This is a genomic window from Lentzea sp. NPDC037011 (assembly GCF_055607425.1).
This window is the reverse complement of record NZ_JBVJRT010000003.1, coordinates 453,973-569,315: the sequence shown is the minus strand read 5'-3', so window position 1 is coordinate 569,315 and position 115,343 is coordinate 453,973. Positions and strand designations below refer to the sequence as shown.

Genomic DNA, 115,343 nt, shown 5'->3' with positions numbered 1-115,343 from the left:
CGACGGGTACTGCCGGCACATGGGCGGTGACCTCACCCGGGGCACGGTGAAGGGCAGCACCATCGCGTGCCCGTTCCACGACTGGCGCTGGGCGGGCAACGGCCGGTGCGTCGAGATCCCCTACGCCAAGCGGGTTCCGCTGCGGGCCCGCACCCGGTCGTGGACCACGCTGGAGGAGAACAGGCAGCTGTTCGTGTGGAACGACCCGCAGGGCAACCCGCCGCCCGAGCACGTGACGATCCCGCGGATCGAGCAGGCGTTCAGCGGTGAGTGGAGCAACTGGACGTGGGACTCGGTCGTGATCGAGAACGCGAACTGCCGCGAGATCATCGACAACGTCGTCGACATGGCCCACTTCTTCTACATCCACTTCGCGTTCCCCACGTACTTCAAGAACGTGATGGAGGGCCACATCGCCTCGCAGTACCTGACCACGCGCGGGCGGCCGGACGTGGCGATGGCGTCGAACTACACCGGTGACGTCGAGGTGCGCTCGGAGGCGTCGTACTACGGGCCGTCGTACATGATCGACTACCTGTGGAACGACTACAAGGGCATCGAGATCGAGACGGTGCTGATCAACTGCCACTACCCCATCACGCCGAACTCGTTCCGGCTGCAGTGGGGCGCGATCGTGAAGAAGCTGCCGGGTGTGTCGGACGAGCACGCGGACAAGATCGCCCGCAAGTTCGCGCGCGGCATCGGCGCGGGGTTCCTGCAGGACGTGGAGATCTGGCAGAACAAGACGCGGATCGACAACCCGCTGCTGTGCGAGGAGGACGGCCCGGTCTACCAGCTGCGGCGCTGGTACGAGCAGTTCTACGTGGACGTCGAGGACGTCACCGACGACATGGTGCGGCGGTTCGAGTTCGAGGTCGACACGAGCAGGGCGGTCGAGGTGTGGGAGAGGGAGGTCGCCGAGAACCTCGCCCGCCGGCAGCCGACGAGCTCATGAGCGAGCGCGACGAGTTCCTGTCCGGCGGCATGGCACCGGTGACGTGCGACTGCGGGAACCGGGTGCTGGTGAAGAAGAACAGCCCCCGGCACACCAGCGTGCAGTGGCTCGCCGACACCAGCGCGTGCCCGGAGCTGGGGCCGCGGGCGCCGTTGGTGCGCACGTGCCTGCGGTTGCGCGACGGCATCGAGAAGGCCGTGCGCGACGGGACGGTGGAGGTCGCCGATGGCTGAGGTGCACCGGTTGCGCGTCGAGTCGGTCATCGAGGAGACGCACGACGCGCGGTCGTTCGTGCTGTCGGGGGCGTCTTTCGAGCCCAGGCCGGGGCAGTTCCTGACCGTGCGGGCGGGTGAGGTGGCGCGGTGCTACTCGCTGTCGAGCGCACCCGGTGAACCGTTGAAGATCACGGTCAAGCGCACGCCGGACGGGTGCGGGTCGGTGTGGATGTGCTCCGAGCTGCGCACCGGGATGGAGCTGGACGTGCTGGCGCCGGCCGGGGTGTTCACGCCGCGGTCGCTGGACTCCTCGGTGCTGGCGTTCGCGGCGGGCAGCGGGATCACGCCGGTGATGTCGATCATCCGGGCGGTGCTGTCCGGCGGGACCGGGTCGGTGTTCCTGTTCTACGCCAACCGGGACGCGGAGTCGGTGATCTTCGCCCGCGAGCTCGACCGGTTGTCGCGGGAGTTCCCGGAGCGGTTGACGGCGGTGCACTGGCTGGAGTCGGTGCAGGGGCTGCCGCACGGGCTGCGGGCCTTTGTGCGTCCGTGCGACGAGGCGTTCGTGTGCGGGCCGGCACCGTTCATGGAGGCGGCCCGCACGGCGTTGCACGACGTTCCGGTGGTGCACGTCGAGAAGTTCGTGTCGTTGTCGGGTGATCCGTTCGCCGAGGCCGTGCCGGTGGTGGACGACCGGCCGGACGCGCAGGTCGAGGTGTCGCTGGACGGGGAGACCCACCGCTTCGCCTGGCCGGCCCGGATGAAGCTGCTGGACCTGTTGCTGGAGAAGGGGTTGGACGCGCCGTTCTCGTGCCGGGAGGGTGCGTGCGGCGCGTGCGCGTGCCGGTTGGTCTCCGGTGAGGTCAAGATGCTCGGCAACGACGTGCTCGACTCCGGCGACATCGCCGACGGGATCGTCCTGGCGTGCCAGTCGGTTCCGGTCACCGACGCGGTGACGATCACCTACGAGTGAAGGGCGTGCGATGCCGATCGATCCGGCCGTTGCGGTGGGGGCGGAACTGCCCGAGCTGAAGTTCTCCTGGACGTCGTCGGACGTGCTGCTCTACCACCTGGCGCTGGGTGCGACCGAGCTGCGGTACGTCTACGAGGAGGGGCTGGCGGTCCTGCCGACGTTCGGGGTGGTGGCGCCGCGGTTCCACGAGACCGCGCCGCCGGTCGTGTCGTTCCCCGGCGTTAACGTCGACCTGGCGCGCGTCTTGCACGGCACGCAGGAGATCACCGCGCACGGGCCGATCCCCGCCGAGGGCCAGGCGGTGCTGCGGACGCGGATCACCGACGTGTGGGACAAGGGCACGGCGGCGGTGATCGTGCAGGAGTCGACCGCCGTGGCACCGGACGGAACGGCGCTCTACACGACCCGGTCGAGCATCTTCGCCCGCGGCGAGGGCGGTTTCGGTGGTGAGCGCGGGCCGTCGAACCGGGTCGAGCTGCCCGGCCGCGAACCCGACGCGGTGATCGAGACGCCGACGTTGCCGCAGCAGGCCCACCTGTACCGGTTGTGCGGGGACCGCAACCCGTTGCACGCCGATCCCGGGTTCGCCCGCGCGGCCGGGTTCGACCGGCCGATCCTGCACGGCCTGTGCACCTACGGCGTGGTGTGCAAGGCGGTGGTCGACGCGTTCTTGGACGGGCCGGAGCAGGTGGTGTCGTTCGGGGCGAGGTTCGCGGGCGTGGTGTTCCCCGGTGAGACGCTGCGGACGTCGGTGTGGCGGGACGGCTCCCGCCTGGTGCTGACCACCTCTTCCGCGGACCGTCCCGTGCTCGCCGACGCGGTGCTGCTGAGCCGTTGACCCCCGGCATCTGCAAGGGGGGTCAGGGGCCCAGGAGCAGGCCGCTGGTGGGAACGCCGGTGCCGGCGGTGACCAGGACGTGGGCCGCTCTCGCGACCTGGTTCACGGCGGTGCCGCGGACCTGCCGGACGGCCTCGGCGATGCCGTTCATGCCGTGCAGGTAGGCCTCGCCGAGCTGGCCGCCGTGCGGGTTGAGCGGTAGCGAGCCGTCGAGCTCCAACGCGCCGGAGGCCACGAGGTCCTTCGCCTCGCCCTTGCCGCAGAACCCGAGCTCCTCCAGCTGCACGAGGACGAACGGGGTGAAGTGGTCGTAGAGCACGGCCACGTCCACATCGGACGGCCCGATGCCCGACCGCTGCCACAGCTGCCGCGCCACCACGCCCATCTCCGGCAGGCCGGTCAGGTCGTCGCGGTAGTAGCTGGTCATCGTGAACTGGTCGGTGCCGCTGCCCTGGGCGGCGGCCTTGACCAGCACGGGCGTGTTCCTCAAGTCGCGAGCGCGCGCGGCGGAGGTGACGACGAGCGCCACTCCCCCGTCGCTTTCCTGGCAGCAGTCGAGCAGCCGCAGCGGTTCGGCGATCCAGCGCGAGGACTGGTGGTCGTCGAGGGTGATCGGGCGGTTGTGGAACCACGCGTGGGGGTTGGTGGCGGCGTGTTTGCGGTCCACGACGGCGACCCGGCCGAAGTCCTCGCTCGTGGCACCGTAGGAGTGCATGTACCGGCGGGCGAACATGGCGACCATCGCGGCCGGGGTCCCCAGGCCCATCGGGTAGGACCAGCTGTTGTCGACGTTCGCCGCCGCCGCGGTCTGGACCTGGCCGAACCGGTGGCCGGAACGCTCGTTGAACGCCCGGTAGCACACGACGACCTGCGCCATCCCGGTCTCGACCGCCATGGCGGCCTGCTGGACGGTCGCGCAGGCCGCGCCGCCGCCGTAGTGGACGCGGCTGAAGAACGTCAGCTCCGGGATGCCGAGCTCGCGGGCGACGGCGATCTCGGCGTTGGTGTCCATGGTGAAGCTGACCAGGCCGTCCACATCGGACGGTTCGAGTCCGGCGTCGGCGAGTGCGGCCCTGGTGGCCTCGGCGGCGAGCTGCAGTTCGGTGCGGCCGGAGTCCTTGGAGAACTCGGTCGCGCCGATGCCGGCGATCGCGGCGTTCACGCGGGCACCTCGATCCTGACCGTGCCGGTGACGTGGTCGCCGTGGCCGGTGCGGCCGACGACCTCGACCACCACGTCGTTGTCGTGGCGTTCGACCACCTGGCCGAAGAACTTGAGCGTGTCGTAGGCGTAGCAGGGTGCGCCGAGCCGGATGTCGATCTGCCGGACCAGCGCCCCGGTGCCCGCCCAGTCGGTGACGTAGCGCTGGACCAGTCCGGTGGTGGTGAGGATGTTGATGAAGATGTCCTTCGAGCCGCGCCGGACGGCGAGGTCGCGGTCGTGGTGCACGTCCTGGAAGTCGCGGGTCGCGAGCGCGGTGCTGATCACGAACGTGGGCGTGGCCTCGACGTGCCACTCGGGCAGGGGGTCACCGGTCCGCACGAGGCCTCCAGCCGAACATCGTCAGGTCGTCGTCGACCTCGGTGAACACGACTTCGACGGGCAGCCCGACGCGCGGCTCGCCGTCGAGCTCGCCCAGCATCCGCACGCCCTCGTCCAGCTCGACCAGCGCGATCACGAACGGCGTCCGCTTGCCGGGCACCTGCGGGTGGTGGTGCACGACGTAGCTGTAGACCACGCCGCGGCCGTCCGAGACCAGGTACTTCGGTGTGGTGGCACCGCATTCCGGGCACATCGGGCCGGGTGGGTGCCGCAGCAGCCCGCAGCCGCCGCAGCGCTGGATGCGCAGCTCGCCCTGTTTGGTGCCGTTCCAGAAGTACTCGGTGTCGCGGTTGACCGAGGGCCGGATCGCCTGCGCCTTCTGCGTCTGCGCCGGGGCAGCGGGTTTCTCGGCTGGGCGGAACTTCAGGACGCGGAACCGCATCTCGGCGACCGGCTCGTCACCGACGTACCAGGTGCTGCGGGTGGTGACGAACCAGCCCTCGCCGAGTGCGGTCCTCTTCGGGCCGGTCACGTCCTCCAGCAGGGTGGTGACCGCGAGCTGTTCGCCGACCCTGAGGTAGCGGTGGTAGGTCTGGTCGCTGTCGGTGGCGACGACCGAGGTGAACCCGGCCTCGTCGAGGACCCGCATCATCGCGCCGAGCGGGTCGTCCAGCGCGCGTTGGCCGTGCAGCCCGGCCATCGTCCACACCTGCACCATCGCCGGTGGCGCGACCTCGGTGTAGCCGGGGTGGGTGTCGCCGATGGCCTCCAGCCAGGTGCGGATCATCGGCAGGTTCACCGGGTCGCGGGCCAGGCGCGGTGCGGACTCGCCCCGGCCGGCGATCTCGGCCGCTGCCTTCTCCACGTCGGTCATCGCACCACCCTCGGCAGTCCGAGCCCGAGGGACGCGATCAGCTCTTTCTGCACCTCGTTGACGCCACCGCCGAAGGTGAGCACGAGGTTGCGCCGGGCCTGGACGTCCAGCCAGCGCACGAGCTGCGCGGTGCCCGGTTCGGTGGGATCGCCGTGGCGGCTCACGACCTCCTCCAGCAGGCGGCCGACGCGCTGGGTGCGGTCGGCGGCGAAGACCTTGGTGGCGGAGGCGTCGGAGACCTCCACCTCCCGGGCGGCGACCTGCCAGTTGAGCAGTTCGTTGACCCGGTGCACGGCCTTGACCTCGGCCAGCGCCCTGCGCACGTCCGGCAGGCCGAGCAGGTCGTGCTCGCGCGCCCACTCGTGCACGCGGTCGAACTGGGCGCCGATGCGGCCGGACGGGCCGAGCATGACGCGTTCGTGGTTGAGCTGGGTGGTGATCAGCCGCCAGCCCTTGTTCTCCTCGCCCACGCGCAGGCCGACGGGCACCGTGACGTCGCTGTAGTAGGTGGCGTTGACGTGGTGCGCGCCGTCGCAGGTGATGATCGGAGTCCACGAGTAGCCGGGATCGGTCGTGTCGGCGATCAGGATGGTGATGCCCCGGTGGCGGTCCTCGGGTGCTCCGGTGCGGACCGCGAGCCACACGTGGTCGGCGTCGTGGCCGCCGGTGGTGAAGACCTTCTGGCCGTTGACGACGTAGTGGTCGCCCTGCCGGACGGCCCTGGTCGTGAGCGCCGCGAGGTCCGTGCCAGCCTCGGGTTCGGTGTAGCCGATGGCGAAGTGCAGCTCGCCCTTGAGGATGCGCGGGAGGAAGAGGTCCTTCTGCTCCTGGGTTCCGTAGCGCTGCAGGGTCGGGCCGACGGTCTGCAGCGTCACGTAGGGCAGCGGCACGTCGGCGCGTGCGGCCTCGTTGACGAAGATCTGCTGCTCGACCTGGCCGAAGCCGCGGCCGCCGTACTCGGTGGGCCAGCCGACGCCGAGCCACCCGTCGGCGCCGAGGCGGCGCACCAGGTCGCGGTAGGCGGTGCCGTGCCGTTCGGTGAGCACGGCTTCGCGTTGCTGCTCGGTCATGACGCCGGAGAAGTACTCGCGCAGCTCGTCGCGCAGCCTGCGCTGGTCGCTCGTGAGGTCAATGAACATCGATCTGCCCCAACCGGTGCTCCGCTCCGCCGACGAACCTCGTCAGCTCCTTGGCCAGGCCGTAGTACCTGTGCATCGGGTAGGTGATGTCGAGTCCCAGGCCGCCGTGCAGGTGGTGGCACGTGTGCACGGCCGGGAGCGCTTCCGCGGCGAGCCAGTGGGCGGCGATGGCGAGGTCGGCGTCGTCGAGGCTCCAGCAGGCGGCGAGGGTGGCGAGGTGCAGGGTGCGGGCGGCGATGTGGACGTCGGCGACCTGGCCCGCGACGGCCTGGAAGGTCGACAGCGGTGCGCCGAACTGGTGGCGGGTGCCGACGTGCGTGACGGTGAGGTCGAGGGCTCCGGCCAGCACACCGTCGCCGACCGCGCAGGCGCCGGCCAGCGCGTACTTCGTGAGGTCACCGTCGAGCGGGTCACCGTGGGCGTTGTCGAACCGGACGGTGCTGTCCGTTGTGGACACCCCGGGTTGGGCGGGGTCGACGACCAGGGTGCCCGGCCGGTCGCCCAGCAGGGCGCTGACGAGGATTCTGCCGGCCTCGGCGGCGCGCGGGACGTGGACCTTGAGGCCGGTCAGTCCGGTGCCGTCGGGGTTGGCCCTGGTGGACGGCGTGGCCGGCAGCGGGGTGGAGGGTTCGCTGAGTGCGGCGGTGAAGACGGCGTGCTGTTCGGTGACCAGGGGGAGCAGTTCGTCCTGCTGGTGCGGGGTGCCGTGCCGGGCGATCGGCAGGACGCCCAGGGCGAGGGTGGCGAACGCCGGCACGTCCGCGGCGCTGCGGCCGACCTCGGTGAGCAGCAGTGCCGTCTCCAGCACGCCGAGGCCGTGGCCACCGAGCCGTTGCGGAACGGCGAGGGCCAGCAACCCGGCCTCCCCCAGGGCTTTCCAGGGCGTCGTGCTCTCCCGGCCCAGCACGTCGGCGGCGAGGCGCACGATCTCCTGCTGGGTGTCGTCGAGGGTGAAGTCCATCAACTCTCCCTGGGTAGGCCGAGGATCCGTTCGCCCGCGAGGTTCATCAGGACCTGGGTGGTGCCGCCCGCGATGCTCAGGCAGCGGGTCAGCAGGAACTCGTGGACGGCGTCGCCGTGCACCAGCCCGCCGTCCAGCTCCACGGCGAACTCGGCGACGTCCTGCCGGTGCCGCACGCCGACGAGCTTGCGCACGCTGGACTCCGCGCCCGGTTCCTGTCCGTCAAGGCGGCGCAGTCCGGCGCGCAGGTCGAGCAGCGACACGGCGAGCCCCCGGGCGACCAGTTCGCCGAGCCGTTCCGACGGTGCGGGGCCGGTGGCCAGAACCTGTTCCAGTGCCTCGCCGAGCGACGAGCCGCGGCCCAGGGCGACGCGTTCGTCGGCCAGGGTGGTGCGGGCCAGGCGCCAGCCGTCGTTCACCGCGCCGACCACGCAGTCGTCGGGCACGAGGACGTCGTCGAGGAAGACCTCGTTGAACCGGGCCTCGCCGGTGATCTCCCGCAGTGGCCGCACGTCGATGCCCGCGGACCGCATGTCGACGAGGAAGTAGGTGATGCCCTTGTGCTTGGGGACGTCGCTGTCGGTGCGGGCCAGGCAGATCGCCCAGTCGGCCTGGTGGGCGAGCGACGTCCAGACCTTCTGGCCGGTCAGCCGCCACCCGCCCTCGACCCTGCGCGCCCTGGTGCGCAACGACGCCAGGTCCGAACCGGCCTCGGGTTCGCTGAACAGCTGGCACCAGGTCAGCTCGCCGCGCAGGGTCGGCCACACGAACCGCTCCTGCTGCTGGGCGGTGCCGTGGCGCAGGATCGCCGGCGCGGCCCAGGCCCCGATGACCAGGTCCGGTCTGCGCACCCCGGCCGCAGCGAGCGCGTCGTCGATCACGAGCTGCCGCGCGGGGCCGGCGTCCTGGCCGTAGGGCCGGGGCCAGTGCGGGACGAGGTATCCGCTGTCCGCCAGCCGTGCCCGCTGCTCGTCCGGTTCGAGGGCGGCGACCTCCGCGGCGAACCGGCGCACCTCCGGGTCGCCCTCGACCTCGACGGTGTGGTGCCGCCGCGCACCGCGCAGCGCGAGCTCGGCCGTCGTCCTGCGCCACCGCTCCCGGCCGCCCGCGAGCTGTTGCAGCGCCAGGGCACGCCGCAGGTAGCGGTGGGCGTCGTGCTCCCAGGTGAACCCGATGCCGCCGAGCACCTGGATGCAGTCCTTGGCGTTGCGCACCGCCGCGTCGAACGCCACGGCCGCCGCGACCGCCGCCGCGAACGGGTGTTCGTCGTGGCCGGCCGCCCGTGCCGCGTCCCACGCGACGCTCGCGGCCTGTTCCGCCCGGCACAGCATCTCCACGCACAGGTGCTTCACGGCCTGGAAGGACCCGATGGCCCGGCCGAACTGCTCGCGGCGGCGCGCGTGCTCGACCGCGGTCCGCAGGCACCACTGGGCGATGCCGCTCGCTTCGGCGGCCATGAGCGTGACGGCGAGGTCCGTCGGGTCGGCGATCGTCTCGCCCGGTGTGTGGACGGTGACCGCCCCGAGCGACCGGGTCAGGTCGACGGCGTCCAGCGCGGTGACGGTCGTGTGCCCGGCGGGGACGAACATCCAGTCCTGGTCCTTGACGAGCAGGTGGGTGGCCTCGGTGGCGCCCAGGACGTGCCCGGTGCCGAACCCGAACCCGGCGATCCCGTCGAAGTCCGGGACGAGGGCGCAGGCCAGTGCCGTGGGCAGCAGCGGGCCCGGTACGAGGTGCTCGGCGGCCTGCTCGAGCATCACCGCGAGGTCGAGGGTCGTGCCGCCGTCGCGCAGCACGTCGAAGAACCCGACGCGGACCAGGTCCTCCCACGTCCCGCGGGCCGCGCTGACGCTGTTCCTGAGTGCCCGGTGCTCGTCGGTCGTGGCGATCGGCATGCGGCCTCCTCCAATACATGAGGAACTTTATAGAACGTGTTCTAATTCCGGCAAGAGATCATGGCCGGGAAACCCACTCCGGTACGATGTGGAGGCTGCTGCAACACGTTCCAGGAGGACCATCTCCGTGTCACCTTCGAAGTCGCGCGCGGACGCCCTGATGGCGGGCGAGGAGCTGAGCTCGGCCGCCCAGCGCGAGCGGCGCAAGAGGATCGTCGACGCGACCATCGCGCTGGCGTCCAAGGGCGGGTTCGACGCCGTCCAGATGCGGGCGGTGGCCGACCGGGCGGACGTCGCACTCGGCACCCTCTACCGCTACTTCCCCTCGAAGATCCACCTCCTCGTCTCCAGCCTCGCCGTCGAGCTCGAACGCGCGCAGGAGAAGATGGACCGCGCCGCCGTCCCCGGCGACACCGCCTACGACCGCGTGCTGTTCGTGCTCGGCCGCATCACCCGCGGCCTGCAGCGCAACCCGCACCTGACCGAGGCCATGACCCGCGCCTTCACCTTCGCCGACGCCTCGGCCGGTGCCGAGATCGACCGCGTCGCGCTGCTGATGGAGACGATGTTCACGCGCGCGATGACCGACGAGGAACCGACGGAGGAGCAGAAGGCCATCGCGCGGGTGATCAGCGACGTGTGGCTGTCGAACCTCGTCGCGTGGGTGACCCGGCGGGCCACGGCCACCGACGTGGCGAACCGGCTGGAGCTGACCGTGCGGCTGCTGCTGGCCTGACCCGTGCGGCCGGCCAAGACCCCGCAACCCCGCACAGGGGCGGGATGCGCACCTAAGATCAGCCGGTGACCACGAACCCCGCCGAAGTCGTCCTCACCAGCCGCGGTTCGGCCACCGCCCAGCGCGTGATCGCCGGCGCCTCGCTCGTCGGCATCGCGGCGATCGGCGTCGTGGTCGCCCTGTCCGACCTGCCGTGGTGGGGCATCGCGCTGACCGAGCTGGGCGTGGTGCTCATCGCCCTGATCATGATGGCGATCTGGTCGTCGGCGGCGGAGGACGCCAAGCAGACCACGGCGTTGCGCGCCACGGGCACGACGGTGCTCGCCGACGTCCTGGGCAGCGAGGCGCACGACGACGGGGAGAGCACCTCACACCTGCTGACGCTGTGGGTCCCGGTGCCCGGCGGCGGGTTCGAGGTCGGCCACTGGTGCCACCGCTACGACGGCGAGCAGCAGCTGCCAGTGCTCGTCGACCCGGTCACGCGCGTGTGGGGCGTCATGCACTAGCGGTCGACCCGCGCACCACCAACGAGGTCGCGAGCTCGATGTGCAACGCCTCGGGCCGGTGACCGTCGAGCATCCGCATGAGCTGCGTGACGGCGATGCTGCCCATCTCCTGCAACGGCTGCCGCACGGTCGTCAGCGGCGGATCGGTCGCCTCGCTCAGGTCGATGTCGTCGAAGCCCGCCACCGACAGGTCCTCAGGCACCCGCAGCCCGAGTGACCGCGCGGCCTGCATCGTGCCGACCGCGACCTTGTCGTTGAAGCACACGACGGCACTCGGCCGCGGGTCCGCCGCCAGCAGGTCCAGCGCCGCACGACGGCCCTCGGCGATCGTGGGTTCGATGCACCGCACCCGGTCCGCGCTCAGCAGCACCCCCGCCTGGGCCAGCGCGGAGCGGTGCCCGGCCAGCCGCGCGTCACCGGCCAGCCACTCCGACGGGCCCGCGATCACCGCGATGTCGCGGTGCCCCAGCGCGATCAGGTGGTCCGCGACCGCGCGGGCACCGGCGGAGTGCGCGGCCGACACCGAGGCGATGTCCGGCGGCGGTGGCGTGCGCGGGTCGACGACGACGAACGGGAAACCGGCCTGCGCCAACGCCACCAGCTCGTCACCCTCCTCCGGCGGCAGGATGAGGATCGCGCCGTTGACGTCCTGCTGACCGGGCAGGCCGCGCACCGCCTCGCTGTGCTGCGCCGACTCCCCCGCGTCGAGCAGCAGGCGCACACCGTGCAGCTTCAGCGTCTCCGCGACCGACGAGACGATCAGGCCGAAGTAGTCCGTGAGGATGTACGGGCACCGCACGTACACCGTCCGCTGCCCCGGCGGCTGGTCGCGCCGTTCAAGGGCCTGCAACACCAGGTCACGGGTGCGCGGGGCGACGTTGACGTGGTCGTTGAGCACCCGCGAGACGGTCGCGACCGAGACACCGGTCTCGGCGGCGATGGCCCGGAGACTGGCCCGTTGTTTCATCGAACCGGAAGCACGTTCCACCTGGTCACTGTACCGGAACTGGGGCAGGCCATTGACCGTCACCACGCCGAGGTGTTTCATCCTGGAAAGACTTTGTTTCACAGTGATGAACCTCTGTTACAAGGACGGCGATGAGAACTACCGCGATCGTGGCCCTGGTCCTCGGCCTCACCGCCGCACCTGCGGCGGAAGCCTCCGGCACGCCGGAAGCACGCGTCTGGGTCACCACCCCGGACCGCGCCGAACTCCTGCACGAACGCCCCCGCGTCGCATTCGGCACCACGCCGTCGGACCACCCGACGATCGTGGTCGACCCCGGCCGCGACCACCAGGCGGTCGACGGCTTCGGCGCGTCCATCACCGACTCCAGCGCCGAAGTCCTCCATGGCCTCACCCCCGCCCTGCGCGCGGACACCATGCGCAAGCTCTTCGACCCCCACACCGGCATCGGCATCAGCTTCCTGCGCCAGCCCATCGGCTCCTCCGACTTCACCGCCGCCCCCGAGCACCACACCTACGACGACATACCGGCCGGACAGACCGACTTCCCCCTCCGGCACTTCACCATCAGCCACGACGAAGCGAAGATCCTCCCCCTGCTGCGCGAGGCGAAACGCCTCAACCCACAGCTCAAGGTCATGGCCACGCCCTGGAGCCCGCCCGCGTGGATGAAGACCGGCGACTCGCTCATCGGCGGCCGCCTCAAGGACGACCCGCGCATCCACGACGCCTACGCCCGCTACCTGGTCAAGTTCGTCCAGGCCTACACCCGCGCCGGCGTGCCGATCGACTTCCTCTCCGTGCAGAACGAACCGCAGAACCGCACACCGGACGCCTACCCCGGCACCGACATGCCCGTCGCCGACCAGCTCAAGGTCATCGAAGCCCTCGGACCACAACTGCGGGCCGCCAGCCCCCGCACGAAGATCCTCGCCTTCGACCACAACTGGGCCACCCACCCCAACGACGGCACCGCCGAAGCCGACTACCCCCACCAGGTCCTGCGCGCCAAAGCCGCCAGGTGGGTCGCCGGCACCGCCTACCACTGCTACTACGGCGACCCCAGCGCCCAGACCGCACTGCACAACGCCTTCCCGCACAAGGGCATCTGGTTCACCGAGTGCTCCGGCTCCAAGAACGCCACCGACCCACCCGCCAAGGTCTTCAGCGACACGCTGCGCTGGCACGCCCGCAACGTCGTCCTCGGCACCACCCGCAACTGGGCCCGCAGCGCCGTCACCTGGAACATCGCCCTCGACAGCACCGGCGGCCCCCACAACGGCGGCTGCACCACCTGCACCGCCCTGGTCACCGCACACCCCGACGGCACCGTGACCACCGACGCCGAGTACTACACGATCGGCCACCTCGCGAAGTTCGTCCGCCCCGGCGCCCGCCGCATCGCCAGCACCTCCTTCGGCACCACCGGCTGGAACGGCCAGATCATGGACACCGCCTTCCGCAACCCCGACGGCTCCACCGCACTGGTCGTGCACAACCAGAACGACGACCCCCGCACCTTCGCCGTCAACACCGGCGACCGCACCTTCGAGTACACCCTGCCCGGCGGCGCACTGGCCACGTTCACCTGGCCCGCACACCACCGACTCCGCGGCAACCACGACCCCGTCCCGCTCACCGGCGCCACCGCCACCTCCTCCACCGGCGAGAACGCCGCACTCGCCGTCGACGACGACGCCTCCACCCGCTGGACCACCGAAACCACCCAGACACCAGGCCAGTACCTGCAGATCGACCTCGGCCGCAACCGCGACTTCTGCCGCGTCGCCGTCGACAGCGGCGCCAACCTCGGCGACCACGTCCGCACCTGGCAACTGGACGTGAGCCGCGACGGCACCACCTGGCACACCGTCGCAAAAGGACAGAGCACCGGCCAGCTGACGAACATCGACGTCCGCGGGAGCGCCCGATTCCTGCGGATCACCTCCACCGGCACCGCGAACAACTGGTGGAGCATCGCCGACATCCGGCTCTACCGATAACACCCACCAGCGCCCGAACCCCTGCAAGGAGCGCTCATGTCCCGAGGACAACACCGCTGGCACAGCGCCGCACTGATCTCCGCCGTCCTGGCCGTCACGGCAGGCACCCACCTCGCCACCCCGGCAACAGCAGCGACCACCGCCAACGTCTGGCTGACCACCGCCGACCGCTCCAACCTCCTGCGCCAGCAAGCAGGAGTCGCATTCGGCAACGGCGGCAGCGGACCGGTCATCACCGTCAACCCCAACTCCACCCACCAGTCCATGATCGGGTTCGGAGCCTCCTTCACCGACTCGGCCGCGTGGAACATCTGGAACTCACCACGCCGCGACGAGATCATGACCAACCTGTTCCACCCGAACACCGGCATCAGCCTGAGCTTCCTGCGCCAGCCGATCGGCGCCTCCGACTTCTCCCGCAGCTTCTACACCTACGACGACGGCGCACCCGACCCGACGCTGTCCCGGTTCTCCACCGCACGCGACAACGCCTACGTCCTCCCGCTCCTGCGCCAGGCCAAAGCACTCAACCCGCAGATCAGCACCATGGCCACACCGTGGAGCGCCCCCGCGTGGATGAAGAACAACAACAGCCTCATCCAGGGCTCCCTCAACGACAGCCAGATCAGCACCTACGCCGACTACCTCGTCAAGTTCACCCAGGCCTACCGGGCAGCAGGCGTACCGATCGACTACCTCAGCGTCCAGAACGAACCCAACTTCGAACCCCCCGGCTACCCCGGCATGCGCATGTCCGCCCAGCAACAGGTCACCGTCATCAACACCCTCGCCCCCAAACTGCGCGCAGCCGGCCAACAGACCCGCCTGCTCGGCTACGACCACAACTGGGACGACACCACCTACCCTCAAACCGTCAACAACGGCGCCGGCACCAACGTCATCGGCTCCGCCTGGCACTGCTACGGCGGCAACCCCGGCGGCCAGTCCGTCGTCAAGAACAACCAACCCGGCAAGGACATCTTCTTCACCGAGTGCTCCGGCACCCGCTCCGCCACCGACGCCGCCACCTTCCGCGACACCCTGCGCTGGCAGGGCACCAACCTCGCCATCGGCGCCACCCGCAACCACGCCCGCACCGTCGCCCTCTGGAACATGGCACTCGACCAGAACAACGGCCCCGTCATCGGCAGCTGCACCAACTGCACCGGCGTCGTGACCACCAACGGCTCCACCGCCACCTACAACGCCGAGTACTACGTCCTCGGCCACCTCGCCAAGTTCGTCAAACCCGGCGCCGTCCGCATCGACTCCACCGGCTACGGCGACGGCGGCATCCAGAACGTCGCCTTCCGCAACCCCGACGGCTCCATCGCCCTGGTCGCCCTCAACACCGGCGCCGACCAGAACTTCCAGGTCTCCTACGGCGGCCAGACCTTCGGCTACCGCCTCCCCGCCGGCGCCATGGCCACCTTCACCTGGCCCGGCACCCTCGACCCCGGCCAACCCGGCACCCGCACCGGCCCCATCACCGGCCTGGGCGGCAAGTGCCTCGACGTCACCGACGGCTCCACCGCCAACGGCAACCAGCCCCAGCTGTGGACCTGCTCCCCCGGCCCCAACCAGACCTGGACCCTCGCCACCGACGGCACCGTCCGCGGCCTCGGCAAGTGCCTCGACGTCACCGGCAACTCCACCGCCGACGGCGCCCCCGTCCAGCTGTGGGACTGCTTCGGCGGACCCAACCAGCGGTGGACCGCCTCCGGCGGCACCCTCGTGAACGCCGGCAGCAACAAGTGCCTCGACGTCACCGGCAACAACACGGCCAACGGCGCGAAGCTGCAGATCTGGACCTGCACGGGAGGGGCCAACCAGCGCTGGACCGTCCCGGCCTAGGACGCTCCGACGGCCGTCATCCCCCGCCTGACACCGCGGGATGACGGCCGTTCAGCCCACCGAACGATGCCGCCGAACGCCGCACCCCATACCGTGGGAAGCCGTGAAGACGCTCGCAGTGGTCGCGGCCCTCGTCCTCGTCGGCGCGGGGTTCGTGGTCGCGATCCGCTACTTCGGCTGGTCGGAGATCACCGGCAAGGCCTGGTCCGTCACCTACGAGGTGACCGGGCCGGGGTCCGCGCCCGTCGCCCTCCGCTACACCGAGAACCCCGACACCCGCAAACGGGACGCACCGCGGACCGTCGACGCCACCGGGGTGGTTCCGTGGACGACGGACGTTGTGGTCAACTCGGGGCAGAAGGCGGAGGTGACCGCCACGCCGTCCGGGAACGAGGCGTTGACGTGCCGCATCCTGCTCGACGGCGAACGGGTGTGGGCGAGCGCCACTGCTGCTCCCGGACAGGCGGTGACCTGCACGAAGGTGACCGACAGATGAGGCATTGGTTTTGGTCAACACTGAAGTAATAGAGCAGATCACACAAACCACCGTCCACCGCGTCGAGGCGCTCGGCGGCGGCACCTACAACCGGGTCTTCCTCGTCACGGCGGCCGAGGGCGAGCTCGTGGTCAAGATCAGTCCGGGTGAGCAGCCGGGGTTGACCTACGAGCGGGACCTGGTGCGCACCGAGGCGCTGTTCTGCGCGCTCGGGGCGCGGGTCGCGCCGGTGCCGCAGGTCGTGCGCACCGACTTCTCGCGCTCCCACGTCGACGGCGACGTGCTGGTGACGACGAAGCTCGAAGGGACTCCCCTGTTCGGACGGTCCGGTGTGGACCGCGATGCCGTTCAGGAACAGCTCGGTGCGGCCGCGCGGGCGTTGCACACGATCGAGGGACCGGGGTTCGGCTACCCGCAGCTCGGGCTGCACGAGACGTGGTCGCAGGCGTTCACCGCCATGGTCGAGGCCGTGCAGGCCGACGCGGAGCGCTACGGCGTCGCGTTGCCCCGCATCCCGGTCGACCGGCGGCTGTTCGACGAGGTGCGGACACCGGTGCTGGTGCACTTCGACCTCTGGGACGGCAACGTGCTCGTCGACCGCGGGCTGACCGGGATCGTGGACGGCGAACGCGCGTTCTGGGGTGACCCGGTGGCCGACCTCGTGTCGCCGGCGCTGTTCGGGACCGTCGGCGAGAGCTTCCTGAAGGGGTACGGGCGGGCGCTGACCGACAGCGAGCACGTGCGCCTCGCGGCCTACCGGGCGTACCTCTACGCGATCATGCTCACCGAACGGGTCCCGCGCGGCAGCACCGACGACGGGTTCGAGCGCGTGATCGCCGAAGCGCTCGACGCGGCCGTCCGCGAGCTCGGGTAGCACCGGCAAGATCGGCCCGCCCCGGCGCGCGGAGCGGATCTGGGAAGCTTGACGTGTGCGCGTGGCGTTGCTGGGACCGCTCAGGGTCGAGGAGGACGACGGCACACCGGTCGACATCGGTGGTGCCAGGGTCAGGATGCTCCTCGCCCGGCTGGCGCTCGACCCCGGCCGGCCGGTCTCGCCGGCCACGCTCATCGACGACCTGTGGGGTGAGCAGCCGCCCGCGGACGCCACGAACGCGCTGCAGTCGCTGGTCTCGCGGCTGCGGAAGGTCTGCCCGGACGTGGCGCTGGAGCCCGGTGGGTACCGGCTCGCGGTCGCGGCGGAGGACGTGGACGTCGTCCGGTTCGAACGGCTGCGCGCGGCCGGGCGGCTCGACGAGGCGCTCGGGCTGTGGCGGGGCGAGGCGCTGGCGGACGTGCGGGAGGCGCCGTTCGCGCGGATCGCGGCGGCCGAGCTGGACGAGGCGCGGTTGAGCGCGGAGGAGGACCGGTTCGACCGCGGTGAGCTGGACGTCGCGAAGCTCGCCGCGCTGCACGAGCGGTACCCGTTGCGCGAGCGGCTCGCCGGGCTGCTGATCAGGGCGCTGTGCGCCGACCAGCGGCAGTCCGAGGCGTTGCAGGTCTACGAGGACGTGCGCCGCACGCTCGCCGACGAGCTCGGTGTCGACCCGTCGCGGGAGCTGCGGGACGTGCACCTCGCCGCGTTGCGGGGCGAGCTCGCGCCCAAGCCGGTCGCCGACCGGTTGCCGGTGCGGCTCACCAGCTTCGTGGGACGGGACGAGGAGCTGCGCCGCGTCGGCGACCAGCTCGACCGGGCGCGGCTCGTCACGCTGGTCGGGCCCGGCGGTGCGGGCAAGACGCGGCTCGCGACCGAGGCGGCGGTGCGGCACCGGCTGCACGCCAGGGGCCGGGTCTGGTTCCTGCCGCTGGCCGGCGTGCGGGCGGCCGACGACCTGGTCGGCGCGGTGCTCAGCGCGTTCGACCCGAACTTCACCACCGGCGACCCGTTGCGCAGGGGCAGCGACGGCATGGACCGCATCGCCGAGGCGCTCGCGGCGGGTGAGTCGCTGCTGGTGCTCGACAACTGCGAGCACCTGGTCGAGGCGGCCGCCGAGTTCACCGGCCGGCTGCTGCGGCTCGTGCCGTCCGTGCGGGTGCTCGCCACCAGCCGCGAACCGCTGGCCATCGAGGGCGAGTCGCTGTGCCCGGTGGGACCGCTCGCCGTGCCGGACGGCCGCGCCGACCTCTCCGGGTACGGCTCGGTGCGGCTCTTCCTGGACCGGGCGACCGCGGTGAAGCCGGGCTTCCGGCTCGACGAGTCCACCGCGGACGCCGTCGCGCAGATCTGCCGCCGCCTCGACGGCATGCCGCTCGCGCTGGAGCTGGCCGCCGCACGGCTGCGGTCGATGACCGTGCACCAGATCACCCAGCGGCTCGACGACCGGTTCCGGCTGCTCACCTCCGGCAGCCGCACCGCGCTCCCCCGCCAGCGGACGCTGCGCGCGGTCGTCGAGTGGAGCTGGGACCTGCTGACCGAGCAGGAACGGGAGCTGGCGCGGCGGCTGTCGGTGTTCCCCGCAGGCGCCGACCTCGCCGCGATCGAGCAGATCTGCCGGCACGACCTGTACGTGCTCACGTCGCTGGTCGAGAAGTCCATCGTGGACGTGCTCGACCACGACGAGCCGCGCTACCGGATGCTGGAGACGATCCGGGTGTACGCGGCCGAGCAGCTCGCCGCGTCCGGCGAGACCGCCGAGGTGGTCGCCCGGTTCCGCGACCACTACCGGAGGCTGACCGAGGACTGGGAGCCGCTCACCCGCACCGCCCGGCAGCTGGAGGTCATCGCCGGCTACGAGGCCGAGCACGACAACATCGTGGCCGCGTTGCGCGGGGCGGTCGAGGACCAGGACGCCGACGCGGCCGCGGGCCTGCTCACCGCGGTCTTCTGGTACTGGATGGTGAAGGGCGACAGCAAGCGGGCGGACACGGCGGTGGACGACGTGCTCGCGTTCGGCGACCGGCTGCCCGCCGACGTCCGGGCGGCGCTGACCGCGATGCGGCTGATGATGCAGGTGATGCCGGGGGTGCCGGACGCGGCGGAGACGGCGGCGGTCATCGAGGACTGCGTGCGCGCCGAGTCCATCGAGAGGTTCCCCGCGCTGGCGATCGCCCTGCCGATGCTCGCGTTCGTCAGCAAGAACAAGGACCTCGCGCACCGGGAGGTCCAGCGGGCGGCGGGCAGCTCCGACCCGTGGGCACGGGCGGGCGCGGAGTGGGCGCGCAGCTTCCTGCTGGTCGACGACGGCGACCTGCACGGCGCGGCGGCCGCCCGCGAGCGGGCCTACGAGCTGTTCAGCGCCACCGGCGACCGGTGGGGCACGGCGATGTCGCTCGGGATGAAGGCCGCGTTCGTCTCCCAGACCGGCGACAACCTCGGCGCGATCGCGTTGTACGAACGGGGGCTGGCACTGGCGCAGGAGCTGCGGTCCACGGAGGACGCCGTGCAGCAGCACTGGCGGCTCGCCGTCGAGTACGCGCGCCTGGGCGACCTCGGCGCGGCCCAGCGGCAGCTCGCCGAGGCCGAGCGGTTCGTGCAGGAGACGGGCAACGAGCAGATGTCCGCGATGATCCTCTACGCCAAGGCGGAGATCCGGTTGCGGTGCGGTGCCGTCACCGAGGCCCGCGAGCTGGCCGAGAGCTTCCGCGTGCGCGGCACCGCGGCGGCGCTCGGCGCGTTCGGCGAGGAGTGGTCGGCGATGCTGGAGGCCCGCATCGCGCTGGCCGAGCACCGCTTCGCCGACGCCGAGCAGGGCGTCGCGGTGGCGGTGGAGACGACGTCGGCGCGCAGCGACATGCCCGACCTCGCCGCGGTCACCGAGATCCTCGCCCAGGTGCGGCACGGCCAGGGCGCAGGCGACGTGGCGCTGCGGCTGCTCGCGCTCGTGAAGCTCCTCCGCGGCGGCCTCGACCTCGGCGACCCCGGCGTGCGGGGCCTGATCGCCGAGCTCGGGGAACCGGACGCGGCGCGGGTGCCGAAGGACGACGCGCTGCGGGAGATCCGCAAGGAGGCGGGCCTGCCCGGCTGAGCGGCCCGCCCCTCCTCCGCTCAGACCCGCCTGCGGTAGGCCCACATCGCCGCGGGGAAGAACACCGCCACCACGCCGACCATCCAGATCAGCGACCCGGTCAGCGGCCCCGCGATCGGCCCGCCGTTGAGCAGCCCGCGCAGCGCGTCGGCCATCAGCGTCACCGGGCTGATGTCGGCCCACGCCTTGAGCCAGCCCGGCATCGTGGCGGTGCCGACGAACACGTTGCTGCCGAACGTCAACGGCATGATCAGCACGAACATCATGCCCTGCACGGCCTGCGGCGTCTTGAGCAGCATGCCGACGAACACCGACGCCCAGCAGAAGCACAGGGCGAACAGGATGCCCAGCGCCACCGCGACCAGCAGCTCCACCGGGCCGGTCTGCACCCGGTAGCCCATGATCGTGGCGACCACCAGCAGCACCACGACGCACACGACGTACCGCACGACGTCAGCCAGCACCGCGCCGATCAGCGGCGCGGACCGCGCGATCGGCATGGCGCGGAACCGGTCGAACACGCCCTTGGACGCGTCGGTGTTGAGCTGCACGCCCGCGGTCATGCTGCCCTGCAACAGGTTCATCACCATGATGCCCGGCACGAGCACCTGCAGGTACGCGTCGGTGCTGCCGGCCAGCGCCCCGCCGAACAGGTAGGTGAACATCAGCAGGAAGATGATGGGCGCGAGCGTCACGTCCATCAGCTGCTCCGGGTTCTTGCGGATCTTGAGAATCCCCCGCCACGCCAGGGAGAACCCGTGGCGCACGCCCTTGTCGAACGCGATCGTGCTCACACCAGGCTCCCTTCCGGCGCGGCGGTGCCGGCGGCGTCGGTCTTCTTGCCGGTCAGCGCCAGGAACACCTCGTCGAGCGACGGCAGCCGCAGCGCCAGCTCGTCCGCGGTGATGCCGGCCTCGTCGAGCTTGCGGACCAGCGTCGACAGCAGCACCGGGTCGTCGACCGGCGCGGTGAGCAGCCCGGTGTCGTCGTCGCGCGACGGCCGCGTGCCGGTCAGGTCGCCGAGGATTCGCTGCACCACGTCGAGGTCGTGCACCGACGTCGGCCGCACCTGCAGCGTCTGGCTGCCGACGCGGCGCTTCAGCTCGTCCGGACGTCCCTCCGCGACCACCCGGCCGTGGTCGAACACCGTGATCGTGTCCGCCAGCTGGTCGGCCTCCTCCAGGTACTGCGTCGTCAGCAGCACCGTCGTGCCGTTCGCGACGAGCCGCCGCACGACCGCCCACACCTCGTTGCGCGCGTGCGGGTCCAGGCCGGTGGTCGGCTCGTCGAGGTACAGCACCGCCGGGTCGCCGACCAGGCTCGCCGCCAGGTCGAGCCGCCGGCGCATGCCACCTGAGTACGTCTTGGCGGCCCGTCCCGCCGCGCCGGTGAGCTCGAACTGCTCCAGCAGCTCGGCCGCCCGCGCCCGTGCCCCCGCTCGGGAGTAGTCCATCAGCCTCGCCAGCAGGACCAGGTTCTCCGTGCCGGAGAGGTCCTCGTCCACCGACGCGTACTGCCCGGTCAGCCCGATCAGCCTGCGCACCGCCACCGGGTCCTTCAGCACGTCGTGCCCGCCGACCGTGGCGTGTCCCGCGTCCGGGCGCAGCAACGTGGCCAGCACCCGCACCGCCGTGGTCTTGCCCGCGCCGTTCGGCCCGAGCACGCCCACGACCTTCCCCTCCGGCACCTCCAGGTCCACCCCGTCGAGGGCTTTGGTCTCCCCGTAGTGCTTGACCAGGCCCTCTGCCCTGATCGCCAGTGACATCTCGCGTTCCTCCCTGTGTCGGGAGCAACTGTGCGCCCGCGCGCTGTCAGCGCGCTGGTAACGAGCTGTCAGCGACTGTCAGGGCTGGTCAGGGCCGGTGAGGGCCGGTGAGGGCCCACCAGTTGGTCATGCCGGGCACGGCGGTGCCGCCCCGGCCCGCCTGGAACAGGAACCCGGCGATCCCGGCCGCGCCCTGCATCCAGCCGACGCCGGGCGGCAGCAGCGGCTCCTGCGCGCGGTGCTCGGTGAACCGCCAGCAGACGCCGTCCCCGTCCGGCACCGCGCGGTCGACCAGCACGTCGGCGAGGTGCAGCGCGAAGTCCTGCTCCCCCGCGTCGAGCAGCAGCGCCCCCACGCCCGCCGTGCCGCAGCACCGCCCGTCGTTGTCCCAGAAGCCGGGCCGCAGCCGTTCGGGCAACCCGCAGGTGCGCACGGTGCGCGTGCACCGCCGCCGCAGCTCCGCGGTCGTCCGACCGGCCACCTCGGACACCCCGGCGTGCTCCAGGGCGTTCCACAGCAACGCCGTCCCGGCCGGTCCGTGGCACCAGCCGTAGCTGTACTCCTCGAAGTCGTCGCCGAGCCGCGGGATCCGCAGCGGCACCCGGAACCCGCCGCCGGTGAGGTCGGCGAGCGCCACGAGGTGCCGGGCACCGTCGAGGGCGGCAGCGACCCACTCCGGCCGGCCGAGCTCGGCCCCGGCCAGTGCCAGCGCCGTCGCCACGCCCGCCAGCCCGTGGGAGAAGTTCGGCATCTGCCGTTCGACCGGGGAGAACCGCGGCGGCACCATGCGCCAGTTCAGCCCGGACGGCACCTCCTCGCGTTCGGCCAGCAGCATTCCGGCCGCGACCTCGGCCAGCTCGTCCGCCTCCGCACCGTGCCGCCGCGCCCACACCGCGCCGAGCAGCACCCCGGCGGTGCCGAGCACGACGTCGCTGACCCGTGCGCCGTCGAGGTAGCGCGGCGGCCCGATGGCGGTCTGCGGCCAGCCGTCCGGCGTGACGAGCGCCAGCAGCCGCGCCACGGCGGCGTCCGGGGCCGGCTCGCCCAGTGCGGTCAGCGTGCCGATCGTGCTGACCAGGCCGTGGAACAGGCTGCAGTCCGCGCTCGTCGCGATGCCCGCGGTGACCTGGGCGCGAATCGCGTCGGCCAGCCGCTGCTCCTCCGCCGTCCACGCCCGCACGGCCCTGACCTCCGCCAGGGTCAGCGCCAGTCCGCCGACGCCGTCGTACATGCCGTCGCGGTCCGGGTCGGCCTCGGCGCCCGGCGATGGCGGGACGGCCGCGGTGCCCTCGTCGTACCGGACCTGGTCCAGCACCCACCGCCAAGCGGCCTCGGCGGTGCCGAGGTAGGTCTCGCTCACCACACGATGATCACACCTCCGCCGCTCTCACACGGGCTTTGTCCCGATCACCACCGTGCAGTAGTAATCGTCCGACGTCGTCACGCGCGCCACCAGCCCGTGCTCGGTCATCGCCGCGGCGGTGAGCGGTGCCTGGTGCTCGCTGGTCTCGATCAGCAGGTGACCACCGGGCGCCAGCCACCCCGGTGCGGCGGCGGCGACCCGCCGGTGCACGTCCACGCCGTCGGAACCGCCGTCCAGGGCGACCAGCGGCTCGTGGTCGCGGGCCTCGGGAGGCATCAGCGCGATCTCGTCGGTCGGCACGTACGGCGCGTTCACCACGAGGACGTCCACCGTGCCGCGCAAAGTCTCCGGCACCGGGGCGAACAGATCACCCTCGTAGACCCGGCCCCGCCCGGCGAGGTTGCGGCGGGCGCAGGCGACGGCCGCGGGCTCGATGTCGGCCGCGTGCAGCTGCGCGCCCTCGACCTCGGCGGCGACCGCCAGCCCCAGCGCCCCGGCGCCGCAGCACAGGTCGAGCACCACCGCTCCTGGCCCGGCCAGCGCCACGGCGTTCTCGACCAGGAACACCGACCGCTGCCGCGGTACGAACACCCCGGCGTCGACCAGCACCCGGTGGCCCCGGAACTCGGCCCAGCCGACGATCACCTCCAGTGGCTCGCCCGCCACCCGGCGGCGCACCAGCCCGTCCAGCTCGGCGGGCGTGGCGGCGGCGTCGAGCAGCAGGCGCGCCTCGTCCTCCGCGAACACGCACCCCGCCGCACGCAGCGTCGCGACCACATCGATCATGGCCGCATTTCTACCAAAGGGCCGCGTGGGACAGCCCGCTCACACCTGTTCCACGCGGCCGTCCCCTGGCGCGGTCAGCCGCTCCACGACGTCCCACCTCATCGACGTGCGAGCAGCTCCAGCGTGTCGACCACGCGGTGGGAGAAGCCCCATTCGTTGTCGTACCAGGCGACCACCTTGACGTGACGGCCGTCGACGCGGGTCAGTTTCGAGTCGAAGATCGAGGAGGCCGGGTTGCCGGTGATGTCGGACGACACGAGGTCGTCCTCGGAGTATTCGAGGACTCCGGCGAGGCCGCCCTCGGCCGCGGCTCGGTAGGCGGCGAGCACGTCGTCCCGGGTGACGTCGCGGGTGACCGTGGTGTTCAGCTCCACGATCGAGCCCACCGGGACGGGAACGCGGATCGCGTCGCCGGACAGCTTGCCGTCCAGGTTCGGCAGGACCAGTCCGATCGCCTTGGCCGCGCCCGTGGTGGTCGGTGCGATGTTGACGGCCGCGGCGCGGGCACGGCGGGCGTCGCGGTGCGGGCCGTCCTGGAGGTTCTGCTCCTGGGTGTAGGCGTGCACGGTGGTCATGAAGCCGTGTTCGATGCCGGCGAGGTCGTCCAGGACGGCGGCGAGCGGTGCCAGGGCGTTGGTGGTGCACGAGGCGTTCGACACGATCACGTGCGACTCCGGGTCGTACAGGTCGCTGTTCACGCCGTAGGCGAGGGTGATGTCCGCGCCTTCCGAGGGCGCGCTGACCAGGACCTTGCGGGCACCGGCGTCGACGTGGGCGGTGGCGGCCTTCGCCGCGGTGAAGCGGCCGGTCGACTCCAGCGCGATGTCGACGGCCAGCTCCTTCCACGGCAGCTGTGCCGGGTCCCGTTCGGCGAGGACCTGGATCCGGCGGTCGCCGACGACGAGGGTGTCGCCGTCGACCTCCACCGGCCGTCCGAGACGGCCGGAGGTGGTGTCGAACTTCAGCAGCCGCGCCAGGGCGGCGGGTTCGGTCAGGTCGTTGACGGCCACCACCTCGAGGACGCTGTCGCGTTCCAGCAAGGCGCGCAGCACGTTGCGCCCGATCCGGCCGAACCCGTTGATGGCGATGCGAGTCAAGCGACTGTCCCTTCGAGTTCACTGGTGCGGAGAAGAAATCAGGGGCGCGCGGTCGCCGGCGCCGTGGAGGTGCGGACGGACCGGCGCCGACCGGCGAGCAGTGCGAGCACCGCGCCGGTGAAGAACGCCACCGAGGCGATCAACGCCGAGGTGTGCAGGCCGTCGTACATGCTCGCCGAGGCGACGGTCAGCGTGCCGAACAGGGCGACACCGACGGCGTTGCCGATCTGGCGGGACACGTTGAAGACCGCCGAGGCGACACCGGCCTTCTCGCTCGGCGCGGACTCGATGATCGCGGCGGTGGCGGCGGGCACCGTGGACGGTGTGGCCAGACCGGTCGCCACCAAGGCGAACAGCAGCGCGACGTACGGGGTGTCGGGCCCGGCGACGAGCCAGCCGAGGAACCCCGCGGAGCCGAGCAGCATCGCGGCGGCCATGGGTTTGTAGGGCCCGTAGCGGGCGGTGAGCCTCCCCGAGACAGGACCGGCGACCAGCGCCATGCAGACCGTGGGCAGCAGCATGAGGCCGGTGGTCATGGCGTCGTAGCCCCGCTGCTGCTGGAAGTACAGCGTGGAGACGAACAACATGCCGTAGTAGCCGAGGTTCAGCAGCACCCCGATCGCTGCCGTAGCGGCGAAACCGCCGTCGGCGAACAACGACGGCGGCAGCAGCGGCGAGGCGTCGTTGCGGTCGAGACGCCATTCGGTGAGCACGAACGCCACGACGGCCGCGGCGCCGATGACGAAGGAGACCACGACGACGGTGGACGTCCAGCCGGACGTGCTCGCCTCGTTGAGGGCTCCGGCGATGCCCGTGAGGCCGATGACGGCGAGCACCTGGCCGAGGACGTCCATCCGCCGGGCGGTGCCGGAGGTCGCGGGGGACGGCACGTGCCGCAGGGTCAGCACGACCGCCAGCGCGGCCACCGGGACGTTGAGCCAGAACACCGCGCGCCAGCTCAGGCCCGACACGAGCAGGCCGCCCAGCACCGGTCCCGCGGCGAACGCCACCCCGGCGACACCGGCCCAGAAGCCGAGCGCGCGGGCCCGGACGGCGCGGTCGGGGTAGGCGGCGGCGAGCAGGGCGAGCGAGGTCGGCACGAGCAGCGCGGCACCCGCTCCCTGCAGGAGCCTTCCCGCGATCAGCGCGCCCGGTGACGCCGCGAGGGCGCAGACCACCGACGCCGCGGTGAACCCGGCGAGACCCACGAGGAAGATCCTCCGGTGGCCCAGCCGGTCCCCGAGGCCGCCACCGAGGAGCAGCAACGCGGCGAAGACGACGCTGTAGCCGTCGACCGCCCACTGCAACGCCGACGGGCCCGCCTGCAACGACCGCTGGAGGTCCGGCACCGCGACGGTGACCACGGTGACGTCCAGCATCACGAGGAAGTAGCCGAGGCTCAGCGCGATGAGTGGGGGCAGTGCCAGCGCGGGCGGCTCCGTGCGCTGCGGGACGCGGATGCTCATGCGGCCAGTCTGTGACGAAAACACTTCGTCGCCCGTCTAAGTATCGATGTCGTACCGTCGAGGTGTGCACTCCGAAGACACGAAGTCCGACCCTGACATCGCGCGAGCGGCGGCGCTCATCGCGGACGGTTCTCGTGCGCGGATCCTCAAGGCGCTGTGCGACGGCAGGGCGATCACCGCGACCGTGCTGGCCGACGAAGCGGGTGTCAGCGGCCCCACGGCGAGCGCCCACCTGGCGAAGCTCGTCGACGCGGGTCTGGTCACCTCCCACCGCGACGGCCGCAACCGCCGCTACCGGCTGGCCCGCGCCGAGGTCGCCGAGGCGTTGGAGGCACTCGCGGTGATCGCACCGCCGCTGCGGGTCAGGTCGCTCAAGCAGAGCGTCCGCGCGGACGCTCTGCGCAGGTCGCGCACCTGCTACGACCACCTCGCCGGCCAGCTCGGCGTCCACCTCATGGGCGTCCTGCTGGAGACGAAGGTCCTCGTCGGCGCGGACGGCGCGGACGGCACGCACCACCCGGCCACCGCGGCACACGACCGCGCGGCCTCCTACGGCCGCGACCACCGGTACGAGCTCACCGACGAGGGCGCGGACACGTTGCAGACACTGGGGATCGACGTGCGGGAACACGCTCGGCGGCGACCACTGGTCCGCTACTGCGTGGACTGGAGCGAGGAACGCCACCACCTGTCGGGGGCCCTCGGAGCGGCCATCGCACACAGGCTGTTCACCCTCGAATGGGTTCGGCACGGCGTGAGCCCGCGGGTCGTGCACCTCACCAAGGCGGGCGCCAGCGGTCTTTCCCGGACTTTCGGACGGCCTTTCGAGATGGTGCCCGCAGAATTGCCCGACCAGCCCGAGCGCACTCTTGTGCGGTAGCTCACACTTCGGTTCCGGAGAGCACTCGAAGTGCTACCCGTGGTAACTTCAGAATCGATTCGGGCAGTGGTGGGGAAAACCTTCGCGGGGGGAATCGAGAAGTGTCTGAATTGTACACGAGAACCGACGTCTTATCCGATTCATCCACGTGCTCCGTGCTGCTGGCCGATCACGATCCCATCTCCCGGCACGTGCTCGCTGCCAGGCTCAGGACCTGCTGCAACCGGATGAAGCTGATCGGAAGCGTGGACAGCCTGGTTCCGGTGTCGCACTGGCCGCGATTGACCGAAAAGACCGTCGTCGTCATGTCGGTGTATTCGCGTGAGGACGTCGAGCGGACGGTCCTCGAACTCTCCTCACGTGGAATTCGGATTCTTCTCCTGGTCTCGAGGGTCGACCGGCAATCGGTCGAATGGGCGTTGTCGATCGGCGCCACCGGATGCGTCGTGAAAGACACGGAAATGGGGGGCCTCACCGACGCCGTGCACGCGGTGGCGGGTGGCTATCTGCTGTTCTCACCGGAGCTGGCCGCACACCGCGGGCCGATGGGTGTCGCGCCGCCCGTCCTGCTCCAGCAGCCCAACGCCGGCCTCACCGACCGGGAACACGAGGTCCTCAGCCTCCTGGCCGACGGGATGAGCACCGTCGAGGCGGCGCGGTCGCTGGGCGTCTCCCCGGCGACGATCAAGAGCCACGTCTCCCACGCGCTGCCCAAGCTGGGAGCGCGCAACCGGCTCGAAGCCGTTCTCCTGATCCGCAACCGCACGAGGCCGTACCACCCGGCGCGGAACTCGCGGACCGCGTGACCCGCCCGCTCCGCACCGGGTGCGGTCATCGGCGACCGTACCGGGCGACGGCGCTGGCCAGCGCCGAGAGCGCGGCGTGGTCAGCGTGTTCCGCGACGCCGGCACCCCAGTGCACCGAGTCGCCCAGCGACACCTCCAGGTAGACGGCCGTGCGTGCTCCCATCGCGTGCTCGACCCTGTCCAGCACGCGGCAGGGCCGGCCGCGTGCCGCGAGTGCGGCGAGCGCTTCGGCCTGACCGGTCACGTCCGGCACACCGAGGACGGCGGCGGGATCGAGCCCCAGCCCGTACTCCCGGTCGAACAGCTCGCGGATCAGCTCGGGCGTGACCTCTCCGCCCACCGCGTCGGTCCTGGCCTGGACCACGGCCGAGAAGTCGATCTGCATCCGCCTGGGCAGGTCGAACCCGTGGTGCTCCTTCATCAGGAAGGCCACACCGCCCTTGCCCGACTGGCTGTTGACCCGGACCACCTCCTGGTAGGTGCGTCCGACGTCGTGCGGGTCGATCGGCAGGTAGGGCATCTCCCACGGGCCGTGCTCGGCCGGTACGCCCGTGAGCGCGGCGTTCGCGCGTTGCGCCTCGAAGCCCTTCTTGATCGCGTCCTGGTGCGACCCGGAGAACGACGTGAACACCAGGTCGCCCGCGTACGGGTGGCGTTCGGGCACCGTCATCTGGTTGCAGTAGGTGTAGACCCGCCTCACCTCGTCGATGTCCGAGAAGTCGATCATCGGGTCGACGCCCTGCGCGAACAGGTTCAGCCCCAGTGTCACCAGGTCGACGTTGCCCGTGCGCTCGCCCTGGCCGAACAGACAGCCCTCGACGCGGTCCGCGCCGGCCATGATCGCGAGCTCGGCGGCGGCGACCGCGGTGCCCCTGTCGTTGTGCGGGTGCGCGGACAGGCACACCGACTCGCGGCGTGACAGGTTGCGCGACATCCACTCGATCCGGTCCGCGTAGACGTTCGGCGTCGACCGCTCCACGGTGGCGGGCAGGTTGAGGATGATCTCCCGGTCGCGTTCCGGCTGCCAGACGTCCATCACCGCCTCGCAGACCTCGAGCGCGAAGTCGAGCTCGGTGTCGGTGAAGATCTCCGGCGAGTACTCGAACCCGAGCGCGATCCCGTCGTCGAGGATCTGGTCCGCGTGCTTGAGGACGGTCCTGGTACCGGAGACGGCGATGTCCTTGACCTGTTCGCGGTCCGCGCGGAACACGACCCGCCGGAACAGCGGGGCCGTGGCGTTGTACAGGTGCACCGTGGCCTTCGGCGCGCCCCGCAGCGACTGCAGGGTGCGTTCGATGAGGTCGTCCCTGGCCTGGGTCAGCACCGAGATCGTCACGTCGGCGGGGACCAGCCGGTCGGTGATGATCGACCGGACGAAGTCGAACTCGGCCTGCGACGCCGCCGGGAAGCCGACCTCGATCTCCTTGTAGCCCATGCTGACCAGCAGGTCGAACAACGCACGTTTGCGTCCGGGCGCCATCGGGTCGATCAGGGCCTGGTTGCCGTCCCTCAGGTCGGTGGACAGCCACCGGGGCGCGGCCGTGATGGTCCGGTTCGGCCAGGTCCTGCCGGGCAGGTCAACCCGCTGGGCGGGGACGTAGCGGCGGAAGGGCATTCCGGACGGGCGCTGCGGCGTGCGGTGTGCCGCGATCGGGGTCTCCCCGGACGCGGTGGCGGGGCGGGTCATCGGTCTGCCCCGAGCGCGGTGCCGATCCGGCCGACGGCGTCGGCCAGCACCTCGCGGGACGTGGCGAACGACAGCCGGACGTGGCCTTCGCCGCCCTCTCCGAACGCCGACCCCGGCGTCACCGCGACACCCGCCTCGCGCAGGAGCCACTCGGTGAACCGCGCCGAGTCGCCGCGGCCGGTCCCGCGGATGTCGGGGAACACGTACAGCGCACCGTCCGGCACCGCGCACGTCACCCCGGGCAGACCGTTGAGGCCGGCCACGAGCAGGTCGCGCCGTGCGGCGTACTCGGTGGTCATCGCCGTGATCGGTTCCTGGGGCCCGGTCAGCGCCACGACCGCGCCGCGCTGGGCGAACGAGCTCGCGCAGCCGACGGTGTGCTGCTGCACCTTGAGCAGCTCGGCGATGATCTCGGTCGGACCGGCCACGTACCCCAGCCTCCAGCCGGTCATCGCGTACCCCTTGGAGAACCCGTTGACGGTGAGCGTCCGCTCGGCGCCACCGGGCAGCGCGGCCGGGCTCAGGTGCGGGCGGTCGGCGTAGGTGATCTTCTCGTAGATCTCGTCGGAGATGATGACGAGGTCGTGCTCCTGCGCGAACCGGACGAGGGTGGTCAGCTCGTCGGCGTCGAGCAGCCGGCCGGTCGGGTTGTTGGGGGTGTTGACCAGCACCGCCCTCGTCCTCCTGGACAGCGCCTGTTCCAGTGCGCCGGCGGTGAGCCGGAACCCGTCCCGCGCGCTCAACGGCGCCGGCACGGGACGGGCCCCCGCGAGGTGCGCCATCGCCGCGTAGCTGACCCAGCTCGGTGTCGGGACGATCAGCTCGTCACCGGGTCCCGCCACGGTCAGCACCGCACTGGACAGCGCGTGCTTGGCCGACGGAGTGACGACGACGTCCCGCATCGGGTCCACCAGCAGGTCGTTGTCCTTGGCAAGCTTCTCGGCGATGGCCTCCAGCAGCTCCGGTGTCCCCCGGCTGGGCGTGTAGTGCGTGAACCCCTCGCGCAGCGCGGACACGGCCGCGTCCGAGATGTGCTCCGGGGTGTCGAAGTCCGGCTCCCCTCCGCCGAGGTCGAGCACGTCGGCGCCCTGTGCGCGGAGCTCGCGCACGAGGTCGAGCACCGCGTAGGTCGCTGATTTCTGGATGTGGTCGAACCGCGTCGCCACCCTGGGCATGACTCTTCCTTCCACCGTGTCCGCGTTGCAGGGGTGACCAGACCTAGGGCCTGTGTCGGGGTCCCGTTCGATGAGAGTCGCGCCTGAGGTGGTTCCTGGGGCCGCCTCAGGCCCGGCTGTCGCGAACATGGACTTCGACACAGGCCCTAGTCCGCGACCCGTCCTCGCACGCCGTCCAGCCACTTGTCGCCGTGGCGGTCCGCCGCGGCGTCGTCGCGGAACGCGTAGGTCTTGAGCAGCCACCGCTTGCGGGCCTGCACTGGGTCGTTGATCTCGATCTTCTCGCGGCTGTGCAGACCGTCCTGGTTGGACAGGACGAAGAGGTCGCGCTCCAGGATGCGGTGCCGGACCTTGCTCGCCTTCGCCAGCGCGTTCTTCATGGCGATCAGCGCGTCCTTGGCCTCCACCGGGCTGCCCGGCGCGGTGGTGGTCGCGGTGTCGAGGTAGCGGAAGCTGTGGTCGTTCTCGAGGATCGGGTGCGCTCCGGAGTCGGTCAGGCTCGCGTTCTTGTCCTTGGAGAACACGTCGAACGGCGTGATGTAGAACGGTTCGCGGAGGAGTCGCTGCTCCTGGTCGCCGAGGTGGACGAGCATCTCCCGGCCGTCGATGAAACCGGTGTAGATCAGCTCGCCCTCCGGGCAGCGCATGCCGAGCAACGCGATGTAGTCGGCGCGGACCTCGTGCGCCGTGCGGTCGTTGTGGAAGTAGAGCTCGCTGTCGCTGTAGCCGGTGAGCTTTCCGCTGTACTTGTCGAACGCGACCACGTCGGTGAAGAAGTCGCCGCGGTTTCGGGCGTAGGCCAGCAGCGGGTTGCCCATGAGCTTGCCGAACAGCTCCAGCAGCGTCTCTCCGATGAACGTCTTCTTCTCGGCGTGCTTGACCGACACCGGGTCCTCGTTGCCGAGGTCCGGCAGTTCCGCGTCGATCGGGACGTTGCGCAGGACGTGCGCGTCGACGGTCCCGCTCTCCCGGTCCGCTCGGATCCGGGCGCAGACCTCGAGGAAGAACGCCGGCACGTCGCCCCTGTCCACCAGGTCGGCCACGGCCTGCGAGAACGCCTCGTAGTCGTCGTAGGGGTTCTTGTCGACGTCGCCGAGAGCGCGGTAGAGCTCCTCGTACTGCTCGTCGGTGAAGATGTGGATCGGCTTCATGGTTCCTTCCCTGCTCTGGCGGAGATCCTGAGAACAAGCTTCGCCACCGGGGACGGGCGAGTCATCGGCCGCCGGAGGAATCGGGATCCTCCGCGTCTTGCCTTAGGTGCAGGAGGTGGAGTCCGGTGGAAACGAGGTACACCGCCTAGTCCGCCGGTGGAGCCGGATTCCCCTTCGGTGCATTGTCTTGCTGCTCGCGAAGGTCGTGTGGTTGCCTCGACGTGAATCGACACACCGGATGCGCGGGGGAAATCGCATGGGTACGACGATGGCGCAGAAGATCTGGGCCGGACACGTGGTGCGCAGTGACTCGTCGGGCGAGGACCTGCTCTACATCGACCTCCACCTGCTGCACGAGGTGAACACACCGCAGGCGTTCGACGGGCTGAGGGCGGCGGGCCGCACGGTGCGCCGCCCCGACCTGACCGTGGGCACGGAGGACCACAACACGCCGACGACGTCCCTGACGCGCGGAATTCTCGACCCCGCCGCGCGCAGGCAGGCCGAGCTCATGCGGGCCAACTGCGCCGAGTTCGGGATCCCGTTGCACCGCCTGGGAAGCGAACAGCAGGGCATCGTGCACGTGATCGGGCCGGAGCTGGGACTATCCCGGCCGGGCATGACGATCGTGTGCTGCGACTCGCACACCACCACGCAGGGCGCGTTCGGCGCGCTGGCGTTCGGCATCGGGACGAGCCAGGTGGAACACGTGCTGGCCACGCAGACGCTGCCGATGTCACGGCCTCGGGACATGGCCGTCACCGTCACCGGGCAGCTGCCCTTCGGGTGCACGGCGAAGGACCTGGTGCTCGCGCTGATCGCCAGGATCGGCACGGCCGGGGCACAGGGCCACCTCGTGGAGTTCCGCGGCGAGGCCGTGCGGGCGCTGTCGATGGAGGGACGGATGACGTTGTGCAACATGGCGGTGGAGGCCGGTGCGCGCGCCGGAATGGTCGCGCCGGACCAGACGACGTTCGACTACCTGCGGCTCCGTCCCGGCATGCCGGCCGACTTCGACGCCGAGGTCGCCCACTGGCGCACGCTGTGCACCGACGCCGACGCGGTGTTCGACAAGGAGGTCGTGCTGGACGCGAGCTCGCTGCGCCCGCACGTCTCCTGGGGCACGAACCCCGGCCAGAGCGTGCCGATCGACGCGCACGTGCCGCACCCGCACGAGTTCGCCGGCGCACAGGAGCAGGCAGCGGCCGAGCGGGCGCTGGAGTACATGGATCTCAAGCCGGGCACGGCGTTGCGGGACGTGGCGGTGGACGCGGTGTTCATCGGCTCGTGCACGAACAGCCGGATCGAGGACCTGCGCGCGGCCGCGGAGGTGCTGCGGGGACGGCGCGTCGCCGACTCCGTGGAGATGATCATCGTGCCCGGCTCGGCCGCGGTCCGCCGCCAGGCCTGCGAGGAGGGGCTGGACGAGGTGTTCGCCGCGGCCGGCGCGGACTTCCGTGCGGCAGCAGGGTGTTCGATGTGCGCCGCGCTGAACGAGGACCGCCTGCGGCCGGGACAGCGGGCGGCGTCCACCAACAACCGCAACTACGAGGGCAGGCAGGGCAAGGGATCGCGCACGCACATCGTGTCGCCGCCCGTTGCCGCCGCCACGGCCGTGCGCGGCCGGATCGCCGCCCCCGCCGACCTCTGACCGCCTTCCCACGCCTCCAGGAGCGCACCCGTGCAGCAGTTCACCGTCCACACCGGAACCGCGGTTCCGTTGCGGCGCAGCGACGTGGACACCGACCAGATCATCCCCGTCCGCTTCCTCACGCTCTCCGAGCGCACCGGTCACGCCGACTCGCTGTTCGCCGACTGGCGGGAGGATCCCGGGTTCGTGCTCAACCGGCCCGTCCACCGGGGATCGACGATCCTGGTCGCGGGCAACGACTTCGGCACGGGATCGTCACGTGAGTACGCCGTGTGGGCGTTGCTCGACTACGGCTTCCGTGCGGTGATCGCCCCGCGGTTCGGTGACATCTTCCGCGGCAACGCGCTGCTCAACGGCCTGCTCCCGGTCGTGCTGCCGGCCGCGGTGGTCGAGCGGCTGTGGCAGGCCGTGGAAACCGATCCCGCGGTGCCCGTCACCGTCGACCTGGAACGGCTCGAGGTGCGGTGCGGACCGCTGGCCGAGTCGTTCAGCGTCGACGCGCGTGCCAGGGAGCGGCTGCTCACCGGCACCGACTTGATCGGCGCCACGCTGACGCACGCCGGCGACATCGAGACCTACGAAGCGAACCGCCGCCCCACGCTGCCCGTCACCGGGGGCACGCGGTGAGGTTCACCCAGTGCGCTGCCTTCGTCGCGGTCGCCGACGAAGGCAGCTTCACCAAGGCCGCCAAGGCGTTGGGCGTCTCGCAGTCCGCCGTCAGCCACGCGATCGCGGGACTGGAGTCGGACCTCCGGTGCGAGCTGGTGCTGCGCGGTCGCGCGGGCGTGCGGCTGACCGATGCCGGACGCGACGTGGTCGTCCACGCCAGGGCCATCGTGACGCACGCCGAACAGATCCGGCTGACCGCCTCGGCGGTCGTCACGGGACTGCGCGGGACCGTGCGGTTCGCCACCAGCCAGACCTTCGCCGGCAGACTGCTGCCCGTGCTCCTGGAGGAGTTCCGCACCCGGTTCCCCTCAGGGGAGATCGTGCTGCGCGAGGGCACCGACCAGCAGATCGCGGCGTGGTTGCGGTCCGGCGCCGTGGACGTCGGCGTGGTGACGTTGCCGAAACCGGACCTGGTCACGACCCCGTTGTGGCGGGACGAGCTGTGCGCGGTGCTGCCCGCGGGGCACCGCCTCTGCGGGCAGACCGCGGTGCGGGCCGGCCAGCTGGCGGGCGAGCCCCTGGTGCTACCGGTCGGCGGGGTGGAACCCCTGCTGCGAGCGGTCCTGCTGGCGGAGGGCGCAGAACCCGCTGTGGCGTACCGCATCCGCGACCTGCACGCACTGCTCGCCATGGTCTCCGCCGGCGTCGGACCGACGGTGCTGCCGATGTCGTTGCTGCCCGGCGGGATGTCCGGGGTGGCGGTCGTCCCGCTGACGCCGGCGCTGACGAGGACGGTCGCGCTCGGCGTCCGGGAGACCGCGAGGAGCACTCCGGCGGTCTCGGCGTTCGTGCGGCTCGTCCGCGAGCTCGCCCGGCGAGCCGTGGACGAGCCGCTGAGCGCGTGAACCGGTCCGCACCGACCGGTTCACGCGTCCGGTCAGCCCAGCGGCCGGGTTGCAGCGGTGCGCACCCCGAGCACCGTGCAGCCGGCGACGCTGGTCACCTGGTGCACGCTGCCGGGCTCCTCGACGATCAGGTCACCGACTCCGTAGCGGTCGCCGTTGTCGTTGACGAGTTCGCCCTGCAGCACGAACATCAGCTCGTAGCCGAGGTGTTCGTGCAGGTCCCCGTGAGCGCCCGGCTCCATCCTCGTGAGAAAGGCCGTGGCGTTCTGGGGATCGCCGGTGGTGAACAGCGGGTGGATCTCCACCCCGGCGCGACCTGGTTGTTCCCAGCGGGTCCACTGCACGGCGTCGAGACCGGCGGACAGGACGTCCCGCAGGACGCGGACCGATCGGAGCTGGGTGTCGGTCATGGTGTTCCTCCTCGTCAGCCGGCCGGAACCGGTGATGTCATGGCGTGGACGGCGGTCAGCGCGTGCCGGGCGATCGCGTCCGCGTCCTTGGTGAACTCGTTCCACGGTCCGGGCCTGCCGCTGCCGACGAACGTGAACCAGCGGGTGTGCTCGGCCGGCACGCCCAGCACGTAGAGATCGGTGTCGGGCCTGCCGTGGCGGTCCAGCGGGTGGAACGGGCTGCGCGTGACCGCGACGCCACCGGTGTGGAACGCGTTGTCGCCCTTGCCGTTGGTGAAGCCGTTCCAGATTCCGCGGCGCACGAGTGCCCGCGTCAGCGGCGAGCTGTCCAGGTACACGTTGGGATTGGCGATGCGGGCGTCGATCAGCGTCCGCACCTCGACCCTCGATCCGGCGACGGCGGGCGAGGACAGCACGAACGCGTTCCGCCCGCGGTCCACCGAGAACTCCGCGTCGGGCCCGACCAACCTCAGGATTCCGGCCTTGCGCAGCGCTTCCGCCTGCCTGATCCGCACCAGCGGCGGGCCGGCCGCCAGCAGCGAGCTGCGCGGCGAGAACCAGGTGAGGAAGTCGCGGTGCGTGTCCGGCGTGAGCCCGCCGAAGTCGGTGATCTCGCGCACCACCCAGCGCGTGTCGCGCAGCACGTCCAGCGCGGCCTTCAGCGGCGAGGCGTAGTTGCCGCGCACGGCGTGCTCGATGTCGGCGCGGACGTGGTCGTCCAGCGCACGTTCGAACTCGGCCCGCGACGCGAAGGTCCGGCCCGCGAACGGACGGGCCAGGCCCTCGAAGTCGAACGGCGTCAGGTGCCCGAGGCCCTGAGCGAGGGCGATCGGCCTGATGTCCGGCGGTCGCGCGCCGGTCGCCGCCACGACGGCCGCCGTGAACTCCGCGGCCGCCTCGGCTCCGAGGGTTTCGCGCACCTCGGTCAGGTAGTAGACGTACTCGATCTCGCCGAGGATCCACGGCAGCACGTGCGCACCGAAGTCGATCTCGCCGAACACCCGGCCGCGACAGACGTTCTCGGTGGTGAAGAGCGTCGGCCGGAACTTGAGCGTCGCGGGCTTCTGGTTGATGCCGCGCGCGGACAGGGCGATCCCGCTGCGCGAACCGCCGGCCAGCAGCGGTTCCCGGCCGCTGGCCAGGTACCGCAGACCGTCGCCTTCCTCGACGAACCGCCCACCCCTGCCGACCGTCAGGGCGAGCATGAGGTCGTAGAAGGTGAGCCCGAGCCCGAGCAGCCCCACCGCGGAGCCGTCGGGGATGGTGTCGAGCGGCATCGTGACCGCGGAGTCGGCGGCGAAGTAGCGCAGGTCCGGTCGTGTGGCGGCGAACTCCTCGAACTCGCGGAACATCCCCACCTGGTGGAGCCTCGGGTGCCCGGTCGTCAGCACGACCTTGTCGACCAGCAGGTGATCGCCGGTGGACAGGTCGAGGCGGTACCCGAGCGACGTGGGCTCCAGGTCCTCGACCGCCGCCGTCACCCGGTGCAAGCGCACCGTGGGCGGCAGCGAAGCCTCGATCACGTCCGTGACCCACCGCATGTACTTGCCGTGCAAGGCCCTCGGCGCATAGCCCGTACGTCCCTCGAACCCCGGGGCATGCGCACTCCACCACTCGGCGAGCGACGGCCCCGCACCCGGCCGCGCACGCCCCTCGTCCGGAGGCCCGGAGAACATGGTCACCTCACCGCAGGGGGTGTTCATGAGGAACCACTCGGGCTGTCCCGACTGCCAGATGCGGCCGCAGCCGACCTCGACCGCGTCCACCAGGTACACCGTGACCGGCACCGCCGGCGCCTGCTCGTTCATCCTGGCGACGAGCCGTTCCAGCACCGCGAGCCCGCGGGGCCCGCTGCCGACCACGGCGATCCGAAGCGGTCCGAACGCCTCCATGGACACACCTTCCCCGAGTCCTGCAACCGCCGAGAAAGCTATGACCGGCAGGCGGGAACCGGGAAGAAGAACTCGTTCATGCAGCCATCTGGTTCGCTCATGCAAGATGCGCCGACAGATTTCCCGCCGGTGCCCGGCACGCGAATAGGTTGGGCGGCATGACCAGTTCACCGGCACTTCTCGTGCTCGATCTGCTGAACGACATCGTGCACCCCGACGGCCAGTACGCCTCCCACGGCTACGAGCAGCAGGTCGCCCGCCGGGGCGTGCTCGAACGGGCCGCCACCGCGATAGCCCGCGCACGAGCGGAGAACATCCCGGTCATCTACGTGGTGGTGGGATTCTCCCCCGACTTCTCGGAATGGCCGTCGAACTCCCCGGTCTTCGCCGAAGCGAAGGACGCGGGAAAGCTGGTCATCGGTACCTGGGCGACCGAAGTGCACGACGCCGTGAAACCCGCCGAAGGCGACGCCGTGGTCGTCAAAAGGCGCATCAGCCCTTTCTTCGGCACGGAGCTGGACCTGGTGCTGCGCACGCGAGGCGTGAACACGTTGCTGCTCACCGGCGTCTCCACCGATCTGGTCGTGCTGGCCACAGCACGAGATGCCCACGACCGCGACTACGCCGTGCAGGTGCTGGCGGACGCCACCGCCTCTGCCACCTCCGACCTGCACGAGGCGGCGCTGCGACTGATCGCCCGAACCGGCACCGTGACCACGGTGGACGAGGCACTGCCGCCCAGGTGAACGGGTCGCAGACGGCGTGGGTGCCCCCGGTTCGCACACCCCGTGACCGACTTCGGGAGTGACCCACGCCGGTAGCCTTGCCGACCGCACCCTGCCCGGGCTCGGCGGCCGGATGTTCATCTGGCCGGAAGGCTCCGGTGAGGGCGGGGTCTGGCACCACCGATCCGACGGCCGCTGTCGGTTCGCCGTGCACAAGTCCGCAGACGTCTCCTGTCCCCGCACGAGCGGTCTGCCAACCCCGCGCGACCGGCATCGTTCCAGGTGAACGGCTTGATCGAACCGGGGGCCGGTCGAAAATATATCGGTTTTATATGTGCCTGGCCGAGGATGTCCGGCATGTCGGATCGTCTTGGACGTCGTGGGTTCCTGGCCGTTCTGGGCGGGATCGCCGCAGGGGGTGTGCTGGTCCCCGGGGTGGCGGCCGCCGCGGGAACCGCGGACATGGAGCTCGTGGTCCTGGCCGCGCAGTGCGACCCCGTCAAGCCCGACACCGGGCTCACGCCGGGTGCCGGGGCGAGCGTGCGGCTCGTCGAGCAGGCGCTCGTCGCCGAGGGGCTGCTCGCCGCGCAGTACGTCGACGGGCACTTCGGCACGGTCACCCGCACCGCCTACGGGCGGTGGCAGGAGTCGCTCGGGTACGCGGGCGCCGCCGCCAACGGGTTTCCCGGCCGGGCATCGCTCACCGCGCTCGCCAACGGGCGGTTCACCCTCACCCGCACCCTCACGCCGGGCGCGCGCACCACGTTCCAGGGCTTCCCGTTCAACGCGCGCACGGTCGCGATGCTGCGGGAGGCGCAGCGGCTCTGCGGAGTCCCGCTCGTCGTGGAACAGGGCTCCTACTCCCCCGGCGAGGACCCCACCTCCGCCGGCACGCACGACGGCGGTGGCGCCGTCGACCTGGACGCCGAGGCGTTGACCTCGGCGCAGCGCACCGCGCTCGTGACGGCGTTGCGGCGGGTGGGGTTCGCGGCGTGGCTGCGGCGACCGAGCCAGGGCAACTGGCCGCTGCACGTCCACGGCATCGCGGTGAACGACACCGACCTGTCGACACCCGCGCAGAAACAGGTCGGCCAGTACTACCTCGGGCGCGACGGGCTGGCCGGCAACGGCCAGGACGACGGGCCCCAGGTGACGAAGGTGACGTGGGAGCAGTACCTCCGCGCCGCCTGACCGCTCGAGAAACCCCGCACCAGTGAGGAAGCACATGCCCAGACCACGGACATGGACACGAATGGCCCTCGCCGCGGCTGCCGCGGTGCTCGCCGCCGCGGGCCTCACCGCGTTGACGGTGACCCCGGCGGCCGCGGCGGCCAGGGACGGCGTCTGCGACAGCGGCGAGTTCTGCTACTTCTACAACAGCGACCACGCGGGCTCGGTCTCCGACTTCGCGGGGTCGATCTCCGACTACGGCTCCACCCAGCCCTCCTGCTACGACTTCAAGAGCGCGGGCGCCGGGCAGGGGCTGTGCGTCAAGAACAACGCCGCGTCGGTGTGGAACCGCACCGGCGGCACGGTCCGGGTGTACTTCAACTCCGGCTACGCCGGCGCCACCCAGGACTTCGCGTCCGGCGCGAAGACCAACCTGAACTCGACGCTGAAGAACAACAACGCCTCGCACCAGTTCAACCCCGGCACGACCGGCCGCTTCTGGCTGCCGTTCCCCTGCGGGGAGACCTGGGCGGCGAGCACCCGCTCCGGCCACAGCCCGGCCAACGCCGTCGACTTCAACCACTACCCCGAGGACAACGGCTACAAGGTCTACTCGTCCGCGCCGGGCACGGTGTCGAAGGTCGCGAACCTGGGCAGCACCTCCTACGGGCGCTACATCGTGATCGACCACGCGGGCGGCTGGCAGACCCTGTACGCGCACCTCAGCTCGCAGGACGTGTCCGTCGGCCAGTCGGTGTCCGAGAAGACGATGATCGGCCGGGTCGGCAACACCGGTGGCTCCACCGGCCCGCACCTGCACTACGAGCAGAAGCTCAACGGCTCCGTGCAGCGGGTGACGTTCCGGGACGGCAACCCGACCTACTGGGGCACGCGCGACCTCGCGCGCAGCACGAACTGCCCGTGACGAACGGATGACCGAGTGCCCCGGCCGCTGCGGCCGGGGCACTCGTCCGAGACCCCCCGGGCACCGGTCAAGCGACCCAGTCGGCTTGGACGAAGACGGCGAGCATGTCGCTGTTGCGCACGCCGTTGGTCGAGAAGGAGCCCTCGACGCCCACCCAGCCGCGGAACGTGCCGCTGTCGTCGAGGATCTGCAACAACGGCTTCACGTGCGAATTACCGGTGTAGCACGGCTCGTCGCGTTCCATCGCCAGGCAAGTGCACCAGTGCCACAGCGCGTCGCGGCGGTCGCCTGAGTTCACCCGGCCGAGGTAGTACTGCAGGGAGCTGACGTTCGCCGGGGTGCCGCCGCCGTAATGCGGGCAGCCACCGGCCGCCTGGCACACCTTCGTCGACGAAGGCTGAAAATAGGTCAGGCACCAGGTCACCGTCGTGCAGGCGGTGAAGGAGCCGACCGCGAACGAACTGGTCACATCGCTCGCCGTACCAGCCGTCCAGCCCTTTCCGACATAACGGAGACCACCCTGGTGCGATTGCACGCTCGACATCGCACGACGGTCGGTCAGCGCCGCGTTGCTGCCGTAGCCATAACCGCTGTTGACCCGCGTGGAACTCACGAAGTTCAACCGCGCCAGCGCCTGCTGGGTGTCCACTGACCACTTGTCCGTCCAGGTCGGCGACCAGGTGATCGTGACGGTCTGCTTGCCATCTTGGGTGCCCAGCACGTAGGTGCCCTGCCGGACGTCGTTGGGAGCGCCGGTGAACCCACCCGCCGTCATGATCTCGCACGGGCGGACCTTGTCGGTCGCCTTCGGATCGGTGGACGAGCACGACGAGTCCGGTGTGACCCCGATACCGGTCCGCTGAGTGGGCTTCGTCTGCTCCCACACGTACATGCTCGCTGACACCTTCCCGGTGGCCGCGTCGAACGCGTAGGTGCCCAGCCGGAACCAGTTGGCGGTCGAGCCGGTGGTGAGGCTTCCGGTTGACACCACGAAGTTGGCCCGCCCGCCGGGAAGCTCACCGGCCGCGGCGGCGGGGACCGCGGCGGGGGTCGCGGCGGCCAGCAGCGCGATCACGAGGAGGGAGAAAACCCGCTGGACGAACCGCGGCGAAGATTTCGCGGTCCCGCCCGTGATGCGCCACGTCCTGCGGAGCAGGCCTTTTCGTTGGTCCTTCTGCATGACGGCTGAACCATCCCATCTCTGGTGTTCGTGTCACCGCGGGCAACAGAATGAGACAACAGGAGAACGCATTGCCATTCCGTTTCCCGCAACCAGATACCGAAGGTCACTTCACTGATTTGCTCGCACAACGCTCATCAGCTTTCCGAGCAGGTCTACATTTTCCCTACACGACCGCCCATGCCCGTCGAGGCGGTTTCAGCGGAGAGCGCGGGCGATCTCGGCGATGCCCGCCGGGCCGACGCGGCAGCAGCCGCCGATGAGGCGTGCGCCCCGTTCGGCCCACTCCGTCACCGCGAACGACTCCACGCCGCCGGACCACGCGCGTGCGGCGGCGTTCCACTGCTCGCCGGTGTTCGGGTAGACCACGACCGGCAGCCCGGTCACCGCGCGGGCGGTGGCGACGGCTCCGGCGACCTCCTCGGGCGCTGAGCAGTTGAGGCCCACGGCCACGACCTCGTCGATGCCCTTGACCAGGCCGAACGCTTCCTCCAGCGACTGGCCCGCGCACGTCTTCCCGTCGCGCACGCTGTAGGACAGCCACGCCGGCACGCCGCTGCCCGCAACCACCCGCAGGACCGCCTCCGCCTCCTGCGCGTCCGGGATCGTCTCGACCGCGAGCAGGTCGGGTCCGGCGTCGGCGAGCACCTCGATGCGGCGGCGGTGGAACCGTTCCAGCTCGTCGGTGGTCCTGCCGTAGCGGCCGCGGTACTCCGAGCCGTCGGCCAGCACCGCGCCGTACGGGCCCACCGACGCGGCGACCCAGCGGGGGCCGTCCACTTCGGACGCGGCGGACCGGGCGATCGACACGCTGGCCTTCATCAAGCCGACGGTCTGCTCATCGGTCAGACTGCGGCGGGCGAACCCCTCGAACGAGGCCTGGTAGCTGGAGGTGATCACGACGTCCGCGCCCGCGCGGAGGTAGCCGGCGTGCGCCGCCCTGACCGCGTCGGGGTCGGAGAGCAGCAGGCGGGCCGTCCAGAGCTCGTCGGACAGGTCGTGACCGGCCTGCTCCAGCGCGGTCGACAGCCCGCCGTCGAGCACGACGACCCTGTTCGTGAGCACGTTCACCAAGTCCACCAGCCGAGGATACGCACGATCCGGTAACGTCCAATTCAGACAAATCGACCACCAGAGGAGAGGGCACCTGTGCTTGAGATCAGCGGACTGACGTGGGCGGTCACGATCGGGGTGATCGTCGTCCTGCTGGCGGTCGACCTCGTGCTCGCCGCCGCCCGCCCGCACAAGGTCGGGTTCCGCGAGGCCAGCCTGTGGTCGGTGTTCTACATCCTGGTCGCGGTCGGCTTCGGCGTCTGGTTCATGCTCACGCACGGCGGTGGCCCCGGCACGGAGTACTTCGCCGGCTACATCGTCGAGAAGAGCCTGTCGGTCGACAACCTCTTCGTGTTCGTGATCATCATGACCACGTTCCTGGTGCCCGAGGAGCACCAGCACAAGGTGCTGACGTTCGGCATCGTGCTGGCGTTGATCATGCGCGGCATCTTCATCGCGGTCGGCGCCACGCTGCTCTCGCTGTTCTCGTTCATGTTCCTGCTGTTCGGCCTGCTGCTGATCTACACGGCGATCCAGCTGTTCCGGCACCGCAACGAGGACCCCGACGTCGAGAACAACGTCGTCGTCACCACGGCCCGCAAGCTGCTGCCGGTCACCGACGACTACGTGGGCGGCAAGATCTTCACCCGCGTCGACGGCCGCAGGATGGCCACTCCCCTGTTCGTCGTGCTGGTCGCGATCGGTGGCGTGGACCTGCTGTTCGCGCTCGACTCCATCCCCGCGGTGTTCGGCGTGACCGAGGAGCCCTACATCGTCTTCACCGCCAACGCGTTCGCACTGCTCGGCCTGCGCGCGTTGTTCTTCCTCGTCAAGGGCCTGCTCGACCGCCTGGTGTACCTGTCGGCCGGTCTCGCGATCATCCTCGCGTTCATCGGCGTGAAGCTGATCCTGCACTGGGCGCACGTCGACATCGACCCGCGCGTGCCCGAGGTGCCCACTCCGCTCAGCCTGGGCGTGATCATCTCGATCCTGGTGGTCGTCACCGTGGCCAGCCTGGTCAAGACGCGCAACGACCCGTCGGTCAAGGCGCACCCCGGTTCGCTGCGCGGCAGCGGCAAGGAGCAGTCCGAGGAGAAGTGACCCCCGTCCCCCGCGCCTAGCCGCACGGTTCTCGCCGGAGACCGCTCACCGGCGTCTGCAAGTACCACCAACTCAACGTCAACAAGCACTTTTCCACCACCAACTCGCCGTCCCGCACACGTGGTTCGACGGACGGCGAACAGGTTGGGTGTGGTCAGCGGCGGTTTGATCATGGGTTGGTGGTACTTGCAGATGCGGGGCGGTCAGTAGGTGGCTGCGACGTCCACGATCCAGGTGACGCCGAACCGGTCGGTCAGCATCCCGAACGCCGGCGCCCACTGCGCGGGCCCGAACTCCTCCACCACGGTGGCGCCGTCGGCCAGCGCGTCCCAGTGGCCGCGGACCTCCTCGACGGTCTCGCCGCGCACCGACAGGAAGAACGGCTCGGTGGTGATCGTGGTGCCGTTCTCACGTCGGGTCGTGCCCGCGCCGGACACCGGCTCGTCCGCACCGGGCACGTCGTAGGCCATGACGCGGAAGCCGTTGTCCGCGACCACCTGGCCGAACACCACCCTGTCCGCGCCGGGCAGGTCGGCGGGCATGCCGAAGTCGCCGTAGGTGGCGATGGTGGCCTTGCCGCCGAACACGGAGGCGTAGAACTCCAGGGCCTCCCGCGCCTGGCCGCGGAAGTTCAGGTGGGTGACTGCGTTGAGCGACATCGACGTCCCCTGTGCGAGTGGTTCCGTGCCGGAGGTCTCCGGCGTTGAGGACGACAATGCCGGTAGTAGCGGACAGGGAACGTCCGCTACTTGTGCGAGAGTGGATTCATGCCGACTTCCCCCTCGACGACGACGTCCGCGCGCCTGCTGTCGTTGCTGTCGCTGCTGCAGGTCCGCCGCGACTGGCCGGGCGGGTTGCTCGCCGGCCGGTTGGGCGTCAGCGAACGGACCGTGCGGCGTGACGTCGACCGGTTGAGGGAGCTGGGGTACCTCGTGCACGCGGTCAAGGGACCCGACGGCGGGTACCGGCTGGAGGCGGGCAGCGAGGTGCCGCCGTTGCTGTTCGACGAGGAGCAGGCGGTCGCGCTGGCCGTGGCGCTGCGGATCGCGGTCGGGACGGGTGCGGGCATCGAGGAGGCCGCGGCACGGGCGCTGGTCACGGTGCGGCAGGTGCTGCCGTCCCGGTTGCGGCGGCGGGTCGACGTGCTGGAGGTCGGGACGGCCGGCGCCGGACCGCAGGTGGACATCGGGGTGCTGCTCGCCGTGAGCAGTGCGGTCAGGGCGCGGGAGGAGCTGCGGTTCGACTACCGCGCACCGGGCCGTCCGGACGCCGGCGGGCCGCCGCGGCGGGTGCAGCCGCACCACCTGGTGAGCCGGGCGGGGCGGTGGTACGTCGTCGGGTGGAGCGCGGAGCGGGAGGACTGGCGGACCTACCGGGCCGACCGGATGGTGCTGCGGGTGCCGAACGGGCCGCGGTTCACACCGCGGGAGGTGCCCGGCGGTGACGTCGGCGCGTTCCTGTCGGCGCGGTTCAAGGGGTCGGACGCGCCCGGCTGGCCGTGCCGCGGCGAGGTCGTGCTGGACCTGCCGGTCGCCGAGGTCGCGCCGTTCGCCGGGGACGACACCGCGGAGGAGCTCGGCGACGGCCGGACCCGGCTGGTCACCGGGTCCTGGTCGTGGGCCGCCCTCGCCGCGCGGCTGCTGCGGTTCGACACCGAGGTCGAGGTGGTCGGCCCGCCCGAGCTGCGCGACGCGTTCGCCGCGTTGTCGCGCCGCGCGGCCCGGGCGGCCGGGGTCACGCGGCAGTGCCGGTGACCGCGCTGCCGGACTTCGTCACGTGGTAGGTCACCTTCGCGCCGCTCCAGTAGTGGAACGTCAGCGTGACGCGGCGGTTGTCGGTGACCTCGGCGAAGAACTCCGGCGTGAACGTGGTGGTGCCCGCGGTGTAGTCCGGCGCGAACGTCCGGTCGAACTCCTTGAAGGAGGTCCAGTTGTGCGGGCCCGCGTTCGAGCCGTCGTCGTACTTGGCCTCCATGGTGGCGAGCAGGTCGCCGCGGAACCCGGTCGGGACGGCGAACGCGGCGGTCGTGCCGGTCGCGTTCCGCAGCACCGGCGGGTCGTAGGTGATCAGGTTGATCCGCCACGGCACGCCCTGGGAGAAGTGCGCGGTGATCGTCGCGTTGGTGCCGTAGGCGCGGGAGCCGCTCAGCCGGGTCAGCGCGGACGCGGTCAGGGTGAGCTGGTCGCCGGAGACGGTGTAGTCGGTGCCGCGCACCAGCTCGGTGGTGCCCTGGCGCAGGCCGCTGAACGTGGTCCCGTTGAGGTTCAACGTGATCGTCTTGGCGCTGATCGCACTCGACTTCGCGCTGAACACCTGGTCCGTCGACGCCGTGCCGGACCGCGTGGTCCAGCTCGACTTGATCTGCGCGACCAGCTCGGGGTCGCTCCACTGGAACGACGTGCGGCCGAGGTGCTGGCCGTTGTCCCAGAGCATGGTGGTGATCTTCTTGGCACGGGCGTAGTGGCCGAAGTACTCGAAGAACTTGAGCTTCTCGCCCTGTTCGATCGTGCCGATGTGGCGGTCGAAGCCGAGCAGGCCGTACTCGCCGAGGATCACCGGGATGCCGCGTGCGATGAACGTGCTGTGGACGCGGTCGAACGAGTCCGTCAGGTCTTTCTGGGCGGTGGCGTCGAAGTGCGTGCCGCCGGCGACGTTCACGCTGAACGGCCAGTAGCCGTAGTAGTGCACGGTCGCGGCGATGTTGGGGTCGTTGAAGGTCGTCAGCGACGCGGTCAGCTCGTCGAGCCGGGCCTGCTCGGACGAGGTGTGCAGGGTGGGCAGGACGAGCAGGCGGGCGGTGTTGCCGCCGCCGGAGCGCCGGACGATGTCGCGGAACGAGGCGTTCAGCTCGTGCAGCAGCTGGGCGTTCTGCGCGTCACCGGAGCTGCCGGTGAACTGCGGCTCGTTCACGCTCTCGAACACCAGCCGCGCCGGGGAGTCCCTGAACGCGGTCGCGAGCTGCGTCCAGATCGCGTTGTACTTCGCCAGCACCCCGGTGCGGTCCGCGGGCATGGTGTTGATCCACTGCCACGAGTCGTGGTGGATGTTGATCAGCACGTGGAAGCCGTCGGCCAGCGCCCAGCCGACGACCTCCTTGACGCGGGCCAGGTACGCGGCCTCGATGGTGTACCCCGGCGCCGCGCCCAGGTGCTGGCCCCACGTCACCGGGATGCGGATGCTCTTGAAGCCCTGCGCCTTCACGTTGTCCAGCAACGCCTCCGTGACCCGCGGGTTGCCCCACGACGTCTCGTCGGCGCCGGTCGAGTCGAGCGTGTTGCCGAGGTTCCAGCCCGGCTGCATCGCGGCCACCTGGGCCATCGCGTCGCCGGGCACGGGGTTCCCGGTGGTCGTCGTCGTGGTCGTGGTCGTCGTGGTGACGGGGGCGCCGGTGCAGGTGACGCCGTTGAGCGCGAACGACGCGGGCGGGGTGTTCGCCCCGGACGAGCTGGCGTTGAACCCGAAGGACACCTTGGCGTTCGGCTCGATCACCGCGTTGTAGCCCGCGTTCACGGCCGTGACCTGGCTGCCCGTCGAGGTGACGGTCGCGTTCCAGGCCTGGCTCACCTGCTGCCCGGACGGCCACGTCCAGGTCAGCCGCCAGCCGTCGACCCGGTCGCCGACGTTCGTGATCGCCACGTTCGCGGTGAAGCCGCCGGACCACTGGCTGGGGACGGTGTAGTCGACCTCGCAGCCGGGTGCCGCCGCCGCGGGGGTGACCGCCGCCAGCCCCGCCGTGCCGGCCACCGCCACGAGTGCCGCCGCCAGCGCCGCACCTCCACGGCGGATCGCCTGCAGCCGATCGCGGAATCCGCTCATGGCACACCTCCCGGGCTCGGCGGCGCGGTCCAGGAGCACCCCCTCCGAACCGCACGCTCGGAGGGAGTGCTCGAAAGGGGCCGTCGCAGCCCGCCACGACGCCGCACCGTGGCGATCCGCGCCCTGTTCGACCCCTGGATCATGGACTGGGAGCGCTCCCAGTCGGTGGCCGGACTGTAACCACGCCAACCGCCGGTCGGGAAGACCTGTCGAACTGTGGTCGATACGAAAGCGAACCTCACATTGCACTTCACGTGATCGGCGAAATGCCGTTCGTTCACGCGATGCGAGCAGCGGCAGAGCTGCGGCGACGAGTTCCGGTCACGCTTGGTCGCCGGTTTTTCGTTGCCACTGAGCCATTTCAGGGACAGCCTCGGCAATCATGATCGAAATGAGCACGCGGGCGTTAAGCGAAAGTTGCGGCAAACGGCCGAATGTGTGAAGAAATCAGCACCGGAGGTCTGTCGGAGCGGTTTCGTGACCGTTACAGTCCCGGACCTGGGAGCGCTCCCAGAATCTCTCCCCCTGCCAACGGAGGCTCACATGCACGGTCGCATGTCGAGAGCTGCGACAGCCGCGCTCGTCGCCCTGCTCGTGGCGCTGACCGGTCCGCTGGTGCCGGGCGCGACGGCCGCCCCCGCGTTCAACTACGCCGAGGCGCTGCAGAAGTCGGTCTGGTTCTACGACGCCCAGCGGTCGGGCAAGCTGCCGCAGGACAACCGGGTGAGCTGGCGCGCGGACTCGGCGCTGCGCGACGGCTCCGACGTGGGCCTCGACCTGTCCGGTGGCTTCTACGACGCGGGCGACCACGTGAAGTTCGGGCTGCCGTTCGCGTTCAGCATGTCGATGCTCGCCTGGGGCGCCGTGGAGAACCGCGCCGCCTACGCGAGCTCCGGCCAGCTGCAGCACCTGATGTCGAACCTCCGCTGGGGCACCGACTGGATCATCAAGGCGCACCCGTCGCCCAACGTCGTCTACGGCCAGGTCGGCGCGGGCAACCCCGACCACGCGTGGTGGGGCTCGGCCGAGGTCATGCCGATGGCACGGCCCTCCTACAAGGTCGACGCCTCCTGCCCCGGCTCCGACCTGGCCGGCGAGTACGCGGCGGCCACGGCGTCGGCGTCGATGGTCTTCAAGGACACCGACCCGGCCTACGCGGCGACCCTGCTGACGCACGCCAAGCAGCTGTACTCGTTCGCCGACACCTACCGCGGCAAGTACAGCTCCTGCATCACGGACGCGGCGAGCTTCTACAACTCGTGGAGCGGCTACCAGGACGAGCTGGTGTGGGGTGCGATCTGGCTGCACCGCGCGACCGGTGACGCGAGCTACCTGGCCAAGGCGAAGACCGAGTACCTGAAGCTCAGCACGGAGCAGCAGAGCACCGAGCGCTCCTACAAGTGGACGATCGCGTGGGACGACAAGTCCTACGGCGCGTACGTGCTGATGGCGAAGCTGACCGGCGAGCAGGTCTACGTCACCGACGCCAACCGGTGGCTGGACTTCTGGACCACCGGCTACAACGGCAACCGGGTGCGCTACTCCCCCGGCGGCCAGGCGGTGCTCGACAGCTGGGGTTCGCTGCGCTACGCCGCCAACACGGCGTTCGCCGCCCTGGTCTACTCGGACTGGCTGTCCACTCGCGACAGCACGCGCGCCAAGACCTACCACGACTTCGGCGTGCGGCAGGTGAACTACGCCTTGGGCGACAACCCGCGCAACGCGAGCTACGTCGTCGGCTTCGGCACCAATCCGCCGCGCAACCCGCACCACCGCACCGCGCACGGGTCGTGGGCCGACACCATCCAGGAGCCGGCCGTCAGCCGGCACGTGCTCTACGGCGCGCTGGTCGGCGGGCCCAGCACGAACAACGACGCCTACACCGACAGCCGCAGCGACTACGTGATGAACGAGGTCGCGCTCGACTACAACGCGGGCTTCACCGGGGCGCTGGCCCGGCTGTACCAGGAGTACGGCGGCACCCCGCTGGCGAACTTCCCGGTGACCGAGGCGCCCGACGGCCCCGAGCTGACCGTGCAGGCGTCGGTGAACCAGGCCGCGACCCAGTTCACCGAGGTCAAGGCGTTCATCCTGAACAAGACCGCGTGGCCGGCCAGGACGTTCAACGGCTCGCTGCGCTACTACTTCACGCTCGACGGCGCCACGACGCCGAGCCAGATCAGCGTCACCACGAACTACAACCAGTGCGGTGCCGCGAGCCCGCCCGCGCAGTACCGGGGCGCGGTGTACTACGTGGAGATCGCGTGCACCGGTGTGGCACCGGCCGGGCAGTCCGCGTTCCGCAAGGAGGTCCAGTTCCGGATCACCAGCGCCGGCACGTGGGACCCGGCGAACGACTGGTCCCACGTCGGCCTCGGCAGCGGCAACACGGTCGCGCAGACCGACCGGCTCGTGCTGCGCCAGGACGGCCGGATCGTGTGGGGCCAGGAGCCCGGCGGCGGCGGTGTCGAGGACAGCGAGGCGCCGTCCGTCCCGGGTGGACTGACCGCGTCCGGTGCCGGCAGCTCCAGCGTGACGCTGGGCTGGACCGCCTCGACCGACAACGTCGGCGTCACCGGCTACGAGGTGCTCGACGGCACGACGGTCGTGGGGTCGAGCAGCACGACGAGCCTGCTGCTCACCGGCCTCACGCCGGACACGGCGTACTCGTTCGCGGTGCGGGCCAGGGACGCGGCGGGCAACGTCTCCGCGGCGAGCACGCCGGTGAGCACCAGGACGTTGCCCGGTGTTCGCAGCACGCTGACCGTGCAGCACAAGGGTTCGAGCGCCGCCCGTTCCAACCAGATCACCGCCGCGCTGCAGCTGACGAACCGCGGCACGACCGCCGTGGGCCTGGGCACGACGACCGCGCGGTACTGGTTCACGGGCGACTCGGCGGCAGCCGGCTACCAGGTGTGGTGCGACTGGGCGCAGATCGGGTGCGCCAACGTCACCCTGCGCGTGGTGAAGCTGACGACGGCCCGGCCCGGTGCGGACGCCTACGTCGAGGTGTCGTTCACGTCCGGGAGCCTCGCCGCCGGTGCGGGCACCGGTGAGATCCAGGTGCGGGTGGCGAAGTCCGACTGGTCCGGTTTCGACCAGAGCGACGACCACAGCTACCGGGTCAGCAGCGCGCTGTCGGACTTCGACCGGGTCACCGGCTACTCGGGCGGCGCGCTGTCGTGGGGTGCCGAACCCTGACCGAGCTTCGGTGCGGGGCGTTCTGCGCGCCCAGGCGTTCCGCGCCGATCCCAACCCCGGCCTCCGGCCGGCTCCCGCCGCGTCCCCGGCACAACGTCGTGCCGGGGACGCGCTCCCACGGGTGTTTCGCCCGTTTTCGAACTGGCACGTGCCCACTCCTACGATGAGCGCATGACGGAGATCGACCGGCAGCGCCGACCGGGCCCGCGCATCGAGGAGGTCGCGCGACTGGCAGGGGTGTCCAAGTCGACGGTCTCCCGCGTGATCAACGACGAGCCGTACGTGTCGGCGAAGTCCCGCGACGCCGTGCACGACGCGATCACCCGCCTGCGCTACAGCCCGAACCAGGCTGCGCGGACCCTCGCGGGCAACCGGGCCAACGCCATCGCGCTGATCGTCTCCGAACAGGGCAGCCGCGTGCTCGGCGACCCGTTCTTCGCGGGCGTCCTGCGGGGTGTGCACGCCGAGCTCGCCGGCCGCCACGTCCAGCTGTTGCTGATGCTGAGCCGCCCGCAGGACCACGACGACCTCGTCACCTACCTCGCGGGCGGCCACGTCGACGGCGCGCTGCTGGTGAGCCTGCACGGCGACGACCCGCTCCCCCACCGCCTGCACGAGCTGGGCCTGCCCGTGGTCGTCGGTGGCCGCCCCCTCGGCTCGGCGGGCGTCCCGTTCGTCGACTCGGACAACTTCACCGGCGGCCTGGAGGCCGCCCGCCACCTGGTGTCGCTCGGGCGCGGCCGCATCGCGACGGTCACCGGCCCCCGCGACATGGCGGCCGGCCAGGACCGCCTGAGCGGGTGGCGCCGCGGGCTGGGCGAGGCGCGGCTGCCCGCGGACCTGGTGGCGGAGGCGGACTTCACGCCGGAGAGCGGCGCGACCGCCATGGCTGACCTGCTCGACCGCGCACCGGACCTCGACGCGGTGTTCGTGGCGGCGGACATCATCGCGGTGGGCGCGTTGCGGGTGCTGCACGCGCGTGGCCGCCGGGTGCCGCAGGACGTGGCCGTGGTGGGGTTCGACGACTCGCTGCTGGCGTCCACGGCCACCCCGCCGCTCACGACGGTGCGGCAGGACGTGGAGCAGCTGGGACGGACGCTGACGTGGCGGTTGCTCGGGGAGCTGGCCGGGGAGGCGGGGTTGCCGCCGTCGCTGTTGCTGCCGACGTCGCTGGTGCGGCGGGCGAGCGCGTAGGCCGACGGGCCGCAGGGGCGGCTGAGGAGTCACGGCCGGCGCGAGCGCCTGACGCGAACAGCGGCGCGGCCTGAGCCGTGAGCGCCTGACGCGAGCGGCGGCGCGGTCCGAGCCGTGAGCGCGCACCGGACGTTCGCGGACCGGACGGCACGCCGCGCATTCGAGCGACCCCGTTCCACCCCGGCCCACGCCGCCTGCACCACCCGCCGCAACCCCTGCTGGGCCAACCGGTCGCGGGCCGGTTGAAGCGGTCCGTACCTGTACCCGCACGGAGCGTTAACCCAAACGACATCTTTCCGGGAACGCTCCCAGTTTTCCCGATTGTGACCTGCACCCCGAACCCCGAGGTCATCCCCCTCCACAGGGCCGGAACTGCCTGATCCGGGCCGGAGTGTGTCTTGACACACTCTCGACACCAGTACGACACTCCTCGGCACCTGGGAGCGCTCCCAGAATCCGCCCGCCGAGACCAGAGGAGTTCTCCCGTGCGACACCGTTGGGTCAGCGTGCTGATCTGTGCCGCCGTGTCCGCCGCCGCCACAACCGCCTGCGGTTCCGGCGGCGCCACTCAGTCCGCAGACGGCAAGACCGAGCTGACGATCGCCACGTTCAACGAGTTCGGGTACGAGGAGCTGTTCAAGGAGTACGAAGCAGCCCACCCGGACGTCAAGATCACGCAGCGTAAGACCGGTCAGGGTCAGCCGCACCACCAGAACCTGTTCACCAAGCTGGGTGCCGGGTCTGGCCTCGCGGACATCGAGGGCGTCGAAGAGGGCTACCTGAGCCAGTTCATGTCGAAGGCCGGGCAGTTCAACGATCTCAAGGAGATCGGCCCGAAGATCGAGGACGACCGCTGGCTGAAGTGGAAGACCGAGGCGATCACCACCAAGGACGGCAAGCTCATGGGCTACGGGACCGACATCGGTCCGCTGGCCATGTGCTACCGCAAGGACCTGTTCGAGCAGGCCGGTCTGCCGTCCGACCCCGAGGGCGTCAAGGCGCTCTTCGCCACGTGGGACAGCTACTTCGCCGCCGGTGACACCTTCATCGCGAAGGTCCCGGGCGTCGCGTGGTTCGACAGCGCGGCCCAGGTCTACAACGCCATGCACAACCAGCTCGAGACCGGCTACTACGACAAGTCCGACAAGCTCGTCGTGGACACCAACGCCGACATCAAGAAGGACTGGACGACGGTGACCGCTGCCGTCGCGAAGGGGCAGTCGGCGCGGCTCGGGGCGTTCAGCCCCGAGTGGAACACCGGCTTCAAGCTCGGCAAGTTCGCCACCAAGACCTGCCCGTCGTGGATGCTCGGCGTCGTCGAGACCCAGGCCGGTCCGGAGAACAAGGGCAAGTGGGCGGTCACCGACGCGTTCCCGAACGGTGGCGGCAACTGGGGCGGTTCGTACCTGACCGTGCCGAAGCAGAGCAAGAACGCCAAGAAGGCCGCCGAGCTCGCCGCGTGGCTGACCGCGCCGGAGCAGCAGATCAAGGCGTTCAAGGCCAAGGGCACCTTCCCCAGCCAGGTCAAGGCGCTCGACGCGCCGGAGCTGCTGGAGCAGACCAACGCCTACTTCGGTGACGTGAAGGCCGGCGCGCTGTTCGCGACCCAGGCCAAGAAGATCAAGGCCGCGCAGTACAAGGGCCCGGCCGACGGTCAGATCCAGGAGACCGTGTTCAGCCCGGCGCTGCAGTCGGTCGAGCAGGGCAAGAACGCCGAGGAGGCCTGGAAGGCCGCCGTCGAAGGCGCTCAGAAGGCGGCCAAGTAGTGACCGCCACTCTCTCCGAGGTGGACCGCGGGCCAGCGCAGGAGGCTGGCCCGCGGCCTCCGCGGCGGTACCGGCTGTCCAACCTGGACGCCAAGGTCTCGCCCTACCTGTTCGTAGCACCGTTCTTCGTGCTCTTCGGCGCCATCGGGCTGTTCCCGCTGCTCTACACCGCCTACGTCTCCCTGTTCGACTGGGAGGTGGGCGCCGACGAGCCGCTGTTCATCGGCCTGGAGAACTACCGGACGCTGTTCGAGGACGACCAGTTCTGGAACGCGCTGTTCAACACGTTCAGCATCTTCCTGCTCTCGAGCGTCCCGCAGATCGTCGTCGCGGTGGTGATCGCCGCGCTGCTCAACGCCAACCTGCGCGCCCGCACCGGCTGGCGGATGGGCGTGCTGCTGCCCTACGTGGCGAGCCTCGTGGCGCTGACGATCATCTTCGGCAACCTGTTCGGCCCGCAGTACGGCCTGGTGAACGACGTGCTCGGCCTGCTGGGCATCAGCCCGATCGACTGGCAGGCCAGCACCTTCGGCAGCCACGTCGCGATCGCCTCGATGGTCAACTGGCGGTGGACCGGCTACAACGCGCTGATCATCCTCGCCGCGATGCAGGCGATCCCGCGCGACGTGTACGAGGCGGCACTGGTGGACGGCGCGAGCGCGTTGCGGCGGTTCTTCAGCATCACGCTCCCGATGCTGAAGCCCACGCTGATCTTCGTGATCGTCACCTCGACGATCGGTGGCCTGCAGATCTTCACCGAGCCGAAGCTGTTCGAGCCCTCCGGCGGCAGCGGCGGCGGTTCGGAGCACCAGTACCAGACCGTCGTGCTCTACCTCTACCAGTCGGCCTTCCAGGGGCTCGACCTCGGCTACGCCTCCGCCATCGCGTGGGTGCTGTTCCTGGTCGTGATCGGTGTCGCGGTCCTCAACTTCTTCCTCACCAGGAGGGCCGTCAAATGACGAAGCGACCGTCCTTCGCGATCTACGGCATCCTCGCCGCGTTCGTGCTCGGCTCCGCGTTCCCGTTCTACTGGTCGTTCCTCGTCGCGAGCCGCGACAACTCGGTGCTGACCGGTGACTTCACGCTGGTGCCCGGCGGGAACTTCTGGTCCAACGCCGTGCGGGTGTTCGACACGGTCCCGTTCTGGAAGGCGCTGGCCAACAGCTTCATCGTGTCCGGGACCGTGACGCTGTCGGTGGTGCTGCTGTCGACGCTCGCCGGTTTCGCGTTCGCCAAGCTGCGGTTCCGCGGCCGGGGCGTGCTGTTCCTGTTCGTGGTGGCAACGTTGGCAGTGCCGACCCAGCTCGGCATCATCCCGCTCTACATGGCGATGGCCGAGTTCGGCTGGGCCGGTGAGCTGGAGGCCGTGATCGTGCCGAACCTGGTCACCGCGTTCGGCGTGTTCTGGATGCGGCAGTTCCTCCTCGACGCCATCCCCGACGAGCTCGTCGAGGCGGCGCGGATGGACGGCTGCAGCCTGTGGCGCACGTTCTGGCACGTCGCACTGCCCGCGGCCCGGCCGGCCGCCGCGATGCTGGGCGTGTTCACGTTCATGCAGTCGTGGAACGACTTCCTCTGGCCGCTCGTCGTGCTCAACGCCGACAACCCGACGCTCCAGGTCGCACTGGAGAAGCTGCAGAGCGGCTACTACGTCGACTACTCGCTCGTCCTCGCCGGGACCACGCTCGCGACGGTTCCGGTGCTCATCGTCTTCCTCGTGCTCGGGCGGCAGATCGTCGCCGGTGTGATGCAGGGCGCCGTCAAGGGGTGAAAATGGAGAACATTGTTTTCCCGCAGGGTTTTCTGTGGGGCGCTGCGACCGCGGCGTTCCAGGTGGAGGGTGCCACGGCCGTCGACGGCCGCACCGACTCCATCTGGGACACCTTCTGCCGGGTACCCGGCAAGGTCGTCGGCGGCGACTGCGGTGAACCCGCTGCCGATCACTACCGGCGGTTCGAGCAGGACGTGGCCATGATGGCCGAGCTCGGCCTGAAGGCCTACCGGTTCTCGATCGCCTGGCCGCGGGTGCGGCCGGACGGCGGCGACGTGAACCAGAAGGGCCTCGACTTCTACCAGCGGCTCGTGGACACGCTGCTCGCGCACGACATCACCCCGTGGCCGACGCTGTACCACTGGGACCTGCCGCAGACGCTGGAGGACGCGGGCGGCTGGACCAACCGCGACACCGCGTACCGGTTCGCCGACTACGCCGCCGCCACCGTGGAGGCGCTCGGTGACCGGGTCGGCACCTGGACGACGCTGAACGAGCCCTGGTGCTCGGCCTTCCTCGGGTACGCCTCGGGTGTCCACGCCCCCGGCATCACCGACCCGAAGGCCGCGGTCGCCGCGGTGCACCACCTGCTGCTCGGCCACGGGCTCGCGGCCGAGGCGATCCGCACCGCGGTGCCGGACGCCAAGGTGGGCATCACGCTCAACATGTACCCGATCATCCCCGTCGACCCGAGCGACCCGGCCGACCTCGACGTCGCGCGCCGGCTCGACGGGCTGCAGCAGCGGATCTTCCTGGACCCGTTGCTGCGCGGCGAGTACCCCGCCGACATCGTCGCGGACCTCGAACCGTTCGGGTTCAGCGACCACGTGCGCGACGGCGACCTCGCCGTGATCTCGGCACCGATGGCCATGCTCGGCGTGAACTACTACTCCGAGCACTACGTCAGCGCGTCGCCGAACGGCAGTGACAGCGCGCCGTCGCCGTGGGTCGGCGTGCAGCACGCGTCGTTCCCCCGCCGGGACGCCCCGCGCACCGACATGGACTGGGAGGTGCACCCGGACGGTCTCACCGCCGTCCTGCTGCGGCTGCACCACGACTACCCGCGCCTGCCGCTCTACATCACCGAGAACGGTGCGGCGTTCCGCGACGACTTCTCCGGCAACGGCGCCATCGACGACGTCGACCGCACCGGGTTCATCGCGTCGCACCTGCGCGCGGCGCACGCGGCCATCGAGGCGGGGGTCGACCTGCGCGGCTACTTCTGCTGGTCGCTGCTGGACAACTTCGAGTGGGCAGAGGGGTACGCGAAGCGGTTCGGCATCGTCCACGTCGACTACGCGACGCAGATCCGCACGCCGAAGATGAGTGCGAGGTGGTTCTCCCGAGTGGCCCGCGACAACGCGCTGGTCGCCGTCTCATGACCGAACGGACCCGTCGCCCCGGCCCGCGCATCGAGGAAGTGGCGCGCGTGGCCGGGGTGTCGAAGTCCACCGTCTCGCGGGTCATCAACGGCGAGAAGTACGTGAGCGAGCGATCGCGCCAGTCCGTGCACCGCGCGATCGCCCTGCTCGGTTACAGCCCCAACCACGCCGCGCGCACGCTGGCGGGCTCGAAGGCCAACGCGATCGCGCTGGTGATCTCCGAGCAGGGCAGCCGGGTCCTCGCGGACCCGTTCTTCGCCGGCGTGCTGCGCGGGGTGCACGCCGAGCTCGCGGGACGGCACGTCCAGCTGCTGCTGATGATGAACCAGCCGCTGGACGGCCAGGACCAGGTGGCCTACCTCACCGGTGGGCACGTGGACGGGGCGCTCGTCGTGAGCCTGCACGGCGAGGACCCGTTGCCGCGGACGTTGCACGAGGCGGGGCTGCCCATCGTGGTGGGCGGCCGCCCCCTCGCGGGCGGCACCGTCCCGTTCGTCGACTCGGACAACTTCAACGGCTCGCTGGAGGCCGTGCGGTTCCTCGTCTCGCTGGGCCGCGAGAAGATCGCCACGATCGCCGGCCCGCGCGACATGGCGGTCGGCATGGACCGGCTCAGCGGGTGGCGGTGCGGGCTCGCCGAACACGGCATGGCCGTCTCGCTGGTGGTGCACAGCGACTTCACGCCGGAGGCCGGTGCACTGGCGATGGAGGAGCTGCTGCGCAGGGCACCCGACCTCGACGCGGTGTTCGTGGCGGCGGACATCATGGCGCTGGGTGCCCTGCGCGTCCTCCAGGCCCGCGGCTACCGCATCCCCACCGACGTGGCGGTGGTCGGGTTCGACGACTCGGTGCTCGCCTCGACCGCGGTGCCGCCGCTCACCACCGTGCGCCAGGACCTGGAGCAGTTCGGCCGCACCATGACCTGGCGGCTGCTCGCCGAACTGGCGGGCGAGGAGAAGCTCCCCCTCTCGATGTTGCTGCCCACCTCGCTCGTGCGCAGGTCGAGCGCCTGATCCGCCAGGACCTCGAATCCACCCCACATCGGATCGACGTGGTGCATTCGCCTGGAAAGCAGTTTTCCCGCAGCCTGAACCGGAGCAGTGGCGTGCGGTCACGGTGCGGTGAGCGGAAATCGCGACCTGGGACCGCCCAGGCCGCCTTCGAGTCGAATCGACCGTCGAATGTGGACTGAGCGGCGGTAGCCCTCCGGCGAAGACTCCGAACGCCGTCTTGTCCCCGGCCGTTCGGACAACGAACCTGGGAGCGCTCCCAGATCCGTCGCCGAGGACGTGATGCGCATGGCAAGACGCCGGCTCCTCCTGGTCTCCGCGCTCGTCGCGGCCTGCCTGCCCGCGGTGGCCACCGCGGCGCCACCGCCGACCGGCCCACCCGCGGACGCGACGGTCGTCGTGAACACCAAGGCCGGTCTCGCCACCGTTCCCGAGACCGCACTCGGCGTGAACCACGCCATCTGGGACAGCCAGCTCGGCACTCCCGAGGTGTCCGGCCTGCTCGGCGACGCGGGCGTGCGGATGATGCGCTACCCCGGCGGTTCCTACGGCGACATCTACCACTGGGAGAGCCACACGGCGCCCGGCGGGTACGTCGCGCCGAACACCGACTTCGACACGTTCATGGCCGGTGTCCGCCGCGCGGGGGCGCAGCCGATCGTCATCGCCAACTACGGCACCGGTTCTCCGCAGGAGGCCGCGGACTGGGTGCGCTACGCCAACGTCACCAAGGGCTACGGCGTGAAGTACTGGGAGATCGGCAACGAGCTCTACGGCAACGGGCACTACGGCTCCGCGTGGGAGGCCGACGACCACCCCGACAAGAGCCCTGCCGGGTACGCGCGGGAGACGGTCGCGTTCGCGCAGGCCATGAAGGCGGTCGACCCCACGGTCAAGGTCGGTGCCGTGCTGACCACGCCCGCGAACTGGCCGGACGGCATCGTCGGCACCGGGGACGCGGCGAGCTGGAACCAGACGGTGCTCTCGATCGCGGGACCGCACGTGGACTTCGTGGTCGTGCACTGGTACCCGAGCGGATCGACGGCCGCGCAGACCCTCGCGAGCACCGACCAGATCGCCGACATGACCTACCTGCTGCGCCAGCAGATCACCAGGTACGCGGGACCGGACCCGGACCGGCTGGGCATCGCCATGACCGAGCTCAACACCACCTACGGCCGCAACACCCAGCCGGGCGCGCTGTTCGCCGCGGAGGCCTACACCTCGTTGCTGGAGAACGGTGTCTTCACCGTCGACTGGTGGAACACCCACAACGGGGCGGAGACGGCGTCCACTGTGGCCGGTCAACCCGACTTCCACGACTTCGGCCTGCTCTCCAGCGGCACCTGCCTGCCCGGTGGCGCCTGCGAACCACCGCTCAACACGCCGTTCGCGCCCTACCACGCGCTCAAGGTGCTCGGGTTGTTCGCACGGCCCGGCGACCAGCTCGTCCGCGCCGGCTCCGGTGACCCGTCGGTCCGGGCGCACGCGGTCCGCAGGCCCAACGGCGACCTCGCCGTGTTGCTGCTCAACGCCGACCCGGACAACGCGCGCACGCTCGCGATCGACTACGCCGGGTACACGCCGTCCGCGAGCACGCCCACCGTGCACACGTTCACCAACGGCGCCAACGGTGTCGTGACCACCGCCGACGGCACCGCGACCAGCCGGACGCTGCCGCCGTTCTCGCTCACGACCCTCGTCCTGAAGCCGGCGGCGGCGAGCGCGCTGCCGCCGGCACCGGGACAGCCGGTGGCGAGCGCGGTCACCGACCGGACCGCCACGATCAGCTGGCCCGCGGTGCCCGGTGGCGTGAAGTACGAGGTCCACCGCCAGCTCGGCACGACCAGCGAGCAGTGGGGCGAGACGACCGGGACCGAGCTGACCGTGCGGAACCTCGACCCCGGCAGCCGCTACGCGGTGAACGTGCTGGCGCGCGACGGGGCCGGGCGGTTGTCGTGGTCCTCTCCCCCGCTCACGATCACCACCGGCAGCCCGGCCACGAGCACCTGCTCGGTGCGGATGGGCAACGTGACGGACTGGAGCAGCGGGTTCGTCGGTTCCGTCGACATCACCAACGACGGCACGGCACCGGTGGCCGACTGGACGCTGACGTTCCGCTGGCCCACGGCGTTGCAGCAGGTGTCGTCGAGCTGGAACGCGATGTGGAACCAGACCGGGACCGCGGTCACGGTCACCGGCACCTCCCGGATCGAACCGGGAGCGACCGTCTCGACGGGCTTCGTGGGCGCCTACACCGGCCCGAACGTCCTGCCGACGGCCTTCACCCTCAACGGAACGCTCTGCCGCACCGCGGCATGAGCCACGCGCGGTTGCTCGGAGGAGAACGGATGAAGCGGCACAACAGGATCGCCGGCGCGGTGCTCGCCGCCGCGGTGGCCGTGAGCGGGGTGGTCGCCGCCGGCGCCGCCGGACAGGTCACGGCCGCGGCGGCGGGCGGCACGGGCACGGGTTACCTGCACACCAGCGGCAGCAAGATCCTCGACAGCACGGGTGCGACGGTCCGGCTGACCGGCATCAACTGGTTCGGGATGGAGACCGACAACAAGACCTTCCACGGCCTGTGGGCCAGCCGGACGTGGCGCCAGCAGCTCGACCAGATGGCGCAGCTGGGCTACAACACGCTGCGGATCCCGTTCTCCAACGACGCGCTGAAGGCCGACGCCAAGGCGACCGGCATCAACGACTACACCAACCCCGACCTCATCGGCCTGTCCCCGCTGCAGATCCTCGACAAGGTCATCGACCACGTGGGGCAGAAGGGGATGCGCGTCATCCTCGACCGGCACCGGCCGACGAGCGCGGGGCAGACCGCTCTCTGGTACACGGCGGGCGTCCCGGAGAGCACCTGGATCAACGACTGGAAGATGCTCGCCCAGCGCTATGCGGGCAACACCACGGTCATCGGCGCGGACCTGCACAACGAGCCGCACGCCGAGGGCACGAACCCGGCGGCGACCGGCGCGTGCTGGGGCTGCGGTGACACCGCCCGCGACTGGCGGCTGGCCGCGGAACGCGCGGGCAACGCGATCCTCGCCGTGCAGCCGAACTGGCTGATCTTCGTCGAGGGCGTGAGCTGCCCGAGCGGCGGGCTGTCGAACGTGTGGGACGGCGACCCGACCAACGACGAGGACTGCGGCTGGTGGGGCGGGAACCTGTCGAGGGCGGGCCAGTTCCCGGTGCGGCTGTCCGTTCCCGGCCGGCTCGTCTACTCCCCGCACGAGTACGCCACCTCGGTCTACGACCAGCCGTGGTTCAGCGCTCCGGACTACCCGGCGAACATGCCGGCGATCTGGGACAGGTACTGGGGTTACCTGTACAAGCAGGACATCGCGCCGATCATGATGGGCGAGTTCGGCACCACGCTCGCCAACCCGGTCGACAAGGTGTGGCTGGAGCACCTCATGGCCCACACCGGGACCGGCGTCACCGGCATGTCGTTCACGTACTGGTCGTGGAACCCGAACAGCGGTGACACGGGCGGCATCGTCGGCGACGACTGGACCACGGTCAACCAGGCGAAGCAGAGCATCCTGCAGCCGTACCTGATCCCACCGGCCGGCGGGCCGGTCACGACCACCACGACGACCACCACCGGTGGCGGCACGGGCGGCTGCCGGAGCGCGTGGAAGCTCGACAACTCGTGGCAGGGCGGGTTCCAGGGCGCGTTGACCGTGACCAACACGGCTTCGAGCGCCGCGAACCCGTGGACGGTCACGTTCTCGTTGCCCGCGGGGGCCACGATCGTGAGCGGCTGGAACGGCACCTTCAGCCAGAGCGGCACCACGGTCACCGTGACGGCGCCGGCGCACAGCCCGTCGCTGGCGGCGGGAGCGGCCGTGTCGCTCGGTTTCACCGCCAACGGCACGGCGAGCGCGCCCGCGGCGGTCGCGCTCAACCGGTCCGCCTGCGCGTGACACGACTCGGCCGCGGTACCTCGTGAGGGGTACCGCGGCCGAGGTGGGTTCGTCAGACGGTGACGCCGGTGCGGGCGGCCAGACCCTCGATGACCGCGCCGAGCTTCTCGGTGACCTCGGGGTCGTCGACCGGGTGCAGCTCGGCGAAGCGGACCACGGAGCCCGGGATGGACAGCGTCAGGTCCTCGGCGACCTCGGCGCCGGCGATCCGGACGGCCTTGCGGGCCTCGTCCTGCGCCCACACGCCGCCGTACTGGCCGAACGCGGTGCCGACGACGGCGACCGGCTTGCCGGCCAGCGCGCCCGCGCCGTAGGGGCGGGACAGCCAGTCGATGGCGTTCTTCAGCACCGCGGGGATCGTGCCGTTGTACTCGGGCGAGACCAGCAGCAGGGCGTCGGCGTCCTGCGCGGCCTGGCGCAGCTTCGCGGCCTGCGCGGGCACGGTGCCCTCGACGTCGATGTCCTCGTTGTAGAACGGCACCGCGTCCAGCCCGTTGAACAGCTCGACCTCGACGTGCTCCGGCGCGATCTGCACGGCGGCCTCGGCGAGCCTGCGGTTGTGCGATCCGGCGCGGAGGCTGCCGACGAGGGTGAGGATGCGAACGGCCATCAAGAGCTCCTGGGGGTGCAGGTCGTACAGGGTCACCCGATTAAACGGGACGCGTCCCGGTTATCTTCCGGGTTAGGCTGCGGAGGTGATCGACAGCACACCCCTGCCCCTCGTCGGGGCGGGAAAACCCCTGCGTGCGGACGCGGTGCGCAACCAGGCGCGGCTGCTGGAGGCGGCGGCGCGGCTGGCGGCCGAACGCGGCGCGGCGGCGCTCACGATGGAGGCGGTCGCGGCGGCGGCCGGCGTCGGCAAGGGCACGGTGTCACGGCGTTTCGGCGACCGCGGCGGTCTGCTGCTGGCCCTGCTCGACCACGCGGAGCGGCAGTTCCAGGAGGAGTTCCTGACCGGCCGGCCACCGCTGGGCCCCGGCGCGCCCGCCGCCGACCGGTTGCACGCGTTCGGCCCGGCCCTGCTCCGCCACGAACGCACCCACCTTGACCTCTACCTGGCGGCGGAACCCATCGCTGGCCGCCGGTACGCGGTTCCGGCCAAGCGGCTGCGGCACGCCCACGTCGTGGCGCTGGTGCGCACGTTGCTCCCGGAGGCCGACGCCGAACTGCTCGCCCACACGCTGCTGGCCTCCGTGGACCTGGTGCTGGTCGACCACCTGGTCCGCGTGCACGGCACGGCGGTGGAGCGGGTGGAGGCGGGCTGGCACGACCTGGTCGACCGGCTGCTCACTCGAGGTTGAGCACCCCCGACCGGAACTCCGCGACCTCGGCACCGTCGAACCCCGCGTCCTTCACCACCTCGGCCACCCCCGCCCTGACCTGCGGCAGCTCGACCAGCGTCGGATCGAGCTCGACCCGCCCGACCCCACCGAGGTCGCGCACCCGCAGGTCCCGCGACGGCGTACCGGCACCGGCGAGCCAGGCGCGCACCGCCACCTCGGCCCGTTCCACCCTGGCCAGCCGCGCGGGCGTGATCGCGAGCCCGTACCGCACCCGGCTCGCCAGGCACGGCTGCGCCGGCTTGTCCCACGTGCCCAGCCCCCAGTGCAGGCTGACCGCGCGCACGTCGGCCTTGGTCATCCGCAGCTCCCGCAACGGGGTGTGCACGCCGATCTCGTCCCCCGCCCGGATGCCGGGCCGGAACCGGTCGCGCGCGTCGTCGGCGTTGGTGCCAGTCGCGACGGCGGTGAAGCCGTGCTCGCGGGCGACCTCGGTGATCGCGGTGAGGACCGTGGACTTGCAGAAGTAGCAGCGGTCGCGCCCGTTGGCGGCGTAGCCGGGGTGGTCGAGCTCGGTGGTGCCGGGGGTGAGGTGGCGGACGCCGAGGCTTTGGGCGAACGCGGCCGCTGCCGTTCGTTCGGCCGCGGCGAGGCTGGCGGAGTCGCCGGTGACCGCGAGCACCGCGTCCGGGCCACTCGCGCGCACGGCCGCGGCCAGGACCAGGGCGGAGTCCACACCGCCGGAGAAGGCGACGGCGACCGGGCCGAGGTCGGCGAGGTGCGTGACCAGGCGGGTGGCGGTGGTGGCGGGGTGCATCAGCACTCCTTCGGCTGGTGCGCGGGTGGGGTGGTGGCGACGCAGGTGGCGGCCATCAGCACTCCCTCGGCTGTTCCGCGGCCAGGGCGAGCACCGTGCGCAGCGGCAGTCCCGTCTGCCGGGCCACGGCGGCGGCGTCGTCGTACTCGGGTTTGCCGTGGTGCGGGCCGTGCTTGCGGCGCACCGGCATGCCGTGCACGTGGACCACGTCGGTGGTGCGGGCGGCGGCGGTGCGGCGGACCGCGGTGCGGCGGACGCCGAGGGTGCCGGTTTCGGCGAGCATCAGCCGTTCGAGCTCGTCGGCGGTGGCCGGGGTGGCGAGGGCGTGCAGCACGTGGGCGGGGCGGCCCTTCTTCATCACCGCGGGGGTGGTCCAGCTGTCGAGGGCGCCGCGGTCGATCAGGAGGCCGACGACGTGGCCGAGGACCTCGCCGGTGACGTCGTCGAGGTTCGTCTCCAGCACGACGAGGTCGGCGGAGCTCCCCACCGGCTCGCCGAGCCGCACGACGGCGACGTTCGGCCGGTCCGGCAACACCCGGGTTCCCGCCCCGTACCCCGTGGCCACCAACCGCATCGCGGGCGCGACCCCGTAGTCCGCCGCCATCGCCCGCAGCAGTGCCGCCGCGGTCGGCGTCACGGTCTCGCCGGTCAACGCCGTACCGGTCACCACCGCCCCCTCCAGCAACGCCGCGGTCGCCGGTGCCGGGCACGGCAGGACGCCGTGGGCCGTCCGGACCGAACCGGCACCGAGTGGCAACGGTTCACAGTGGACGGTGCTGACCCCCAGGGCGTGCAGTGCGGCGGCCACACCCACGACGTCCACGAGGGTGTCGTGGCCGCCCAGCTCGTGCAGGTGCACCTCGGCGGGGTCCTCGCCGTGCAGCCACCCCTCGACCTCGGCGATGGCCTGCACCGCGGCGACCGCCAGTGCCGCGACCGGCGCCGGCGACACCCGGCGGGCCATGGCGATCAGCTCGCCGGCCTTGCGGCTCGCCGCACCGTCCGTCACCGACACCACGGCGCGGCGCACGGCCAGGCCGTGCGTGGACGCGGCGGGAACGGTCAGGTCCCACCCGGTCAGGCCCGTCTCGGCCACGGCGGCGCGGATGGCGTCGAGTGGTGCGCCCGCGTCGACGAGGGCGGCGAGCAGCATGTCGCCGGCCAGGCCGGTGAACGGCGTGATCACGCAGATGCGGTTCACGGCGTGCTCCTGCGCAGGACCGCGGACAGGCGGAAGGCGGCCATCGCGGCGCCGAAGCCGGAGTCGATGTTCACCACGGTGATGCCGGCCGCGCAGGAGGCGTGCATCGCCAGCAGCGCGGTGATGCCCTCCAGACCGGCGCCGTAGCCGGTGGAGGTGGGCACCGCGACCACCGGGCAGGCGACCAGGCCACCGATCGCGCTCGCCAGCGCGCCCTCCATGCCCGCCACGACGATCACGGTGTCGGCGGCGCGCAGCCGGTGCTGTTCGGCCAGCAGGCGGTGCAGGCCGGCCACGCCGACGTCGGTCACCGAGGTGACGTCCAAGCCGACGGCAGCGGCGATCGCGGCGGCCTCGCGGGCCACGGGCAGGTCGGCGGTGCCGGCGGCGGCGACCACGACGGTGAACGCGGTGGGCCGGGCCGGGCGCCACGTGAGCAGACGGGCAGCGCTGTCGTAGGTGCCGTCCGGAACGGCGTCCAGCACGACGCCGGCGGTGTCGGGGGTCACGCGGGTGACGAGCACCGGGCCGTCGTTGTGCCGCAGCAGGGTCCGGACGATCGCCACGACCTGGGCCGCGGTCTTGCCGGTGCCGTAGACGACCTCCGGCACCCCCTGGCGGGCCTCGCGGCCGACGTCGACCCTGGCGAAGCCGAGGTCCACGGCCTCGCTGTCGGTAGCGGAAAAGTGCTCGTTGATCTTGAGTTGGGGGTACTTGCAGACGCCGTCGGAGGGACTGGTCATGCGGCTCCTCCCCTGGCCACGACGGACGGCAGCTCGCGGCCGACCTGCGCCAGCAGCTCCGGTGCCCGCGCCATCGCCGTCGCGACGTCGCCCGCGCGGTCGAGCAACGACCACGCCGCACTCACCCCGGCCGCGCGCAGCTGGTCCGCGGAGAGCCGGACGTCACCGGCGACCACGACGACCGGCACGCCGTGGCGCCTGGCCGCCTCCGCCACGCCGACGGGTGCCTTGCCGCGCAGGCTCTGCTCGTCGAACCGGCCCTCGCCGACCACGACGAGCGCCGCCGTGCGCAGCGCGTCCTCCAGGCCGATCTCGCCCAGCACGAAGTCCGCGCCGGAGCTGCGCCGCGCACCGAGGGCGGCCAGCGCGGCGAACCCCGTGCCACCCGCCGCGCCCGCGCCCGGCGCACCGCTCAGGTCGCGGCCGACCTCGCGTTCCACGACGGCCGCGAACCGCTCCAGGCCCCGCTCCAGCACCTCGACGTCACGCGGTGAGGCGCCCTTCTGCGGGCCGAACACCGCGGCGGCACCGGACGGGCCGGTCAGCGGGTTGTCCACATCGGACACCAGCGTCACGCGCGCCAGCCGCAGCCGGAAGTCCAGGCCGGACAGGTCCACGTGCGCGACCCCGGTCAACGCCGCACCGCCGGGACCGACCGGCACGCCGCGCGCGTCCGTGATGCGGGCACCGAGGGCGCGCAGCAGGCCCGCTCCCCCGTCGGTGGTGGCGCTGCCGCCGACCGCCAGCACGATGTCCAGGCACCCGTGGTCGAGCGCCGCGCGGATGAGCTCGCCGGTGCCGTGGGTGTCGGCCACCAGCGGCGCCGCCACCCCGTCCGGCAGCACGCCCAGGCCGCTCGCGAGCGCCAGCTCGACCACCGCACGCGTGCCGCGCACCGCGAACGCCGCCCGCACCGGCCGTCCGGTGGGACCGGTGACGTCGGCGTGCACCTCGCGGTACCCGGCCCGCGCCAGTGCGGCGAGCGTGCCCTCGCCGCCGTCCGCCACCGGCATCGCCACCGCCGTGCCGCCCGCGCCGACGACGCCCGAGACGACGGCGGCGCAGGCCTGCTCGGCGGTCAGGCTGCCGCGGAACTTGTCGAGGCAGACCAGCACCGTGCCGCTCATCGCCCCTCCCCCGTCACGTACGGGATGGTCTGCGGACCCTCCGGCAGCACGCACAGGCGGGCACCGGGACCGGCGGACGCCAGCGCCTCCGCGACCGTCGCGGAGATGTCCGCGGTCTGCTCCAGGTGCGCGGTGGCCAGCTCCGCGTCGGTCAGGTGCGAGGTGTGCACGACGACCCGGCAGTCGGCCTGGATGCGGGCCTGGATCTGCACCTGCCACTGGTCGGGCACGGTGACCTCGCGCGCGGAGATCTCCGCGAACAGCTCCGCCGGCGAACCGGCCGAGGCCAGCACCTCGCGGTACGAGCCGTGGTCGGGGAACCCGTCGCGGCACTCGGCTGCGCACACGATCGTGCCGCCCGGCCGCACCACCTGGTAGGCCGCCGACATGCCCTTCACCGCCTGGTAGAGGTTCTGGTCGAGCGGGAAGCCGGAGTTCGTCGTCACCACCACGTCGAACGGCCGCGGCACCGGCCGCATCGCGACCTCGCGGGCGGTGCGCACGGCCGCCGCGTGCATCTCCAGCAGGTCCCCGCCGAACGCGGCGACGACCTCCTTGTCCTGGTTCAGCACCACGTCGAACCCGAACGTCACCCCGGTCGCGGCCGCGATGGCGCGCACGTCGTCGTGCACCGGGTTGCCCTCGATGACGCCCCACGTCGCCCGCGGGTGGCCGATCCGGCGCGCGTCGTGCAACACCAGCACCGTCTCCAGCGCGGCGAGACCGGGTGCGACGAGCTTGGGCCCGCCGGAGAACCCGGCGAAGAAGTGCGGTTCGACGAACCCGGTGGTGATCCGCACGTCCGCGGCCACCCACTCGCTGTTGAGCCACACCGGGACGTCCGCGGCGAGCTTCCCCAGCCACGTCAGGCCGGTCCGGTCGCGGGCGTCGTGGTTGACGATCCGCACCGAGTCGACCACCTCGTCGCCGAACATCGCCCGCAGCTCCGCGTCCGTGTTGCCGCGGTGGGTGCCGGTCGCGACCAGCACCACGACGTCGTCGAGGTCGACCAGCCCGTCGAGCTCCGCCAGCACCGCCGGGATCATCAGGTGCCGTGGCTGCGGGCGGGTGCCGTCGCAGGCGGAGATCGCCACGGTCTGGCCGCGCCGCACCCGCTCGCGCAACGGCGGCCCCGCGACCGGCGAGCGCAACGCCCGCCGCAGCACCTGCTCCGCCGGCTCCGGCACCGGGTGGTGCCGCGGGGTCACGACGGTGGTCACCGCCGGGTCGACGCGCAGGTCCAGTCCGGTCTCCCCGTAGGCCAGCCGCACGACGTCCATCACCGCTCCCCCAGCCGGTAGACGCGGGTGGCCGTGCCGGCGAGGACGTCGGCGCGCTCGGCAGCGGACAGCCCGCACAGCAGCGCGTCGGCGGCGGACAGCACCTCCCCGTACTCGGCGGCGAGCAGGCACACCGGCCAGTCGGAGCCGACCATCAGCCGGTCCGGCCCGAACACCTCCAGCACCAGGTCGACGCACGGCCGCAGGTCCTCGACCGTCCAGTCAGGACCGGCCTCCGTCACGAGCCCGGACACCTTGGCGGTCACGTTCGGCTCGGCCGCCAGCGCCGACAGGTGGGTCGCCCACGGCTGGTACACCCGGCGTGCGATGTCCGGTTTGGACAGGTGGTCCACCACGAACACCATGTCCGGCACCGATCTCACGGCCACCAGCGCCGCGGGCAGCTGGTGCGGGCGAGTCAGCAGGTCGTAGGCCAGCCCGGCGTCACGCACCGCCCGCAGCCCGGTCAGCACCTCCGGCCGCAGGAGCCAGTCCGGGTCGGGTTCGGACTGCACGAGGTGCCGCACGCCCACCAGCCGGTCGCCACCCGGTCCCGACCGCAGCCGGTCGAGCTGCTCGGCGACGTCGGGCGCGGTGAGGTCGACCCAGCCGACGACACCGGCCACGAGCCCGGACTCCGCTGCCAGTGCGAGGAACTCGGCCGTCTCGCCGGTGTCGGCGAGCACCTGGACCAGCACGGTGGCGTCCACCCCGGCCGGTCCGGTCACCTCCGCGAGGTCCGCGAGCCCGAAGTCGCGGCGGATCCGCGCGACCTCCGGTGCGTCGAGCCAGCCCTGCGGGCGTGCGGAGAGGTCCCACAGGTGGTGGTGGGCGTCGATCCGGCGTGGTGCGGGCGTGCCCGCCCTTCCGGCCGGCAGCTCCGCCGTGCTCCCGTCGAAGTCACCCATGGCCCAGTCGCTCCATTCGTCGAATGCCTGTGGGAGGAGCGGCGCACGGCGGTGGCGGAACCGGTGTGCGCCAGGAGGTGCGAGAAGATCAGCGGTCCAGGCGGCCCGGCTCGCCCACGTCCGTGCGGCGCACGAGCCAGGCCTCGGTGATGTGGGTGAACATGGCCTCGGCGGCGCCTTCCGGGTCGTGCGCCGCGATGCGCTCGCAGATGCGGCGGTGTCCCCGGTTCGAGGCCGCGCACAGCTCGCTGTCGGTCCTGCCCGTGTAGCGGGCGGTGTTGAACACCTGGCTCTCCAACGACCGCACGACGCCTCTGGCAATGCGGTTGCCGGACGCGCGCATGATCGTGTCGTGGAAGACGTGGTCCTGTTCGCGGTAGGCGGTGGGGTCGTCCACCAGCCGGTCCATCAGGTCTACCAGGTCGCGCAGTGCGGCCACGGTGGCGTCGTCCGCGACCCGCGCGGCGACCAGGGCCATGTCGGACTCCAGCAGCCTGCGGGTGACCACCAGGTCGTCGAGGACCCCCAGCGTCTCGTCCTCGGCGACGACGGCGCCCAGCACGAGCTCGTCGAGCATGTTCCACATCGACGGCGGCGTGACCAGCGTGCCCGCTCCCTGGCGCACCTGGACGAGACCCTTCTCCTGCAACACCTTCACGGCCTCGCGGACCACCGTGCGGCTCACCGAGAACGTCTCGCACAGCACCGGCTCCGGCGGCAACGACGTGCCCGGCGGGTGGTCGCCGCGCACGATCCGCTCCACGAGCTCGGTCGTGATCGCCCTGGCCAGGTTCGCCGGTCCGCGCACCCAGCCCGGGGCGGGGTGCGCGCCCACGGCCGCGCCCGGCCGCTGGCCTGATGCCGTCATCCGTTCCTCCGGTCGCGCTCCGCCGATGCGCTGGAGCGCGCTGCGGAGCGTACCCCGAATGACCCGTTGACGTAATACGTCATACGACTTACGTTCAGGCAGACCTCGTCGGGCCGGTCTCCCCCGGCCAACCGTCTCGGGAAGTGAGCAGCGATGAAGCAGCGCACACTGTGGTCGGCCGCCCTGGTGGTGGGTCTCGCGTTGACAGCGGGCTGCGGGAGCGCCTCCGGGCCGGGCACGTCCTCCGGCGGTGCGAGCGACAAGCTCGTGGTGTGGGACTGGAAGTCCGGTGACGCCAAGACGCGCGGCTACGTCGAGAAGGCCAAGGCCGACTTCGCGAAGAAGCACCCCGGCGTGCAGGTCGAGTTCGTGGCGCAGCCGTTCGACCAGTACTACACGCTGCTCGGCGCGGCCATCCAGGCAGGCAAGGGACCGGACGTGGTCCTGTTCAACGGCGGCGGCCAGATCCGCGACCGCTCCGACGCGCTCGCCCCGCTCGACTCCTTCGTCTCCGAGGACCGCGGCCGCTTAGCGGGCTGGGACGCGTTCACCGACGAGGGCAAGGTCTACGCCGCACCGGTGACCCTGCAGGGCCACCCGATCTACTACAACAGGGACCTCTACCAGAAGGCCGGGCTCAACCCCGACTCCCCCGCGAAGACCTGGGACGACTTCGTGCGCGACTGCGGCGTCATCACCCAGAAGACCGGCGCGAAGTGCTTCGCGCTGGGCAACAAGGAGGGCATCGGAATCCAGTTCTTCCTGTCCGCCATGGGATCGGCCGTCCTGACGCCGCAGGAGTACGACGCCTGGATCGCCGGCAAGCGCGACTGGTCCTCACCGGACGTCAAGAAGGTCTTCGAGCTGTGGAAGCAGACCGGCGACAGCGGGCTGAACACCGACGGCGCCAACTCGACCGCCATGTTCAACGACGCGTTCGCCGCCTTCAACGCCGCCAAGGCCGCCAACGTCATCGGCCTGATGTCGGACGTGGGGCACTGGAAGGACTTCGCCGAGTTCCTCACCCCGGAGAAGGTCGGCGTCCGGCCCGCACCCCTGGTCAACCCGGCCGCGAAGCCGAGCCTGGCCTACGACGGCGGCATCGGCTACGCCGTCGCGAAGTGGACGAAGGACCAGGGGGTCGCCGCCGACCTCGTCCGGTCGCTGACCTCCACCGAGGCGCTGAAGGCGTTCTACCTCGACGGCGGCGCGATCGCGGCCGACACGACGATCGACACCGCAGCCGGCGGCCCCGCGGTCAAGACCATCGTCGGCGAGGTGAAGTCGGGCAAGCCCGCCCTGCACGTGGCGTTGTCGTCCAAGACGGTCGACCTCATGGGCCGGCTCTCGCAGCAGCTGCTCAGCGGCTCGGCCACGGTGGACGAGGTGCTGCAGCAGCTCGCGGCCTCCGACAAGACGGGCTGACGGCGTGACGGCACCCTCCCTCTCGCCCGCGGGCCCGGCCACCACCGGGCCCGTCCGGCCCGCTGCCCCGCCCACCCGGCGACGCCGCGGTGGCCCGCGGTCCGAGCGCCTGGCTCCCCTGGTGCTGCTGGCCCCGGCCGTCCTGGTGATCGTCGGGCTGCGGCTGTGGCCGCTGGTGCTGGGGATCAACTTCTCCTTCACCGGCGACGGCGACCGCAACGGCCAGGCCGTCGGGTTCGCCAACTACCTGGCATTGCTCGACGACCCGCTGTTCCGCACGGCGCTGCGCAACGTGGGCCTGCTCGTGCTGCTGCTGCCGGTGGCCGTGGCGGTCCCCGGGCTGCTCGCGACGTTCATCTTCCTGAAGGTGCCCGGCCACCGCGTCTACCGCGGCGTGTACTTCTTCCCCGCCGTGCTGTCCCCGGTGATCGTCGGCGCGATCTTCACGCTGCTGCTGGCGTTCGACGGCCCGGTCAACGCGCTGCTCGGCCTCGCGGGCCTCGGGCCGGTGGACTGGCTGGGCGACCCCGGCGTGGCGATCTTCGCGGTCGTCGGTGTGCACGTGTGGGCGACGTTCGGCATGGGGCTGGTGGTGTTCCTGGCCGGGTTCGCGACCCTCGACCGCTCGCTGCTCGACGCCGCCGAGGTGGACGGCGCGTCGCTGGTGCAGCGGATCCGGCACGTGGTCGTGCCCGGCCTGTCCCGCACGATCCAGTTCGTCTTCGTCACGACGATGATCGGGCTGCTGACGTCGATGTTCGGCCTGGTGTACGTGATGACGAGCGGTGGCCCGGAGGGGTCGACCTACCTGCCCGAGTACTACGTGTGGATCCAGCAGGGGCAGCTGAACCAGCCCGCGCTCGCCTCCGCGGCCTCCACGGCGCTGTTCCTGATCATGCTCGTGGTGGGGCTGGCCCAGGTCGCGGTCCTGCGGCGCACCGGGAGGGACGACTGATGACCGGTTCCCGGCTGAGCAGGTGGGTGGTCGCGGTCCCGATGGCGCTGCTCGCGCTGGCCACGGTCTACCCGCTGGTGTTCACGGCCAACGTGGCGGTGAAGACGCGGCGCGAGTACGTGCTCGACCGGTTCTCCCCCGCCGGCTCCTTCAGCCTCGACAACGTCGTCAAGGCGTGGACCAGCGTCGGGATGTCGCGCTACTTCCTCAACTCGGTGGTCGTCGTGACCTGTTCGGTCGCGCTGCTGCTGTTGCTCGGGTCGATGGCGGGCTTCGCGTTGGCCCGGCTGCGGTTCCGCGGTTCCTCCGCGCTGTTCCTGGGCGTGCTGGCGGCGTTGTTCATCCCGTTCCAGGTGATCATGGTGCCGCTGGCGCGGATCATGGCCGACACCGGGCTCGTCGACACCTACCCGGGGCTGGTGCTGGCCTACGTGGCGCAGTTCCTGCCGTTCACGATCTTCCTGCTGACGAGCTACTACTCGACCGTGCCGGCGGAGATCGTGGACGCCGCGCGGATCGACGGGAACTCCGTCTACGGCGTCTACTGGCGGATCATGCTGCCGATCGGCGCGCCCGCGCTGCTGTCGGTCGGGGTGCTCAACGCGCTCTTCTGCTGGAACGACGTGCTCATCGCGCTGCTGGTGATGCCGTCGGCCGAGCACCGCACGCTGATGGTGGGCGTGACGTCGTTGCGCGGGCAGTACTCCGACGACATCCCCACGTTCGCCTCCGGCGTGCTCATCGCCGCGGTCCCCGTCCTGCTCGTCTACCTCTTCCTGCAACGACAGATCGCCGACGGGGTCACCGCCGGGTCGACGAAGGGCTGACATGCGCATCACTGGTCTGCGGACCCTCACCACGGTCCAGGACTGGGGCCGCCCGGTCGGGGACGCCAACGGCGTCCACCCCGACGGCCTGGTCCGGGTCCCCGTCGTCGTCGTGGAGACCGACACCGGCCTGACCGGGGTCGGGCTCGGCCCGCACGTGGAGGCCGACACCGTCTTCGCCGCCATCGAGGGCGAGGACCCGCGTTCGGTCACCGCCCTCTACGACCGGATGCTGCGCCGGGTGTTCAAGGCGGGCCACGCCGGCGCGGTCTTCGGCACGATCGGCGCGGTCGACACCGCGTTGTGGGACATCAAGGCGCAGGCGGCGGGCGAACCGCTGTGGCGGCTGCTCGGCGGTCGCGACCGCCGTGTGCCCGCCTACGCCTCCGGGCTGTGCGTCGCGCTGCCCGATGACGAACTGGTCGCGGTGTACCAGGAGTACGCCGCGCACGGGCTGCGCGCGGCGAAGCTCAAGGGCGGCCTCGACGTGGACCGCGACCGGCACCGCCTCGCCCTGGTCCGCGACGTCCTCACCGAGGCGGGCGGCGGCGCCCGGCCCAGCCTGATGCTGGACGTCAACGAGACCTGGACGCGCAAGCAGGCGGTCCGCTACGTCAGCGAGCTGGAACGCACCTTCGACCTGACCTGGGTCGAGGAACCGGTGCGGCGCTGGGACGTCGAGGGCCACGCGGCGGTCGGGCGCGGCATCCGCGCGTCGGTCGCCACCGGCGAGAACCTCACCGGACTCGAACAGCACCGCCCGCTGATCGCCGCCGGTGCCGTCGACGTCGTGCAGACCGCCGCCGTCTGGGGGATCACGCACTTCCTGCGGGTCGCCGCGCTGGCCCACGCCCACGACCTGCCGGTGAGCCCGATCGGCACGAGCCCGGTGGGGCTGCTGCACGCCGCCGCGTCCGTGCCCAACCACCTGGTGAGCGAACTGCAGGACCTCCGCCCGCCGGTGGGCGTGGAGATCGACCTGACCGTGGCGGACGGGGCGTACGTCCTGGGCGAGACCCCCGGCCTCGGGCTGCGCGTCGACGAGGAGAGGATCGCCGCGGCCGGTGACCTGCTGCCCGCTGCCCTGTCCGGTGGCCCGCACATCCGGCCCGACCGCGCCGGGCACCGCCTGCACGCGGTGGAGGTCGGGCAGGACGTGGAAAGTCCCGTGCTCAACGCGTAGAACGAAGACCCCGCCGCCCGCGAAGGAGAGCTCCCCCGCATGGAACCACAGCGCTTCGGCATGCTGATCCGGCTGCGCCCGGAGAAGCGCGAGGAGTACCTGGAGCTGCACTCGGCCGTCTGGCCCGCGGTCGAGCAGACGCTGCTCGACGCGAACATGCGCAACTTCACGATCTTCCTGCACGGCGACCTGCTGTTCGGCTACTACGAGTACGTCGGCGACGACCACGACGCCGACCAGGCCCGCATCGCGGCGGACCCGGAGACGCAACGGTGGTGGACGTTCACCGACCCGTGCCAGGAGTCGCTGGCGGAGCCGGACTCCGGGCACTGGTGGGTGCCGATGCGGGAGGTGTGGCACCTCTCCGGCCCCGGCGGACAGGCAGCGCCGGCCGGCTGACAACAGCACGACAACCGCTCCACAACAGCGCGCCGGTACTCCTTCGGTAGCAGAGCACAACCGAGGAGGACATGGTGAGAACCAAGCTGGCCGCGATGGTGGTCGCACTTCTCTCGATCGTGGGGCTCGCCGTCGTGCCGACGGCGAACGCCACACCGGCCTACCGCGACGTCTACATCCGCGACAACGGCAGCGACATCGGCAACGAACCCAGCAGCGGCAGCATCTACCACAGCCCCGACATCCGGGTCTGCTACACGCCGACGCCGTGCGCGACCTCGCAGCAGCCGATCGTGGGCGCGACCAACTACGTGTTCGTCAACCTGCGCCGCAAGCCGAACGGCCTCGGCAACGTGGACGGCGCCCTGCACCTGTACCGCAGCAACCTCGGCGGCGGCACGGCGTGGCCGGGCGGCTGGACCTACATCGGCGGCGTGGGCGCGAGCGTGCCGGTCAGCGGCTCGACCGTGATGATCACCTGGCCCGGCTGGAACGTGCCCGGTCCCGCGCACTTCTGCCTGCTCGCCCGCTGGGTGTCCAGCGCCGACCCGATGACGTTCGCCGAGGGGTCCAACACGCAGCTCAACGCCCAGCGCAACAACAACATCGCGTGGCGCAACGTCGACTCGGTGCGGGTCCTCCCCGGCCGGCCGATCACCCGGCCGTACACGATCGGCAACCCGGAGGCGTTCGACACCAGGCAGGCGCTGGTGCTGGAGCAGCCGGAGCGGCAGTTCACCGGCACGGTGACGGTCGACCTCGGCCCTGACCTCGCCGCCAGGTGGAAGGCGACCGGTCAGCGGGGCACCGGTGTGCGGCAGGTCGGTGAGACGCAGTTCCAGGTCGTCGAGCCGAAGCTCGCCCGCTTCGAAGGGCTCACGCTCAAGGCGGAGGAGCGGATTCAGATCGGCGTGACCTTCGCGACCGACGTGGAGGCCGCACCGGCGGTGCTGGAGGTGCACCAGATCGACGCGCAGGGCCTCGACCTCGGTGGTGCGCAGTACCGGATCAACGACAAGGAGTGAGTATCAGCCCCGGCGGGTCCGACTCCGTTGAACGGAGACGGACCCGCCGAAGGGGTGGTCAATGAAGACGATCATGGTGTTGTTGCTCCTGTTGCTGGGAGTCGTGCCCGCACACGGAGCACCGGACTGCAACCCGCCCGACTGCCCGGTGGTGGTGGACGCGCAGGACGGGCCGGTGCACGAGAAGACGGGTCCGTACGCGGCGACGCTGGCACTGCGCTACGGCGCCACGCAGGAGAACGTCGAGGTGTCGTACCGGTTCGTGGACGGCACCGCGAAGCAGGGCGAGGACTACCGGTCCGCGCAGGGCGGAACGGTCACGATCAAGGCCGGCCAGAGCTACGCCCAAGTGCCCTACACGGTGTTGCGGGTCGGTGCCCAGCAGAAGCAGTTCACCCTGCAGATCACCGCGGTGAGACCGGGTCAGGTCGGCAAGGCGGTCGCGGTGTTCACGATCGGCGGCACGAGGTGAACAGCCTGAGCGCCTGAGCCCAGTGGCGCAGGGCCTCGGTCCACCGCCCGCACCGGCCCTCCAGGTCGGCGCACGAGCGGTGGACCGAGGCCTCCTCGAAGGCGTCCGGCGCCTGGGCGCGGGCGGTCAGTGCGGCCACGAGGTGGTCGCGGGCGGCGGCGAGGTCGCCCAGGGCGAGCGCGGTCTCGCCGAGCTGGTGCAGCGCGTAGGCCTCGCGGTGGCGGTCGCCCAGTGCCCGGCAGATCGACAACGCACCGGTCAGGTGCTCCCTCGCCACCGCCGGATCGCCGAGTGCGAGCTGCGTGACGCCGAGGTGGGTGAGCGCGTCGGCCTCGAAGCGGTGGTCGGTGACCTCGCGGCTGATCCGCAGCGCGTCCCCGAAGTAGCGCAGCGCCGGTGCCCGGTCGGCGAGCTGGTGGAAGGCGTTGCCCAGCGACATCAGGGTCGCCGCCTCCAGCCGGGAGTTCCCCTCCGCGCGGAAGGTCTCCAGCGCCGCGAACAACGGCCCGACCGCGCGGTCCGCCCGGCCCATCCGCACGCAGGTGTAGCCGAGGTTGCGCCGCGCCAGCGCCACGCCCACCGCGTCACCCGCCGCGCCGTGCACCCGCATGGCGGCCTCGTAAGACTCCAGCGCCCGGTCGAACTCGCGCAGCTCGGAGTGCGCGTTGCCGATGTTGTTGTGCAGCCGGGCCTCCCCGCGCAGGTCACCGGCCTCCTGGACGAGCGCGAGCGCCTGCCGCTGCACCACCATGGCCTCCGCGATGCGCGAGGTCATCTGCAACGCGATCCCCAGGCCGCGCAACATCTCCGCCTCCGCCCGCCGGTCACCGAGCGCGCGGGCGGCCGCGACGGCGTGCTCGCACTGCTCCACGCGCGCCGCCCAGTTGCCGCGCGCCTCGAAGTAGCTCGTCAGCAGGTACGCCAGCTGCCAGGTCTCCCGCCGCAGACCGGCGTTCGCGGCCAGCCGGATGACGTGCAGCAGGTTGTCGCGCTCGGCGTCGAGGTGGGCCAGCACCTCGACGCGGTCGGCCGCGAACGGCAGGTCGTCGCACGGCGGGCGGGTCACGAGGTCGTGGCGCGGGTTGAGCACCGCGTTGGCCGCGTGCGCGATCGTCAGGTACCGGTCGAGCAGGCGTTCCAGCCCGTCGCCGAGGTCACCGCTCTGCCGGGCGAACAGCCGGACCAGGTCGTGCAGCGCGTACCGGCCGGCGCCGACCTCGCTGACGAGGTGCGACGCGACCAGCTCGTCGAGCCCCGGTCCCAGCGCGTCGGCGAGGTCGGCGGGGAAGCTGGCCCCCGGGTGCTCGCCGAGCACGCGGAACAGGCGGGCCGCCTGCGGGCTGAGCGTGCGGTGCGCGCTCGCGAACACCGTGCGGACGGTGCGGTCGTCGCCCTCGACCGCCAGCACGTCGAGCGGGTCGTTGCGGGTCAGCTCCCGCACCAGGTCGGCGATCCGCCTGCCGGGTCGCACCGCGAGCCGCGCCGCCGCGATCCGCAGCGCGAGCGGCAACCGTCCGCAGTGGACGGCGAGGGCCGAGGTCGCGTCGGACTCCGCGTGCACCCGCTGCGCGCCGAGGATGTCGGCGAGCAGGTCGTGCGCCTCCGGTTCGCTCAGCAGGCCGAGGCGCACCGTGTGCACGGCGTGGTGCGTGCCGAGCGCGGAGAGCGTGTCGCGGCTCGTGACCAGCAGCAGGTTGCCCTGGTCGCCGGGCACGAGCGGCAGCACGTCCCGCGCGCGGCGGACGTCGTCGAGCACGATCAGCAGCCGTTTGCCGTGGGTGAGCGTCCGGTACAGCGCGGCCGGGTCGGCGGGTGTCCGGTCAGCGGGGACACCGAGCGCGTGCAGCACCTCGGCCAGCGCCTGGGCGGGCGTGAGCCGTTGCAGGTCCAGGAACACCTGCCCGTCGGGGAACCGGTCGGCGACCCGGTGCGCCCACTCGACCGCGAAGGTGGTCTTGCCGACGCCGGCGACACCGGAGACCACGACGATCGGCGGCAGACCGGCCAGTGCGGCGAGCTCGGCGGCCCGGCCGGTGAAGTGCCCGGCACGGGCGGGCAGCTGGGCCGGTCTCGCGGTGCGCGTGACGGGTTTCGCGCTGTGCAGGGAGGGGTCGCGCCGCAGAACGGCGGTGTGCAGGGCGCTCAGCTCGGGACCGGGGTCGGCGCCGAGCTCGTCGGCGAGCCGGGATCTGAGGCGCTGGAACGCTTCAAGCGCGTCCGCGTGCCTCCCGTCCAGGTGCAGCGCCCGCATCAGCAGGCCGACGAGCCGTTCCCTGGTCGGGTGGCTCACCACCAGCCGTTCCAGCTCGCTGATCGCGTCCTGGCGGTCGAGCCGCTGCGCCCAGTGCGCCTCCAGGGCGGTGAGCCGCTGCTCGCGCAACCGGCCGATCTCCGCGCGGCCCCACCCGAACAGCTCGGTGCCGCCCAGCGGTTCGCCCCGCCACAGCGCCAGGTCCCTGGTCCGCTCGAACCGGTCGGCGTCCACGGAGGCGTCCAGCCGGTAGCCGCCGGGACCGGTGACGAGCGCGCCGGGCATCCCGCAGTCCGCGAGCGCCTGCCGCACCCGTGCGACGTGGCTGTGCAACGACCGCACGGCCGTGCGCGGCGGATCGTCCCCCCACAGCACGTCCACCAGGCGGTCGACGGAAACCGGTGTGCCGGCGCGGAGGGCGAGCACCGCCACGACGCTGCGCTGGCGGACGCCGTTCAGCTCGGCCCGGCCGAGCGGGCCGCACACCTCCACCGGCCCGAGGATCCGGACCTCGCCACGTCCGCCCACGTGCCGCACGGTAGCGGGCCGGACACCCCCGGCGGCAGCGCTGAACCGGGCAAACCGCCCGCATTCACGAATCTGCCGGTCACGTCCGCGTATGGCTCGCCCGGCCGCCCCCGTCGAATTCGACTCGAAGATCGCGGGCCGGAAGTCCTTTGCTGGCACCGTTTGCGGCCGATCTCGTAGATTGCCGGGCATGCCTTTGCGGAAAGCGATGTCCGTGGTCCTGGCCCTCCCCCTCCTGCTGGCGGGCCTGCCGTCCGCGACCGCGCACACCCGCTCGTGCGCCCGCGCGGACCTGCTGTTCTGCGAGGATTTCCAGTCCGTGCCGCTGGGCGGCGCGACCAGCCTGCGGTGGGGCGTCGACACCCGGCACGGCACGCTGACCGTGGAGAAGGCGGCCCGCGGCCAGCGGGTGCTGCACGTGCACACCGAGGCCAACGGCCGCGCGTTCCTGCGGGTCGACGACTTCTCCGCACCGGGCAACAGCTTCTACGGCCGGATGCGGCTGAAGGTGGACGCCTTCCCGAAGAAGCCCGACTGGGCGCACTACACCCTCGTCGAGGCCACCGGCCAGGGCAGCGCGGAGGTCGTGCGACCGCTGGGCGGCCAGTACGTGCCCACGTCCGGCCGCGCGCTGTGGGGCGTCGGTGCCGACGGCGGCCCGACCGGTGACTGGACGAACTGGCGGGAGTCCGCGCCCTCGCGCGAGGACGTGTGGCAGTGCGTCGAGTGGCGGATGGACGCCTCCGACAACCGCGTCGAGCTGTGGTTCGACGGCAAGCCGCAACCCGACCTGACCGTCTCGACCCGCTCGCACGGCGGCAACCCGGTGGACTTCGTGTTCCCGGCGTTCGACACGGTGAAGATCGGGTGGCAGCTCTACCAGCCCAACGACGGCGCCTACGACCTGTGGGTCGACGACATCGCGCTGGGGTCGCGCCGCGTGGGCTGCTGACCGACGGCACGGCGCTCCGCGAGCAGCAGGTAGGCGGCCGCGGTCCAGGTGTAGGCGCGGTCGCGCAGCCCCTCCCCCGTCAACGCGTCGAAGTTCTCGGCGAACCCCGACTTCTCGCACGTGGCCAGGAACCGGGCGCTCACCAGGTCGGCCAGCTCCACCGCGCCGCCGCGGCGCAGGCCGTCCTCGACGAGCACGGTGGCGGGCGCCCACACCGGTCCGCGCCAGTAGCCGTCGGGTTCGTACCAGGGCGAGTCCGGCCGTTCGGTGGCCGGCCCGACGGACGTGAGGTGCGCGGCCACCCCGGCGCAGAGGTGCTCGAACACCTCGCGCGGCAGGTGTTCGCCCAGCACGACGGGCATCAGGTCGAGCAGGCTCGCGCTGCGCCGTTTCGTGCCGCTCGCGACGCCCTGGCTCACGAAGTGGTCGCCGTGCCACAGCTCGTCGAGCAGGGCCGTCAGCAGCTCGTCGGCCTGCTCGGACCAACGGGCGGAGTCCTCGCCGGTCTCGGCGGCGAGGACGGCGAGCTCCCGGCACTGCAGCACCAGGAACGCGGCCAGGTCGGGTGAGCGGACCAGGCGTTCCTCGCGGAACACCGTCGAGTTGTCCCAGCCGCTGTCGTTGCCGTGCTCGTAGTGCGGCAGGCGGCTGCCGGGTGCGCGGCGGTGGTCGAGCCAGAACGACGTCCACGCGGACAGCTGGCGGTAGGCGGTTCCCACGTCCGGCAGCCCGCCGGGGAGGCGGTGGCGCAGCAGGGAGAGCGCCCAGCCGTGAATCGGCGGCTTGACGAAGTTGCGCAGCACCTCGGAGTGCGTGACGGAGTCGGGCAGCGCGCCCTCGGCGTCCTGGTGGTCGAACACCACCTGGAACTGCTGCCACGCGAGCTCCGGCGCGCCACCGGCCAGCGCCAGCGCGGTGAAGCAGTGGTCCCAGCTCCACACCTTGTCCATCCAGTGCTTCGACATCAGCACGGCCGGGCGACGCACGAACCCGGCCGGGCGCACGGTGGCCGACCAGAGCACGTAGGCGGCCAGCTCGGCGGCCGGGACGTGGTCGTCGCGCCACGGTGCCACGGCGTCGGCGAACCGGGTGAACTCCTCGTGCACGGCCGTCACGTCCTCGGCGAAGGTCGTAGCGGGTGAGAACGGCGCGCGGGCCGTGCCGATCTCCTCGACCAGCAGCTCCCACGGTTCCTCCGCGCTCAGCACCACCGCCCGCCGCGCCGAGCCGAGCGCCTGGTCGCCCGCCTGGTCCCACCGTCCGGACAGGACGGTCAGGCGCAGCCGGTGGCCGGTCTCGTAGGAGGTGAAGACCAGGCCGCCGGCCGGGTCTGCGAAGAGGTACGTGCCGGTGAACGGGGTCAGCGCCGGTTCGGCGGCGCTGAGCTCCAGTCCGGTGCCGGTGCCCGAGATCCGCAGGACGTCCGGTGCCGAGAACACCGCGGTGACCCGGCCCTGCCCGGTGCTCCAGGTGAGGGTCGCGGGATCGGCGGTCACCTCGGCCGGCGCCGGCACGGGAACCAGGCGCAGCAACGGGTGCATGCCGTTGCGGTGCGAGACGAGGTGCACGTCGTCGGCGTAGGTGGCCAGTCCCACCACCGGGGAGAGGCCGAACCAGGCGCCGGACCGGCTGAAGGGGATCTCGCGCACGGAGAACTCGGTTGCCACGGCGTTCCTCTCGGTCCTTCGAACTCAGTCCTTCACGGCGCCGGAGGTGACCCCGGCGGCCACGTAGCGCTGGGCCAGCACGAGCAGCACGGCGGCCGGCACCGACGCGACCACGGCGGTGGCCATGATCGCGTTCCACTCCTGGTTGTTGTTGCCGATGTAGCGGTAGATGCCGAGCGTCAACGGCTGCCAGGCGCCACCGGAGTCGAGGGTCGCGGCGAACACGAAGTCCGACCACGCCCACAGGAACGCGAACAGCGCCGCGGTCACCAGGCCGTTGCGGCTCGCGGGCAGCACCACCGAGACGAACGTGCGCCACGGTCCCGCGCCGTCGATGCGGGCGGCCTGCAGCAGCTCGTCCGGCACCGCCGCGATGAACGACGTCAGGACCAGCACCGCGAACGGCACCGCCACCGTCGAGTCGGCGAAGACGAGGCCCCACACCGTGTTCGTGATGCCCAGCCGCACGTAGAGCCCGTAGAAGCCGAGCGCCATGATGATCCCGGGGACCATCTGCGCGACCAGCAGCACGAACCCGAGCACGCGCCGCCCGGCCGGCCACAGCTTCGCCAGCGCGTACGCGGCCGGCGCGGCCAGCAGCAGGGTGAGCACGACGGTGCCCAGCGCGACCAGCAGGCTGGTGCCGAAGTACGGCAGCTGTTCGTGCAGCACCCGCCGGTAGCCCTCCAGCGTGGGTGAGGCCGGGAACAGGCTCGGGGGCGACTTCCGCATCTCCCCTGCCGGGGTCAGGGAGACCGCGACCATCCAGTAGACCGGGAACAGCATCACCGCGGTCAGCCCCAGACCGGCCCACGTGCGCCACGACCGGGCCCTCATCCGCGCTCCTGCACCCGCGCGTAGCAGAGCCCGGCCACCAGCGAGACGAGGATCAGCACGGTCCCCACGGCGGCGCTGGGCCCGAACCGCGGCAGCGCGCCACCGAAGCCGAGCTCGTAGGACCAGGTCGCGAGCGTCGTCGACGAGCCGCTCGGCCCGCCCCTGGTCATGACCCAGATCAGGTCGAACACCTTGAGCGTGTAGACCAGCCCGAGCAGCAGCGTGATCGCGGAGACCGGCCGCAGCATGGGGAACGTGACGTGCCGGAACGTCTGCCAGCCGCTCGCACCGTCCAAAGCGGACGCTTCGTGCACCTCGGGCGGGATCGTGCGCAGGCCGCTGTAGAGCACCACGAGGTTGAACGGCACGCCGATCCAGATGTTGGCGATGGTCACCGACACCAGCGACCACGACGGGGAGGTCAGCCAGTTGACCGGGTCGAGGCCGACCGCCGCCAGTGCCGCGTTGACCAGCCCCGACTCGCTGTTGAGCAGCCACGCCCAGGTCGACGCCGACACGATCAGCGGCAGCAGCCACGGCACGAGGAACAACGCGCGCAACGTCGCCGACAGCGGGAAGTCGCGGGCGAAGAACACCGCCAGCGCCAGGCCGATCGTGTACTGGAAGCTCAGCGACACGACCGTGAACAGCACCGTGTTCAGCACCGCCGTGCGGAACGTCGGGTCGGCGAACACCGCCACGTAGTTGTCGAGCCCGACGAACGGCGCGCCACCGCGGACGAACGTCCGCACGGTGTAGCCGCGCAGGCTCAGCTCCACCGTGGTGTACAGGGGGTACGCGTAGGAGATCAGCAGGTACGCGCTGAGCGGGACCGCGAACGCCCAGGCTGCGAGCCGTGCGCGCACGGCTACTTCGCGGCGGCCGCGGTGGCCTGGGCGTCCTTCAACGCGGCCTCCGGTGTCTTGGCGCCGGTGAGCGCGGCCTGCACCGCACCCCACAGCGGTTGCGAGATGCGCGGGTAGCGGGTGCCGAGGTTGTCGCCGGTGCGCCCCTTGGCGGCGTTCACCGCGGCCACCCACACCGCCAACTCGGGCAGGGCGGCCACCTGCTGCTCCTGCACCGACCGCACGGCGGAGACGTAGGTCAGGGCGGTGTCGGCGGCGAGCACGCGTTCCGGGCTCGTGAGGCAGGTGGCGATCTGCCCGGCCTTGGTCTCGGTGGCCTTGTCGTCCTGCACGGGCACGGTCACGAACTCGCCTCCCGTCGGCGCGGGCGCGGTGCCGCCGGTGCGACCCGGGATCGCGATGACGCCGTACTCGAAGCCGGTCTTCTTCGCGTTCTGCAGCTGCCAGGTGCCGTTCTCGGCGAAGGCGTACTCGCCGGTGGCGAACTCCTGCCAGCTGGTGGTCTGGGTGTTGCCGATGACCGAGTTGGGCGCGAAACCCTGGTCCAGCCACGACTTCCACAGCGCCAGCGCGCTGATGGCCTGGGTGGAGCCGAGGTCGGTGAGCGCGGCGCCCGAACCCCAGAACCACGGCAGGAACTGGAAGGTGCCCTCCTCGGTGCCGATCGCGGAGAACGTGATGCCCTTCCTGCCCGCCGCCTTCACCTTGGCCAGCGCGGTGGTGAGGGCCGCCCAGTCCGTGATCGCCGCGGGGTCGACACCGGCGGCGGCGAGCACGGACCTGTTGTAGTAGAGCGCCAAAGTGTTGGCACCGATGGGAACGCCGTAGGTCTGCCCGTCGAGCGCACCGGCCGACACGAGGTTGGGCGCCGCCGCGGACGCGTCGAGGCCGACCTCGGAGTTGGGCCGCAGCACGCCGCCCTCGGCGAGCGTCGACACCACGGGGTTGTCGACGACCAGGACGTGCGGCGCCGTGCGCTGCTGTGCGGCGAGCAGCACCTTGCCGGTCAGGTCGGTGGTGTCGAAGGACTGCCGCCGCACCTCGACGCCGGCCTCGGAACCGCACCGGTCGACGGTGCGCGCCCACTCGGAGCCGGCGGTGAACTGCGGGTAGGGGTCCCAGACGGAGAACACGTCCGGCGCGCCCGCGCTCGGCGCCGAGGTGCACGCGGTCACGACCAGGCCGGCCGCGAGGAGGGTCAGGGCTGCGCGTCGCATGAGGTGGTCCTCCCTGCCGGCCCCGTCGCCAGCAATCATCGAACCGGTTCGATTTTCGAGCAGCCGCGCCAACGTAGCCGTCTCGGCTGACCGCGTGCAAGAGGCGGTGGCCTACAGTGTCGACTGTCGAATCGGTTCCTTCGACGAGGGGAAGCGGCATGAACATCGGCGAGATCGCCCGGCGGGCCGGGGTCTCCCGCAGCACCGTGTCGTACGCGCTGAGCGGCAAGCGGCCGGTGTCCGCGGCGACCGTCCGGCGGATCAACGACGTCATCGCCGAACTCGGCTTCCGGCCCAACGCCAGCGCTCGCGCCCTCGCCGAAGGCCGCACCAGGACGCTCGGCCTGGTGATCCCGCCCGCGAGCACCCGGCTGACCGACGTGCAGCTGAGCTTCGTCGCGAGCGTCGTCGAGGCGGCCGCCGCGCACGACCACGACGTGCTGCTCTCCCCCAGCGGCGGCGACCACGACCGCTCGTTCGACCGCGTGGTGACCGGCCGCAGGGTCGACGGGGTGATCTTGATGGAGATCCTGCTGCACGACCCGCGCGTCGAGCGCCTGACCAGCACCGGCCTGCCGTTCGTGACGATCGGCCACGTCGCGGACCCGGCCGCCTCCTGGTGGGTCGACGTCGACTACGGCGGCCTGATCAGCCGCTGCGTGCGGCACCTCGCCGACCTCGGGCACCGCGACATCGTGCTGGTCAACCGCTCCGCCGAGCTGGTCGCGTCCGGCTACGGCCCGGCGGTGCGCGCGACGGCCGCGTTCCTGCGGACCGCCGCGGAGTGCGGCCTGACCGCCCACGACGTGTGCTGCTCCGACGACCCGGCCGCCGGCGTGGCGTGCTTCGAGCAGATCCGGGCGGACTGGCCGGAGGTGACGGCGGCCGTGACGATCAACGAGGCCGCACTGCCCGGCGTGCAGCGCGCGTTGCACGCGGCCCGCCTCGACGTGCCCCGCGACTTCTCGCTCACCGGCGTGATCGCCGACCGGCTCGCCGAGGACTTCCACCCGCCGCTGACCGCCGCCGACGTGCCCGCGGGGCAGATGGCGCGGCTCGCGGTCGACCTGCTGCTGGAGCAGATCGCCGACCCGGCGGCCACGCCGCGGCACGCGCTGCTGGCGCCGTCGATCACACTGCGGTCGAGCACCGGGGCGCGCCGGAGCGGCTGAGCCTCGACCTGCGGTCGGCGCGCGGAACGGGCGGTCCGGTCAGGGCGCCTCTGCGGGACGAACGGCGCGACTCGCCGCGCTGCAGCCGAACCGGTTCGACCCACGAGCCTCTTGCCCGGAACTCCGCTGTGCGCGTACTTTCACTCCTCGATCGAACCGGTTCGAGTCTCCGTCGCCCCTGACCCGTTACGGAGCCCACCCATGGTTCACCGACGAACCCGCACAGCCCTCTTGGCGGTACTCGTGTCAGCCTTCGCGTTCACCACCCCTGCCCAGGCTGCGAACGAGGCCATCAGCGTCGACTTCGCCACGACCACCGGCACCCCCGCCCAGCGCGCCTCCGGCTGGATCTACGGCATGACGGAGAACGCCGCGGGGCCCGCCGACCACTTCTTCCGCGACGTCAAGTTCCGGTACATGCGCGCAGGTGGTGCGCAGCTCGACAGCCCTGGCGGCTGGGTTTCTGGCAAGTACGAGCGCCGCTGGAACGCCACCAGGGCGCAGTTGCTGCGGACACGCGCGCTGGGTGGTGAGTTCGTGCTGCTGCCCCACGACCTGTGGGGCGCGGACGGCTACCCGATCTCGCGCTTCCCCGGCGACAACGGCAACTGGACCGACTACGACAACTTCCTCACCCGCGTGATCGACGACGTCCGGGCGACCGGCGTGCCGGTGCAGTGGGACCTGTGGAACGAAGCCAACATCACGACGTTCTGGAACCGGTCGCAGGCGCAGTACTTCGAGCTGTGGCGCCGCACGTACCAGCGCGTCCGGGCGGCGTTCCCCGCGCACCTGATCGTCGGGCCGAGCCACGCGGGCGTGCCGTCCACCGGCGGCTGGTGGGTGCAGTACCTGGACTTCGTGCGCGCCAACAACGTCGTGCCCGACGTCTTCAGCTGGCACGCGCTGCCCGGCGACCCGGTCGCCAACGTCGCCACGGCGAACGCGACGCTCGACGCGCGGGGCATCCCGCACCCGCGGCCGTACCAGATCAACGAGTACGGCGCGTCGAACGAGCAGAACCCCGGCGACGGGGCGTGGTACATCGCGCGGCTGGAACGCGCCGGTGCCGACGGGCTGCGCGCCAACTGGGCCAGTGCGGGCAACCTGCACAACGACCTCGGCAACCTGCTGGTGCGCAACGCGGCCGGGCAGCACCAGCCCAAGGGCGAGTGGTGGGTCTACCGGTTCTACGCCGGGCAGACCGGCCAGAGCACCGCCACCACGCCGAGCCAGTCCTACGACTCGTTCGCCACCAAGGCCAACGGTGTCGCGAAGGTCCTCATCGGCGGCGGCAGCACGACCGGCAACGTCGCGGTCACGTTGCAGCGCCTGGACACCACGACCGGGATCGTGCAGAACAACCAGGTCCGCGTTCTCGTGCAGCGCATCCCGCACAACAACGGCGGCGCGGTGCAAGGTCCGGTCACCGTGCAGAACTCCGTGGTGTCGTTGTCCGGCAACGCCGTCACGGTCACCGTGCCGCACAACGACGTCAACGAGACGTCCACGATCACGCTGCTGCCGCCCGGCTCGGCCGGGTTCCAGACCGTGGCCGTGGCGCAGCACTCCCAGCAGTGCCTGGACAACACGAACCTGAGCACCGCCGACGGCAACCAGCAGCAGCAGTTCCCCTGCGAGGGCGGTGACCAGCAGCTGTGGAACTTCACGCCGGTCGCGGGCGTGGCCGACACCTTCACCGTCGCCAACCAGCAGTCGGGCAAGTGCCTGGACGTCTCCTCGGCCGCGGACGGTGCCCCGGTCGTGCAGCAGACCTGCGCGCCGGGGTCGACCGCCCAGCAGTTCACGGTGCGCAGGGTCACCTACAGCGGCAACGACCAGCACGACCACCAGCTCGTGGCGCGTGCCAGCGGCAAGTGCGTGGACGTGAACGGCGTCTCGACCGCGGCGGGCGCCCGGACCATCCAGTGGACGTGCAAGGCCGTGAACCAGAACAGCCAGCTCAACCAGACCTGGCGGCTCTGGGGCCGGTGACGGTCCCTGCCGGTCTCCGATCCCCCACAACGCAGTGGAGCGGCTCATGACAACGACCCGAACCAGCCCGAGGCGCGTTCTGCACGCGGCACTGGGCCTGTCCCTCGCGCTGGCCGTCCTCCCGGTCGGCTCAGCGGCGTCAACTCCCGCGGCGGCACCGGCACCGGTGGCGGCAGCGGCCACCGGGACGTGCGACATCTACGCGTCCGGTGGCACGCCCTGCATCGCCGCGCACAGCACGGTGCGAGCGCTTTACGGCTCCTACGGCGGAAACCTCTACCAGGTCCGGCGTTCGTCGGACAGCACGACGCGCGACATCGCCGTGCTGACCGCGGGCGGCAACGCGAACGCGGCCACGCAGGACGCGTTCTGCGCGGGCACCACGTGCGTGGTCACGGTGGTCTACGACCAGTCCGGCCGCGGCAACGACCTGTGGTACCAGGGGTCCGGCGTCGTGCCCGGCTCGCCGCAGAGCAGGCCGGCCGTCGCGACGTCCGAGGCGCTGACCGTCGGCGGCGACAAGGCCTACTCGCTCTACATCAACCCCGGCAACAGCTACTGGCGCGACGGCCACCTGACCGGTGTCCCCACCGGCAGCGCGCCGGAGGGCATGTACATGGTCACCAGCGGCACGCACGTCAACGGCGGCTGCTGCTTCGACTACGGCAACAGCGAGACCACCCGCAAGGCCGACGCGGCCGGGGCGATGGACGCCATCAACTTCAGCACGCAGTGCTGGTTCGGCGGCTGCCAGGGCACCGGTCCGTGGGTGCAGGCCGACCTCGAGTGGGGCCTCTTCCCCGGCGGCAGCCAGTCGTGGAACCCGAACCAGCGGGCGTTCCCCACCAGGTTCGTCACGGCCATGCTCAAGAACAACGGCACCACGCGGTTCGCGCTCAAGGGCGGCAACGCGCAGAACGGCACCGTGACGACGTTGTGGGACGGCTCGCTGCCACCGGGCTACAGCCCGATGAAGAAGCAGGGCGCCATCATCCTCGGCAGCGGTGGTGACTGCTGCAAGCCCGACGGCGGCGCGAACCTCAGCGCGGGCACGTTCTACGAGGGCGCCATGGTGGCCGGGTACCCGTCCGACGCGACCGAGAACGCCGTGCAGGCCAACATCATCGCGGCCGGGTACGGCACCGGCGGTGGCGGCGGTTCCACCGGACCGGTGCGCGCGCTGGCCGCCGGCCGGTGCCTCGACGTCAACGGTGCGAGCACCGCCGTCGGTGCGGCGGTGCAGATCTGGGACTGCCACGCGGGGGCGAACCAGACGTGGACGCGCACCGCGTCCGGCCAGCTCACCGTCTACAGCGGATCGACGCTCCGCTGCGCGGCGCCGCAGAACAACCAGCCGGCGGCGGGCACGGCGGTGGTGACCGCGACCTGTGACGGCAGTGCGAACCAGCGCTGGACGGTCAACGCCAACGGCACGATCACCGGTGGTTCCGGACTCTGCCTGGACGTCAACGGCGCCGCGACCGCCAACGGCACCAGGGTCGTCCTGTGGACCTGCCACGGCGGCGCCAACCAGCAGTGGACGTTCGGCTGACGCAGCCCGGTTGCTGCAGGTGGAGCAGGAGCGGCCGTCCGGGTGACGCCGCCAGGTCAGGGCTGAACGGGGCTTGCCGATGACGACGGGACCACCCTACGGTCTCCTGGGAGCGCTCCCAGAAGCCCCGTCGACGAGGACGGAGAACCTCACGAGATGAGATCGCAACCCCCACGCCTGTTCGTTGCCGCCCTGCTCACGGCGCTCACCGCGACCGCGCTGCCGGCAGCGGGCACCGCCGAGGCTGCGGAGTACGAGCGCGTGCTCAACGGGAAGTTCGACAGCGGTTCCGCCGACCCGTGGTGGAGCAGCGCCGGTGTGACGAACCGGGTGACCGGCGGCGAGCTGTGCGCCGCGGTCACCGGTGGCACCACGAACCCCTGGGACGCGCTGGTCGGCCAGAACGGTGTGCCGTTCGAGGCCGACCAGCCGTACACCCTGTCGTTCGACGCGCACGCCACCACCGCGCAGACGGTGGCCGCGGCGGCCGGTGAGGCCGTGAGCCCGTACCGGGGCATCGCCCGGCAGGAGTTCGCGGTGACGCCGACGAAGCAGCGGTTCAGCTTCACGTTCACGTCCGCCCTGGACTTCCCGGACGCGGGCAACGGCCAGGTCGCCTTCCAACTGGGCGGCCAAGCGGCCGACAACACCGTCTGCGTCGACAACGTGTCGCTCGTCGGCGGCGTGAAGCCGCCCGGTGGCGTCAACCCCAACCCGACCAGGAAGGTGCAGGTCGACCAGGTCGGCTACGTGCCGGGCCTGCCGAAGCGGGCGACGCTCGTGTCCACCGCGACCACGCCGCAGACGTGGACGCTGAAGAACTCCGCGGGTGCGGCCGTGGCCACCGGCCAGACCGTGCCCAAGGGTGCGGACGTGACGTCCGGCGACTCGGTGCACCAGATCGACTTCTCGTCGTACGACACGGCGGGCACCGGGTACACGCTGGTGGTCGGGTCGGACGCCAGCTTCCCGTTCGACATCTCGGCCGACGCGGTGAAGCGGCTGCGCTACGACTCGCTGGCGTTCTTCTACCACCAGCGCAGCGGCACGCCGATCGACGCGCAGTACGTGGGCGAGCAGTACGCGCGCCCGGCCGGTCACGTGAACGTCGCGCCGAACCAGGGCGACAACAACGTGCCGTGCCGCGCGGACCTCGCCTGCGGCTACACGCTCGACGTGCGCGGCGGCTGGTACGACGCGGGCGACCACGGCAAGTACGTGGTCAACGGCGGCATCTCGGTCTGGCAGCTGCTCAACTCCTACGAGCGCGCGTCCCGCATCGGTGACGCCTCGGCGTTCCGCGACGGCACGCTCGCCATCCCGGAGAAGTCCAACGGCGTGCCCGACCTGCTCGACGAGGCCCGCTGGGAGGTCGACTTCCTGCTGAAGATGCAGGCACCGGACGGCATGGCGCACCACAAGGTCCACGACGCCAACTGGACGGCCCTGCCGACCCGCCCCGAGCTCGACGACCAGCCGCGCAGGCTGTCGGCGACCAGCACGGCGGCGACGCTGAACCTGGCGGCCGTGGCGGCGCAGGCGTCCCGCCTCTGGAAGTCGATCGACGCCACGTACTCGGCGAAGCTGCTCACCGCGGCCCGCAAGGCGTACACGGCGGCGAAGGCCAACCCGAACAAGATCGCGGACCCGAACGACGGCACCGGCGGCGGCGCCTACAGCGACAGCACCCTGACCGACGAGTTCTACTGGGCCGCTGCCGAGCTGTACGCGACGACCGGCGAGGCCGCCTACCGCACCGACGTGACCGGCTCCACGCACTACAAGGGCGCCAGCCTGACCAGGGCCGGCTTCTTCTGGGGCGGCACGGCGCCCCTGGGCGACATCACCCTCGCCCTGGTGCCCACCGGCCTGCCCGCCGCGGACGTCGCGGCGATCAAGTCGGCGTTCGCCACCGTGGCCGACCAGCACCTGGCCGCCATGGCCCAGATGGGCTACGCGACGCCGTACGACAACAGCGTCGACGGCTACGTCTGGGGCTCGAACTCCGCGGTGCTGAACAACGCCCAGGTGATCGCGCTGGCCCACGACTTCACCGGAGCGGACAAGTACCGCGACGGCGTCTTCGAGGCCCTGCACTACCTCCTCGGCCGCAACCCGCTGAGCACCTCGTACGTGGCGGGCTACGGCGACCAGGCCGTGCAGAACGTGCACCACCGCTTCTGGGCCAAGCAGAACGACCCGACCCTGCCGATCGCACCGCCGGGCTCCCTGTCCGGCGGCCCGAACAGCGGCTTGCAGGACCCGATCGTCCAGCGCCTGCTCACCGGGTGCCCGCAGCAGAAGTGCTGGGTCGACGACATCGGCGCCTACTCGGTCAACGAGGTCGCGGTGAACTGGAACTCGGCGCTGGCCTGGGTGTCCGGCTGGGCGGCCGAGAAGTCCGGCAAGCCGCCGGTCCCCGTCTCGGACTGCGAGGTCACCTACACCGCGAACAAGTGGCAGGGCGGCCTGTCCGCGCAGGTGGCGCTGAAGAACACCGGCACGGCCGCGTGGACGGAGTGGAAGCTCGGGTTCGCGTTCCCCGGCGACCAGAAGGTCACCGCCGGCTGGTCGGCGAACTGGACCCAGACCGGCAAGGACGTGGCCGCGACGAACATGTCGTGGAACAACCGGGTCGAACCGGGCAAGTCGGTCTACATCGGGTTCAACGCCTCCGGCGGTGGAGCCGACCCGGCGGCCTTCACGATCAACGGCAAGGGCTGCAAGACCGGCTGACCCCCGAGGGGGCCGGCCCGGTCGACCGGCAGGACGAAGCGCGCCCGCTACCGCAACCGCGGTGGTGGGCGCGCTTTCGTGCCGGAGGGACGGCGTGGACCACCAATCGAGATAGCCGGACAACCGTCCTGTGAGCGCTAACAGCCACTACCTGCGGTTATCAACCTGTCACTTGACTGGTCCATTGTTAGCGATAACACTCGCCGCCTACAGCACTGTTGCCTGTCGGTGACATCGAGGAGAACCAATGAGGCTTGTCCGGATCGCGGTCACCACCGCACTCGCCGTCTCCCTCGCGGCCTGCGGTTCAACGGAGAAGACAGTCGATCAGCAGACCGGCTCGGGGGAAGGCGCACTCGTCGGCATCACGATGCCCACCCGGTCGTCGGAGCGGTGGGTCCGCGACGGCGACAGCCTCAAGAAGTCGCTGGAGGCCAAGGGGTACAAGGTCGACCTGCAGTACGCCGAGGACAGCATCCCCACGCAGGCCAACCAGATCGAGAACCAGATCACCCAGAAGGCCAAGCTGCTGATCATCGCGTCGATCGACGGCAAGTCGCTCAGCTCGCAGCTGCAGCAGGCCGCCGACGCGAAGATCCCGGTCATCTCCTACGACCGGCTCCTGCTCAACACCCCGAACGTCGACTACTACGCGACGTTCGACAACTACAAGGTCGGCGTGCAGCAGGCGAACTCGCTGCTGGCCGGGCTGAAGACCAGGGGCGAGGGGCCGTTCAACATCGAGCTGTTCGCCGGGTCGTCCGACGACAACAACGCGACGTTCTTCTTCAACGGCGCGATGTCCGTCCTCCAGCCGCTGATCGACCAGGGCAAGCTCGTCGTGAAGTCGGGCCAGAAGGACTTCAACACCGTCGCGATCCTGCGCTGGGACGCGGCCACCGCGCAGCGGCGCATGGAGGACCTGCTCACCTCGACCTACGGCAGCGCCAAGGTCGACGGCGTGCTGTCGCCCTTCGACGGCATCTCGATCGGCATCATCTCCGCGCTCGGCAGCAACGGCTACGGCACCGGCGGCCAGGCGCTGCCGATCGTGACCGGGCAGGACGCCCAGGTCGCCTCGGTGAAGTCGATCATCAAGGGCGAGCAGTACTCCACGATCTTCAAGGACCTGCGCCAGCTCACCGACGTGGCCGCGAAGATGGCCGACTCGCTGCTCAAGGGCGGCAAGCCGGAGGTCAACAACACCACGGACTACAACAACGGCGTCAAGGTCGTGCCGGCGTTCCTGCTCCAGCCGGTCCCGGTGGACAAGGCGAACTACCAGAAGGAACTGGTCGAGTCCGGCTACTACACCGCCGACCAGCTCAAGTAGGTCCCGGTGAACGACGACGTCCTGGTGATGCGCGGCATCACCAAGAGGTTCGCGGGTGTCACCGCGCTGCACGAGGTCTCGCTGACCGTGCGGCGCGGTGAGATCCACGCGATCTGCGGGGAGAACGGCGCGGGCAAGTCCACGCTGATGAAGGTGCTGTCCGGGGTGCACCCGCACGGCACGTACGACGGGGAGATCCTCTTCGAGGGCGAGCCGTGCGCGTTCGACGGGGTGCGCGACAGCGAGCGCCGCGGCATCGTGATCATCCACCAGGAGCTGGCGCTGTGCGGTCAGCTCTCCGTCGCCGAGAACCTGTTCCTGGGCAACGAGAGGGCGCGGCGCGGGCTCATCGACTGGAACCGCACCAACCACGAGGCTCAGGTGCTGCTCGACCGGGTGGGGCTGCGGGAGAACCCGACCACCAGGGTCGACGACCTCGGTGTCGGCAAGCAGCAGCTCGTCGAGATCGCCAAGGCGCTGTCCAAGGAGGTCAAGCTCCTGATCCTGGACGAGCCGACCGCCGCGCTCAACGACGACGACTCGCAGCACCTGCTCGACCTGCTCGACGGCCTGCGGGACGAGGGCATCACCTCGGTGATCATCTCCCACAAGCTGGGCGAGGTCACCAGGGTCGCCGACACGGTCACCGTGCTGCGCGACGGGAAGACGATCGAGACGTTGCCGGCGAAGGGCCTCAGCGAGGACCGGATCATCGCGGGCATGGTCGGGCGCGACCTGGAGCACCGGTTCCCGCCGCGCACGCCGGACATCGGCGAGGAGGTGCTGCGCATCGAGGACTGGACGGTGCACAGCCCCGCCCAGCCGGACCGGGTGGTCGTCGACAGGGCCACCCTGTCGTTGCGGCGCGGGGAGATCGTCGGTCTCGCCGGCCTGATGGGCGCCGGTCGCACGGAGCTCGCCATGAGCGTGTTCGGCCGTTCCTACGGCGTGGGCATCTCCGGGCGCGTGGTCAAGGAAGGCCGGGAGATCGACACGCGCACCGTGCGCGCCGCGATCGACCACGGGCTCGCGTACGTGAGCGAGGACCGCAAGCGCTACGGGCTCAACCTGATCGACAACGTGCAGCGCAACGTCTCCGCCGCCGCGCTGGGCAAGCTCGCGCGCCGCGGCTGGGTGAACGAGAACGAGGAGAACTCGGTCGCCGAGCGGTTCCGGCGGTCGATGGGCATCCGGACCGCGTCGGTGTCGACGCCGACCGGCGCGCTGTCGGGCGGCAACCAGCAGAAGGTCGTGCTGGCGAAGTGGATGTTCACCGACCCGGACGTGCTGATCCTGGACGAACCGACGCGCGGCATCGACGTCGGCGCCAAGTACGAGATCTACTCGATCATCAACGACCTGGCAGCGCAGGGCCGCGCGGTGCTGGTGATCTCCTCGGAGCTGCCGGAGCTGCTCGGCCTGTGCGACCGCGTGTACGCGCTGTCGGAGGGCCGCATCACCGGCGAGGTGAGCCGCGAAGAGGCCACGCAGGAACGCCTGATGCAATACATGACGCGAGGACAAGGTTCATGACCACGAAGACCGCGCCCGCTCCGGCCACCGCGCCCGCAGCACAGCCCCGGCGGTTCTCGATCAACCTGCGGCAGTCGGGCATCTACGTCGCGTTCGCGTTGATCGTCGTGCTGTTCACCGTGCTGACCGGCGGCGACCTGCTGCAGCCGCAGAACATCTCGAACATCATCGTGCAGAACTCCTACGTGCTGATCCTCGCGATCGGCATGATCCTGGTGATCATCGGTGGGCACATCGACCTCTCGGTCGGCTCCACGGTGGCGCTGACCGGAGCGATCTGCGCGGTGCTGACCGTCCAGTGGGGACTGCCGTGGCCGGTCGCGGTGCTGGTGACGCTGCTCGCCGGCGCGCTCATCGGTGCGGCGCAGGGCTACTGGATCGCCTACTTCGGCATCCCCGCGTTCATCGTGACGCTGGCGGGCATGCTCGTGTTCCGCGCGCTCACCATGTCCACGCTGGGCAACCAGGGCATCGGCCCGTTCCCCGACGAGATCCGGGCGCTGTCCAACGGGTTCACCGGCGGCTACCTCGGCAACATCGGCCTCGGCCCGCTGGGCGGCGCCGACCTCGTGAGCCTGCTCGCCGGGCTCGCCTGCGTGGCCGGGTTCGCGTTGTCGCAGTGGCGCAAGCGGTCCGCCCGCCTCGGGTACGGCCAGACCGTCGACCCGATGCCGGTGTTCGTGCTGAAGATCGTGGGCGTGGGCGTCGTCGTGATGGCCGTCGTCGTGCAGCTCGCCCGGTTCCGCAACCTGCCGTGGGTGCTGGTGCTGCTCGCGGCGCTCACGCTCGGCTACTCGCTGATGGCCGGCAACTCGGTGTTCGGACGGCACATCTACTCGATCGGCGGCAACCTGCAGGCCGCCACGCTGTCCGGTGTGAAGGTCAAGGCCGTCACGTTCTGGGTGTTCGTCAACATGGGCGCGCTGGCCGCGCTCGCCGGTGTGATCTTCGCGGGCCGGCTCAACCAGGCGGGCCCGACCGCGGGCGCGTCCTTCGAGCTCGACGCCATCGCGGCGGCGTTCATCGGCGGCGCGGCGGTGCAGGGCGGTGTCGGCAAGGTGGTCGGCGCCATCACCGGCGGCCTGATCATGGGCGTGATCAACAACGGCATGTCGCTGATCGGCTCGCCCAGCGAGCGCGTGATGCTCGTGAAGGGCCTGGTCCTGCTCCTGGCGGTCGCCTACGACGTGTGGACCAAGCGCCGCGGCCGCGCCTGACCCTCCTCGGGGCCAAGGGCACCGGGCGCTCCCCGGCGGGGACGGCGTGCGCCGGGAGGCGACGACCGACAAGATGACCTTCGACGGGGTCGGCACGACCAAGCCGGTCGTGCCGACCCCGGAGAGCGTCGCACCACAGCGGATCCGGCAGCAGCACTGCCGGGCCCTGTTCAACTGATCCAGAGGAGTTCGATGTCGCAGCGGGAGCCCGGGCTCGGCCGTGAGCTGTTCGGCCGGCTCGGTGACGCCGACGTGCACCGGTACGTCCTGGCCTGGCCGGGTGGCCTGACCGTGCGGGTGCTCGACCTCGGTGGCGTGGTCCAGTCGGTGGAGGCACCGGACCGGCGGGGTGTCCCCGGCAACGTCGTGCTCGGGTTCTCCTCGCTCGACGAGTACGCCGCGAACAACCGGCCGGGTGCGTCCAGGGTGTTCCTGGGCGCGCTGGTCGGCCGGTACGCGAACCGGATCGCGGGCGGGAGGTTCACGCTCGACGGCACGACCTACCACCTGCCCGTCAACAACGGCCCGAACACGCTGCACGGCGGTCCGGCGGGCTTCGACACCAGGGTGTGGTCCGCGACCGAGCTGCACGAACCGGACAGCGTGGGACTGCGGCTCGAGCTGGTGAGCCCGGCGGGCGACCAGGGCTTCCCGGCGACGGTGTCCGCCGAGGTCACGTACCGGCTGAGCCGCGACAACCGGCTCTCCATCACCTACGGGGCCACTGCGAACGCGCCCACCGTGCTGAACTTGACCAACCACACCTACTGGAACCTGGCCGGTGAGGGCAACGGCGACGTGTACGGGCACGCGCTGCGGCTCAACGCGAGCCGGTTCTGCCCGGTCGACGACACGCTGATCCCGCAGGGCGACCCGGTGCCGGTCGAGGGGACGCCGTTCGACTTCCGCGAGGCGACGCCGATCGGTGCCCGCGTCGACGGCCCCGACCCGCAGCTCGTCCTCGGCGGGGGCTACGACCACAACTGGGTGCTCGACGACTGGGCGCCGGGCAACCGGACGCCGGCCCTGGCCGCGCAGGCCGACGACCCGGTGTCCGGGCGGCGGCTGACCATGTGGACCACCGAGCCGGGCGTGCAGTTCTACTCGGGCAACTTCCTCACCGCGGAGCTGGTCGGCACCGGCGGCCGGCCCTACCACCGCGGCGCCGGGTTCGCGCTGGAGGCCCAGCACTTCCCCGACTCGCCGAACCGGCCGGACTTCCCCAGCACCGTGCTGCGGCCGGGCGAGGTGTACCACCAGGAGACGGTCTACCGGCTGTCCACGGTGGACTGACCGGGCGTGCATCCACGCGGCGTGCGCGCACGCCGCGTGGATGCACGTCGGACAGCCGCGGCGTCGTTGATCAGCCGTACGGGTGACGCGCGGGCCCTCAGCCGGCGGCGACATGGCCACCGCCCGAGTTCTTCTTCGAGAAGCTCACCTGACCACCGCGCCCCTCGCACCCGCCTCGCAGCTGCTGGTCGGTGCAGCAGAGCCAGGACGGGTGCGGGGGGCGGCGGACCGGTCAGGGGGTGGTGAGCTCGAACTTCGACACGCCCACCGACCCGCCCAGTGCCTGGGTCGCGTGGTTGAAGATGCCGAAGCGGTAGCCCATGAAGAACTGCCACTCGTTCTTCAACGTGAACCCGCTGCCCAGCGAGGTGAAGTTCACCCCGTCGGTGCTGTAGGAGAACCGGGCCTGCCTGCCGCTGCCGGGTCTGATGTCGGCGTTGGCGCGCAACCAGATCCGGGTCCCGGACAACGCCGCGCTCGCGACCTCCGTGCCGGTGCCGGTGGTGTTCCAGTTGCTGTCCATGGTCAGGCCGTTGACCATCACCACCCGGTTGCGGCCGCCGTCGCGCTTGACGCCGATCCACGCCGAGGAGTCGCGCAGCATCGCCAGGCCGCTGCGGTCGCCGTCGCGCATCGCGCTCACGTCCAGCGCCACGGTGGCCGTGGAGGTCGGGCCCTGCACGCGGTGGGTGAGGGTGTTGCGGGCGCTGTACAGGTCGTTGGTGACGGTCGCGGTGGACAGCCGCAGGCCGTTGTCGACGCTGTACTTCGTGGTGTCGGGGTTGTGGTTCCACTCCCACTGCGGGCCGAGCTTCGTGCCCTGGAACGTGTCCACGCCGATCATCGGTTTCACCTGGCGCGGTGGTGCCGGCAGGTTCGGCATCGGGTAGTTCACGCCCCAGCCGCCGTTGACGGTGGTGATGCGCGGCCAGCCGTCGGAGGTCCAGGTGATCGGGGCGAGCACCGGCACCCGGCCGCCGGGGTAGGCGTCCACGAAGGCCATGTAGTACCAGTCACCGTTCTGCGTCTGCACCATGCCGCCCTGGTGCGGCACGCCGCCGCCCTGGATCGGGGTCGGCATGTTCAGCAGCACCTGCTGGACGGTGTAGGGGCCCCACGGGCTGGAGGCCTTGAGCACGTACTGGCCGTTCGCGGGCCTGGTCAGCCAGATGTAGTAGTTGCCGCCGCGCTTGTAGAAGCGGGCGCCCTCCAGCGTGCCGATGTTCGACGGCGTCTGGAACACCTGCTGCGAGCGGACCTCGGACTTCCCGTCCGCCGAGAGCTGCGCGACGCTGATCGTGGTGTTGCCGTAGGCGACGTACATCGTGTCGTTGTCGTCCACGAGCATGCCCGCGTCGTAGTAGCACTTCGGAATGGTGGCGTGCTTGGCCCACTGCCCGTCGACCGCGGTGGCCGTGTAGATGTGGGTCTGGGCGAAGTCGATGCACCCGCCCCAGTAGAACGTCTTGTTGCTCTTGCGGTGCTGCAGGAACGACGCCCAGATGCCCCGCACGTAGCCGCGGCCACCGTTCATGTCGTACTTGTTGCCGAAGTCCAGCCTGGGCACGGAGTGGCCGGCGAACTCCCAGTTCACCAGGTCGTAGGAGCGCAGCACGGGCGCGCCCGGCGAGTAGTGCATCGTGGAGGCCGAGTAGTAGTACGCGTCGTCCACGCGGATGATGTCGATGTCCGCGAAGTCCTGCCACAGCACCGGGTTGGTGAACGACGACGGCCGGGGCGTGGTCGTCGTGGTCGTCGTGGTGGTCGTCGTGGTGGTCGTGGTCGTGCCGGTGTCGTTGCACGTCGTACCGTTGAGGCGGAACGACACCGGGTCCTGGTTGGCCGAGCTCGTCGTCGCGTTGAAGCCGAAGTCCACCTTGCCGCCGGTGGGGACGGAGCCGTTGTACGACGCGTTGCGGGCACTCACCTGGTCGCCGCTCTGCGTGATCACGGCGTTCCAGTGCTGCCCGACCTGCTGACCGGAGGCGTAGGTCCATTCGAGGGTCCAGCCGTTGATCGCGTCACCGGTGTTGGTGATCGCCACGGACGCGCCGAAGCCGCCCTGCCACTCGGAGGTCTTGGTGTAGGTCACCGAACAGCCGGGTGCGGCCTGGGCCGCGGTGCTCGCGGCGAGCCCGCCCGCCACCAGGGTGACCGCGGCGAGTGCGGCCGCGTACGGTGCGCGCCTCATGACCGGCTCCACTTCTGGTTCGACTGGCCGTTGCAGGTCCACAGCACGAGCCGGGAGCCGTTCGCGGTCGCCGCCCGTTCGACGTCCAGGCACAGACCGGCCTGGGTGTTGCGCAGCGACCCGTCGGCCTCCGCGGTCCAGCGCTGGTTGGCCTGGCCGTTGCACTGCCAGATGATGACCCGCGTGCCGTTGGCGGTGCCCTGGTTGTAGGCGTCGAGGCACTTGTCGCCGAACACCCGCACCTCACCGCCCGCCCAGCTGGTCCACTGCTGGCTGGCGGCGGTGGCGCAGTCCTGGATCGTGGCGTTCGCGCCCGCCGCGGTCGAGCTGTTCTCCACGTCGAGGCACCGGTTCGAGCCCGCACCGCGCAGTCGTGCGGTGGTCGACTGCACCGGGCTGCCGCCGCTCACCCGGAACGCGGCCACGCCGTGCGCCGGGACGGACGCGGAGACCGCGCCGGAGGTCGACGACGTGCCACCGGTCCACAGGTCGGTCAGCGTGAAGCTGCTGCCGGACAAGCCGATCTGGGCGGCCGTGGTGGACACCGTCGCGGTGCCGCCGCCCCGGTTGAACAGGCCCACGGCGACCGAGCCGTCCGACAGCGGCTTGGCGAACACCTCGGTGTTGCCGTCGTCGCGCACCCGTCGGCCACCGGCGCCCAGCGCGTCCTGGTTGACCGCGATCAGCCTGGTGTTGCGCAGCACCGCGCTCACGTCCGCGGACATGGTGCGGATGTCGTTGCCCGCCATCAGCGGAGCGGCCATCAACGCCCACAGCGCGAAGTGCGCGCGGGACTCGGTCAGCGTGAGGCCCGGCCGGCCGACGACCAGCATGTCGGGGTCGTTCCAGTGGCCGGGACCGGCCTGCGCTGCCAGCGGGGCGGTGACGTCGAGGACGTTGCCCACGCCCATGGGGTAGCTGTTGACGTTGCCGTTCTGCCAGATGTCCAGCAGGTCCTCGGTCGTGCGCCAGAGGTCGGCGATCTCGCCCCAGTTGTACTTGTCACCGGTAGGGGCGTGGAAGCTGTTGGAGTTGATGCTGTAGACGATCGGGCGGCCGGTGGCGCGCAGCGCGTCGCGCATGATCGTGAAGCGGGCGATCTGCTCGTCGCGGGTGCCGCTGCCCGAGCACCAGTCGTACTTCAGGTAGTCCACGCCCCAGGACGCGAACGAGCGGGCGTCCTGGGCCTCGTGGCCCTTGCTGCCGGTCGAACCGGGGTGCGTGCCGACGCCCTGCGCGCACGTCTTCTCGTTCGGCGCCTGGTAGATGCCGAACTTCAGGCCGCGCGAGTGGATGTAGTCGCCCAGCGCCTTCATCCCGCTGGGGAACTTCGACGGGTGCGCCCGCAGGTTGCCCGCGGAGTCGCGTTGCGGGTCGAACCAGCAGTCGTCCACGACCACGTACTGGTAGCCGGCGTCGCGCATGCCGGAGGACACCATCGCGTCCGCGGCCTGGCGGACCTGGCCCTCGGTGATGCCGCAGCCGAAGCTGTTCCAGCTGTTCCAGCCCAGCGGCGGGGTGAGCGCCGGGCTGCCGGGCGCGGCGACGACGGGGGACGCGGTGACCTGGCTCGCCGTGACGGCGGCGACCGCGGTCAGCAGGGCGGCGGCGAGGTGCGCCAGTCTTCTCGACCGGGTGGGCATCGTTGCCTTCTCTCGGACAGGGAGGGTGTGGGCGGTTCTGCGGCAGTGGGAGGACGCCGCCGGGGCGGGTGTCCGGCGGCGTCCGGCTGGGGGGCGGTCAGCAGGTCGAGTTGGTCTGCGTCAGCAGGCCGAGCTTCCAGGGCAGCTGGTTGTAGTCACCACCCGCGTTGGGGTCCATGCCCTGGTAGAGGAACTTCAGCTGGCACGGGCTGATCTCCATCGTCTGGTCCACACCGGAGCGGATCATCTCGCCGTGGCTGATGTCACGCGTCCACTGCCCACCGGGGAACGTCACGTTGCTCGCGCGGGCGAACGGGTTCGACTCCTCCGCGGCCAGCGGGGTCCACGGGCCGGTGATCGCCGGTGCGGTCCAGGTGCGGAACCAGCGCCGGCCGTCCGAGCCGATCGCCTCGTGCACCAACAGGTACTGGTTCTTGCCCGCGATCTTGTAGACGTTGGACGCCTCGAACAACCGGTTGCGGTTGGAGTCCTGCATCGCGATCACGGTGTTGGTGAACCCGTTGGGGTACTGGGCGAGCGTCGTCTCCGAGCGGTACAGGTGGCCGTTGTCGTCGGAGGAGAACAGGTAGCACTTGGCGGTGTCGCAGACGACCCAGAAGTCGACCCAATAGCCGTTGCCGATGTTGTCGCGGATGATCTGCGGCATGCCGCCCGCGTAGAAGTTCTTCGGCGCCGACCACGAGGACGGGTTCGAGATGTCCGTGGTCGTGGAGTACGACGCGTTCGAGCCCGTCTGGTACACGAGGTACCACAGGCGCTGGGGCGCGAAGTAGAACACGTGCGGCGCGGCCTTGTACCCGGTGCCCACAGCCGTGCGGTCCAGGTAGTAGTGCGGTGCCGAGGACGCCTGCGAGAAGTCCGTGAAGCTCGTGTACATGATGTTGTAGCCGGTCGTGTAGACCGACGCGAACACGTGGTACTTGCCGTTGTGGTAGACGATGCTCGGGTCCTTGACCGAGTACACCCTCGGGTGCGCGGAGTCCGGCTTCGGCGAGATCAGCGCACCGCCGGAGGACCAGCGGAAGCTCGACGGCAGGTTCCCGACCGGCGGGTTGTCCGACGTGGTGGTCGTCGTCGTGGTGGTGGTCGTGGGGCCGACGTCACCGGTGCACAGCGTGCCGTTGAGGGTGAACGCGGTGGGGTTCGGGGAGTTCGTGCCGGACGCGGTCCCGTTGAACCCGAACTCGACCTTGCCGCCGGTGCCGATCTGCGCGTTGTAGGCGACGTTGCGCGCGGTCACGTCGGCGCCGGACTGGGTCACCTGGGCGTTCCAGGCCTGCGACACCTTCTGCCCCGCGTCGTAGCTCCAGGTCAGCGTCCAGCCGTCGACCGCGTCACCGAGGTTGGTGACGCTGACGTTCGCGGTGAACCCGCCGTCCCACTGCGACGGTGCGGAGTAGGTGACCGAGCAGCCGGGGGCGGCCGAGGCGGGCGGCAGCGCGACCGCGGTCAGCGCGGTCACCGCCAGCAGCGGCACCGCGGTGAGCGCGGTGAGCCGGGCTCTGCGGGAGGAGAACAGTCGTCGTACGAGGAACATGATCACCCTTCGACGTCGGAGGGAGGGACCGGCCGGGTCACGCGCAGGTGGCGGTGCCGACCGAGGGCGCACCGGACCCGGAGGCGAGGAAGCCGAACGTGGTGGTGGCGCCGGGGGCGAGCGCGCCGTTGTAGGGGGCGTTGGTGACGGTCACCGCGCCGCTGGCGGTACCGCCCCAGAGCTGGGAGATGGTGTGGCCGCCGGGGAGCGTGAACCGGACGGTCCACCCGGTCAGCGCGGTGGCGGTGGGGTTGGCGACGGTCACCTCGGCCTGGAAGCCGCCGTTCCAGGTGCCGGTGACCTGGGCGGTGGCCGTGCACGATCCGCCGGGCTGCGGTTGCTGCGGGTCGCCGACGCTGCCCGGCACCGAGCGCAGCGCGGTGAACCAGGTGGCCGCCATCTTGGCGTAGCCGGCGGCGTTCGGGTGGATGCCGTCGGGCAGGTCCGAGATCGGGACCGACGGGTACATGTCCACGACGTGCACCCGCTTGCCCGCCGCCGCCTTCGCGCACAGCAACGGCACGATCGCCGCGTTGTAGCCGCGCACGGTGGCGTCGGCGAACCGGATCGGGATGATCGTCGAGACGAACACCTCCGCGTTCGGCGCCTGCGCGGTGATCTTGTCGACCAGCGCGGACAGCCGCCGCGGCGCACCGCCCGGATCGCTGCCGTACATGTCGTTGGTGCCGATGTGCAGCAGAACCGTGCGCGGTGTGTAGGTGCGCAGCCAGTTCACGACGTTCGCGTCGACCTGCGCGATGGTCCAGCCGGGGTGGCCCTCGTGGTTGCGGTCGGGCATCGAGGACGGGCCGTCGGCCAGTGACCCGACGAAGTCGACGGACCGCCCGTCGGCCCGCAGCTTCGCCCCCAGGTCGAGCCGGTAGCCGCCGATCGAACCGCCCTGGGTGATGGAGTCACCGAGCGGCATGACCCGCACCGGGTCCGCCGCGACGTCCACAGTGGACTGACCGGGCGACGTGGACTCCTCGGCCGCCGCAGGCGGTGCCGCCAGCAGGACGGCGAGCGCGGCTGCGCACAGGGCGGTGAGCGGGCTCGGCATGGGTGGGCCTTCCCGGGAGACCGGGGTGGCAGGCCCGTGGTCTCCCTGCGTCGTCGCTGACGAGCGGTCCGCGGCAGGGGTCCGACTCCGGCCAATGTAACCAGGCCGTCACAGCCGGTCAAAGCTAAAGTTGTGAGCGTTAACCTTTAGCTTCACCCACGAGAAGCCGTCGAATTTCATTCGATCGAGCCAAGCACTGTTAACGCACACATCGACCGTCGAGCCCTCCGTCAACGACGCGGAGCGGCCACCGATCCCCCCTCGCGCACCGGCATCGGCACCCGGTGGACCATCGGCGCGCGGGCGTCGCGACCCCGCCGTTCCACCACGTCCACCAGCACCGCGACCGCCTTCGCGCCGAGCTCGTGGTGCGGCAGTGCGACCGTGGTCAGCCGGGGCCGCATCCACGAGGCGACCGGGTGGTCGTCGAAGCCGATCACCGAGACGTCGCCGGGCACCGAGAGCCCGGCCTCGGCGAGCGCCTGGTAGGCGCCGAACGCCAGCCGGTCGTTGAAGCACACCAGCGCCTTCGGGCAGTGCCTGCGCAGCAGGGCGCGGGTGGCCTCGTAGCCGTACTCCGGTGTCCACTTCGGACAGCGGTGGGCGCCGGCCACCTCGACCCCGGCCGCGGTGAACACGTCGCGCAACCCGAGGAGCCGTTCCACCGCCGCGATGCTGTTCGGCGGCACGTCGTAGGCACCGGGTCCGGCGCCGATCAGGTGCACGCCCCGGTCGTGCCCGGCCTCGACCAGCACCAGCGCGGCCGAGCGACCGGCCTGCAGCTCGTCGGGCACCACCGACGGCGCCCGCGTCCTGGTCCACGCCGTGGCGTTGAGCAGCACGGCGGGGCCGTCGTGCACGCTGTCGGGCACCACGATGGCCCTGGTGTGCATGGCGGCGAAGATGACGCCGTCCGCACGCCGGTCTCGCATCGCCTCGACCAGCGACCGCTCCACCACCGGGTCACCGCCGGACTCGCCGACGAAGAGCATGAAACCGTTCTGATAAGCCGCGTCCGCGGCACCGCGCACCATGTCGCCCGCGAGGCCGGAGGAGGCCACCGCGTCGGACACGAAGCCGATCGTCTGCGACCGGCCGGTGCGCTGGCCCGCCGCGAGGGTGCTGCCGCGCCGGTAGCCCAGCTCCTGCGCCGTGGAGCGCACCCTGCGCTCGGCGGCCTCGGAGATGCGCAGCTCCCGTGCTCTGCCGGTCAGGACGAGCGAGGCGGTGGTGACCGACACCCCGCTCGCCGCCGCCACGTCGGCCAGTGTCACGCGCGTTCGTCCCACTCCGGATCCGCCTCCCGTCGCAGTACGGGCCCCGACCGCGTTGGCCCGGTCGGGAGGTTGCACGAAATGCTCGTGGTCACACGTCTTCACACCGGGCGTTCGCCGACCGGTCCTGGCGGAGGGACCGGCGGCGGGCACCCGCCTAGCGCTTCAGCCGGCCGGGATCGCCGGCGGCACCGCGGCGCACCAGCCACGCCTCGGTGATGTGGGTGAACATCGCCGCCGCGGCGCCGGGTGCGTCGTGGGCGGCGATGCGCTCGTAGATGCGGCGGTGGCCGCGGTTGGAGGCCTTGCACATGTCCCGGCCGCTCTTGCCCTGGTAGCCGGACGAGTTGATGACCTGCCCCTCCAGCGAACGCACGACACCGCGGGCGATGCGGTTGCCGGAGGCCTGCATGATCGTGTCGTGGAACTGCCGGTCGTGCTGCTCGTAGGTCGCGGTGTCGTCGACCAGCTCGTCCATCCGGTCGACCAGCTCCCGCAACCGGTCCAGCACGTCCTGCCCGGCCGTGAGCGCGGCGACCTGGGCCATGTCGGACTCCAGCAGCCGCCGGGTCACGACGACGTCGTCGAGGATCGCAAGCGTCTCGTCCTCGGCGATGGTGGCGGCGAGGACCAGCTCGTCGAGCATGTTCCACTGCGCCTGCTGGGTGACCGTGGTGCCCGCGCCCTGGCGGACCCGGACCAGCCCCTTCTCCTGGAGGATCTTGACCGCCTCGCGGATCACCGTCCTGCTCACCGAGAACGTCTCGCACAGCACCGGTTCCGGGGGCAGCGTCGTCCCCGGCGGGTAGCTGCCGCGCACGACCCGCTGCACCAGCTCGGCGGTCACCGCCGCGGCCAGGTTCGCCGGTCGCCGCGTCCAGCCGGGAGGCGCGGTGGTGACCGGCTCCGGCTGCGAACGTGTCGCTGACATCTGGCCTCCGTTGCGCTCCACGACGTCGTTGACGGCGATCCGACAGTATACGTAACACCATTGACGTCACACGTCATACGAGTTACGTTCCGATCTGTTTCCGGACGCGGGTGTTGACACCACGTCCGTGGCCCCTGGTGCGCCAGCCGGGGCCGCGGCCACCCGCCGGGTCGTTCCACGTCTCAGCCACGTCTCCGTCCACACCGGACATCACTCCGCCCGTCGCCGCAACGGGAGGGTGACCAGGCCACGCCCCTGCACGAGGAGGTCCCTTGTCCACGTCCCCCACAGCGCGCCGGCGGAGCGCGGTCGCGCTCACGGCGGCAGTGGTCGCCGCGCTCGTCACCGCTCCCCCTGCCACCGCGGCGACCACCACGCTCCACGCCTCCCCCACGGGCACCGGCACCAGCTGCACCGCGACCGAGCCGTGCGCGCTGCCGGCGGCCCAGGCGGCGGTGCGGTCCCGCACCGGCTCGATGACCGGCGACATCGTCGTGGAGCTCGCCGACGGCACGTACCGGCTCTCCCAGCCGTTGCGCTTCACCGCGGCCGACTCCGGCACGAACGGCTACCGGGTGCTGTGGCAGGCCGCGGCGTCCGCGCGACCGGTGATCAGCGGGTCGAGGGCCGTGACCGGCTGGACCGTCGCCGACTCCGGAAAGAACATCTGGCGGGCCGACGTCGGCACGGGCCTCGACGCCCGCCAGCTCTACGTCAACGGCGCGATCGCCACCCGCGCGCGCACGCAGCTCAACCGCGCGGACTTCACGTTCACCGACACGGGCATGCGCTTCTCCAACAGCGCGCTGAACTACCTCAACACCCTCGCGAACCAGAGCCGGGTCGAAGTGGAGAGCGTCAACTCGTTCACCGACCGGTACTCGCCGGTGCAGAGCATCAGCGGCAACTTCCTGACGATGCAGCAGCCCGCGTGGAACAACAACACCTTCGGCTACGACACGCTCAGCAAGCCGCACCGGGCGGGCCCGCTGTACCTGGCCAACGCCTACGAGCTCCTCGACTCGCCGGGCGAGTGGTACCTCAACACCGGCACCGGCACGCTCTACTACATCCCGCTGTCCGGCCAGAGCATGAGCAGCACCAGCGTCGAACTGCCGGCCCTGCAGTCGCTGGTCAACGTCGGCGGCACCTACGACGCGCCCGCGCGGAACATCACGTTCGCCGGCATCACGTTCACCGGCACGTCGTGGCTCGGCCCGAGCAGCAACCAGGGCTTCGCCGACCAGCAGACCGGCGCGTTCATGACGGGCAACCAGAACTGGCCCGCCGACCGGATCAACTCCTGCCAGCAGGGTTGCGCGCAGTTCGAGGCGGCGCGGCCGAACTGGGCGCAGATGCCCGCGGCGGTGCAGGTGTCGGCGGCCAGCGGCATCACGTTCACCGACTCGAGGTTCTTCAACCTCGGCCAGACCGCGATCGGCATCGGCAACGACGCCAACGCCCACGCGAGCGGCGTCGGCCTGGGCGCGTCCGGCATCACCGTGACCCGTTCGGAGATCGCCAGGACCTCGGCGGGCGGCGTGGTCGTCGGCGGCGTGCGGGCGGATGCCCACCACCCCGGTGACCAGCGGATGGTCAACCGGGACATCACGGTGAGCCACAACCGCATCCACGACATCGCCGTCGAGTACCGCGGCAACGTGTCGGTGCTCAACACCTACGTCAACGGCGCGACCGTGGCGAACAACGAGATCTACAACCTGCCGTACTCGGGCCTGTCCCTGGGCTACGGCTGGGGCGCCAACGACGCGGGCGGCAGCAACCACTACGCCAACCGCGGCCTGTACAACTACCAGCCGCGCTACTCGACGCCCACCACCGCGGCGAACAACCGGCTGCTCAACAACTACGTGCACGACGTGATGCAGCAGATGACCGACGGCGGGTGCATCTACACGCTCGGGTGGAACCCGAACGCCGAGATCAGCGGCAACCACTGCCTGCGCACCAACGGCTGGTTCGGCCTGTACTTCGACGAGGGCTCGAAGTACTACCGCGCCACCGGCAACGTCTTCTCCAACACCGGCACGTGGGCCACCGCCAACTACTGGGGCGGCGAGAACATGGGCAACTGGACCGTGAGCAACAACTGGTCCACCAACAACAGCACCAACATCACCAACGGCGACCGCGGCAACACCGTCTCCGGCAACGTGGTCGTCTCGAACGGCAACTGGCCGGCCGGTGCCCAGGCGGTGATCGCGAACGCCGGTCCGACCGGCACCGGTGGCGGCGGCCGGCAGAACGTGACGGTCGTCGGCACCCAGTCGGGCCGCTGCCTGGACGTCGCCGCGGTCAGCAACAACACCAGGGCCCGGCTCTGGGACTGCACCGGCAGCACGAACCAGCGCTGGAACCACACCACGGGCCGGCAGCTCACGCTCGGCGGCAAGTGCCTCGACGCCTCCGGCCAGGGCACGGTGAACGGCACCGCGGTGATCCTGTGGGACTGCACCGGCGGCCTGAACCAGCAGTGGAACGTCAACGCCGACGGCAGCATCGCCGGTGCGCAGTCCGGGCTGTGCCTGGACGCCAGCGCCAACGGCACGGCGAACGGGACGCTGGTGCAGCTCTGGACGTGCCACGGCGGCACGAACCAGAAGTGGACGCTGCGCGACTGAGGGGCCGCGCGGTGGGTGCGGGGGCCGGCGCCGTCCGGTCCCCGCATCGAGCCGGGAGAGGAAGATCGTGCGTGACGCCCAGTCCTGCCCAGCTGGCGTGCTCGCGCGGGAGACGGCAGTCCCCGCCACGGCCGGGGTGTGGGCCGTGACGGGGAACCGGTTCCCTGCCGGAGGAACGTCAGGAGGAGCAGGCAGCTCCGTTCAGCGCCGGCGCCTGGAACGGCGGCGTGGACCCGGTGTAGTTCGCGTTGTACCCGATGACGGCCTGGCCGCCGGACGGGATGGAGCCGTTCCACGACGCGTTGGTCACGGTGACCACGTCGCCGCCGTCGCTCCACTGGCCGCTCCAGCCCTGCGTCACGGTGACGCCGGGTGCGGAGAAGGTGAAGGTCCAGCCGTTGACCGCGGCACCGCGGTTCTCGACCACGACCTCGGCGCTGTAGCCGCCCTGCCACGAGCTGAGCAGGCGGTGGGTGGCACGGCAGCCGCCGCCGGGGTTGCCGCCGGTGGTCGTCGTCGTGGTCGTGGTCGTCGTGGTGGTCGTGGTGATCGGGCCCGCCGCCATCGCCAGGTCGTAGGCGCGCTGCGGCACGAACTGGCCGGCCGGGGCGATGCAGCCGTCGGACTCGCCGGGCAGCTTGATCCACAGGAACGCGTCGATCTTGCCGTCGCCGGTGGCGGCCGTGCTGGGGGTGCCGATGGCGCGCCCGGCGGGGTCGCACCACTCGCTGCCCGCGGGGCCGTTGCCGTTGCGGCTGGTGTCGATGACGGCCTTCAACCTGCTGTCGCCCACCGCGTTCAGCACGTTCTTGGCGAAGTTCACCTCGTCGGAGGTGGAGCGGTAGTTGGACACGTTGGTCGAGATGCCGTCGGCGCTGTTGGAGATGTCCGCGGCGCGCAGGCGGTTCGCGGCCTCCGACGGGTTCAGCCACGCGCTGTGGCCGATGTCGAAGTACACCTTGGCCTGGGAGGAACCGGACTTCAGCTTCTTGCCCGCGTAGGCCATGGAGGCCTTGGTCTGGTTCTGCTGGTCGGCGCTCTGGCAGCTCGTCATGATCGGCAGGACGTCGGGTTCCAGCACGATCGCGGCCGGGCGTCCGCCCAGGCCTGCCGCCACCTCGTCCACCCACGCCCGGTACGCCTGGTGCGAGGGCGCCCCGCCGCCACTGGCGCCGCCGCAGTCGCGGTTGGGGATGTTGTAGACCACCAGGATCGGGATCTTGCCGGCCGCGGCGGCCGCGCCCACGAAGGAGCTGACCTCCGACCGGACCGTCGAGGTGTTCGTGGTGGTGTACCAGCGCGCCTGGGGCACGGAGGCGATCCGGTCGCGGATCACCGCCGCCTTCGAGTCACCGGGGTTCGCCGCCACCCAGCGGGCGCTGGAGCTCGACGGGTCGACGTAGTACGCCGACTCCGCGGCGCTGACGGACGCGCCGCCGCTCACCGCCAGTGCGACGGTGCCGGCCACGAGTGCGCTCGCGGCCGCGCAGGCGCCCGCCGCGCGCCTCCGCGTGCCGGACGAGCGGGACTGGTCACGGGCCGGCGTGCCGGCGCGCGCGGGATCTGTTGCTCTCATTCAGGGGTCCTCGCAGCGTCGTTGCTGTTGCGATATGGGGCCGAACAATTGTGAGAGCGCTCTCACAAACCACCGAAGGGTGATTTCCGCTCGGCAGGTGCGTCCGAACTCGAACCACCGTAGGCACGCCGACGAGGGCCGGTCAAACGCTAAAAATGTGAGCGTTAACTTTAGCGCTTTGCGTTCGACAGCCCTTCAACAATTCGTGTTCGACAGATTCGATGAGCAGACTGGGAGCGCTCCCTGCATTTTGTAGCCCGTTCAGCTCAATCTCGCCGGGAAACTGCGGCCGTCTTCTTGTGAGCGTGAACATGCAACTGCCACACTCCTTGACAGCAAAGGCAACACCACCGACGCACGCAGCACCGAGCCCGGCACTGGCGCACCGGAGCTCCGCCCGTGCGAACTGTCTGCCCTGCCCATCACGCCCGGCATTCGGGCAAGTTTCGAAAGTGTGGACGATGAAACTGACATCGAGGTCAGTGTCACTTGTGCCAATCGTTTCGACAGTCGCCGCGGCGGCACTCGGCGCGACACTGATCGTCACCGCCACCGCGAACGCGGCCACCACTCTCGGTGCCGCCGCCGCTCAGAGCGGGCGTTATTTCGGCACCGCCGTCGCGGCGCAGAAGCTCGGCGACTCGACCTACGTGAACATCCTGAACACCGAGTTCAACATGGTCACCGCCGAGAACGAGATGAAGTGGGACGCGACCGAGCCCAACCGCGGTCAGTTCAACTACTCCGGCGGCGACCGCATCCTCAACCACGCCATCAGCAACGGCAAGCGGGTCCGCGGCCACGCGCTGCTGTGGCACCAGCAGCAGCCGCGCTGGGCCCAGAACCTCAGCGGTTCGGACCTGCGCCAGGCGGCCATCAACCACGTCACCCAGGTCGCCACCCACTACAAGGGCAAGATCTACGCCTGGGACGTCGTGAACGAGGCGTTCGCCGACGGCGGCAGCGGTGGCCGGCGCGACTCCAACCTGCAGCGCACCGGCAACGACTGGATCGAGGCGGCGTTCCGCGCGGCCCGTGCGGCCGACCCGGCCGCGAAGCTCTGCTACAACGACTACAACACCGACGGCATCAACGCGAAGTCCACGGGCATCTACAACATGGTCCGCGACTTCAAGGCCCGCGGTGTGCCGATCGACTGCGTCGGCCTCCAGTCGCACCTGACGAACAACGCGCCGTCGGACTACCAGGCCAACATCAAGCGCTTCGCGGACCTGGGCGTCGACGTCCAGATCACCGAGCTGGACATCGCGGGCTCCAACCAGGCCAACGCCTACGGTGCCGTGACCAGGGCCTGCATGGCCGTCGCGCGCTGCACCGGCATCACGGTGTGGGGCATCCGCGACACCGACTCGTGGCGCGGTGGCGAGAACCCGTTGCTGTTCACCGGCTCGGGTGCGAAGAAGCCCGCGTACAACTCGGTGCTGGACGCGCTGAACTCGGGTGGCCCCGGCGTGACGACCACGACCACCACCACCACGACGACCACCAGCAACGGCCCCGATCCCGTCGGTGACTGCACCGCCTCGGTGGAGCTCAACCAGTGGGACGGCGGGTTCGTCGCCAACGTGAAGGTCACCGCGGGCTCCTCGGCCCTCAACGGCTGGCGTGTCACGACGACGCTCAACGGTGCCACGATCACCGGTTCGTGGAGCGCCAACCGCAGCGGCACCAGCGGAACCGTCAACTGGACCAACGTCGACTACAACGGCAGCATCGCGGCCGGCCAGTCGACCACGTTCGGTTTCCAGGGCACCGGCAGCGCTTCGGGTCTGAACCCGGCCTGCGCCGCGAGCTGACACCGCACCACGCAGCAGCCGAGGACGGTTCCGCGGACCGGAAGCGCAGTCCGGTCCGCGGGACCTCCCCTGCCCTCGGGAGACGAGAATGGTCACGACACGCAGGTTCTGGACGCACCTCGCCCTGGTGGCGGGCATGCTCCTGGCGGTGTCCGCCCCCGCGAGGGCGGACAACCCGATCGTGCAGCACATCTACACGGCCGACCCGGCCCCGCTCGTCCACAACGGACGGGTCTACCTCTACACCGGACACGACGAGGACGGCTCGACCTGGTTCACCATGAAGGAGTGGCGGGTCTTCTCGTCGGCCGACATGGTCAACTGGACCGACCACGGCTCGCCCATGAACCTCGGCACGTTCAGCTGGGCCAAGCAGGACGCGTGGGCCGGCCAGGCCGTGGAGCGCAACGGCAAGTTCTACTGGTACGTCCCCGTGGTCAACCGCGCCACCAACCGGATGGCGATCGGCGTCGGCGTCTCCGACAGCCCCACCGGCCCGTTCCGCGACGCGCTCGGCCGCCCGCTGGTGGAGAACGGCGAGATCGACCCGTCGGTCATGATCGACAGCAGCGGCCAGGCCTACCTGTACTGGGGCAACCCCAACCTCTGGTACGTCCGCCTGAACGCCGACATGACCTCCTACTCCGGCGGCGTCAGCCAGATCCCGCTCACCACCGCCGGGTTCGGCACCCGCACCGGTGACCCCAAGCGGCCGACCCTCTACGAGGAAGCGCCCTGGGTGTACCAGCGCAACGGCCAGTACTACAACGTCTTCGCGGCGAAGTGCTGCTCGGAGTTCATCGGGTACTCGACCGCGCCGGGCCCCACCGGTCCGTGGACGTACCGCGGCACCCTGATGCCCACGCAGGGCAGCGCGTTCACCAACCACCCCGGCATCGTGGACTTCAAGGGCGGCTCGTACTTCTTCTACCACAACGGCGCGCTGCCGGGCGGCGGCGGTTTCACCCGGTCCGTGGCCGTGGAGAAGTTCAGCTACAACGCCGACGGCACCATCCCGCAGCTCTCCATGAGCACCACCGGGCCACCGGCCGCGGACACGCTGAACCCGTACGTGCGCCAGGAGGGCGAGACGGTCGCGTGGGGCAGCGGTGTCGAGACCGAGGCCTCCAGCGAGGGCGGGCTGAACCTCAGCCACACCAACAACGGCGACTACGTGAAGCTGAAGAACGTGGCGTTCGGCAACGGCGCCGCCACCTTCACCGCACGGGTGGCCTCCACCGTGGCGGGCAGCTCGATCGAGGTCCGCTCCGGCAGCGCCACGGGCGCCCTGGCCGGCCGGTGCTCGGTGCCCAACACGGGCGGCTGGCAGGCGTGGACCACCGTCACCTGCCCGGTGAGCGGCCTGACCGGCACCCGCGACCTGTACCTGAGGTTCAGCGGCGGCAGCGGCTACCTGCTCAACCTCAACTGGTGGCAGTTCGGTCCCGCCGGCACGAGCTCCGCCGTCCGAGAACCGATCACGGAGGACACCATGTGCTCGAAGATCCAGACCGTCGCCGCCACCAGGGCGAGTGACCTGACGTGCGGTGCGTCATGACCGCTCGCGCGCACTCGAGGAGGTACGGGCTCATCGCACTCGTGCCCGTGCTGCTGCTGATGCTGGCCGCTCTCGCGGTCTCCCTGGTGCCCCAGCCCGCGCAGGCCGCCTCACTGGTCCGCGTCACGAACTTCGGCGCCAACCCGACCGGCCTGAACATGTACGTGTACGTCCCGGACCGGGTCGCCCCCAAACCCGCGCTGCTCGTGATGGTGCACTTCTGCACCGGTTCGGCCAGCGCCGTGCACAACGGCAACGGGCGCGACTTCGTCACCGCGGCGGACCGGCTCGGGTACGTCATCGTCTACCCGGAGGCCACCCGGGAGGGCCGCTGCTTCGACGTGGCGACCGCCGGTGCGTTGCGCCGCAACGGGGGCAGCGACTCCACCGGCATCATGTCGATGGTCGCGCACGCGCGGCAGGCCTACAACGTCGACCCGGCGCGCATCGTCGTCGCCGGCTTCTCCTCCGGCGCGATGATGACCAACGTGCTGGCCGCCGAGTACCCGGACGTGTTCAGCGCGGGGTCGGCGTTCTCCGGCGTGCCGGCCGGCTGCTTCGCCACGACCAACGGGTCGCTGTGGAACAGCCAGTGCTCCGGCGGCACCCTGCTGAAGACCCCGCAGCAGTGGGGTGACCAGGCCAGGGCGATGTACCCCGGCTACACCGGGCGCTACCCGCGGATGCAGCTGTGGCACGGCACGAACGACACCACGCTGGCGTACCCGAACTTCGGCGAGGAGCTCGACCAGTGGACCAACCTCCACGGGCTGAGCCGCACCCCGGCGTTCACCGACCAGCCGCGGCAGAACTGGACCCGCACCCGGTACGGCGCGACCGGCACCGCCGCGACCGTCGAGGGCGTGAGCATCCAGGGCGTCGGGCACGACCTGCCGCAGTCGGGGATGCTCGCGTACGCGATCTCGTTCCTCGGTCTGGACGCGCCACCGACGACGACCACGACCACTACAACCACGACGACGACCACCACCACCACGACCACGACCACGCCCGTTCCCACGGACGGATGCGCGGTCACGGTCTCGGTCAACGCCTGGAACAACGGCCTGACCGAGACGATCACCATCACCAACACGTCGGCCACCGCCATCAACGGCTGGCAGCTCGGCTTCACGCTGCCCGGCGGGCAGACCATCACCGGCGGCTGGAGCGCGAGCTACGCGCCGGCCAGCGGCGCCGTGACGGCGAGCAACGTCGGCTACAACGGCCAGATCCCGCCGAACGGCTCGATCTCGATCGGCCTGCAGGCCACGCACACCGGTGACAGCGCGGCCGCGTCCGGCTTCACCCTCAACGGCGCGCGGTGCTCCACGGCCTGAGCCCACCGCTGTCCCCAGGCGCCGGCGGGCACCACCGCGTGCCCGCCGGCGGCCCGCACCCCCACCACCCCGCTCCTCGTGGCGAGCCACCAAGGGGAGTTCCGCGATCGCGCACACCCTTTGGAGGACTGGCATGTCCGACCTGAACCGGCGGCAGCTCATGGTGCTCGGCGCGGGAGCTGTGCTGACGCAGGCGGGGTGGACGGCGACCGCGGCCGCCGACCCACCTCGGGCGCGGGCGGCCGGTGACCTCTCGCTCTGGTACGACCGGGCAGCCGGGTCCGACTGGCTGCGCGCGCTGCC

94 protein-coding genes (2 of these 94 only partly in view) are annotated in these 115,343 nt (G+C 71.1%); 52 read left to right on the top strand and 42 right to left on the bottom strand.

Annotated elements, in window-relative coordinates:
* The 4 genes in view from ACZ7CH_RS11075 to ACZ7CH_RS11060 are tightly spaced (at most 10 nt apart) and all read left to right on the top strand, a layout consistent with a single transcriptional unit that may run on beyond the window.
* On the top strand, positions 1 to 955 hold the 3' portion of the coding sequence (locus ACZ7CH_RS11075) for a Rieske 2Fe-2S domain-containing protein (protein WP_458431891.1). Its footprint begins 176 nt before the window's first position; the window shows 955 of its 1,131 coding nt (coding positions 177–1,131); its start codon lies beyond the left edge, outside the window; its stop codon occupies positions 953 to 955.
* On the top strand, positions 952 to 1,188 hold the full coding sequence (locus ACZ7CH_RS11070; protein ID WP_360389115.1) for a hypothetical protein: 237 nt from the start codon (positions 952 to 954) through the stop codon (positions 1,186 to 1,188). The genes ACZ7CH_RS11075 and ACZ7CH_RS11070 overlap by 4 nt, the downstream gene beginning before the upstream one ends.
* Positions 1,181 to 2,143 (top strand): 2Fe-2S iron-sulfur cluster-binding protein, encoded by a 963-nt coding sequence (locus tag ACZ7CH_RS11065; RefSeq protein WP_470373724.1) that lies wholly within the window; start codon positions 1,181 to 1,183, stop codon positions 2,141 to 2,143. Before ACZ7CH_RS11070 ends, ACZ7CH_RS11065 begins: the two co-directional genes overlap by 8 nt.
* Before the next feature lie 10 nt (positions 2,144 to 2,153).
* A complete protein-coding gene (locus tag ACZ7CH_RS11060; protein WP_470373723.1) occupies positions 2,154 to 2,981 on the top strand; it encodes a MaoC/PaaZ C-terminal domain-containing protein in 828 nt (275 codons plus the stop codon).
* Between the two features lie 22 nt (positions 2,982 to 3,003).
* Here ACZ7CH_RS11060 and ACZ7CH_RS11055 read toward each other — a convergent pair whose 3' ends face one another.
* From ACZ7CH_RS11055 to ACZ7CH_RS11030, 6 genes are read right to left on the bottom strand one after another with little or no spacing between them, the layout of a single operon-like run.
* Positions 3,004 to 4,143: a lipid-transfer protein gene (locus ACZ7CH_RS11055; protein WP_470373722.1), complete on the bottom strand. Its 1,140-nt coding sequence runs from the start codon at positions 4,141 to 4,143 to the stop codon at positions 3,004 to 3,006.
* Positions 4,140 to 4,523 (bottom strand): MaoC family dehydratase, encoded by a 384-nt coding sequence (locus tag ACZ7CH_RS11050; protein WP_470370497.1) that lies wholly within the window; start codon positions 4,521 to 4,523, stop codon positions 4,140 to 4,142. Before ACZ7CH_RS11050 ends, ACZ7CH_RS11055 begins: the two co-directional genes overlap by 4 nt.
* Positions 4,510 to 5,397, bottom strand: a complete 888-nt coding sequence (locus tag ACZ7CH_RS11045) for a bifunctional MaoC family dehydratase N-terminal/OB-fold nucleic acid binding domain-containing protein (RefSeq protein WP_470373721.1) — start codon at positions 5,395 to 5,397, stop codon at positions 4,510 to 4,512. Before ACZ7CH_RS11045 ends, ACZ7CH_RS11050 begins: the two co-directional genes overlap by 14 nt.
* Entirely contained in the window at positions 5,394 to 6,536 is a 1,143-nt protein-coding gene (locus ACZ7CH_RS11040) for an acyl-CoA dehydrogenase family protein (protein WP_470373720.1), read from the bottom strand. Before ACZ7CH_RS11040 ends, ACZ7CH_RS11045 begins: the two co-directional genes overlap by 4 nt.
* Complete coding sequence (locus ACZ7CH_RS11035; RefSeq protein WP_360389132.1) at positions 6,526 to 7,497, bottom strand: acyl-CoA dehydrogenase family protein; 972 nt, start codon at positions 7,495 to 7,497, stop codon at positions 6,526 to 6,528. The genes ACZ7CH_RS11040 and ACZ7CH_RS11035 overlap by 11 nt, the downstream gene beginning before the upstream one ends.
* Positions 7,497 to 9,392 (bottom strand): acyl-CoA dehydrogenase family protein, encoded by a 1,896-nt coding sequence (locus ACZ7CH_RS11030; protein ID WP_470373719.1) that lies wholly within the window; start codon positions 9,390 to 9,392, stop codon positions 7,497 to 7,499. The genes ACZ7CH_RS11035 and ACZ7CH_RS11030 overlap by 1 nt, the downstream gene beginning before the upstream one ends.
* A gap of 160 nt (positions 9,393 to 9,552) precedes the next feature.
* On the opposite strand from ACZ7CH_RS11030, the gene kstR reads away from it, so the two are divergent.
* Positions 9,553 to 10,128, top strand: a complete 576-nt coding sequence (gene kstR, locus ACZ7CH_RS11025) for a cholesterol catabolism transcriptional regulator KstR (RefSeq protein ID WP_360389854.1) — start codon at positions 9,553 to 9,555, stop codon at positions 10,126 to 10,128.
* 65 nt (positions 10,129 to 10,193) lie between these two features.
* On the top strand, positions 10,194 to 10,634 hold the full coding sequence (locus ACZ7CH_RS11020; protein WP_470370495.1) for a hypothetical protein: 441 nt from the start codon (positions 10,194 to 10,196) through the stop codon (positions 10,632 to 10,634).
* Here the strand turns inward: ACZ7CH_RS11020 and ACZ7CH_RS11015 are convergent.
* Positions 10,624 to 11,622, bottom strand: a complete 999-nt coding sequence (locus tag ACZ7CH_RS11015) for a LacI family DNA-binding transcriptional regulator (RefSeq protein WP_470373718.1) — start codon at positions 11,620 to 11,622, stop codon at positions 10,624 to 10,626. The genes ACZ7CH_RS11020 and ACZ7CH_RS11015 overlap by 11 nt on opposite strands.
* A 110-nt stretch (positions 11,623 to 11,732) precedes the next feature.
* Between ACZ7CH_RS11015 and ACZ7CH_RS11010 the strand changes: the two genes are divergently transcribed.
* The 5 genes from ACZ7CH_RS11010 (at position 11,733) to ACZ7CH_RS10990 (ending at position 19,916) form a co-directional block, all read left to right on the top strand.
* Entirely contained in the window at positions 11,733 to 13,604 is a 1,872-nt protein-coding gene (locus tag ACZ7CH_RS11010; RefSeq protein ID WP_470373717.1) for a discoidin domain-containing protein, read from the top strand.
* Between the two features lie 36 nt (positions 13,605 to 13,640).
* Positions 13,641 to 15,458 carry a lectin gene (locus ACZ7CH_RS11005; RefSeq protein WP_470373716.1) on the top strand — a complete coding sequence of 606 codons (1,818 nt, stop codon included), beginning with the start codon at positions 13,641 to 13,643 and terminating at the stop codon, positions 15,456 to 15,458.
* A 103-nt stretch (positions 15,459 to 15,561) separates the two neighbouring features.
* Positions 15,562 to 15,954, top strand: coding sequence for an MmpS family transport accessory protein (locus ACZ7CH_RS11000; protein ID WP_470373715.1), 393 nt, complete (start codon positions 15,562 to 15,564; stop codon positions 15,952 to 15,954).
* A 4-nt stretch (positions 15,955 to 15,958) separates the two neighbouring features.
* The gene (locus ACZ7CH_RS10995) at positions 15,959 to 16,828 is read left to right on the top strand and encodes a phosphotransferase family protein (protein WP_470373714.1); all 870 of its coding nucleotides are present in this window, start codon (positions 15,959 to 15,961) and stop codon (positions 16,826 to 16,828) included.
* 61 nt (positions 16,829 to 16,889) lie between these two features.
* On the top strand, positions 16,890 to 19,916 hold the full coding sequence (locus tag ACZ7CH_RS10990) for an AfsR/SARP family transcriptional regulator (RefSeq protein WP_470373713.1): 3,027 nt from the start codon (positions 16,890 to 16,892) through the stop codon (positions 19,914 to 19,916).
* Between the two features lie 20 nt (positions 19,917 to 19,936).
* Here ACZ7CH_RS10990 and ACZ7CH_RS10985 read toward each other — a convergent pair whose 3' ends face one another.
* The 6 genes from ACZ7CH_RS10985 to ACZ7CH_RS10960 all read right to left on the bottom strand — a co-directional run bounded on the left by ACZ7CH_RS10985 (position 19,937) and on the right by ACZ7CH_RS10960 (position 26,393).
* Complete coding sequence (locus ACZ7CH_RS10985) at positions 19,937 to 20,710, bottom strand: ABC transporter permease (protein ID WP_360389157.1); 774 nt, start codon at positions 20,708 to 20,710, stop codon at positions 19,937 to 19,939.
* Positions 20,707 to 21,681, bottom strand: a complete 975-nt coding sequence (locus tag ACZ7CH_RS10980) for an ATP-binding cassette domain-containing protein (RefSeq protein ID WP_360389160.1) — start codon at positions 21,679 to 21,681, stop codon at positions 20,707 to 20,709. The genes ACZ7CH_RS10985 and ACZ7CH_RS10980 overlap by 4 nt, the downstream gene beginning before the upstream one ends.
* Before the next feature lie 88 nt (positions 21,682 to 21,769).
* Entirely contained in the window at positions 21,770 to 23,041 is a 1,272-nt protein-coding gene (locus ACZ7CH_RS10975) for a lanthionine synthetase LanC family protein (protein ID WP_470373712.1), read from the bottom strand.
* Between the two features lie 27 nt (positions 23,042 to 23,068).
* Positions 23,069 to 23,830 (bottom strand): putative protein N(5)-glutamine methyltransferase, encoded by a 762-nt coding sequence (locus ACZ7CH_RS10970; RefSeq protein ID WP_470373711.1) that lies wholly within the window; start codon positions 23,828 to 23,830, stop codon positions 23,069 to 23,071.
* Positions 23,831 to 23,928: 98 nt separating this feature from the next.
* Entirely contained in the window at positions 23,929 to 24,927 is a 999-nt protein-coding gene (gene gap / locus ACZ7CH_RS10965) for a type I glyceraldehyde-3-phosphate dehydrogenase (protein ID WP_470373710.1), read from the bottom strand.
* Between the two features lie 38 nt (positions 24,928 to 24,965).
* Entirely contained in the window at positions 24,966 to 26,393 is a 1,428-nt protein-coding gene (locus tag ACZ7CH_RS10960; protein ID WP_360389172.1) for an MFS transporter, read from the bottom strand.
* 64 nt (positions 26,394 to 26,457) lie between these two features.
* Between ACZ7CH_RS10960 and ACZ7CH_RS10955 the strand changes: the two genes are divergently transcribed.
* A complete protein-coding gene (locus ACZ7CH_RS10955; protein ID WP_360389175.1) occupies positions 26,458 to 27,273 on the top strand; it encodes an ArsR/SmtB family transcription factor in 816 nt (271 codons plus the stop codon).
* A 461-nt stretch (positions 27,274 to 27,734) separates the two neighbouring features.
* Positions 27,735 to 28,079 (top strand): helix-turn-helix domain-containing protein, encoded by a 345-nt coding sequence (locus ACZ7CH_RS10950; protein WP_470373709.1) that lies wholly within the window; start codon positions 27,735 to 27,737, stop codon positions 28,077 to 28,079.
* A gap of 25 nt (positions 28,080 to 28,104) precedes the next feature.
* Here the strand turns inward: ACZ7CH_RS10950 and leuA are convergent, their stop codons facing one another.
* The 3 genes from leuA to ACZ7CH_RS10935 form a co-directional block, all read right to left on the bottom strand.
* Complete coding sequence (gene leuA, locus ACZ7CH_RS10945) at positions 28,105 to 29,766, bottom strand: 2-isopropylmalate synthase (RefSeq protein ID WP_470373708.1); 1,662 nt, start codon at positions 29,764 to 29,766, stop codon at positions 28,105 to 28,107.
* On the bottom strand, positions 29,763 to 30,941 hold the full coding sequence (locus ACZ7CH_RS10940) for a pyridoxal phosphate-dependent aminotransferase (protein ID WP_470370487.1): 1,179 nt from the start codon (positions 30,939 to 30,941) through the stop codon (positions 29,763 to 29,765). Before ACZ7CH_RS10940 ends, leuA begins: the two co-directional genes overlap by 4 nt.
* Positions 30,942 to 31,087: 146 nt before the next feature.
* Positions 31,088 to 32,092, bottom strand: coding sequence for a TauD/TfdA family dioxygenase (locus ACZ7CH_RS10935; RefSeq protein ID WP_470373707.1), 1,005 nt, complete (start codon positions 32,090 to 32,092; stop codon positions 31,088 to 31,090).
* A gap of 256 nt (positions 32,093 to 32,348) precedes the next feature.
* Here ACZ7CH_RS10935 and leuC point away from each other — a divergent pair, with 256 nt between their 5' ends.
* The 3 genes from leuC to ACZ7CH_RS10920 are packed head-to-tail and all read left to right on the top strand — an operon-like array spanning position 32,349 to position 35,257.
* On the top strand, positions 32,349 to 33,743 hold the full coding sequence (leuC, locus tag ACZ7CH_RS10930; protein WP_470373706.1) for a 3-isopropylmalate dehydratase large subunit: 1,395 nt from the start codon (positions 32,349 to 32,351) through the stop codon (positions 33,741 to 33,743).
* 30 nt (positions 33,744 to 33,773) lie between these two features.
* A complete protein-coding gene (gene leuD, locus ACZ7CH_RS10925; protein ID WP_360389191.1) occupies positions 33,774 to 34,370 on the top strand; it encodes a 3-isopropylmalate dehydratase small subunit in 597 nt (198 codons plus the stop codon).
* A complete protein-coding gene (locus ACZ7CH_RS10920) occupies positions 34,367 to 35,257 on the top strand; it encodes a LysR family transcriptional regulator (protein ID WP_360389193.1) in 891 nt (296 codons plus the stop codon). The genes leuD and ACZ7CH_RS10920 overlap by 4 nt, the downstream gene beginning before the upstream one ends.
* A gap of 32 nt (positions 35,258 to 35,289) precedes the next feature.
* On the opposite strand, the gene ACZ7CH_RS10915 is transcribed toward ACZ7CH_RS10920, so the two are convergent.
* Positions 35,290 to 35,667: a cupin domain-containing protein gene (locus ACZ7CH_RS10915; protein WP_470370485.1), complete on the bottom strand. Its 378-nt coding sequence runs from the start codon at positions 35,665 to 35,667 to the stop codon at positions 35,290 to 35,292.
* A 14-nt stretch (positions 35,668 to 35,681) separates the two neighbouring features.
* Positions 35,682 to 37,559 (bottom strand): FAD/NAD(P)-binding protein, encoded by a 1,878-nt coding sequence (locus ACZ7CH_RS10910; RefSeq protein ID WP_470373705.1) that lies wholly within the window; start codon positions 37,557 to 37,559, stop codon positions 35,682 to 35,684.
* Between the two features lie 158 nt (positions 37,560 to 37,717).
* On the opposite strand from ACZ7CH_RS10910, the gene ACZ7CH_RS10905 reads away from it, so the two are divergent.
* From ACZ7CH_RS10905 to ACZ7CH_RS10895, 3 genes are all read left to right on the top strand, one after another.
* Positions 37,718 to 38,305: a cysteine hydrolase family protein gene (locus tag ACZ7CH_RS10905; RefSeq protein WP_470373704.1), complete on the top strand. Its 588-nt coding sequence runs from the start codon at positions 37,718 to 37,720 to the stop codon at positions 38,303 to 38,305.
* Between the two features lie 336 nt (positions 38,306 to 38,641).
* Positions 38,642 to 39,475, top strand: coding sequence for a peptidoglycan-binding protein (locus tag ACZ7CH_RS10900; protein WP_360389203.1), 834 nt, complete (start codon positions 38,642 to 38,644; stop codon positions 39,473 to 39,475).
* A 61-nt stretch (positions 39,476 to 39,536) separates the two neighbouring features.
* Positions 39,537 to 40,379: a peptidoglycan DD-metalloendopeptidase family protein gene (locus ACZ7CH_RS10895; RefSeq protein ID WP_470373703.1), complete on the top strand. Its 843-nt coding sequence runs from the start codon at positions 39,537 to 39,539 to the stop codon at positions 40,377 to 40,379.
* A gap of 67 nt (positions 40,380 to 40,446) precedes the next feature.
* Here ACZ7CH_RS10895 and ACZ7CH_RS10890 read toward each other — a convergent pair whose 3' ends face one another.
* Positions 40,447 to 41,559: a hypothetical protein gene (locus ACZ7CH_RS10890; RefSeq protein WP_470373702.1), complete on the bottom strand. Its 1,113-nt coding sequence runs from the start codon at positions 41,557 to 41,559 to the stop codon at positions 40,447 to 40,449.
* Between the two features lie 198 nt (positions 41,560 to 41,757).
* Positions 41,758 to 42,639, bottom strand: coding sequence for a homocysteine S-methyltransferase (gene mmuM, locus ACZ7CH_RS10885; protein WP_470373701.1), 882 nt, complete (start codon positions 42,637 to 42,639; stop codon positions 41,758 to 41,760).
* Between the two features lie 69 nt (positions 42,640 to 42,708).
* Between mmuM and ACZ7CH_RS10880 the strand changes: the two genes are divergently transcribed.
* On the top strand, positions 42,709 to 43,713 hold the full coding sequence (locus ACZ7CH_RS10880) for a TerC family protein (protein WP_360389214.1): 1,005 nt from the start codon (positions 42,709 to 42,711) through the stop codon (positions 43,711 to 43,713).
* A 203-nt stretch (positions 43,714 to 43,916) separates the two neighbouring features.
* Here the strand turns inward: ACZ7CH_RS10880 and ACZ7CH_RS10875 are convergent, their stop codons facing one another.
* Positions 43,917 to 44,372, bottom strand: a complete 456-nt coding sequence (locus ACZ7CH_RS10875; RefSeq protein WP_360389217.1) for a VOC family protein — start codon at positions 44,370 to 44,372, stop codon at positions 43,917 to 43,919.
* Between the two features lie 108 nt (positions 44,373 to 44,480).
* Between ACZ7CH_RS10875 and ACZ7CH_RS10870 the strand changes: the two genes are divergently transcribed.
* Positions 44,481 to 45,467 (top strand): helix-turn-helix transcriptional regulator, encoded by a 987-nt coding sequence (locus ACZ7CH_RS10870; RefSeq protein ID WP_470373700.1) that lies wholly within the window; start codon positions 44,481 to 44,483, stop codon positions 45,465 to 45,467.
* On the opposite strand, the gene ACZ7CH_RS10865 is transcribed toward ACZ7CH_RS10870, so the two are convergent.
* Positions 45,448 to 47,529, bottom strand: a complete 2,082-nt coding sequence (locus ACZ7CH_RS10865) for a cellulase family glycosylhydrolase (RefSeq protein WP_470373699.1) — start codon at positions 47,527 to 47,529, stop codon at positions 45,448 to 45,450. The genes ACZ7CH_RS10870 and ACZ7CH_RS10865 overlap by 20 nt on opposite strands.
* A 555-nt stretch (positions 47,530 to 48,084) precedes the next feature.
* Between ACZ7CH_RS10865 and ACZ7CH_RS10860 the strand changes: the two genes are divergently transcribed.
* The 9 genes from ACZ7CH_RS10860 (at position 48,085) to ACZ7CH_RS10820 (ending at position 61,791) form a co-directional block, all read left to right on the top strand.
* Complete coding sequence (locus ACZ7CH_RS10860; RefSeq protein WP_470373698.1) at positions 48,085 to 50,730, top strand: glycoside hydrolase family 9 protein; 2,646 nt, start codon at positions 48,085 to 48,087, stop codon at positions 50,728 to 50,730.
* Positions 50,731 to 50,901: 171 nt separating this feature from the next.
* Entirely contained in the window at positions 50,902 to 51,924 is a 1,023-nt protein-coding gene (locus tag ACZ7CH_RS10855; protein ID WP_458431861.1) for a LacI family DNA-binding transcriptional regulator, read from the top strand.
* A 485-nt stretch (positions 51,925 to 52,409) separates the two neighbouring features.
* Positions 52,410 to 53,690, top strand: coding sequence for an ABC transporter substrate-binding protein (locus ACZ7CH_RS10850; protein ID WP_360389232.1), 1,281 nt, complete (start codon positions 52,410 to 52,412; stop codon positions 53,688 to 53,690).
* Between the two features lie 20 nt (positions 53,691 to 53,710).
* Entirely contained in the window at positions 53,711 to 54,649 is a 939-nt protein-coding gene (locus tag ACZ7CH_RS10845) for a carbohydrate ABC transporter permease (RefSeq protein WP_360389235.1), read from the top strand.
* Positions 54,646 to 55,461, top strand: coding sequence for a carbohydrate ABC transporter permease (locus ACZ7CH_RS10840; protein ID WP_360389238.1), 816 nt, complete (start codon positions 54,646 to 54,648; stop codon positions 55,459 to 55,461). Before ACZ7CH_RS10845 ends, ACZ7CH_RS10840 begins: the two co-directional genes overlap by 4 nt.
* Positions 55,462 to 55,463: 2 nt before the next feature.
* A complete protein-coding gene (locus tag ACZ7CH_RS10835; protein WP_360389241.1) occupies positions 55,464 to 56,843 on the top strand; it encodes a GH1 family beta-glucosidase in 1,380 nt (459 codons plus the stop codon).
* Positions 56,840 to 57,856 carry a LacI family DNA-binding transcriptional regulator gene (locus ACZ7CH_RS10830; RefSeq protein ID WP_360389244.1) on the top strand — a complete coding sequence of 339 codons (1,017 nt, stop codon included), beginning with the start codon at positions 56,840 to 56,842 and terminating at the stop codon, positions 57,854 to 57,856. The genes ACZ7CH_RS10835 and ACZ7CH_RS10830 overlap by 4 nt, the downstream gene beginning before the upstream one ends.
* Before the next feature lie 285 nt (positions 57,857 to 58,141).
* Positions 58,142 to 60,175 carry a cellulose binding domain-containing protein gene (locus ACZ7CH_RS10825; RefSeq protein WP_470373697.1) on the top strand — a complete coding sequence of 678 codons (2,034 nt, stop codon included), beginning with the start codon at positions 58,142 to 58,144 and terminating at the stop codon, positions 60,173 to 60,175.
* A gap of 29 nt (positions 60,176 to 60,204) precedes the next feature.
* A complete protein-coding gene (locus ACZ7CH_RS10820) occupies positions 60,205 to 61,791 on the top strand; it encodes a cellulase family glycosylhydrolase (RefSeq protein WP_470373696.1) in 1,587 nt (528 codons plus the stop codon).
* Between the two features lie 52 nt (positions 61,792 to 61,843).
* Here ACZ7CH_RS10820 and ACZ7CH_RS10815 read toward each other — a convergent pair whose 3' ends face one another.
* Positions 61,844 to 62,401 (bottom strand): NADPH-dependent FMN reductase, encoded by a 558-nt coding sequence (locus ACZ7CH_RS10815; protein ID WP_360389253.1) that lies wholly within the window; start codon positions 62,399 to 62,401, stop codon positions 61,844 to 61,846.
* Positions 62,402 to 62,486: 85 nt separating this feature from the next.
* Between ACZ7CH_RS10815 and ACZ7CH_RS10810 the strand changes: the two genes are divergently transcribed.
* Complete coding sequence (locus tag ACZ7CH_RS10810) at positions 62,487 to 63,092, top strand: TetR family transcriptional regulator (RefSeq protein ID WP_470373695.1); 606 nt, start codon at positions 62,487 to 62,489, stop codon at positions 63,090 to 63,092.
* Here the strand turns inward: ACZ7CH_RS10810 and larE are convergent.
* The 7 genes from larE to ACZ7CH_RS10775 form a co-directional block, all read right to left on the bottom strand.
* A complete protein-coding gene (larE, locus tag ACZ7CH_RS10805; protein WP_360389259.1) occupies positions 63,079 to 63,888 on the bottom strand; it encodes an ATP-dependent sacrificial sulfur transferase LarE in 810 nt (269 codons plus the stop codon). The genes ACZ7CH_RS10810 and larE overlap by 14 nt on opposite strands.
* Before the next feature lie 55 nt (positions 63,889 to 63,943).
* Positions 63,944 to 65,089, bottom strand: a complete 1,146-nt coding sequence (gene larC, locus ACZ7CH_RS10800; protein ID WP_470373694.1) for a nickel pincer cofactor biosynthesis protein LarC — start codon at positions 65,087 to 65,089, stop codon at positions 63,944 to 63,946.
* The gene (larB, locus tag ACZ7CH_RS10795; RefSeq protein ID WP_458431856.1) at positions 65,086 to 65,832 is read right to left on the bottom strand and encodes a nickel pincer cofactor biosynthesis protein LarB; all 747 of its coding nucleotides are present in this window, start codon (positions 65,830 to 65,832) and stop codon (positions 65,086 to 65,088) included. Before larB ends, larC begins: the two co-directional genes overlap by 4 nt.
* Entirely contained in the window at positions 65,829 to 66,959 is a 1,131-nt protein-coding gene (locus ACZ7CH_RS10790; RefSeq protein WP_360389266.1) for a glycerate kinase, read from the bottom strand. The genes larB and ACZ7CH_RS10790 overlap by 4 nt, the downstream gene beginning before the upstream one ends.
* Positions 66,956 to 68,239: a nickel-dependent lactate racemase gene (larA, locus tag ACZ7CH_RS10785; RefSeq protein WP_470373693.1), complete on the bottom strand. Its 1,284-nt coding sequence runs from the start codon at positions 68,237 to 68,239 to the stop codon at positions 66,956 to 66,958. The genes ACZ7CH_RS10790 and larA overlap by 4 nt, the downstream gene beginning before the upstream one ends.
* Positions 68,239 to 69,147 (bottom strand): amidohydrolase family protein, encoded by a 909-nt coding sequence (locus tag ACZ7CH_RS10780; RefSeq protein WP_470373692.1) that lies wholly within the window; start codon positions 69,145 to 69,147, stop codon positions 68,239 to 68,241. The genes larA and ACZ7CH_RS10780 overlap by 1 nt, the downstream gene beginning before the upstream one ends.
* An 88-nt stretch (positions 69,148 to 69,235) precedes the next feature.
* Entirely contained in the window at positions 69,236 to 70,015 is a 780-nt protein-coding gene (locus tag ACZ7CH_RS10775) for a FadR/GntR family transcriptional regulator (RefSeq protein WP_458431854.1), read from the bottom strand.
* 153 nt (positions 70,016 to 70,168) lie between these two features.
* On the opposite strand from ACZ7CH_RS10775, the gene ACZ7CH_RS10770 reads away from it, so the two are divergent.
* The 7 genes from ACZ7CH_RS10770 (at position 70,169) to ACZ7CH_RS10740 (ending at position 76,301) form a co-directional block, all read left to right on the top strand.
* Positions 70,169 to 71,440 (top strand): ABC transporter substrate-binding protein, encoded by a 1,272-nt coding sequence (locus ACZ7CH_RS10770; protein WP_458431853.1) that lies wholly within the window; start codon positions 70,169 to 70,171, stop codon positions 71,438 to 71,440.
* A gap of 4 nt (positions 71,441 to 71,444) precedes the next feature.
* Positions 71,445 to 72,395: a carbohydrate ABC transporter permease gene (locus tag ACZ7CH_RS10765; RefSeq protein ID WP_360389282.1), complete on the top strand. Its 951-nt coding sequence runs from the start codon at positions 71,445 to 71,447 to the stop codon at positions 72,393 to 72,395.
* Positions 72,395 to 73,222: a carbohydrate ABC transporter permease gene (locus ACZ7CH_RS10760; RefSeq protein WP_360389285.1), complete on the top strand. Its 828-nt coding sequence runs from the start codon at positions 72,395 to 72,397 to the stop codon at positions 73,220 to 73,222. Before ACZ7CH_RS10765 ends, ACZ7CH_RS10760 begins: the two co-directional genes overlap by 1 nt.
* A 1-nt stretch (position 73,223) precedes the next feature.
* Positions 73,224 to 74,405 (top strand): mandelate racemase/muconate lactonizing enzyme family protein, encoded by a 1,182-nt coding sequence (locus tag ACZ7CH_RS10755; RefSeq protein WP_470373691.1) that lies wholly within the window; start codon positions 73,224 to 73,226, stop codon positions 74,403 to 74,405.
* Between the two features lie 39 nt (positions 74,406 to 74,444).
* Positions 74,445 to 74,804, top strand: a complete 360-nt coding sequence (locus ACZ7CH_RS10750) for an L-rhamnose mutarotase (protein WP_360389291.1) — start codon at positions 74,445 to 74,447, stop codon at positions 74,802 to 74,804.
* Between the two features lie 74 nt (positions 74,805 to 74,878).
* Positions 74,879 to 75,829, top strand: a complete 951-nt coding sequence (locus ACZ7CH_RS10745; RefSeq protein ID WP_470370477.1) for a hypothetical protein — start codon at positions 74,879 to 74,881, stop codon at positions 75,827 to 75,829.
* Positions 75,830 to 75,890: 61 nt separating this feature from the next.
* Positions 75,891 to 76,301 (top strand): Calx-beta domain-containing protein, encoded by a 411-nt coding sequence (locus tag ACZ7CH_RS10740; RefSeq protein WP_360389296.1) that lies wholly within the window; start codon positions 75,891 to 75,893, stop codon positions 76,299 to 76,301.
* Here the strand turns inward: ACZ7CH_RS10740 and ACZ7CH_RS10735 are convergent.
* Entirely contained in the window at positions 76,279 to 79,080 is a 2,802-nt protein-coding gene (locus ACZ7CH_RS10735) for an AfsR/SARP family transcriptional regulator (protein ID WP_360389299.1), read from the bottom strand. The two genes, ACZ7CH_RS10740 and ACZ7CH_RS10735, sit on opposite strands and share 23 nt — an antisense overlap.
* Positions 79,081 to 79,270: 190 nt before the next feature.
* On the opposite strand from ACZ7CH_RS10735, the gene ACZ7CH_RS10730 reads away from it, so the two are divergent.
* Positions 79,271 to 80,032 carry a hypothetical protein gene (locus ACZ7CH_RS10730; RefSeq protein WP_458431850.1) on the top strand — a complete coding sequence of 254 codons (762 nt, stop codon included), beginning with the start codon at positions 79,271 to 79,273 and terminating at the stop codon, positions 80,030 to 80,032.
* On the opposite strand, the gene ACZ7CH_RS10725 is transcribed toward ACZ7CH_RS10730, so the two are convergent.
* From ACZ7CH_RS10725 to ACZ7CH_RS10710, 4 genes are read right to left on the bottom strand one after another with little or no spacing between them, the layout of a single operon-like run.
* A complete protein-coding gene (locus tag ACZ7CH_RS10725) occupies positions 79,978 to 81,699 on the bottom strand; it encodes an amylo-alpha-1,6-glucosidase (protein WP_470373690.1) in 1,722 nt (573 codons plus the stop codon). The two genes, ACZ7CH_RS10730 and ACZ7CH_RS10725, sit on opposite strands and share 55 nt — an antisense overlap.
* Before the next feature lie 24 nt (positions 81,700 to 81,723).
* Complete coding sequence (locus ACZ7CH_RS10720) at positions 81,724 to 82,536, bottom strand: carbohydrate ABC transporter permease (RefSeq protein WP_470373689.1); 813 nt, start codon at positions 82,534 to 82,536, stop codon at positions 81,724 to 81,726.
* On the bottom strand, positions 82,533 to 83,402 hold the full coding sequence (locus tag ACZ7CH_RS10715; protein ID WP_470373688.1) for a carbohydrate ABC transporter permease: 870 nt from the start codon (positions 83,400 to 83,402) through the stop codon (positions 82,533 to 82,535). Before ACZ7CH_RS10715 ends, ACZ7CH_RS10720 begins: the two co-directional genes overlap by 4 nt.
* A gap of 2 nt (positions 83,403 to 83,404) precedes the next feature.
* Positions 83,405 to 84,619, bottom strand: a complete 1,215-nt coding sequence (locus ACZ7CH_RS10710) for a sugar ABC transporter substrate-binding protein (protein ID WP_470373687.1) — start codon at positions 84,617 to 84,619, stop codon at positions 83,405 to 83,407.
* A gap of 158 nt (positions 84,620 to 84,777) precedes the next feature.
* Here ACZ7CH_RS10710 and ACZ7CH_RS10705 point away from each other — a divergent pair, with 158 nt between their 5' ends.
* The 8 genes from ACZ7CH_RS10705 (at position 84,778) to ACZ7CH_RS10670 (ending at position 97,450) form a co-directional block, all read left to right on the top strand.
* Positions 84,778 to 85,791, top strand: a complete 1,014-nt coding sequence (locus ACZ7CH_RS10705; protein WP_470370472.1) for a LacI family DNA-binding transcriptional regulator — start codon at positions 84,778 to 84,780, stop codon at positions 85,789 to 85,791.
* A 243-nt stretch (positions 85,792 to 86,034) separates the two neighbouring features.
* Entirely contained in the window at positions 86,035 to 87,786 is a 1,752-nt protein-coding gene (locus ACZ7CH_RS10700) for an RICIN domain-containing protein (protein ID WP_470373686.1), read from the top strand.
* A gap of 46 nt (positions 87,787 to 87,832) precedes the next feature.
* The gene (locus ACZ7CH_RS10695; RefSeq protein WP_470373685.1) at positions 87,833 to 89,338 is read left to right on the top strand and encodes an arabinofuranosidase catalytic domain-containing protein; all 1,506 of its coding nucleotides are present in this window, start codon (positions 87,833 to 87,835) and stop codon (positions 89,336 to 89,338) included.
* Between the two features lie 156 nt (positions 89,339 to 89,494).
* On the top strand, positions 89,495 to 92,074 hold the full coding sequence (locus ACZ7CH_RS10690; protein ID WP_470373684.1) for a glycoside hydrolase family 9 protein: 2,580 nt from the start codon (positions 89,495 to 89,497) through the stop codon (positions 92,072 to 92,074).
* Positions 92,075 to 92,321: 247 nt separating this feature from the next.
* Entirely contained in the window at positions 92,322 to 93,407 is a 1,086-nt protein-coding gene (gene chvE / locus ACZ7CH_RS10685; protein ID WP_360389333.1) for a multiple monosaccharide ABC transporter substrate-binding protein, read from the top strand.
* A 27-nt stretch (positions 93,408 to 93,434) separates the two neighbouring features.
* Positions 93,435 to 94,940, top strand: a complete 1,506-nt coding sequence (gene mmsA / locus ACZ7CH_RS10680) for a multiple monosaccharide ABC transporter ATP-binding protein (RefSeq protein ID WP_470373837.1) — start codon at positions 93,435 to 93,437, stop codon at positions 94,938 to 94,940.
* Positions 94,937 to 96,157: a multiple monosaccharide ABC transporter permease gene (gene mmsB / locus ACZ7CH_RS10675; RefSeq protein WP_360389336.1), complete on the top strand. Its 1,221-nt coding sequence runs from the start codon at positions 94,937 to 94,939 to the stop codon at positions 96,155 to 96,157. The genes mmsA and mmsB overlap by 4 nt, the downstream gene beginning before the upstream one ends.
* 192 nt (positions 96,158 to 96,349) lie before the next feature.
* The gene (locus tag ACZ7CH_RS10670) at positions 96,350 to 97,450 is read left to right on the top strand and encodes an aldose epimerase family protein (RefSeq protein WP_470373683.1); all 1,101 of its coding nucleotides are present in this window, start codon (positions 96,350 to 96,352) and stop codon (positions 97,448 to 97,450) included.
* 232 nt (positions 97,451 to 97,682) lie between these two features.
* On the opposite strand, the gene ACZ7CH_RS10665 is transcribed toward ACZ7CH_RS10670, so the two are convergent.
* The 6 genes from ACZ7CH_RS10665 to ACZ7CH_RS10640 all read right to left on the bottom strand — a co-directional run bounded on the left by ACZ7CH_RS10665 (position 97,683) and on the right by ACZ7CH_RS10640 (position 106,107).
* Positions 97,683 to 99,641 (bottom strand): family 43 glycosylhydrolase, encoded by a 1,959-nt coding sequence (locus tag ACZ7CH_RS10665; RefSeq protein WP_360389341.1) that lies wholly within the window; start codon positions 99,639 to 99,641, stop codon positions 97,683 to 97,685.
* Positions 99,638 to 101,284, bottom strand: coding sequence for a glycoside hydrolase family 27 protein (locus ACZ7CH_RS10660; RefSeq protein WP_360389344.1), 1,647 nt, complete (start codon positions 101,282 to 101,284; stop codon positions 99,638 to 99,640). The genes ACZ7CH_RS10665 and ACZ7CH_RS10660 overlap by 4 nt, the downstream gene beginning before the upstream one ends.
* A gap of 97 nt (positions 101,285 to 101,381) precedes the next feature.
* Positions 101,382 to 102,842: a glycoside hydrolase family 62 protein gene (locus tag ACZ7CH_RS10655; RefSeq protein WP_360389346.1), complete on the bottom strand. Its 1,461-nt coding sequence runs from the start codon at positions 102,840 to 102,842 to the stop codon at positions 101,382 to 101,384.
* Positions 102,843 to 102,879: 37 nt separating this feature from the next.
* Positions 102,880 to 103,902: a cellulose binding domain-containing protein gene (locus ACZ7CH_RS10650; RefSeq protein ID WP_470373682.1), complete on the bottom strand. Its 1,023-nt coding sequence runs from the start codon at positions 103,900 to 103,902 to the stop codon at positions 102,880 to 102,882.
* Between the two features lie 230 nt (positions 103,903 to 104,132).
* Positions 104,133 to 105,176 carry a LacI family DNA-binding transcriptional regulator gene (locus ACZ7CH_RS10645; protein ID WP_360389352.1) on the bottom strand — a complete coding sequence of 348 codons (1,044 nt, stop codon included), beginning with the start codon at positions 105,174 to 105,176 and terminating at the stop codon, positions 104,133 to 104,135.
* 157 nt (positions 105,177 to 105,333) lie between these two features.
* Entirely contained in the window at positions 105,334 to 106,107 is a 774-nt protein-coding gene (locus ACZ7CH_RS10640) for a FadR/GntR family transcriptional regulator (protein ID WP_360389354.1), read from the bottom strand.
* Between the two features lie 272 nt (positions 106,108 to 106,379).
* Between ACZ7CH_RS10640 and ACZ7CH_RS10635 the strand changes: the two genes are divergently transcribed.
* Positions 106,380 to 108,749, top strand: coding sequence for an RICIN domain-containing protein (locus ACZ7CH_RS10635; RefSeq protein WP_360389357.1), 2,370 nt, complete (start codon positions 106,380 to 106,382; stop codon positions 108,747 to 108,749).
* A 178-nt stretch (positions 108,750 to 108,927) separates the two neighbouring features.
* Here ACZ7CH_RS10635 and ACZ7CH_RS10630 read toward each other — a convergent pair whose 3' ends face one another.
* Entirely contained in the window at positions 108,928 to 110,325 is a 1,398-nt protein-coding gene (locus tag ACZ7CH_RS10630; RefSeq protein ID WP_458431833.1) for a glycoside hydrolase family 6 protein, read from the bottom strand.
* A gap of 461 nt (positions 110,326 to 110,786) precedes the next feature.
* On the opposite strand from ACZ7CH_RS10630, the gene ACZ7CH_RS10625 reads away from it, so the two are divergent.
* From ACZ7CH_RS10625 to ACZ7CH_RS10610, 4 genes are all read left to right on the top strand, one after another.
* Positions 110,787 to 112,142 (top strand): glycoside hydrolase family 10 protein, encoded by a 1,356-nt coding sequence (locus ACZ7CH_RS10625; RefSeq protein ID WP_360389362.1) that lies wholly within the window; start codon positions 110,787 to 110,789, stop codon positions 112,140 to 112,142.
* A gap of 88 nt (positions 112,143 to 112,230) precedes the next feature.
* Positions 112,231 to 113,700, top strand: coding sequence for a glycoside hydrolase family 43 protein (locus ACZ7CH_RS10620; protein ID WP_470373681.1), 1,470 nt, complete (start codon positions 112,231 to 112,233; stop codon positions 113,698 to 113,700).
* Positions 113,697 to 115,040, top strand: a complete 1,344-nt coding sequence (locus ACZ7CH_RS10615) for an extracellular catalytic domain type 1 short-chain-length polyhydroxyalkanoate depolymerase (protein WP_470373680.1) — start codon at positions 113,697 to 113,699, stop codon at positions 115,038 to 115,040. Before ACZ7CH_RS10620 ends, ACZ7CH_RS10615 begins: the two co-directional genes overlap by 4 nt.
* A 133-nt stretch (positions 115,041 to 115,173) precedes the next feature.
* A protein-coding gene (locus ACZ7CH_RS10610) for a glycosyl hydrolase family 95 catalytic domain-containing protein (RefSeq protein ID WP_470373679.1) crosses the window boundary here: on the top strand, positions 115,174 to 115,343 show its beginning. Its footprint extends 2,674 nt past the window's final position; the window shows 170 of its 2,844 coding nt (coding positions 1–170); it begins with the start codon at positions 115,174 to 115,176; its stop codon lies beyond the right edge, outside the window.

What these genes read in the sequence shown, in the direction of transcription:
- ACZ7CH_RS11070 (WP_360389115.1), top strand. Translation starts at nt 952, where the DNA reads ATGAGCGAGCGCGACGAGTTCCTGTCCGGCGGCATGGCACCGGTGACG.
- ACZ7CH_RS11065 (WP_470373724.1), top strand. Translation starts at nt 1,181, where the DNA reads ATGGCTGAGGTGCACCGGTTGCGCGTCGAGTCGGTCATCGAGGAGACG.
- ACZ7CH_RS11060 (WP_470373723.1), top strand. Translation starts at nt 2,154, where the DNA reads ATGCCGATCGATCCGGCCGTTGCGGTGGGGGCGGAACTGCCCGAGCTG.
- ACZ7CH_RS11045 (WP_470373721.1), bottom strand. Translation starts at nt 5,397, where the DNA reads ATGACCGACGTGGAGAAGGCAGCGGCCGAGATCGCCGGCCGGGGCGAG.
- ACZ7CH_RS11040 (WP_470373720.1), bottom strand. Translation starts at nt 6,536, where the DNA reads ATGTTCATTGACCTCACGAGCGACCAGCGCAGGCTGCGCGACGAGCTG.
- ACZ7CH_RS11035 (WP_360389132.1), bottom strand. Translation starts at nt 7,497, where the DNA reads ATGGACTTCACCCTCGACGACACCCAGCAGGAGATCGTGCGCCTCGCC.
- ACZ7CH_RS11030 (WP_470373719.1), bottom strand. Translation starts at nt 9,392, where the DNA reads ATGCCGATCGCCACGACCGACGAGCACCGGGCACTCAGGAACAGCGTC.
- kstR (WP_360389854.1), top strand. Translation starts at nt 9,553, where the DNA reads ATGGCGGGCGAGGAGCTGAGCTCGGCCGCCCAGCGCGAGCGGCGCAAG.
- ACZ7CH_RS11010 (WP_470373717.1), top strand. Translation starts at nt 11,733, where the DNA reads ATGAGAACTACCGCGATCGTGGCCCTGGTCCTCGGCCTCACCGCCGCA.
- ACZ7CH_RS11005 (WP_470373716.1), top strand. Translation starts at nt 13,641, where the DNA reads ATGTCCCGAGGACAACACCGCTGGCACAGCGCCGCACTGATCTCCGCC.
- ACZ7CH_RS10980 (WP_360389160.1), bottom strand. Translation starts at nt 21,681, where the DNA reads ATGTCACTGGCGATCAGGGCAGAGGGCCTGGTCAAGCACTACGGGGAG.
- ACZ7CH_RS10970 (WP_470373711.1), bottom strand. Translation starts at nt 23,830, where the DNA reads ATGATCGATGTGGTCGCGACGCTGCGTGCGGCGGGGTGCGTGTTCGCG.
- ACZ7CH_RS10960 (WP_360389172.1), bottom strand. Translation starts at nt 26,393, where the DNA reads ATGAGCATCCGCGTCCCGCAGCGCACGGAGCCGCCCGCGCTGGCACTG.
- ACZ7CH_RS10950 (WP_470373709.1), top strand. Translation starts at nt 27,735, where the DNA reads ATGGGGGGCCTCACCGACGCCGTGCACGCGGTGGCGGGTGGCTATCTG.
- leuA (WP_470373708.1), bottom strand. Translation starts at nt 29,766, where the DNA reads ATGACCCGCCCCGCCACCGCGTCCGGGGAGACCCCGATCGCGGCACAC.
- ACZ7CH_RS10940 (WP_470370487.1), bottom strand. Translation starts at nt 30,941, where the DNA reads ATGCCCAGGGTGGCGACGCGGTTCGACCACATCCAGAAATCAGCGACC.
- ACZ7CH_RS10935 (WP_470373707.1), bottom strand. Translation starts at nt 32,092, where the DNA reads ATGAAGCCGATCCACATCTTCACCGACGAGCAGTACGAGGAGCTCTAC.
- leuC (WP_470373706.1), top strand. Translation starts at nt 32,349, where the DNA reads ATGGGTACGACGATGGCGCAGAAGATCTGGGCCGGACACGTGGTGCGC.
- ACZ7CH_RS10915 (WP_470370485.1), bottom strand. Translation starts at nt 35,667, where the DNA reads ATGACCGACACCCAGCTCCGATCGGTCCGCGTCCTGCGGGACGTCCTG.
- ACZ7CH_RS10910 (WP_470373705.1), bottom strand. Translation starts at nt 37,559, where the DNA reads ATGGAGGCGTTCGGACCGCTTCGGATCGCCGTGGTCGGCAGCGGGCCC.
- ACZ7CH_RS10905 (WP_470373704.1), top strand. Translation starts at nt 37,718, where the DNA reads ATGACCAGTTCACCGGCACTTCTCGTGCTCGATCTGCTGAACGACATC.
- ACZ7CH_RS10900 (WP_360389203.1), top strand. Translation starts at nt 38,642, where the DNA reads ATGTCGGATCGTCTTGGACGTCGTGGGTTCCTGGCCGTTCTGGGCGGG.
- ACZ7CH_RS10895 (WP_470373703.1), top strand. Translation starts at nt 39,537, where the DNA reads ATGGCCCTCGCCGCGGCTGCCGCGGTGCTCGCCGCCGCGGGCCTCACC.
- ACZ7CH_RS10890 (WP_470373702.1), bottom strand. Translation starts at nt 41,559, where the DNA reads ATGCAGAAGGACCAACGAAAAGGCCTGCTCCGCAGGACGTGGCGCATC.
- ACZ7CH_RS10875 (WP_360389217.1), bottom strand. Translation starts at nt 44,372, where the DNA reads ATGTCGCTCAACGCAGTCACCCACCTGAACTTCCGCGGCCAGGCGCGG.
- ACZ7CH_RS10870 (WP_470373700.1), top strand. Translation starts at nt 44,481, where the DNA reads ATGCCGACTTCCCCCTCGACGACGACGTCCGCGCGCCTGCTGTCGTTG.
- ACZ7CH_RS10865 (WP_470373699.1), bottom strand. Translation starts at nt 47,529, where the DNA reads ATGAGCGGATTCCGCGATCGGCTGCAGGCGATCCGCCGTGGAGGTGCG.
- ACZ7CH_RS10860 (WP_470373698.1), top strand. Translation starts at nt 48,085, where the DNA reads ATGTCGAGAGCTGCGACAGCCGCGCTCGTCGCCCTGCTCGTGGCGCTG.
- ACZ7CH_RS10855 (WP_458431861.1), top strand. Translation starts at nt 50,902, where the DNA reads ATGACGGAGATCGACCGGCAGCGCCGACCGGGCCCGCGCATCGAGGAG.
- ACZ7CH_RS10840 (WP_360389238.1), top strand. Translation starts at nt 54,646, where the DNA reads ATGACGAAGCGACCGTCCTTCGCGATCTACGGCATCCTCGCCGCGTTC.
- ACZ7CH_RS10835 (WP_360389241.1), top strand. Translation starts at nt 55,464, where the DNA reads ATGGAGAACATTGTTTTCCCGCAGGGTTTTCTGTGGGGCGCTGCGACC.
- ACZ7CH_RS10830 (WP_360389244.1), top strand. Translation starts at nt 56,840, where the DNA reads ATGACCGAACGGACCCGTCGCCCCGGCCCGCGCATCGAGGAAGTGGCG.
- ACZ7CH_RS10825 (WP_470373697.1), top strand. Translation starts at nt 58,142, where the DNA reads ATGGCAAGACGCCGGCTCCTCCTGGTCTCCGCGCTCGTCGCGGCCTGC.
- ACZ7CH_RS10820 (WP_470373696.1), top strand. Translation starts at nt 60,205, where the DNA reads ATGAAGCGGCACAACAGGATCGCCGGCGCGGTGCTCGCCGCCGCGGTG.
- ACZ7CH_RS10815 (WP_360389253.1), bottom strand. Translation starts at nt 62,401, where the DNA reads ATGGCCGTTCGCATCCTCACCCTCGTCGGCAGCCTCCGCGCCGGATCG.
- larE (WP_360389259.1), bottom strand. Translation starts at nt 63,888, where the DNA reads ATGCACCCCGCCACCACCGCCACCCGCCTGGTCACGCACCTCGCCGAC.
- larB (WP_458431856.1), bottom strand. Translation starts at nt 65,832, where the DNA reads ATGACCAGTCCCTCCGACGGCGTCTGCAAGTACCCCCAACTCAAGATC.
- ACZ7CH_RS10790 (WP_360389266.1), bottom strand. Translation starts at nt 66,959, where the DNA reads ATGAGCGGCACGGTGCTGGTCTGCCTCGACAAGTTCCGCGGCAGCCTG.
- larA (WP_470373693.1), bottom strand. Translation starts at nt 68,239, where the DNA reads ATGGACGTCGTGCGGCTGGCCTACGGGGAGACCGGACTGGACCTGCGC.
- ACZ7CH_RS10780 (WP_470373692.1), bottom strand. Translation starts at nt 69,147, where the DNA reads ATGGGTGACTTCGACGGGAGCACGGCGGAGCTGCCGGCCGGAAGGGCG.
- ACZ7CH_RS10775 (WP_458431854.1), bottom strand. Translation starts at nt 70,015, where the DNA reads ATGACGGCATCAGGCCAGCGGCCGGGCGCGGCCGTGGGCGCGCACCCC.
- ACZ7CH_RS10770 (WP_458431853.1), top strand. Translation starts at nt 70,169, where the DNA reads ATGAAGCAGCGCACACTGTGGTCGGCCGCCCTGGTGGTGGGTCTCGCG.
- ACZ7CH_RS10760 (WP_360389285.1), top strand. Translation starts at nt 72,395, where the DNA reads ATGACCGGTTCCCGGCTGAGCAGGTGGGTGGTCGCGGTCCCGATGGCG.
- ACZ7CH_RS10755 (WP_470373691.1), top strand. Translation starts at nt 73,224, where the DNA reads ATGCGCATCACTGGTCTGCGGACCCTCACCACGGTCCAGGACTGGGGC.
- ACZ7CH_RS10750 (WP_360389291.1), top strand. Translation starts at nt 74,445, where the DNA reads ATGGAACCACAGCGCTTCGGCATGCTGATCCGGCTGCGCCCGGAGAAG.
- ACZ7CH_RS10740 (WP_360389296.1), top strand. Translation starts at nt 75,891, where the DNA reads ATGAAGACGATCATGGTGTTGTTGCTCCTGTTGCTGGGAGTCGTGCCC.
- ACZ7CH_RS10730 (WP_458431850.1), top strand. Translation starts at nt 79,271, where the DNA reads ATGCCTTTGCGGAAAGCGATGTCCGTGGTCCTGGCCCTCCCCCTCCTG.
- ACZ7CH_RS10720 (WP_470373689.1), bottom strand. Translation starts at nt 82,536, where the DNA reads ATGAGGGCCCGGTCGTGGCGCACGTGGGCCGGTCTGGGGCTGACCGCG.
- ACZ7CH_RS10710 (WP_470373687.1), bottom strand. Translation starts at nt 84,619, where the DNA reads ATGCGACGCGCAGCCCTGACCCTCCTCGCGGCCGGCCTGGTCGTGACC.
- ACZ7CH_RS10705 (WP_470370472.1), top strand. Translation starts at nt 84,778, where the DNA reads ATGAACATCGGCGAGATCGCCCGGCGGGCCGGGGTCTCCCGCAGCACC.
- ACZ7CH_RS10695 (WP_470373685.1), top strand. Translation starts at nt 87,833, where the DNA reads ATGACAACGACCCGAACCAGCCCGAGGCGCGTTCTGCACGCGGCACTG.
- ACZ7CH_RS10690 (WP_470373684.1), top strand. Translation starts at nt 89,495, where the DNA reads ATGAGATCGCAACCCCCACGCCTGTTCGTTGCCGCCCTGCTCACGGCG.
- chvE (WP_360389333.1), top strand. Translation starts at nt 92,322, where the DNA reads ATGAGGCTTGTCCGGATCGCGGTCACCACCGCACTCGCCGTCTCCCTC.
- mmsA (WP_470373837.1), top strand. Translation starts at nt 93,435, where the DNA reads ATGCGCGGCATCACCAAGAGGTTCGCGGGTGTCACCGCGCTGCACGAG.
- mmsB (WP_360389336.1), top strand. Translation starts at nt 94,937, where the DNA reads ATGACCACGAAGACCGCGCCCGCTCCGGCCACCGCGCCCGCAGCACAG.
- ACZ7CH_RS10670 (WP_470373683.1), top strand. Translation starts at nt 96,350, where the DNA reads ATGTCGCAGCGGGAGCCCGGGCTCGGCCGTGAGCTGTTCGGCCGGCTC.
- ACZ7CH_RS10665 (WP_360389341.1), bottom strand. Translation starts at nt 99,641, where the DNA reads ATGAGGCGCGCACCGTACGCGGCCGCACTCGCCGCGGTCACCCTGGTG.
- ACZ7CH_RS10660 (WP_360389344.1), bottom strand. Translation starts at nt 101,284, where the DNA reads ATGCCCACCCGGTCGAGAAGACTGGCGCACCTCGCCGCCGCCCTGCTG.
- ACZ7CH_RS10655 (WP_360389346.1), bottom strand. Translation starts at nt 102,842, where the DNA reads ATGTTCCTCGTACGACGACTGTTCTCCTCCCGCAGAGCCCGGCTCACC.
- ACZ7CH_RS10650 (WP_470373682.1), bottom strand. Translation starts at nt 103,902, where the DNA reads ATGCCGAGCCCGCTCACCGCCCTGTGCGCAGCCGCGCTCGCCGTCCTG.
- ACZ7CH_RS10640 (WP_360389354.1), bottom strand. Translation starts at nt 106,107, where the DNA reads ATGTCAGCGACACGTTCGCAGCCGGAGCCGGTCACCACCGCGCCTCCC.
- ACZ7CH_RS10630 (WP_458431833.1), bottom strand. Translation starts at nt 110,325, where the DNA reads ATGAGAGCAACAGATCCCGCGCGCGCCGGCACGCCGGCCCGTGACCAG.
- ACZ7CH_RS10625 (WP_360389362.1), top strand. Translation starts at nt 110,787, where the DNA reads ATGAAACTGACATCGAGGTCAGTGTCACTTGTGCCAATCGTTTCGACA.
- ACZ7CH_RS10620 (WP_470373681.1), top strand. Translation starts at nt 112,231, where the DNA reads ATGGTCACGACACGCAGGTTCTGGACGCACCTCGCCCTGGTGGCGGGC.
- ACZ7CH_RS10615 (WP_470373680.1), top strand. Translation starts at nt 113,697, where the DNA reads ATGACCGCTCGCGCGCACTCGAGGAGGTACGGGCTCATCGCACTCGTG.